Origin of the sequence: Ketobacter alkanivorans, from assembly GCF_002863865.1 — a bacterium.
Taxonomy (GTDB): Bacteria; Pseudomonadota; Gammaproteobacteria; order Pseudomonadales; family Ketobacteraceae; genus Ketobacter; species Ketobacter alkanivorans.
Window position 1 is genome coordinate 2497914 of sequence record NZ_CP022684.1, and the last position, 115343, is coordinate 2613256.

The 115343-nt window shown below is 50.4% G+C and carries 109 protein-coding genes (2 of these 109 cut by a window edge); 45 read left to right on the forward strand and 64 right to left on the reverse strand.

Annotated features, from left to right (window positions below; genetic code table 11):
• The 3 genes in view from Kalk_RS10745 to Kalk_RS10755 are tightly spaced (at most 47 nt apart) and all read right to left on the reverse strand, a layout consistent with a single transcriptional unit that may run on beyond the window.
• Nucleotides 1–485, reverse strand: the 5' portion of a protein-coding gene (locus Kalk_RS10745; RefSeq protein WP_101894249.1) for a hypothetical protein. It extends 160 nt beyond the left edge of the window; the window shows 485 of its 645 coding nt (coding positions 1–485); it begins with the start codon at nt 483–485; its stop codon lies off the left edge, out of view.
• Nucleotides 486–503: 18 nt separating this feature from the next.
• The gene (locus Kalk_RS10750) at nt 504–1511 is read right to left on the reverse strand and encodes a TauD/TfdA family dioxygenase (RefSeq protein ID WP_101894250.1); all 1008 of its coding nucleotides are present in this window, start codon (nt 1509–1511) and stop codon (nt 504–506) included.
• A gap of 47 nt (nt 1512–1558) precedes the next feature.
• Nucleotides 1559–2209, reverse strand: coding sequence for an SDR family oxidoreductase (locus tag Kalk_RS10755; protein ID WP_101894251.1), 651 nt, complete (start codon nt 2207–2209; stop codon nt 1559–1561).
• 206 nt (nt 2210–2415) lie between these two features.
• Here Kalk_RS10755 and Kalk_RS10760 point away from each other — a divergent pair, with 206 nt between their 5' ends.
• The gene (locus tag Kalk_RS10760) at nt 2416–3585 is read left to right on the forward strand and encodes a thiolase C-terminal domain-containing protein (RefSeq protein ID WP_158643439.1); all 1170 of its coding nucleotides are present in this window, start codon (nt 2416–2418) and stop codon (nt 3583–3585) included.
• Nucleotides 3586–3635: 50 nt separating this feature from the next.
• On the opposite strand, the gene Kalk_RS10765 is transcribed toward Kalk_RS10760, so the two are convergent.
• Both Kalk_RS10765 and Kalk_RS10770 read right to left on the reverse strand, forming a co-directional pair.
• Nucleotides 3636–5168 (reverse strand): flavin-containing monooxygenase, encoded by a 1533-nt coding sequence (locus tag Kalk_RS10765; RefSeq protein WP_101894253.1) that lies wholly within the window; start codon nt 5166–5168, stop codon nt 3636–3638.
• Nucleotides 5169–5353: 185 nt separating this feature from the next.
• Complete coding sequence (locus Kalk_RS10770; protein ID WP_101894254.1) at nt 5354–9196, reverse strand: response regulator; 3843 nt, start codon at nt 9194–9196, stop codon at nt 5354–5356.
• Nucleotides 9197–9333: 137 nt separating this feature from the next.
• Between Kalk_RS10770 and Kalk_RS10775 the strand changes: the two genes are divergently transcribed.
• The 3 genes from Kalk_RS10775 to Kalk_RS10785 all read left to right on the forward strand — a co-directional run bounded on the left by Kalk_RS10775 (nt 9334) and on the right by Kalk_RS10785 (nt 11407).
• Nucleotides 9334–10344, forward strand: coding sequence for an AraC family transcriptional regulator (locus Kalk_RS10775; RefSeq protein WP_101894255.1), 1011 nt, complete (start codon nt 9334–9336; stop codon nt 10342–10344).
• 52 nt (nt 10345–10396) lie between these two features.
• Nucleotides 10397–10969: a PDC sensor domain-containing protein gene (locus Kalk_RS10780; RefSeq protein ID WP_101894256.1), complete on the forward strand. Its 573-nt coding sequence runs from the start codon at nt 10397–10399 to the stop codon at nt 10967–10969.
• A gap of 219 nt (nt 10970–11188) precedes the next feature.
• Nucleotides 11189–11407, forward strand: coding sequence for a hypothetical protein (locus Kalk_RS10785; RefSeq protein ID WP_101894257.1), 219 nt, complete (start codon nt 11189–11191; stop codon nt 11405–11407).
• Between the two features lie 9 nt (nt 11408–11416).
• Here Kalk_RS10785 and Kalk_RS10790 read toward each other — a convergent pair whose 3' ends face one another.
• Nucleotides 11417–13516 carry an AMP-binding protein gene (locus Kalk_RS10790; protein ID WP_101894258.1) on the reverse strand — a complete coding sequence of 700 codons (2100 nt, stop codon included), beginning with the start codon at nt 13514–13516 and terminating at the stop codon, nt 11417–11419.
• A gap of 226 nt (nt 13517–13742) precedes the next feature.
• Here Kalk_RS10790 and Kalk_RS10795 point away from each other — a divergent pair, with 226 nt between their 5' ends.
• Nucleotides 13743–15965 (forward strand): PQQ-dependent sugar dehydrogenase, encoded by a 2223-nt coding sequence (locus Kalk_RS10795; RefSeq protein WP_101894259.1) that lies wholly within the window; start codon nt 13743–13745, stop codon nt 15963–15965.
• Here Kalk_RS10795 and Kalk_RS10800 read toward each other — a convergent pair.
• A complete protein-coding gene (locus Kalk_RS10800) occupies nt 15937–16263 on the reverse strand; it encodes a hypothetical protein (protein ID WP_199767891.1) in 327 nt (108 codons plus the stop codon). The two genes, Kalk_RS10795 and Kalk_RS10800, sit on opposite strands and share 29 nt — an antisense overlap.
• 144 nt (nt 16264–16407) lie before the next feature.
• Between Kalk_RS10800 and Kalk_RS10805 the strand changes: the two genes are divergently transcribed.
• The 3 genes from Kalk_RS10805 (at nt 16408) to Kalk_RS10815 (ending at nt 18808) form a co-directional block, all read left to right on the forward strand.
• Entirely contained in the window at nt 16408–17250 is an 843-nt protein-coding gene (locus Kalk_RS10805; RefSeq protein ID WP_101894260.1) for a helix-turn-helix domain-containing protein, read from the forward strand.
• 89 nt (nt 17251–17339) lie between these two features.
• Nucleotides 17340–17942 (forward strand): MOSC domain-containing protein, encoded by a 603-nt coding sequence (locus Kalk_RS10810; RefSeq protein WP_233716614.1) that lies wholly within the window; start codon nt 17340–17342, stop codon nt 17940–17942.
• Between the two features lie 254 nt (nt 17943–18196).
• On the forward strand, nt 18197–18808 hold the full coding sequence (locus Kalk_RS10815) for a class I SAM-dependent methyltransferase (protein WP_101894261.1): 612 nt from the start codon (nt 18197–18199) through the stop codon (nt 18806–18808).
• Here the strand turns inward: Kalk_RS10815 and Kalk_RS10820 are convergent.
• On the reverse strand, nt 18799–20235 hold the full coding sequence (locus Kalk_RS10820) for a cytochrome P450 (RefSeq protein WP_324771755.1): 1437 nt from the start codon (nt 20233–20235) through the stop codon (nt 18799–18801). The genes Kalk_RS10815 and Kalk_RS10820 overlap by 10 nt on opposite strands.
• A gap of 44 nt (nt 20236–20279) precedes the next feature.
• On the reverse strand, nt 20280–20600 hold the full coding sequence (locus Kalk_RS10825) for a 2Fe-2S iron-sulfur cluster-binding protein (protein ID WP_101894262.1): 321 nt from the start codon (nt 20598–20600) through the stop codon (nt 20280–20282).
• Nucleotides 20601–20797: 197 nt separating this feature from the next.
• Here Kalk_RS10825 and Kalk_RS10830 point away from each other — a divergent pair, with 197 nt between their 5' ends.
• From Kalk_RS10830 to Kalk_RS10840, 3 genes are all read left to right on the forward strand, one after another.
• Nucleotides 20798–21856, forward strand: coding sequence for a helix-turn-helix domain-containing protein (locus Kalk_RS10830; protein WP_101894263.1), 1059 nt, complete (start codon nt 20798–20800; stop codon nt 21854–21856).
• Nucleotides 21857–21960: 104 nt separating this feature from the next.
• Nucleotides 21961–22596: an endonuclease/exonuclease/phosphatase family protein gene (locus Kalk_RS10835; protein ID WP_101894264.1), complete on the forward strand. Its 636-nt coding sequence runs from the start codon at nt 21961–21963 to the stop codon at nt 22594–22596.
• Between the two features lie 151 nt (nt 22597–22747).
• Nucleotides 22748–23302: an LNS2 domain-containing protein gene (locus tag Kalk_RS10840; RefSeq protein WP_101894265.1), complete on the forward strand. Its 555-nt coding sequence runs from the start codon at nt 22748–22750 to the stop codon at nt 23300–23302.
• Nucleotides 23303–23337: 35 nt separating this feature from the next.
• On the opposite strand, the gene Kalk_RS10845 is transcribed toward Kalk_RS10840, so the two are convergent.
• The 5 genes from Kalk_RS10845 to Kalk_RS10865 all read right to left on the reverse strand — a co-directional run bounded on the left by Kalk_RS10845 (nt 23338) and on the right by Kalk_RS10865 (nt 27963).
• Complete coding sequence (locus Kalk_RS10845; RefSeq protein ID WP_101894266.1) at nt 23338–23661, reverse strand: hypothetical protein; 324 nt, start codon at nt 23659–23661, stop codon at nt 23338–23340.
• A gap of 139 nt (nt 23662–23800) precedes the next feature.
• Nucleotides 23801–24151 carry an FHA domain-containing protein gene (locus tag Kalk_RS10850; RefSeq protein ID WP_101894267.1) on the reverse strand — a complete coding sequence of 117 codons (351 nt, stop codon included), beginning with the start codon at nt 24149–24151 and terminating at the stop codon, nt 23801–23803.
• The gene (locus Kalk_RS10855) at nt 24123–24914 is read right to left on the reverse strand and encodes a PP2C family protein-serine/threonine phosphatase (RefSeq protein WP_101894268.1); all 792 of its coding nucleotides are present in this window, start codon (nt 24912–24914) and stop codon (nt 24123–24125) included. The genes Kalk_RS10850 and Kalk_RS10855 overlap by 29 nt, the downstream gene beginning before the upstream one ends.
• Nucleotides 24914–27370, reverse strand: coding sequence for a serine/threonine-protein kinase (locus Kalk_RS10860; protein WP_158643440.1), 2457 nt, complete (start codon nt 27368–27370; stop codon nt 24914–24916). The genes Kalk_RS10855 and Kalk_RS10860 overlap by 1 nt, the downstream gene beginning before the upstream one ends.
• 128 nt (nt 27371–27498) lie before the next feature.
• Nucleotides 27499–27963 (reverse strand): hotdog fold domain-containing protein, encoded by a 465-nt coding sequence (locus Kalk_RS10865; protein WP_101894270.1) that lies wholly within the window; start codon nt 27961–27963, stop codon nt 27499–27501.
• 144 nt (nt 27964–28107) lie between these two features.
• Between Kalk_RS10865 and Kalk_RS10870 the strand changes: the two genes are divergently transcribed.
• Complete coding sequence (locus Kalk_RS10870) at nt 28108–29955, forward strand: sensor domain-containing diguanylate cyclase (protein WP_158643441.1); 1848 nt, start codon at nt 28108–28110, stop codon at nt 29953–29955.
• Between the two features lie 95 nt (nt 29956–30050).
• On the opposite strand, the gene Kalk_RS10875 is transcribed toward Kalk_RS10870, so the two are convergent.
• Nucleotides 30051–30818 carry a glutathione S-transferase N-terminal domain-containing protein gene (locus tag Kalk_RS10875; RefSeq protein ID WP_101894272.1) on the reverse strand — a complete coding sequence of 256 codons (768 nt, stop codon included), beginning with the start codon at nt 30816–30818 and terminating at the stop codon, nt 30051–30053.
• Nucleotides 30819–30958: 140 nt separating this feature from the next.
• On the opposite strand from Kalk_RS10875, the gene Kalk_RS10880 reads away from it, so the two are divergent.
• The 3 genes from Kalk_RS10880 to Kalk_RS10890 all read left to right on the forward strand — a co-directional run bounded on the left by Kalk_RS10880 (nt 30959) and on the right by Kalk_RS10890 (nt 35441).
• Nucleotides 30959–32245: an oxygenase MpaB family protein gene (locus Kalk_RS10880; RefSeq protein ID WP_158643442.1), complete on the forward strand. Its 1287-nt coding sequence runs from the start codon at nt 30959–30961 to the stop codon at nt 32243–32245.
• A gap of 68 nt (nt 32246–32313) precedes the next feature.
• Nucleotides 32314–33060, forward strand: a complete 747-nt coding sequence (locus Kalk_RS10885; RefSeq protein ID WP_101894274.1) for a hypothetical protein — start codon at nt 32314–32316, stop codon at nt 33058–33060.
• Between the two features lie 119 nt (nt 33061–33179).
• On the forward strand, nt 33180–35441 hold the full coding sequence (locus Kalk_RS10890) for an esterase-like activity of phytase family protein (protein WP_101894275.1): 2262 nt from the start codon (nt 33180–33182) through the stop codon (nt 35439–35441).
• Between the two features lie 77 nt (nt 35442–35518).
• Here Kalk_RS10890 and Kalk_RS10895 read toward each other — a convergent pair whose 3' ends face one another.
• Nucleotides 35519–36436 carry a glutathione S-transferase family protein gene (locus tag Kalk_RS10895; RefSeq protein WP_101894276.1) on the reverse strand — a complete coding sequence of 306 codons (918 nt, stop codon included), beginning with the start codon at nt 36434–36436 and terminating at the stop codon, nt 35519–35521.
• A 163-nt stretch (nt 36437–36599) separates the two neighbouring features.
• Here Kalk_RS10895 and Kalk_RS10900 point away from each other — a divergent pair, with 163 nt between their 5' ends.
• The gene (locus Kalk_RS10900) at nt 36600–39764 is read left to right on the forward strand and encodes an HD domain-containing phosphohydrolase (RefSeq protein ID WP_101894277.1); all 3165 of its coding nucleotides are present in this window, start codon (nt 36600–36602) and stop codon (nt 39762–39764) included.
• Between the two features lie 8 nt (nt 39765–39772).
• Here Kalk_RS10900 and Kalk_RS10905 read toward each other — a convergent pair whose 3' ends face one another.
• Entirely contained in the window at nt 39773–39958 is a 186-nt protein-coding gene (locus tag Kalk_RS10905; RefSeq protein ID WP_101894278.1) for a hypothetical protein, read from the reverse strand.
• Nucleotides 39959–40208: 250 nt separating this feature from the next.
• Nucleotides 40209–40403 (reverse strand): DUF6316 family protein, encoded by a 195-nt coding sequence (locus tag Kalk_RS10910; RefSeq protein ID WP_101894279.1) that lies wholly within the window; start codon nt 40401–40403, stop codon nt 40209–40211.
• 325 nt (nt 40404–40728) lie between these two features.
• Between Kalk_RS10910 and Kalk_RS10915 the strand changes: the two genes are divergently transcribed.
• Together Kalk_RS10915 and Kalk_RS10920 are read left to right on the forward strand one after the other, a co-directional pair.
• Nucleotides 40729–41217 carry an Hcp family type VI secretion system effector gene (locus tag Kalk_RS10915; protein WP_101893950.1) on the forward strand — a complete coding sequence of 163 codons (489 nt, stop codon included), beginning with the start codon at nt 40729–40731 and terminating at the stop codon, nt 41215–41217.
• Between the two features lie 15 nt (nt 41218–41232).
• Nucleotides 41233–41943, forward strand: a complete 711-nt coding sequence (locus Kalk_RS10920) for a hypothetical protein (protein ID WP_101894280.1) — start codon at nt 41233–41235, stop codon at nt 41941–41943.
• A gap of 30 nt (nt 41944–41973) precedes the next feature.
• Here Kalk_RS10920 and Kalk_RS10925 read toward each other — a convergent pair whose 3' ends face one another.
• Nucleotides 41974–43245, reverse strand: a complete 1272-nt coding sequence (locus Kalk_RS10925; RefSeq protein ID WP_101894281.1) for a PI-PLC domain-containing protein — start codon at nt 43243–43245, stop codon at nt 41974–41976.
• Nucleotides 43246–43463: 218 nt separating this feature from the next.
• Between Kalk_RS10925 and Kalk_RS10930 the strand changes: the two genes are divergently transcribed.
• From Kalk_RS10930 to Kalk_RS10955, 6 genes are all read left to right on the forward strand, one after another.
• Complete coding sequence (locus tag Kalk_RS10930; protein WP_101894282.1) at nt 43464–43763, forward strand: hypothetical protein; 300 nt, start codon at nt 43464–43466, stop codon at nt 43761–43763.
• A 126-nt stretch (nt 43764–43889) separates the two neighbouring features.
• On the forward strand, nt 43890–44465 hold the full coding sequence (locus Kalk_RS10935; RefSeq protein WP_101894283.1) for a TetR/AcrR family transcriptional regulator: 576 nt from the start codon (nt 43890–43892) through the stop codon (nt 44463–44465).
• Nucleotides 44465–44752 carry a YciI family protein gene (locus Kalk_RS10940; RefSeq protein ID WP_101894284.1) on the forward strand — a complete coding sequence of 96 codons (288 nt, stop codon included), beginning with the start codon at nt 44465–44467 and terminating at the stop codon, nt 44750–44752. The genes Kalk_RS10935 and Kalk_RS10940 overlap by 1 nt, the downstream gene beginning before the upstream one ends.
• 126 nt (nt 44753–44878) lie before the next feature.
• Complete coding sequence (locus Kalk_RS10945; RefSeq protein WP_101894285.1) at nt 44879–45646, forward strand: hypothetical protein; 768 nt, start codon at nt 44879–44881, stop codon at nt 45644–45646.
• The gene (locus Kalk_RS10950; RefSeq protein WP_101894286.1) at nt 45643–46653 is read left to right on the forward strand and encodes a hypothetical protein; all 1011 of its coding nucleotides are present in this window, start codon (nt 45643–45645) and stop codon (nt 46651–46653) included. Before Kalk_RS10945 ends, Kalk_RS10950 begins: the two co-directional genes overlap by 4 nt.
• 39 nt (nt 46654–46692) lie before the next feature.
• A complete protein-coding gene (locus Kalk_RS10955) occupies nt 46693–48207 on the forward strand; it encodes a S1 family peptidase (RefSeq protein ID WP_158643443.1) in 1515 nt (504 codons plus the stop codon).
• Here the strand turns inward: Kalk_RS10955 and Kalk_RS10960 are convergent.
• Entirely contained in the window at nt 48187–50436 is a 2250-nt protein-coding gene (locus Kalk_RS10960; protein WP_101894288.1) for an amidohydrolase family protein, read from the reverse strand. The two genes, Kalk_RS10955 and Kalk_RS10960, sit on opposite strands and share 21 nt — an antisense overlap.
• A 324-nt stretch (nt 50437–50760) precedes the next feature.
• Here Kalk_RS10960 and Kalk_RS10965 point away from each other — a divergent pair, with 324 nt between their 5' ends.
• The 3 genes from Kalk_RS10965 to Kalk_RS10975 all read left to right on the forward strand — a co-directional run bounded on the left by Kalk_RS10965 (nt 50761) and on the right by Kalk_RS10975 (nt 54213).
• Nucleotides 50761–52509: an NADP-dependent isocitrate dehydrogenase gene (locus tag Kalk_RS10965; protein WP_101894289.1), complete on the forward strand. Its 1749-nt coding sequence runs from the start codon at nt 50761–50763 to the stop codon at nt 52507–52509.
• A 150-nt stretch (nt 52510–52659) separates the two neighbouring features.
• Nucleotides 52660–52989: a hypothetical protein gene (locus tag Kalk_RS10970; protein WP_101894290.1), complete on the forward strand. Its 330-nt coding sequence runs from the start codon at nt 52660–52662 to the stop codon at nt 52987–52989.
• A gap of 30 nt (nt 52990–53019) precedes the next feature.
• Nucleotides 53020–54213: a hypothetical protein gene (locus tag Kalk_RS10975; RefSeq protein WP_101894291.1), complete on the forward strand. Its 1194-nt coding sequence runs from the start codon at nt 53020–53022 to the stop codon at nt 54211–54213.
• Between the two features lie 2 nt (nt 54214–54215).
• On the opposite strand, the gene Kalk_RS10980 is transcribed toward Kalk_RS10975, so the two are convergent.
• Nucleotides 54216–55106, reverse strand: coding sequence for an alpha/beta fold hydrolase (locus Kalk_RS10980; protein ID WP_101894292.1), 891 nt, complete (start codon nt 55104–55106; stop codon nt 54216–54218).
• Between the two features lie 188 nt (nt 55107–55294).
• On the opposite strand from Kalk_RS10980, the gene pbpG reads away from it, so the two are divergent.
• Nucleotides 55295–56179 carry a D-alanyl-D-alanine endopeptidase gene (pbpG, locus tag Kalk_RS10985; protein ID WP_101894293.1) on the forward strand — a complete coding sequence of 295 codons (885 nt, stop codon included), beginning with the start codon at nt 55295–55297 and terminating at the stop codon, nt 56177–56179.
• Here the strand turns inward: pbpG and Kalk_RS10990 are convergent.
• Both Kalk_RS10990 and Kalk_RS10995 read right to left on the reverse strand, forming a co-directional pair.
• Nucleotides 56176–57858: a hypothetical protein gene (locus Kalk_RS10990; protein ID WP_101894294.1), complete on the reverse strand. Its 1683-nt coding sequence runs from the start codon at nt 57856–57858 to the stop codon at nt 56176–56178. The two genes, pbpG and Kalk_RS10990, sit on opposite strands and share 4 nt — an antisense overlap.
• A gap of 158 nt (nt 57859–58016) precedes the next feature.
• Nucleotides 58017–59471, reverse strand: coding sequence for a hypothetical protein (locus tag Kalk_RS10995; RefSeq protein ID WP_101894295.1), 1455 nt, complete (start codon nt 59469–59471; stop codon nt 58017–58019).
• Between the two features lie 230 nt (nt 59472–59701).
• Here Kalk_RS10995 and Kalk_RS11000 point away from each other — a divergent pair, with 230 nt between their 5' ends.
• A complete protein-coding gene (locus tag Kalk_RS11000) occupies nt 59702–61033 on the forward strand; it encodes a hypothetical protein (protein WP_101894296.1) in 1332 nt (443 codons plus the stop codon).
• 67 nt (nt 61034–61100) lie between these two features.
• Here Kalk_RS11000 and Kalk_RS11005 read toward each other — a convergent pair whose 3' ends face one another.
• The 5 genes from Kalk_RS11005 to Kalk_RS11025 all read right to left on the reverse strand — a co-directional run bounded on the left by Kalk_RS11005 (nt 61101) and on the right by Kalk_RS11025 (nt 65572).
• Complete coding sequence (locus Kalk_RS11005; RefSeq protein ID WP_101894297.1) at nt 61101–62285, reverse strand: phosphoglycerate dehydrogenase; 1185 nt, start codon at nt 62283–62285, stop codon at nt 61101–61103.
• A gap of 67 nt (nt 62286–62352) precedes the next feature.
• Nucleotides 62353–63468, reverse strand: coding sequence for a phosphoserine transaminase (locus Kalk_RS11010; protein ID WP_101894298.1), 1116 nt, complete (start codon nt 63466–63468; stop codon nt 62353–62355).
• Between the two features lie 79 nt (nt 63469–63547).
• Nucleotides 63548–63928, reverse strand: coding sequence for a YkgJ family cysteine cluster protein (locus Kalk_RS11015; RefSeq protein ID WP_101894299.1), 381 nt, complete (start codon nt 63926–63928; stop codon nt 63548–63550).
• 119 nt (nt 63929–64047) lie between these two features.
• A complete protein-coding gene (locus tag Kalk_RS11020) occupies nt 64048–64857 on the reverse strand; it encodes a hypothetical protein (protein WP_101894300.1) in 810 nt (269 codons plus the stop codon).
• Between the two features lie 58 nt (nt 64858–64915).
• On the reverse strand, nt 64916–65572 hold the full coding sequence (locus tag Kalk_RS11025) for a class I SAM-dependent methyltransferase (RefSeq protein WP_101894301.1): 657 nt from the start codon (nt 65570–65572) through the stop codon (nt 64916–64918).
• Nucleotides 65573–65700: 128 nt separating this feature from the next.
• On the opposite strand from Kalk_RS11025, the gene Kalk_RS11030 reads away from it, so the two are divergent.
• Nucleotides 65701–66624 (forward strand): LysR family transcriptional regulator, encoded by a 924-nt coding sequence (locus Kalk_RS11030; RefSeq protein WP_101894302.1) that lies wholly within the window; start codon nt 65701–65703, stop codon nt 66622–66624.
• A gap of 34 nt (nt 66625–66658) precedes the next feature.
• On the opposite strand, the gene Kalk_RS11035 is transcribed toward Kalk_RS11030, so the two are convergent.
• The 7 genes from Kalk_RS11035 to Kalk_RS11070 form a co-directional block, all read right to left on the reverse strand.
• Nucleotides 66659–68884: an NADP-dependent isocitrate dehydrogenase gene (locus tag Kalk_RS11035; protein ID WP_101894303.1), complete on the reverse strand. Its 2226-nt coding sequence runs from the start codon at nt 68882–68884 to the stop codon at nt 66659–66661.
• Between the two features lie 410 nt (nt 68885–69294).
• Nucleotides 69295–69960 carry a trypsin-like serine peptidase gene (locus tag Kalk_RS11045; protein ID WP_101894305.1) on the reverse strand — a complete coding sequence of 222 codons (666 nt, stop codon included), beginning with the start codon at nt 69958–69960 and terminating at the stop codon, nt 69295–69297.
• A gap of 56 nt (nt 69961–70016) precedes the next feature.
• Nucleotides 70017–71513: a trypsin-like serine peptidase gene (locus Kalk_RS11050; RefSeq protein WP_101894306.1), complete on the reverse strand. Its 1497-nt coding sequence runs from the start codon at nt 71511–71513 to the stop codon at nt 70017–70019.
• A 173-nt stretch (nt 71514–71686) separates the two neighbouring features.
• The gene (locus Kalk_RS11055) at nt 71687–72910 is read right to left on the reverse strand and encodes an efflux RND transporter periplasmic adaptor subunit (RefSeq protein WP_199767893.1); all 1224 of its coding nucleotides are present in this window, start codon (nt 72908–72910) and stop codon (nt 71687–71689) included.
• Nucleotides 72910–75276, reverse strand: coding sequence for an ABC transporter permease (locus tag Kalk_RS11060; protein ID WP_101894307.1), 2367 nt, complete (start codon nt 75274–75276; stop codon nt 72910–72912). The genes Kalk_RS11055 and Kalk_RS11060 overlap by 1 nt, the downstream gene beginning before the upstream one ends.
• A gap of 5 nt (nt 75277–75281) precedes the next feature.
• Nucleotides 75282–76028, reverse strand: a complete 747-nt coding sequence (locus Kalk_RS11065) for an ABC transporter ATP-binding protein (protein WP_233716616.1) — start codon at nt 76026–76028, stop codon at nt 75282–75284.
• Between the two features lie 213 nt (nt 76029–76241).
• Nucleotides 76242–77087, reverse strand: a complete 846-nt coding sequence (locus tag Kalk_RS11070) for a hypothetical protein (protein ID WP_101894308.1) — start codon at nt 77085–77087, stop codon at nt 76242–76244.
• Nucleotides 77088–77308: 221 nt separating this feature from the next.
• On the opposite strand from Kalk_RS11070, the gene pyk reads away from it, so the two are divergent.
• The 3 genes from pyk (at nt 77309) to Kalk_RS21780 (ending at nt 80359) form a co-directional block, all read left to right on the forward strand.
• Nucleotides 77309–78748, forward strand: coding sequence for a pyruvate kinase (gene pyk, locus Kalk_RS11075; RefSeq protein ID WP_101894309.1), 1440 nt, complete (start codon nt 77309–77311; stop codon nt 78746–78748).
• A gap of 230 nt (nt 78749–78978) precedes the next feature.
• A complete protein-coding gene (locus Kalk_RS11080) occupies nt 78979–80187 on the forward strand; it encodes a Fic family protein (protein ID WP_101894310.1) in 1209 nt (402 codons plus the stop codon).
• A complete protein-coding gene (locus Kalk_RS21780) occupies nt 80141–80359 on the forward strand; it encodes a GyrI-like domain-containing protein (protein ID WP_407656761.1) in 219 nt (72 codons plus the stop codon). Before Kalk_RS11080 ends, Kalk_RS21780 begins: the two co-directional genes overlap by 47 nt.
• 127 nt (nt 80360–80486) lie before the next feature.
• Here Kalk_RS21780 and Kalk_RS11085 read toward each other — a convergent pair whose 3' ends face one another.
• A complete protein-coding gene (locus tag Kalk_RS11085) occupies nt 80487–81245 on the reverse strand; it encodes a toll/interleukin-1 receptor domain-containing protein (RefSeq protein WP_101894311.1) in 759 nt (252 codons plus the stop codon).
• Between the two features lie 228 nt (nt 81246–81473).
• Here Kalk_RS11085 and Kalk_RS11090 point away from each other — a divergent pair, with 228 nt between their 5' ends.
• Both Kalk_RS11090 and Kalk_RS11095 read left to right on the forward strand, forming a co-directional pair.
• Nucleotides 81474–82679 carry an IS256 family transposase gene (locus Kalk_RS11090; RefSeq protein WP_101892936.1) on the forward strand — a complete coding sequence of 402 codons (1206 nt, stop codon included), beginning with the start codon at nt 81474–81476 and terminating at the stop codon, nt 82677–82679.
• Between the two features lie 98 nt (nt 82680–82777).
• Nucleotides 82778–83317 carry a hypothetical protein gene (locus Kalk_RS11095; RefSeq protein WP_101894312.1) on the forward strand — a complete coding sequence of 180 codons (540 nt, stop codon included), beginning with the start codon at nt 82778–82780 and terminating at the stop codon, nt 83315–83317.
• Nucleotides 83318–83380: 63 nt separating this feature from the next.
• Here the strand turns inward: Kalk_RS11095 and Kalk_RS11100 are convergent, their stop codons facing one another.
• The 3 genes from Kalk_RS11100 to Kalk_RS11110 all read right to left on the reverse strand — a co-directional run bounded on the left by Kalk_RS11100 (nt 83381) and on the right by Kalk_RS11110 (nt 88713).
• Nucleotides 83381–83728, reverse strand: coding sequence for a hypothetical protein (locus tag Kalk_RS11100; RefSeq protein WP_101894313.1), 348 nt, complete (start codon nt 83726–83728; stop codon nt 83381–83383).
• A 1-nt stretch (nt 83729) separates the two neighbouring features.
• Complete coding sequence (locus tag Kalk_RS11105; protein ID WP_101894314.1) at nt 83730–88268, reverse strand: RHS repeat-associated core domain-containing protein; 4539 nt, start codon at nt 88266–88268, stop codon at nt 83730–83732.
• A 67-nt stretch (nt 88269–88335) separates the two neighbouring features.
• A complete protein-coding gene (locus Kalk_RS11110; RefSeq protein WP_101894315.1) occupies nt 88336–88713 on the reverse strand; it encodes an STAS domain-containing protein in 378 nt (125 codons plus the stop codon).
• Nucleotides 88714–88954: 241 nt separating this feature from the next.
• Between Kalk_RS11110 and Kalk_RS11115 the strand changes: the two genes are divergently transcribed.
• Nucleotides 88955–89392, forward strand: a complete 438-nt coding sequence (locus Kalk_RS11115) for a DoxX family protein (RefSeq protein WP_101894316.1) — start codon at nt 88955–88957, stop codon at nt 89390–89392.
• Nucleotides 89393–89407: 15 nt separating this feature from the next.
• On the forward strand, nt 89408–90307 hold the full coding sequence (locus tag Kalk_RS11120; protein ID WP_101894317.1) for a LysR family transcriptional regulator: 900 nt from the start codon (nt 89408–89410) through the stop codon (nt 90305–90307).
• A 3-nt stretch (nt 90308–90310) separates the two neighbouring features.
• Here the strand turns inward: Kalk_RS11120 and Kalk_RS11125 are convergent, their stop codons facing one another.
• Nucleotides 90311–91093, reverse strand: coding sequence for a transglutaminase-like domain-containing protein (locus Kalk_RS11125; protein WP_101894318.1), 783 nt, complete (start codon nt 91091–91093; stop codon nt 90311–90313).
• A gap of 24 nt (nt 91094–91117) precedes the next feature.
• Nucleotides 91118–91972: a transglutaminase family protein gene (locus Kalk_RS11130; RefSeq protein ID WP_101894319.1), complete on the reverse strand. Its 855-nt coding sequence runs from the start codon at nt 91970–91972 to the stop codon at nt 91118–91120.
• Between the two features lie 339 nt (nt 91973–92311).
• Here Kalk_RS11130 and Kalk_RS21605 point away from each other — a divergent pair, with 339 nt between their 5' ends.
• Genes Kalk_RS21605 through Kalk_RS11140 form a run of 3 tightly spaced genes read left to right on the forward strand, consistent with a single transcriptional unit; the run spans nt 92312 to nt 93331 of the window.
• The gene (locus tag Kalk_RS21605) at nt 92312–92440 is read left to right on the forward strand and encodes a hypothetical protein (protein WP_267892379.1); all 129 of its coding nucleotides are present in this window, start codon (nt 92312–92314) and stop codon (nt 92438–92440) included.
• An 11-nt stretch (nt 92441–92451) separates the two neighbouring features.
• Nucleotides 92452–92748 (forward strand): hypothetical protein, encoded by a 297-nt coding sequence (locus tag Kalk_RS11135; RefSeq protein ID WP_101894320.1) that lies wholly within the window; start codon nt 92452–92454, stop codon nt 92746–92748.
• Nucleotides 92749–92773: 25 nt separating this feature from the next.
• A complete protein-coding gene (locus Kalk_RS11140; RefSeq protein ID WP_101894321.1) occupies nt 92774–93331 on the forward strand; it encodes a hypothetical protein in 558 nt (185 codons plus the stop codon).
• A gap of 24 nt (nt 93332–93355) precedes the next feature.
• On the opposite strand, the gene Kalk_RS11145 is transcribed toward Kalk_RS11140, so the two are convergent.
• Nucleotides 93356–94279, reverse strand: coding sequence for a zinc ABC transporter substrate-binding protein (locus Kalk_RS11145; RefSeq protein ID WP_101894322.1), 924 nt, complete (start codon nt 94277–94279; stop codon nt 93356–93358).
• Between the two features lie 208 nt (nt 94280–94487).
• On the opposite strand from Kalk_RS11145, the gene znuC reads away from it, so the two are divergent.
• The 5 genes from znuC to Kalk_RS11170 all read left to right on the forward strand — a co-directional run bounded on the left by znuC (nt 94488) and on the right by Kalk_RS11170 (nt 99537).
• Nucleotides 94488–95279, forward strand: a complete 792-nt coding sequence (gene znuC / locus Kalk_RS11150; protein WP_101894323.1) for a zinc ABC transporter ATP-binding protein ZnuC — start codon at nt 94488–94490, stop codon at nt 95277–95279.
• Entirely contained in the window at nt 95272–96063 is a 792-nt protein-coding gene (locus Kalk_RS11155) for a metal ABC transporter permease (protein WP_101894324.1), read from the forward strand. The genes znuC and Kalk_RS11155 overlap by 8 nt, the downstream gene beginning before the upstream one ends.
• Nucleotides 96064–96065: 2 nt before the next feature.
• Complete coding sequence (locus Kalk_RS11160; RefSeq protein ID WP_101894325.1) at nt 96066–97568, forward strand: FMN-binding glutamate synthase family protein; 1503 nt, start codon at nt 96066–96068, stop codon at nt 97566–97568.
• Nucleotides 97569–97573: 5 nt separating this feature from the next.
• Nucleotides 97574–98266 carry an outer membrane beta-barrel protein gene (locus tag Kalk_RS11165; RefSeq protein ID WP_101894326.1) on the forward strand — a complete coding sequence of 231 codons (693 nt, stop codon included), beginning with the start codon at nt 97574–97576 and terminating at the stop codon, nt 98264–98266.
• Between the two features lie 65 nt (nt 98267–98331).
• The gene (locus Kalk_RS11170; protein WP_101892936.1) at nt 98332–99537 is read left to right on the forward strand and encodes an IS256 family transposase; all 1206 of its coding nucleotides are present in this window, start codon (nt 98332–98334) and stop codon (nt 99535–99537) included.
• Nucleotides 99538–99575: 38 nt separating this feature from the next.
• On the opposite strand, the gene Kalk_RS11175 is transcribed toward Kalk_RS11170, so the two are convergent.
• The 22 genes from Kalk_RS11175 to flgG form a co-directional block, all read right to left on the reverse strand.
• Nucleotides 99576–99875 carry a hypothetical protein gene (locus tag Kalk_RS11175; RefSeq protein WP_101894327.1) on the reverse strand — a complete coding sequence of 100 codons (300 nt, stop codon included), beginning with the start codon at nt 99873–99875 and terminating at the stop codon, nt 99576–99578.
• A gap of 18 nt (nt 99876–99893) precedes the next feature.
• Nucleotides 99894–100439: a tetratricopeptide repeat protein gene (locus Kalk_RS11180; RefSeq protein ID WP_158643445.1), complete on the reverse strand. Its 546-nt coding sequence runs from the start codon at nt 100437–100439 to the stop codon at nt 99894–99896.
• Nucleotides 100440–100457: 18 nt separating this feature from the next.
• Nucleotides 100458–101198 carry a sigma-70 family RNA polymerase sigma factor gene (locus Kalk_RS11185; RefSeq protein ID WP_101894329.1) on the reverse strand — a complete coding sequence of 247 codons (741 nt, stop codon included), beginning with the start codon at nt 101196–101198 and terminating at the stop codon, nt 100458–100460.
• A 7-nt stretch (nt 101199–101205) separates the two neighbouring features.
• Nucleotides 101206–101937 carry a flagellar type III secretion system pore protein FliP gene (gene fliP / locus Kalk_RS11190; protein WP_199767894.1) on the reverse strand — a complete coding sequence of 244 codons (732 nt, stop codon included), beginning with the start codon at nt 101935–101937 and terminating at the stop codon, nt 101206–101208.
• Nucleotides 101934–102347: a hypothetical protein gene (locus Kalk_RS11195; RefSeq protein ID WP_158643446.1), complete on the reverse strand. Its 414-nt coding sequence runs from the start codon at nt 102345–102347 to the stop codon at nt 101934–101936. The genes fliP and Kalk_RS11195 overlap by 4 nt, the downstream gene beginning before the upstream one ends.
• Before the next feature lie 17 nt (nt 102348–102364).
• The gene (locus tag Kalk_RS11200; protein WP_101894332.1) at nt 102365–102679 is read right to left on the reverse strand and encodes a FliM/FliN family flagellar motor switch protein; all 315 of its coding nucleotides are present in this window, start codon (nt 102677–102679) and stop codon (nt 102365–102367) included.
• A 12-nt stretch (nt 102680–102691) separates the two neighbouring features.
• On the reverse strand, nt 102692–103402 hold the full coding sequence (locus Kalk_RS11205; RefSeq protein WP_101894333.1) for a FliM/FliN family flagellar motor C-terminal domain-containing protein: 711 nt from the start codon (nt 103400–103402) through the stop codon (nt 102692–102694).
• 3 nt (nt 103403–103405) lie between these two features.
• Entirely contained in the window at nt 103406–105391 is a 1986-nt protein-coding gene (locus tag Kalk_RS11210; protein WP_101894334.1) for a flagellar hook-basal body complex protein, read from the reverse strand.
• Between the two features lie 13 nt (nt 105392–105404).
• The gene (locus Kalk_RS11215; protein WP_101894335.1) at nt 105405–105812 is read right to left on the reverse strand and encodes a flagellar hook assembly protein FlgD; all 408 of its coding nucleotides are present in this window, start codon (nt 105810–105812) and stop codon (nt 105405–105407) included.
• On the reverse strand, nt 105803–106438 hold the full coding sequence (locus Kalk_RS11220; RefSeq protein ID WP_101894336.1) for a hypothetical protein: 636 nt from the start codon (nt 106436–106438) through the stop codon (nt 105803–105805). Before Kalk_RS11220 ends, Kalk_RS11215 begins: the two co-directional genes overlap by 10 nt.
• Nucleotides 106435–106863, reverse strand: coding sequence for a hypothetical protein (locus Kalk_RS11225; RefSeq protein ID WP_158643447.1), 429 nt, complete (start codon nt 106861–106863; stop codon nt 106435–106437). Before Kalk_RS11225 ends, Kalk_RS11220 begins: the two co-directional genes overlap by 4 nt.
• Before the next feature lie 25 nt (nt 106864–106888).
• Nucleotides 106889–108202 carry a FliI/YscN family ATPase gene (locus Kalk_RS11230; RefSeq protein WP_101894338.1) on the reverse strand — a complete coding sequence of 438 codons (1314 nt, stop codon included), beginning with the start codon at nt 108200–108202 and terminating at the stop codon, nt 106889–106891.
• Nucleotides 108203–108207: 5 nt separating this feature from the next.
• Nucleotides 108208–109035 (reverse strand): FliH/SctL family protein, encoded by an 828-nt coding sequence (locus tag Kalk_RS11235; RefSeq protein WP_101894339.1) that lies wholly within the window; start codon nt 109033–109035, stop codon nt 108208–108210.
• Nucleotides 109028–109492: a hypothetical protein gene (locus tag Kalk_RS11240; RefSeq protein WP_101894340.1), complete on the reverse strand. Its 465-nt coding sequence runs from the start codon at nt 109490–109492 to the stop codon at nt 109028–109030. Before Kalk_RS11240 ends, Kalk_RS11235 begins: the two co-directional genes overlap by 8 nt.
• On the reverse strand, nt 109489–110913 hold the full coding sequence (gene fliF, locus Kalk_RS11245; RefSeq protein ID WP_101894341.1) for a flagellar basal-body MS-ring/collar protein FliF: 1425 nt from the start codon (nt 110911–110913) through the stop codon (nt 109489–109491). The genes Kalk_RS11240 and fliF overlap by 4 nt, the downstream gene beginning before the upstream one ends.
• 14 nt (nt 110914–110927) lie before the next feature.
• Nucleotides 110928–111215: a flagellar hook-basal body complex protein FliE gene (gene fliE, locus Kalk_RS11250; RefSeq protein WP_101894342.1), complete on the reverse strand. Its 288-nt coding sequence runs from the start codon at nt 111213–111215 to the stop codon at nt 110928–110930.
• A 1-nt stretch (nt 111216) separates the two neighbouring features.
• On the reverse strand, nt 111217–111660 hold the full coding sequence (gene flgC / locus Kalk_RS11255; protein WP_101894343.1) for a flagellar basal body rod protein FlgC: 444 nt from the start codon (nt 111658–111660) through the stop codon (nt 111217–111219).
• Nucleotides 111660–112043, reverse strand: a complete 384-nt coding sequence (locus Kalk_RS11260) for a flagellar basal body rod protein FlgB (protein ID WP_101894344.1) — start codon at nt 112041–112043, stop codon at nt 111660–111662. The genes flgC and Kalk_RS11260 overlap by 1 nt, the downstream gene beginning before the upstream one ends.
• Before the next feature lie 9 nt (nt 112044–112052).
• A complete protein-coding gene (locus Kalk_RS11265; protein WP_101894345.1) occupies nt 112053–113168 on the reverse strand; it encodes a flagellar basal body P-ring protein FlgI in 1116 nt (371 codons plus the stop codon).
• A gap of 7 nt (nt 113169–113175) precedes the next feature.
• Nucleotides 113176–113748: a flagellar basal body L-ring protein FlgH gene (locus Kalk_RS11270; protein WP_101894346.1), complete on the reverse strand. Its 573-nt coding sequence runs from the start codon at nt 113746–113748 to the stop codon at nt 113176–113178.
• Nucleotides 113748–114650 carry a flagellar basal body P-ring formation chaperone FlgA gene (gene flgA, locus Kalk_RS11275; protein ID WP_158643448.1) on the reverse strand — a complete coding sequence of 301 codons (903 nt, stop codon included), beginning with the start codon at nt 114648–114650 and terminating at the stop codon, nt 113748–113750. The genes Kalk_RS11270 and flgA overlap by 1 nt, the downstream gene beginning before the upstream one ends.
• Before the next feature lie 65 nt (nt 114651–114715).
• A protein-coding gene (flgG, locus tag Kalk_RS11280; protein WP_101894348.1) for a flagellar basal-body rod protein FlgG crosses the window boundary here: on the reverse strand, nt 114716–115343 show its 3' portion. 152 nt of this gene lie beyond the right edge of the window; only the last 628 of its 780 coding nucleotides appear in the window; the start codon falls outside the window, past its right edge — the gene reads right to left on this strand; the stop codon is at nt 114716–114718.

Below are 115343 nucleotides of genomic sequence, written 5' to 3' on the forward strand. Positions count from 1 at the left end.
CAGGATTGAGTTTCTGTGAAGAACAGCTTCACTCTCATACCGGTGGCCAGATGCTCCTTTCCTTCATCATCGGTATAGGGAAACGGCAGTTCGTGGGGGATTTTTTCGGGTTTTTCTTTCAACGACAGCACCCACTTAATTTCGAATGCATCGCCCACATCCGGCGCTAATACTTTTAATGCATCCACTGCCGTTTTCCTGGCTGACTCTTCGTCAGGCAGACCTGGCCCGCAATGCTGTCCATCGACGTGCATGAACCCCATTATCCTGGTTACATTCAGATCCACACTCACGCTGAAGTGTTCACCGCCATACCCTGTATTCTGCCCATTTTGTTTTTCATAGCGATACACAAATATCGGAATCTCATCATGATTCATCAACAAACAACTTCGATATTCATAGCCTTCCGGGATGGCAACCCTGTCTTGAATGAGCTGCTCTGCCTGGTGCCTTAAATCATCCATTTTTGCGTTGGTATACATCAGCAATCTCCTTTGCTACTAAAACCAGATGCCACCACGGTTCTGACCACCTTGGGTAGCTCCGTAAAGGGGTTTGAACGCGGGATCCAGATCGCGTCCACGGTATGCCGCCAGCCATAAACGAAATAGAAACCGGGCGTGCTGCTCGCTGTCCTGATACTCGTTTCTGGAATGGCAGACGGTAAAGTTATTCAAAAACTGGATATCTCCTTTCTCAAACGGCAGATCCAGACATACATCAACCTGATCCAGCCTCGCGTCCAGATAGTCCAGAGCGGCTACCTGCAAATCACTGAATCGTGGTACATCCTCATATTCCTGAGCAATCTCGATAAAGCGTCGCAAATAGCGGCTGGCAAATTTCCCTTCATATTGGGTAAATACCGGCAACTCATACCAGGGCTGCGCATCATCCCTTTCAAACGGTGCACGCCCGTGACAAAAGGGGGCACAAAGCACTTCCGCCAGTTCCGATCGCTCCTGTTTGATTTTGTTATACACGTTGGTAAGGCTTGCCAGCTTACTTTCACCCCCTACCTCTGATTTATTCAAACACAGCAGGGAAACCACATCACAACGGTCAGTATGCCAGGGCAAACGATTACTTGAATTGGTGCCTCGGCCACTGTTGGCGTAAAGATTTTCGCCCTGGTCGTATACGTCCTGAATGATTTCCCCTTGGGTACTTTGCTTCAGTGGCATACCAACGTAGTTGCCTATACCGACGTAAATAATGCGCAATTCTTCTTTAGTAAATTGCTCGATCGGCAAGCCTTTCAGTACGACTATTCCACGATCGTTTTCCAGGCTTTCTCCTACCCAGTTCAGGGTGTCGGATACATCATTAAGGGGAAAATTATCTCTGCTGATATCGCGCAGCCCAGTGATGGATTTCTGGCACTCAGTCAACGCACGTTTTAGCTCAATGATGTCCTGTGCGCTAAAACGATATTGCCAATCCAGGCTCTGTTTTAGATCTTCTGGCTCCCAGGCGGAGCGATCTTTTATATAGTCGATTCCAGTCACGGTTACTTCTCCTTCCCTGTGTTATTAAGCACCTATATCAAGGTTACTTATCGATAAAGGTTCAAGAATTCCTCAATTTCATTGTTTCCCTTGATCATGTCGATCGCCTGACCCGGCGGCAGGGGCTGCTTTAACAACAGAGTAATGGCGTTAGCCACATCTTCCCGCGACACCGTGCAATGGGCGTTAGTAGTATCCGACCAATCGAATTCGTTATTTAGATGACCGGTACCCGGCTCATCCAGAAGCCTGCCCGGTCGCAACAAGGTGTAATTCAACGATGATCGAATCAAGCGGTCATCGGCGCAGTGACGCGCAACCAGATAGTGCCGGATCTTTTCCGGGCCTCTTAACGGGTCACAGGATTTTAGCGAACTGACCATGATGAACTGCTTAATCCCTTTCTGTTCAGCCAGCTCAATCGCCCGTATCGAGCCCCACAGATCCACCAATAATGTTTTGTGGGGACTGGTTGCCGCCCCTGATCCGGCACTGAATACTATCTGCTCACAACCATCGAAAGCGGCACTCATATCACCTTCGAGGTCACCGAGTACAGCCTCCAGGCCCATTTCCTCGAACTGGCGCTGTTGCTCTTCAGTGCGCACCATCGCTCGGGCCGGTATGTCATTTTTCACACACCTCTCTGCAAGCAGGCGGCCAATTTTCCCATTTGCACCAATGATTAACGTTTTCATAGCGGTCCCTGTCGGTTAACGAATCTGTTGCTCTCTGTGCTGAATTATCTCTGGAAGTGCTGGCTAGCTGTATAGCTATTTTTGTTGCCACCCTTGTGCATTTCTAATCAACCTATTTGATACCACCATCGCTTATGATCATCTGGCTGTCACATGAGGTAACCAGGATTGGTTCCATCATTCGTCAATGCAAGGAGCATGTCAGTATGAGCAAGGTATTTATTGTTGGTTGCGGTATGATTCCCGTTGGAAAGTATCCTGATGAGTCATTAGGGAGCCTTGGCGGGCGATCCATTGCCAAGGCTCTCTCTCATTGCGGCCTGGAGGCACAGCAGATAGGCGCGCTTTATGCGGGCAATATGATGTCCGGTCAACTGTGTAAGCAGCAATTGGTGTCTGCACTGCTGGCGCAACAGTGCAACCTGGTGGGCAAGGAAAACATTACAGCCGAAAGCGCCTGCGCATCCGGCGCGGCAGCATTGAGACTTGGCTTCATGTCTATCGCCAGTGGCTGTCATGATGCGGTTATTGTGTGCGGCGTGGAAAAGATGACTCACAGCAGCCGCCACGACACTACTCAAGCACTGGCCACCGCATCCGACCATGAAACCGAGGGCAGTCAAGGGGAGACCTTTCTGACCTTGAACGCACGCTTGATGAAGCACTACCTGGATTGCTTCGAATTGTCCCACGATCATCTGGCGGACTTTTCCATTAACGCACATCGCAATGCCTGCACTAACCCTAACGCGCTGTTTCGCAAATCAATTTGCAAAACAACTTACGATCAATCCAAAGACATCGCGTTTCCGATAAAACTTTACGACGCTCCGGCGATTTGCGATGGCGCAGCCACGATTATCCTTGCCAACGAATCTGTGGCCCGATCCCTGCGCGCATCAGGACACTCTGTGGCCTATATTCGAGCCTCGGCGGTCGCCAGTGATAACCTGGCCTTGGCCAATCGGCGTGATCATACTCGTTTGCGTTCTGCTGAAGACTCGGCCCGGCTGGCTTATAAGCAGGCCGGGATCACGCCTAAACATGTGGATTTTTTTGAGCCCCATGATGCGTATACGATTATGACTGCATTGAGCCTGGAAGCAGCAGGGTTCGTGGAGCGGGGTGCCAGCGGCTATAACGCCACCGATGAGCATATTGGGTTACGGGGAGAGTTGCCGATTTGCACCTTTGGTGGCTTAAAGGCTCGCGGCCATCCGGTGGGGGCAACCGGGGTCTATCAGATGGCGGAAGCTTACTTGCAGTTATGCGATGAGGCCAATGAAAACCAGGTCGAGGATGCGCACATTGGTATGATTCAGAATTTTTCCGGTACGGCTACGGTAGCATTTACGAATATCATTGAGCGCATATAAAAATGCCTCCCCAAATGGGGAGGCAAAAATCGACTAAGAGTCAGCCACGATTATGCAGCAGCTGTCACCTTGGACTTGGCTTTGTCTGTTTGGTTCACTGGATAGAAGCGATAATCCCCAGCCTTTACGCGGAAGGTTTCCAGCCAGAATTTCCAGGTGGATTTAGGCCACACGGCAAAGTTCTTACCACCGGCATCCTGATACCAGCTTTGGCAACCCGTGCCCCATACGGAGCTCTGGATCTGTTTCTGCAGGGCGGCGTTAAACTCAGTCTGTACACTGGGTTTAACATCCATATATGCAGCATCCTTCTTCTTCAGCAATTTCATACTTTCCAGAATATAGTGCACCTGGGCTTCGATCATGAAGATGATGGAGTTATGACCCAAACCGGAATTGGGGCCAACCAATTGCCACAGGTTAGGGTAACCGGAAGCTGACGTGCCATAGTAGGCTTCGGCGGATTCTTTCCAATCCTCTCGCAGATCACGGCCACCCAGCCCCACTACCGGGAAGTTTTTCATGTAAATGCGTGGGTCGGTGATGAAACCGGTGCCCAAAATGATGCAGTCCGCTGGCCGCTCTTTGCCATCTGCGGTGATCACGCTATTGGCTTTGATTTCCTTGATGCCGTCGGTCACCAGCTCTACGTTGTCGCGGTTGAACATGGGGAAGTATTTGTTGGATATCAGTATCCGCTTACAGCCCAGCACATAGTCAGGGGTGAGCTTCTTAGCCACTTCCGGATCTTTTACCTGCAACTTGATGAAGGCTCTGGCCAGGTTACCCAGACCTTTGGCCAACACCGGGTTAAATATCGGCCAGACGCGGGATTCGTTGGTCCAGTACAGGCGATAGCGATGCAGCAGACGGGCTCCTGGGATGTTTTTGAAAATGGACTTTTCCAGGCCGAGATATTTACGCTCATCACGGGGGATCACCCAAGCCGGTGAACGCTGCATGACGTAGAGTTGTTTTACGTCCGGAGCGATTTCGGGGCAATACTGGATGGCACTGCCGCCGGTGCCGATGGACACAACGTTCTTGCCTTTGAGGTCGTAACCGTGATCCCACTGGGCGGAGTGGAACAGCTTGCCTTTGAATTTATCCAGACCTTTGATGTTTGGAACCTGCGGTACATGCAGCGGGCCGGAGGCAAGCACAAAGTGATTGCAGATGTAGGTGTCGCCTGCCGCTGTGCCGACAGTCCAGGTTCCGGACTCTTCATCGAATACGGCGGAGTTGACTTCCTGACCAAAGCGACAGAACGGGCGAATATCGAATTTCTCTGTAGTATCAAGGATATATTGCTGGATTTCGTGCCAGGGGGCGTAGCGCTTGGACCAGTCGGCCTTGGGTGCAAAGGAATAGGAATACATGTGGGATTGTACGTCGCAGGCGCAGCCGGGGTAGCTGTTGTCGCGCCAGGTGCCACCCACATCGGCTCCCTTCTCCAATATCACAAAATTTTCGTTACCCGCTTCCTTGAGTTTGATGGCCATACACAGACCGCCAAAGCCGGCGCCGGCAATGACTACGTCTACATGCTTGGTGGTTGGGTTAATGGGGGCCCGACTTGTCATGCTTCACCTCTGTCGTTTTGTTATGGCATTCGCTTTTTAATGTGTGCTTTTCCAGCAGTGAGGTCACTATAGTGGGGGCGAAGCCAGGGTGAACAGGATGTAAACCCCCTCCGAGTTAATAGTTTCGGCCAAACAGTGGTATACGGGGCCGTTATTTGACATAAATCAATGGAACGGTTGATTAATTATTGGCCTGCATATTGTTGGATCTCCCGTAAGAAATCCATCTCTGCGCTGCGAAACGGCGGTATCAGTGCCTCGATTCGTTTCCAATCTGTAGCGTGGGCGGCCATCTCCAGTGCTAAAGCCTGTTGCTGCAAGCGTAGGGCATGCAGCTGACCAGCACTGCCTTTTATGGAGTGGGCCGCTTTTTGTAATTCAACAGCGTCACGCTCTGAAAGGGCCTGCTCCAGTTTATCCATGCGTTCAGGCATGGATTCGCTGAAGGTTTTCAATAGATCCTGCAGCCGATCCTGTCGCCCGCGCACCATTTTCAGGGCCGCAACCCGATCCCAGTCGCAATCGTTATCGATATCTGGTGCTTCAGCTGCCGAATCAGCGGCCACGGGCACTATCTCTTTGCCGTTAATGTATTTCAGCAGCAACTGCCGCAGACGGACGTCGTCAATCGGTTTGGTGAGGTAATCGTTCATGCCCACATCCAGGCAACGCTCGCGATCACCTTTGATGGCGTTGGCGGTGAGCGCCAGAATTGGCACTGTGGTGTAACCTGGCCCAGCCTGACCTTCGCGAATGCAACGGGTTGCCTGAAAGCCATCCATCTCTGGCATCTGGCAGTCCATCAGAATCAGGCTATATGCGTTTTCTGCACGACAGAGCGTAGCCAGCGCCAGCAATCCGTTTTCTGCCACATCGACTTTCAACCCCAAGTCATCCAGTAACAGAATGGCGACCTCCTGATTGATCTTGTTGTCTTCCACCAGCAGAATCCGAGTTTCGGCGGGCCATTGAATGGCTGCCTGATCACTGGCTCGGCTTTCGGCCAAGGCGGCTTGCCCAAGCAGCAACCGGGCACGACCTTCATCGGCCGGAGCTGTGCTTGCAACTCGGATCACTTCCTGCAGCTGCCCTGTGGTTGCCGGTTTATGGAAGTAACCGCAGTATCCTGCTTTTCCAAGCCGCTCTGGATCATTCCCACCACGCAGCGTTGTCGTCATCACCAAGGGCAGGCTGCTGGTGGCGAGATCACTGCGCAACACATGGCCCAGATCCAGCCCGCTCATGTCCGTTAATTGTTGGCTGATGAGGGCCAGGCTGAAGCTACGGTGATCGGAGCGCGCCTGACTCGTGGTTTTACAGGCTTGCAGGGCCTCCGCTCCGGACGCCGCCACTGCTGTATGCACACCCCAGGCCTTGAACTGATCAGCCAGTGCGTCACCGCAGCGGCGATTGCTGTCCACCACCAGAATCGAGACTCCCTCCACGTTGCAATCGGCGGTAACCTGCGCGCTGTTTTCGCTGGCCTGCAGGTAGGCACTGAACAGAAATACACTGCCTTCACCAACATCGCTGCGCACTTCTATGGTGCCACCCATCAGCTCACACAGTTTTTTGCAGATGGCCAGGCCAAGGCCGGTGCCGCCGTACTTGCGTGTGGTGCTGGTATCTACTTGCACAAATGGGCTGAACAACTTGCTTTGTTTTTCGATCGGGATACCCACTCCGCTATCCACCACTTGGGCCAGCATCCGGTAACCCTCTGGTTCTGCTTGCAACTGGCAGCGAACCATGACCTCGCCCTCACGGGTAAATTTGATCGCATTTGAAATCAGGTTACTGAAGATCTGACGTAATCGGTCCGGATCACCGCGGACACGGGAGACACCGACACCGGCCAGATCCAGCACCAGTTCCAGGCCTTTTTCCTGCGCGGCCAGTGCCATGCTGGCGGCCAGATCCTCTAACAGGCTGCGCAGATCAAAGTCCACGCTTTCCAGTTCCAGCTTGCCAGCATCCACCTTGGAAAAGTCCAGCACATCATCCAGCAGCGCCAGCAAGGCGGTGGCGCTGCTTCTGGCAATGTTCACCTTGCGCTGCTGCGCTTCATCCAACTGCGGGTTGGAGAGCAGGTTGAGCATACCCAGTACGCCGTTCATGGGGGTACGGATTTCATGGCTCATGGTGGCCAGAAAATCACTTTTGGCTCGGGCTGCCGACTCCGCCTGGCGCTTGGCCTGCACCAATGCGGATTCCGCCTGTTGCCGCTGATAGGATGCGTACACGCCGCCCACCAAGCTGGCCAGAGAGATGACAAAGGATTCCTCGGCTTGGGTCCAATCGCGCATGGGGCCGATGTGTTCAGCGCAGAGCACCCCAACAATGCCATTACCACCGGGGATGACCGCATCCAGCATTGAAGTAATGCCAAGGGGCTCCAGATAGCCGATCCGAAACTCCGAGGTGCAGGGGTCGTTACAGGCATCTTTCACGGCGACGTGGGCATTGTTTTCCATAGCGCTGAAGTAAAGGGGGTAGTCATTGCGTTTCAGCACAGCGCCTTCTGAGAAGCTCTCGGTTTTCTGCTCAAACAAGGCGATACAGTGCATCTCATTGCCGTCTTCTGAATGCAGCCAAAGGCTGGCACGGGCCACATCCAATGCCAGGGCCATGCGAATCACCAGTTCCTGTTTGACCAGCTCCAGTTCACCTTGCAACACTGCCGGGTTCACCGTCAGTTCCGCCAGGGCTTTGTTATGTCGGGCCGACTGCTCCTGCTCAAGTTCTATTTTGCGACGTGTGCTAATGTCGTCAACGATGGACCAGAAACGCTTTCGCCCCTGTGTGCCCTGAATGAACATGCCATTTAAACGCACTGGGATGCGGCTGCCATCCGAGCGAATGAATTCTTTTTCGTAGGGGCCGTATCGACCGGTTTGTTCCATGGAGTGCAGTTGTTCGCGCTCCATGGGCAGATACTCTTCGGGGGTGAATTCTCTGAAGTGTTTCTGCAATAGCTGTTCGCGGCTATACCCCACCAGATCCAACAATGCCTGATTGGCATCCAGCGTGCGGCCGGTTTCTAAATCGTTGAGTGCGATACCCAGGGGCGACAACTGAAACAGACTTTCAATCAATTCCCACTGATAGTTCTGCTCCCGTTGATTGCGCAGCATAATGGCAACCGGTAACAGCAGCGCCATCCCCACCAAACCCATGGCAGCCCAAAGCCAGTTGCTGAACCCGGCACGGGTGGGCCAACCGCCTTTGGGCGTGGCGGCCAGATGCCAACTGCCAGCTGGCAGCATAACGGTGGCTTCCACCGGCGTGCGCGCAAACACTCGATGATCACCATAAAATATCGGCCCATCATTGCCCTGACTGTCCTGATTGCGGATCGCCAGATCCAACTCCAGATCCTCCGCATTCAAACCCGCGAGGTTAAAGAATTCATCATTATCCATCACCGCAGACAACAGCCCCCAGAACTGCCGTGGCTGCCCTTCAACACTGGTGTACACCGGGAAACGCATGATCAGCCCACTGCCTCCGTTTCTCAACGGCAGCGGCCCCGCCACAACCGGCATGCCCGATTCCTCCAGCCGTGACACCGCCTGCTGACGCATCGGGCTTTCCGCCAGACTCATACCCAGCATGTATTTGTTGGTTTCAAAAGGATAAACGTGCGCCACCACCAGGTTCGGGGCGGCACTGACCCGCGTCAGCAGGGGCGCTTTTTCCAGCAAAGGTTGGGCAAAACGCTGGAAGCGGGCTTGATCGATGTCGGGCTCCAGCTCCAGAATGGTCACCAACCCCTGTACGGCGCTGAGATTGGTGCTGAGCTGACCTTCTAACTTGGCCCGAATTGCACTGAGGCGCGATTGCACCACATCCTGTTGCTGACGCTGGAATTCTTTCTTGCTGATGCTGTCGGCGTATAGCACTACCGCCACCAGCAAGGCGACGGTAATGGTCAACATCACCAGGTTCATTCTGAATAGACGCCGCCCACTGCTACGACCCGCGCTGGCCGGCGGGGGGGTGGTAGATGGATTGACGCTGCCTGTCATCGGCCTCTTCCATGAAGAATGGTTATTATCGACTTTCTAACTATAGCCCAGCCCCCAATAAACAGAAGTCATCGAGTGGTTGACGAACTACGCCAATCTACCCAAACTTGATTTTTTCGGCCTAAGGTGTCTGCACCATGAGTAAACGTGCCATTCTCGGATTCATTTATACCCTGCAAGCCCTTGAAGCCAACGGAGGGGATCTGTCCCGAATCGAGCAGCAATATGGCATTAACGTGAACAATCTGTCCCCCGATGGCCAGATCCAGCGCGCCCTGGAGCTGCGGATTTACTGTGATGTTTTGCCTTCTGTGGAAGATCCTTTGGTGGGTCTGAGGATTGGCCAAACCATGAGCCTGGCAGGCTATGGCCCCTTAATCATGCTCTTGATGACCTGTGACAACGCCTGGGAGGCTTTTCGCACCGGTGTTCGCTATCAGGCGCTCACCTACCTGTTTGGGGAGCTGCAGTTCGAGCCCGGCGAAAAGGAATCCAAACTGCGCCTGAAGCCCGCCGCCTTACCCAAGCAATGCCATCGTTTTCTGATGGATCGGGATGCCTCCGGCACCTACCAGCTGATTCGGGATCTGCAAACCAACATTGGCGTTGATTTCCAGCCCAACTACATCCGCCTGCCCTACCCCAAGCCCGCCGAGGCAAAACACTACGAAGAGCGCTTCCAGTGTCCGGTTGAGTTTGGCGGAGAGGTAGCCGAAGTGGGCATTTCGACCGATTATCTGGCCACGCCATTCCCCGCGGCCAACAAGATGGCCTTCAGCCTGTATCAGAAGCAGTGCGATAGCCAGGTCTTAACGTTACAAAGCACCGCCAATTCCATCACCCAGGATGTCAGGGACTACCTGCATCTGTTTGTGGACAACTTTCCCTCTATCCAGGAGGTTGCAGCCATTTTTGGCATGGCAGAGCGCAGCTTTCGACGCAAACTCAGTGAGGAGGGCAGCGCCTACCGCAGCCTGCTGGATCAGGTGCGCTTTGACAAAGCCAAGCACCTGCTCAACCACTCCAACCTCTCCATCGAGGCCATCGCCAGCCAGTTGGGGTACACCGAAGCCGCCGCTTTCATTCACGCCTTCCAACGCTGGTGCAATCAGACCCCCGCCAAGTATCGCTCTGGCTCTCAGTTGTAGCCTGCAGGGTTTGGTCTACCATTAAAAATACCGACACTGCGGAGGGATCAACATGCTTCGGTATCTACTTATTGCACTCATATTTGTATCACCCCTATCTTTTGCCGAACTGTCTCAGGATGAGTTACAGCAAGTACTCGAGCCCCGAATCGAGGGCCTTAAATTTCTCACCAAGAACGGCATGCTACTGGACGCCATTCGCACCCAAAACCGCGAAGGCCGCTCTCTGGATGAGATCAAAAAGATCGACGAGGAGTGGAAGGCTGGCAAATCACCGCTGATCAAGGAGTTGCAGGAGAACAAAGCCGGCAGCTTCCTCAAGAACATCATCATCCAGCAGGCTGATGTCTACAACGAAGCGTTTCTTACGGACATCCAGGGTGCCAACGTAGCGGCTTATCCCCCCACCAGTGACTACTGGCAGGGGGATGAAGAGAAGTTCACCGCCGCATTCAACGGTGGTGAGGGCAAAATTTTCATCGGTAAGGTGGAAATGGATGAGAGCACCAAGACCAACGCTGTGCAGATTTCTGTACCCATGGAGTACAACGATGAAACCATCGGCGTGCTGGTGATCGGCGTTAAGGTATCGGTGCTGGAAGCTGAGAAATTAAAAGGCCAATAAACCGGCCTGATCAAACAATAAACAAGTAGTGCGCAAGGGGCAGCCAGCAGGTTGCCCTTTTCATTTCAGTCAGTTACGCATCACACCCTACCTGCACCACAAAACCAGCGTGAACTAAGTCTCATTTTTTAGTCTGACTATTTAATTGGGCAATTTTCTGCACTTTGCGAAACTGTGTTCAGACCAAGCAGTGACTAAACGATACTTAAGGAGCACAACATGAACTGGTTTTTCAGCAAATCCAAAAGCACCCCCCAGCCCAAAACACCTGCCACCGTGGACTCCATCAAGCAGAAGCTCAGCGGTTACCAGCCCAAGTCCGGAAAATCCGATTTCACCGGGCCGGTATCGTCACTGATGGGCGATTTCTTTGAATACGAAAAAGTCACGATCGACCCCGATGCATCCGGCTTCCATCACGTACCGTTTCATTGCTGAATCACTGCTTCAAGCCACTGTATCCTCGATACAGGCCTCTTCCCGAAGGGCTTTCTGCTCCAGCTCTTCGGCGAAGTGAGTGATCAACGCTTTTACGGTGGGATAGCGTAATAATTCAATCGCCGGAATCACCCGCCCGATCCGATCCTGTAATCGATCCACCAGCTCCACCGCCTCAACCGAATCCACCCCCAGCTCAGAGAACGTCACATCCAGATCAATGTGATGGGGCTCTACATCCAGCTTATCCGCCACCCACACCTGCAGATCCGCATACAGTTCGCTGTGCCAATCCAGCACCTCGGAATTAGCCTGGGGCGCGCGCTCGGGCTTAGTTGCCATGCCAGACCCCGGTTGCCACACATGCACCGGCACCAGGTTGCCTTCCAAATACATACGCTTGGCGTCGGCACGCTGAATTTTACCGCTGGAGGTTTTGGGAATCGCACTGCCAGACAGCAGCACCAACGCCGTGGGCGTAATACCGTGCCGACTGGATATGGCTTTAGCGCCTTCTGCCGCCAGCATACGGAAATCCGCCTGCTCCCCGGCCGCCCGACCGACCTCCTGCAGCACCACCAGTTCTTCCTTACCGTCCACTGTCACCGCAAATGCAGCGCCACCACCCACACGGAACGTTGGATTCACCTCCTGCAACGTACGCTCAATATCCTGGGGATAATGATTGCGCCCGGCCACAATGATCACTTCTTTGATACGGCCAGTCACGTACAGCTCGTCATCCAGTTTAAAACCCAGATCGCCGCTGCGCAGATAACCTGTTTCGCTGTTATCTCCGGCAATAGTCGACTTAAAAACACTGTGCGAAAACTGGGGCTTGCCCCAATAGCCACGCGCTACCGATGGACTGTTGATCCAGATCTCGCCCACCTCACCATCGGCACAAGCCATACAGGTGCGAGGGTTGACGATCTTCACATCCGCCCCTTCAGCGATCACACCAGAGCTGACCAAGTGAGACGTTTTGGTTCGCAGATCAGCAGGCGCTTCCACATAGCGGCCTTTTTCCAGCTCATCCAGTTGCGCTTTCAATACTTTGGCACCACGGCCAGAAGGCGAGCCCGCCACAAACAGACTGGCCTCGGCCAAACCGTAACAAGGCAAAAACGCCTTGGGATCAAAACCGCTCACCTTGAAACGATCGGCAAAATTATCCAACGCACTGGTCTGGATCGGCTCGGCACCGTTGAAAGCCACAAACCAATTCGACAGATCCAGGGTTTCTGCCTGCTCTTCGGTTACTTTGCGCACACAATATTGATAACCAAAATTAGGGCCACCACTGACATGAGCCTTCTGCTCAGACAGGGTTTTCAACCACAGCAACGGGCGCTTCAAAAATGTAAGGGGCGACATCAAAGACACATGGGCACCGGCAAAGATCGGCGTCAGCACGCCACCGATCAGCCCCATATCGTGGAACGGCGGCAGCCAGATCACCACACGCAGATCCTGCATTGCATCCAAGCGCTCATTGCCGCGGAAAAAGCCATGCAGAATCTGTTCAAAATTGGCCAGCAGGTTGCCGTGGGTCACCTCCACCCCTTTCGGGTTACCGGTAGAACCTGATGTGTATTGCAGGAACGCAATCTCATCCGGCTGCGCCTGATAAGGCACAAAACCAGCATCAATCGGCTTATCGAGCAATCCATCGATGGCCACACAGGGCATGGAATCCCCGTAACCCAGAGTGGTAATCCAGGATTCAATCACCGGTGCCAACGCCTGATTGGTTAGAATCGCACCGGCATTACAGTCCAGCGCCACCTTCTGCAAACGGGATAAATCACGGGCACCCATGGGCGGATAAGCCGGCACCGGGACACAACCGGCATACAAACAACCGAAAAACGCACGGATATAATCAATTCCAGGGGCAAACAACAGCAGTAGATTGCGTCCACTCAGGCCCTGATCCACCAAGCTGCTGCCAATGGCTCGAGCGTGCTGATCCAGCGTAAAGTAGGTCGCAGCATCATCTTGCTGGCCATCATCTTTGATAAAAGAGGCGAGGGGGGCATCGTTGCGGTTGTGGGCCTGCTGTACTGCCATGTCCACGAGGTTCTGGAACTGAGGAAAACTGTACATATCGACTGCATCCTGATTGTTTTTTTATTATTGAAGTCATGACCGCCTGCCCAACGGCCAATCTCTGACTCTATTTAAACAACCTAGTTAAGGACACAGAAGACAAAAAGGGTGACAATATGTTGCGAGTTGTATATTTCAGCTATTTACACAGTGTTCGGCAACACACCGAAATTTGAAAACACCTCTGGTAAGATGTAACCATCAGCCACCAGGGGGGCTCAACATGAATGCTGTTAAACCATTACTATTATTAATTTTCGTGCAGCTAGCACTGATAGCGTGCGGCGGCGGAGGTGCTGGCGACTCAGGGTCAGGCTCATCCACAGATGACACCAACCTTGCATCCGGACTACAACAACGGCCTCGCACCGCCACATTGAACGTGCCCGTAACCGCCACCTCTGGCGAGATCACCATGGTGGAAGCCTTCGAGAACCTGCCCAACTTCTCCCAACCGGTGTTCATCACTCACGCAGGAGATGGCAGCGACCGCCTGTTCGTGGTGGAACAAGCAGGCCGCATCCGCGTGTTTGCCAACGACCCAAATGCCACCAGCTACAGCACCTTTCTGGACATCCGCGATCGCGTTGCCGACGGCGGTGAGCTGGGCCTGCTGGGGCTGGCCTTTGACCCCAACTACGCCTCCAACGGCTACTTTTACGTGTATTACACAGGCAGTGGCCCGGAATCCAGACTGTCCCGCTTCAACGTCTCCTCCGGCAACCCCAATCAGGCCGACCCCGGCTCAGAAACCATCCTGCTCACCGTAGACCAGCCCGCTGGCAACCATAATGGCGGCACCATCGCCTTCGGCCCCGATGGCTACCTCTATTGGGGCCTGGGTGACGGCGGCGGCAGTGGCGACCCGGACCGACAAGGCCAAAACACCCAAAACCTGCTCAGCACCGTGATGCGCATTAACCCCACCGGCAGCGGCTACAGCATCCCCGCCGACAACCCATTTGTCGATAACAGCGACGGCATACCTGAGGAAATCTGGGCCTACGGCTTCCGCAACCCCTACCGATTCTCGTTTGATCGCAACACCGGCGATCTGTGGCTGGCCGACGTGGGTCAAAACGCCATCGAAGAAATCGACATCGTCATCAAAGGTGGCAACTACGGCTGGAGCTGGTACGAAGGCAGCAGCACCTTTCGCAGCGGTGCCCCCAGCGGCACCTATCAATTCCCAGTGCATGAATACGATCACTCCCAGGGCGAATCCATCACCGGCGGTTACGTATACCGGGGCAGTGCCGTGCCCAGCCTGGTGGGCAAATACCTGTACGGTGATTTCATCAGCACCCGAGTGTGGGCGCTCACCGTGGATGATCAACTCAACAAAGTGGATAACAGCGAACTGGGCAACGCCCCCCAAAACCCCGCCGGGTTTGGTGAAGATGAAGCAGGCGAGTTGTACATCGCAGGCTATGGTGGCCGCCTGTACCGCTTTGCAGAAGGCGATGGCGGCGATCCTCTGGCAGGCTTTCCACAGGCCCTGTCAGACACCGGCCTGTTCAGCGACACCAGCAGCCTGACACCGGCCTCCGGCCTCATCGAATACGACGTCAATTCACCCCTGTGGTCTGACTACAGCACCAAACGACGCTGGATCGCCGTGCCCAATGGCCAAGCCATCACCTTCTCCGGCAGCCAGCCCTGGCGCTTTCCCATAGGCACCGTGCTGGTAAAACACTTCGAAATAGAAATGGTCGCAGGCGATACCGACTCCAGCCGCCGCCTGGAAACCCGCGTACTGGTTAATCAAACCGGAGGCTGGTTTGGCGTCACCTATCGCTGGAACGAACCACAAACCGACGCCGAACTGCTGACCGATCGGCTCACCGAAACCCTCACCGTTGCCGATGCCGATTTCAACGGCGGCACACGCGTTCAGGACTACCTGTACCCCAGCCCCAACGACTGCCTCAGCTGCCACGTGAACGCCTCCGGTAATGTACTGGGCGTTAAAACTGCGCAATTGAATGGTCGCTTTGATTACACCAGTGGCAACGACACCATCAGCGCCAACCAACTCACCACCTGGAACCACATTGGCCTGTTCACCCGCAGCATCGGCAGCCCCGGCCAGTATCAGGCGCTGCGAGCACTCGACAATCAGGCCACCAGCCTGGACCAGCGCAGCCGCTCCTACCTCGATTCCAACTGCTCTTTCTGCCATCAAGCAGGCGGTACCGCACCGGTGAACATCGACCTGCGCTACTCCAGAACCCTGGCCCAAACCAACACACTGGATGTTGTCCCAGAAGCCGGAGACCTCGGCATCAGCGGCGCCCGCATCATTGCCAGCGGTGATGCCGAGCGCAGCGTACTTTGGGCGCGCATGAACACCACCGATGACCAATATCGAATGCCTCCCATTGCCAGCCATCTGCCACACCCAGAGGCCCTGAACGTTATACAGCAGTGGATTGAGTCCCTTTAAACACCCCCTCCGCGCCGTTGGCATATTCCCGCACCAACAGATACGTCAACGGCACCAACGTACCAAGCGCAAACGTCGCCACCACCCAGGGCCAGGGGTTCACCTCACGCTTGCGCGCATCCACCACCATCCACGTACAAATCAGCCCACCAGCAATCACCAGATCAATCAGCACCTGCCAACTCCCCAGCGATGCCATACCCGCCTCCCAGATGCCGAAATAACCGATCTCCCACATCACATACGTACTGAACACACCAAAATCCAACAACACAAACCACAGAATCAACTTTTTCATCGCTCTATCCTCATTCCGTTAAATAACCGCTGTCGCCCCGTCGGAGCCATCGAACCAGCAGCATCAGTCTGGCTTGCCTAATTCCCCCAAACAATTACCTTAGAGGTAATCGCCAACCCGCATCCGCCGGAGCAAAATGCCACCATGACCACATCAACTGCACACCAAAAAACCAGCACCGGCTTCGGCCCCCTGCTGCGCACCTGGCGCGAGCGCCGTAAACGCTCACAACTGGATCTATCACTGGATGCCGGGGTGTCCCAACGCCACCTCAGCTTTCTGGAATCAGGCCGCGCCAAACCCAGCCGCGACATGATCCTGCAACTGACCGAAGTGCTGGACGTCCCACTGCGGGATCGCAACCTGCTGCTGCAAACCGCAGGCTTTGCCTCCGCCTACGAAGCTCGCCCACTGGACAGCGACGACATGGCCGCCGTACGACAAGCGCTGGAGCTCACCTTGCAGCACCACGAACCCTATCCCGCCGTGGTAATGGATAAACGCTGGAACCTGCTGCTGCAAAACAGCGCCGCCGATCGCTTTATCGGCTTGCTCGGTGACACCAAAAGTCTTTGGCAACAGGTCGACCCCAGCGGCAAACGCAACGCCATGCGACTCACCTTTTCACCCCACGGCATGCAACCCCTGATCAGCAACTGGCCCGACGCCGCCAGCATGCTGCTGTCACGCCTGCAACGGGAAGTCACCGCCGACCCAGGCAACCAAGATCTGGCCGAACTGCTGCAAGAACTCGGCAACCTACCCACCATTCCAGAACGCTGGCAAACCCAAGCCATACACTCCGCACCTGAACCCATCCTGCCACTGGAACTCAGCTTCAACGGCACCACCCTGCGCATCTTCAGCATGATCTCCACGTTCGGCACCGCACTGGACATCACCGCCGACGAACTGCGGGTAGAAACCTTTTTCCCCGCCGATGACTTTTCTGCGCAATTTTTTCAGATGCTTGCGGCTAATACATAAGCACCGCACAACCGGGTAACACCTCCTTTGCGGTTCTGGTAAAGTACCTCACAGCTGCACACCAATGGACTTGACCGAGGAACCACCACATGGACACCCAACAGAAACAACCCAGCCCACCCCGGCAAGACTTACTGGACACAACCCAAACCAGCCTTGCAGAACTGGAAAGCAACCTGGAACACATCAAAAGCGCCCCCAAAAATCAAGGCAGCGTTGAACTCATAGTGTGCCGCCCCAGCACCGGCAAGCGCCGTGAACTGGAGCAAGGCCAACTCTGCCCAGAACGGGGCCTGGTGGGGGACAACTGGCAGGCAAGGGGAGACTACAAACGCCCCGGCGGCCAAGCCCACCCAGACATGCAACTCAACCTGATGAATGCCCGTGCCATCAGCGCAATCGCACGCGACAAACGCCACTGGAAACTGGCTGGCGATCAATTCTTTATAGACATGGATCTAAGCCCAACCAACCTGCCAGCAGGCACTCGCTTACAGATTGGCAGCGCCCTTATCGAAGTCACCGCAGAACCTCACCTGGGCTGCAAAAAATTCCTGGCACGCTTTGGTAAAGATGCCGCCATGTTTGTCAATTCAAAGATCGGTAAAACGCTCAACCTAAGGGGAATCAACGCCCGTGTGATCGAACCCGGCGTAGTAAAACCTGGTGATATAGTTTTGAAAATTGCGTGAGAGGTAAGGGAGTCATGAGATATTTACTGGTACTACTCGTTTCGTTATTGTCAGTTTCATGCAGCAATAGCAGCAAGAAAGGAACATATGAAGCCATACAGACTGGCCAAAAGAATGAGTGTCAGGCGTTATTCGGTAACGAATACGATAGGTGTGTTGAAAAATACTCGAAGCCCTATGATGAATATCATCGAGAGCGTGAAGAAGTTCTAGGGAGATAAAATGTCAACTCTACGCAGCCAGGCTTGGTGTCCATGAACCCGAAAGAAATTGGTAAAGCGTATGACACAATCACTCACCTGTGGGTGCGCGAAGACTTCAACCGAATGAACGGAATTGCTGAGCATAAGCGGGCATTAGCATTCGTAGAAAACAAAGGCAAAGCTCTTGATGTTGGTTGTGGCTGCACTGGTCGATTCGTGGATCTTCTCCTAAGTGAGGGATTCACGCCAGAGGGCATTGATATATCCGAAGAAATGATACGCTTAGCCAGGCGCCGTCATCCAGAATTGTCCTTTCATCACCAAGACATATGTGAATGGACAATAACAGAAAAATACGAGTTTATTACCGCCTGGGATAGCATTTGGCATATCCCCCTTGAACAGCAAGAAAATGTATTAACAAAATTAGTATCCAGTCTTAATGTAGGTGGCGTACTCATTTTCTCATTCGGCGGTACGAATGAAAAAAGCGACCACACAGATAATTTTATGGGCCCAGAGGTTTACTACTCAACCCTGGGGACCAACGGATTCCTTGAATTATTAATACGCCTGGGCTGTATTTGCAGGCACCTTGAGTACGGACAACACCCTGAACTTCACACCTACCTAATAGTACAAAAAACCCAGAATCACCCCTGATTCACCGGCACCTTGGCGGTCAGCTTAACCATCATATGGGTATAACCCTTAACAAAATTGGATTGCACGTGTTTCGGCTCAGATACAACTTCGATTTTATCAAAACGTGTTAATAACTCTTCCCACAGTATCCGCAGTTGCATTTCGGCCAAACGATTGCCCATGCAACGATGGATACCAAACCCAAAGGAAAGATGATTTCTGGCATTTTTACGATCAACAATAAATTGATCCGGCTGATCAATGGCCCGCTCATCACGATTACCCGAAACGTACCACATAACAACCTTGTCACCCTTTTTAATGGTTTGCCCGTTCAGCTCAACATCCTGCTTGGCAACACGGCGCATGTATGCCAGAGGCGTCTGCCATCGAATGATTTCCGATACCATATTAGGAATTAAACCCGGATCATTCTTCAGTTTAATAAATTCCTGCGGAAACTGATGCAAAGCCAGCACACCACCGGTCATCGAGTTACGAGTGGTGTCGTTACCACCTACAATCAGCAGCGCCAGGTTACCTAGAAACTCTACCGGTTTATCAATCAAATTCTCAGTATTTTCATTGGCCAGCAGTAAGCTGATTAAATCAAACCCCATATCCTCACCGGCCGCTTTTTTCGCTGCTTTCTCCCGCCACAGCCGTGAGAAATATTTCGCACATTCTTGTGCCGCAGCAAAGGTTTCATCATTTGAACTGGTGCCTCCGGTAAGCTCAGGCCCACCACTGATCACATCTGACCACTCTGCCAACTTACGGCGCTTTTCATAAGGGAAATCGAATAACGTAGCCAGCATCCTGGCCGTTAATTCAACGGATACTTTATCGACCCAGTCAAATGGTTCATCAAGTGGTAGATTATTCAATACATCCTGGGTGCGGCTGCGAATAAGGCTTTCCATCTCCGTAAGGTTTTTCGGCGCAACGACACCTTGCACGGCTTGCCTTTGCACATCGTGCTTGGGGGGATCCATCGCGATAAAGGTCTCCAGGGGCAGGCCTTCCGGCCGATCACCCAACATGATGATGGGTTCTGCCGAGAACAGATCATGGCGTTTATCAACAAACATAATATCTTTATAGCGGGTAATGGACCAAAAAGGGCCGAACGCACTTTCTTGCTGATAGTGTACCGGGCATTCATCACGCAAGCGCTTAAAATAAGACTGCCAACGGTGTTGTCTGAACAGAAACGGGTTGCTGACATCTATATCTTCAATTTTGAGGGTGGACACATCCGGCAATTCAGCCTCAACAAATACAGGAATAGGTTTACCCTTCCACACGAGTCTTTTGGCTTTTAAAAACAGATGGATGCCCTTGATTTGTAGCGGCATTGGAACAATAGGTGCACTTTTTTCGGCAAGCGTCGAGATAGAAAACAGTGCAACACCTTTTTCAATTACTGGAGATAGGATACCCATGTCATTCCTCAATTCAGATCGCGTAGTAAAAAAATTATCAGTGACTACATTTGAAACTCAGGCAAACGTACAACCAGTCCATCCATAGCTTCGGTCATCGATATCTGACATGCCAAGCGCGATGTGTCTGCTTTTTCAGGTGTCATCTCCAGCATTTGCTTTTCTTCTGCATACACAGCGCCAGTGGCTGCAATCCAGTTACGATCAACAATCACATGACAGGTGCCACAGGCGCAGGCTCCACCGCAGTCCGCGTCAATGCCAGGCACTCCGTTATCGGTGGCGGTTTGCATCAGCGTTTTTCCCTCCTCAATATCTACCTCATGCTGCGTACCGTTATGCTCTATAAACGTGACACGACCCATACATTCCTCTTCCATTCTTAATTAAAATCAATAAGTTACAATCAGGCCAGGCACCACATCCACGGCCTTACCTGCATCTGTGTAGATTAGATTACGGATTAGTATTCATTGACGTCAGGTCATTTCTTGACTTATATAGGTCATAAAAAGACACCATCTCTGCCAAATAACTTAAGAGATCATAGGGATCTTCAATAGTGACAAAATCTGTGCCTGTAACTCGACCTGTAGGTTCTTATACGGCCTGTATTCCATCCAACTATTCTCGCTTGATTGCCCGCGTCCTGGAGTTACAGGAGGCAGACTTACCAGCATTGCTGGACATGACTCAGCTGAATGTCGATCAATTTATGCAAGAAGAGACTCTGCTGACGGCACCGCAACAAATTCAAATTCTGAGCAATGCCTTATGTTTATCAAACGACGATGCCTTTGGTTTACGTTTAGGTGCAAGGCTCACCCCTCCCACACACGGCGCAATGGGTTTTTTAGTCAACAGCAGCCCCAATCTACTCACCGCCATCAATGCCATTCAAACCTATTTGCCTACCCGCATGAATATAGCCCGGGTAGACTTTACGCCGAACGGTGACTGGCTCGAAGGGCACTGTTATTTTGATGTGGATTTAAGCCCTGATATCTATCGCTGCTTATCCGAGGCCTTCGCGAAAATACTGTTTGATTGCGCAGAATTTATTGTGGGGAAACCCGTACACGACGCAACTTCCTTTTTTAACTATGCAGAACCCAGCTACAGCCAATTTTATGCCGATTATTTACCTGGCCAATTCGAGTTTTCCGCACCGAGCTTGATGGTAAGAATACCAATGGCATTGTGCGAGATTCCTAATGCCTCTTCCTGTTCGGAAAACTACCTGTTCGCCATGCGACAATGCGAAACGATGCAGGCTCAGTTGCTGTCCAACCGAACCACACTTAAGTACCAGGTTCAGAAGATGATGCTGGATCACCCTCCCGGCGTGTTAACTGAAACAGAAGCAGCGGCTGCATTATTTATCTGCAAACGAACCTTATCCCGCAGGCTCAAGAAAGAGAACACCGGCTTCCGCCAAATTCGTGAAGAAATTTTGTCGCAACAAGCTGCTGACTGTTTGCGGGATAGCACTATGTCCATAGATACCATTGCAGCTTTGCTCAACTATCACGACAGCGCGAATTTTCGGCGCGCATTCAAGCGTTGGTTTCAGCTATCCCCTGACCAATATCGACAATCAATCAGACAGTCCAACCGATAATTCATAAACCCGTTTTAACTTGCGCTTAAGGCTGTCAGATAACAGAAATCTGAATATCTACATCGACTAGCACAAAAAGAACTTAATCATAGGAAAGAGAAGAAATGAAACTACTGACATGGAACACCCAGGGCGAGCGATGGGACGGCATCAAACATAGAATCGACAAATTAAAGCCTGATGTCGTCTGTATTCAAGAAGCGGGAAACCTTCCCAAAAAACTGGGTTACGGGGACGCATTGACACATGGCGAGCCCAATTTAATCGGGGTATATTCAAACCTCAATATCTGGTTTTTACCCTGGGACAGGAGCGGCGGGGCAGGAAATATCCGTTGCTCCATGGCAATGTTGTTTGAGGGTGATGGCAAACCAGCCGTTTCTTGGTCAACCGATGCAAACAAACGTCCTGTAATGCGCAAATCTATTGGCACCAAATATTACGTAGCTAATATTCATGCCGGAGGAAGAGACTATATTAACTTAGCGATCCAACATGCCCAGACCAACGGCTCTGGAAAGCACTGGATCGTAGCAGGCGACTTTAATCAAGGAGCAAACGAAGATCTTTCTTGGATGAACAAAGCAGGCGGATCGGTTATCGCGCCCAGTAAGGCAACGCGTCCAGCTAGTGGACGCATACTGGACTACGCTGTCAGCAGCGATGGGCTGGCTGCAGCGAGCTTCTCCGGGCCGGACTATGGTGGTTCTGATCATCGCTGCGTTGATATTGATTGGTAACCAGAATACTGTTTATGAAATTGCAAATACGCGCAAACAGAATAAGGTAAGTACAAAATGGACTTATACTTTCTTTTCCTTGAGTAGGCTTAGCGGTGTTATCCTGATGCTCTTTGCACGGGTACTTTGGCCGAAGGCCTGAGGAGGCCACATGCGTAGCGTACTGATTTTATTAGCCGCTCTGTGCTGCAGCGGCTGCTCTACACTGGCCAATGAGTTTGTCGATGCGCCAATGGATCACGCTAAAGCTGTGGTCTTTGATATTGATGGAACCCTGACTCCTACACCCCTGTCCATTTGGAGCGTACGGGAGGCTGCTGCAGAAACAGTACAGCACTTTGCCAATCAGGGTTTTACGATATTTTACGTTACCGCTCGCATCCCGCTGTTTCAGTGGCAGATACCGGGCTGGCTTGAAAGCAATAATTTCCCCACCGGCAACCTCTATCTAACTCAAAACAGTGAAGATCGTAGCGACCATGCACGGTTCAAAACGCGTATATTAAATCAACTAATCGAACACGGCTGGGTAATAGAACGGGCCTTCGGTGATTCGTCATCCGACTTCAAAGCCTATTCCGCTGCGAATCTGACACAAGAGCAAGTATTTGCGCTGCTGCGCCAGGGCAGTGATCAATGTCAGCCAGGGGTGTGGGCTCGCTGTTTAACCAGCTGGCTTGAATATCTGAACGCTGTGAACCCGTAACACAAGCGCAACCTGTAAAACGCATTGCTGCGCTATTATTCGATGGGCCGAAACTCGGCACCGGCTTTGCCCTTGCAAACAAACCCTACAGGCTCGATCTGAATCTGAATCGATGCATCAGCATTACCGCCACCTCCGCCTTTACTCAGGCTCGCCAATCCACCGCTCAAACCACCGGCATTACCCGCACCAGAGCCTGCGGCCTCAGCCTTTAAGGTAATGGAGATTTTACCAACCGGCACAATGGACTCTCCATCCAAATTAATGGCTTCGCCAAACAGTGCCTTGGCACCGCCAACGGCTTCCAGGGTAGTGGACAGTTTTTTAGTGAGGGCTTCATTCAGCAATTCTTTCATCATGACATTGGCTCTTGTTTTTATAGTGCTATGAGTGTTTGGACAAATGCACAGTCATTGTGAAAGCAATGCAGCGAAAAAATATTGACCTCAGTTAATGGATTGGCAACTTAGCATTCATTACCAGCCTTATAAGCAAACATTACTGCAAAACATGGGCGGTACTGGCCAAGTTGTTACCGGCATCGTCGATCAGTTTGAATTTGTTCCAAGCCAGACGAATGACGTCGCCATCAACCAGACGCTCGCGTTCGTTAACCGGCCGCTCGTTGACGAACGTGCCATTTTTACTGCCCTTGTCCACAATAAAGAACTCAAGAGTGCCTTCCAGATATTTACTGGCCACGACTTCAATCACTGCATGATGACCGCTGACGGAAATATCATCAATCATCACCTCATTATCCGGGTGCCGTCCTATGGCAAGCTCCCCTGGTTTAAGATCAAATTTACTGACCACCACATCATCGACCAGTTGCGCTAAGATGGCCATATTGCTTACTCCTATTTGTGGCATCTTGTTTTAGTACGATCACAGAAACATTGTCCTGCGCATTGTTTCGAACACTTTCTTTTACCAATGCCGCTGCTGTTTCCTGGGCAGTCCGATCCGAGTGCATCCAATGCTGGATAACCGCATCCGGCAACGTATTGTATAAACCATCGGAACATAACAACCAGGATTCACCGGCTTGAAAATGATGTTTAGCAAATGAAAACTGTACACTACGATCGGGCCCCACGGCGCGGGTAAGCATATTGCGAAAGGGCGCACGCTCGGCTTCTTTCTCAGTAAGGCTACCTTTGTCCACCAGCTCCTGAACCAGGCTGTGATCACGGGTCATGGGTTGCAGCCCATCTTCACTGGCACAGTAACAGCGCGAATCCCCTGCGTGCATAAGCCAATACTCATCATCCAGCACCAGCATCGCAACCAGTGTGGTGCCCATTTTCTGAAAATCAGGATGGTTGTTGCGTTCTTGACGCACTGCATTATTCGCCAGCGCACCAGCTTCCGCCATCATTTTCATAACGCTTTCATTGTTTTGGGAATCGATATATTCCAACGAAGACAGCACGCACTTGGTAAAATATTCCACGGCCAGCTTGCTGGCATAGGCGCCACCGCCGTATCCACCCATGCCATCGGCCAGCACTGCCAAAAATCGATTTTCGCCCGGCAGCGCCTGCCAATGAATGCAATCCTCGTTATGTTTGCGTACACAACCAATGTCGGTTACACCGTAAACGTCCATCAGCTGGCCTTCCTGTTATCGCGACTATCACGTCGACCGAATTCACGGGCCATTAAACCACGCACGGCGTCTGCCATCTCACCAGCCGTTTCATAACGCTTGGAAGGTTCTTTATGCAGAGCTTTGTTGACGACGCGTACCGCTCCTGCCGACAGTTCCGGCCTCAACTCACGCACACTCACGTATTTTTTATTCAGAATGTGATAGGCGAGGTTGGCGATACTGTCACCGGTAAAGGGCAGTGCGCCGGTCAGTAGCTGATAGAAGGTAACGCCCAAGCTGTATATATCGCTCACGCCTGTTACCTTCGTGCCTTTCAACTGTTCGGGTGACATGTAAACCGGGCTGCCCAGCATGTCTCCTGTTTTGGTTTTGGAATCGTCAACGATACGCGCAATACCAAAGTCAGCCACTTTGATCTGACCGCTGTTCTGATCGTACATGATGTTGCCTGGCTTGATATCACGATGCACGATGTTCTGCTGGTGGGCGTAGTGCAATGCATCGGCAACTGCAGCAATAATGTCGTAGACCTCAACAACGGGCAATAATGTCGACGTGGATACGCAGCGATCCAACGACTTGCCTTCCACATAGTCCATAGCGATAAAGGCAAGGTCGGTTTCTTCGCCAACGTCATAAACGGTCACTATGTTGGGATGGTTGAGGCGGCCTGCAGCCTCCGCCTCACGGAAAAAGCGTTCTTTGATGGCGTTCAACTGAGCGGTATCGAATTCACGATAGCTTAAGGTTTTAATCGCAACGCGACGGGCAATTTTGGGGTCGAGCCCTAAATACACCACCCCCATGGCACCGCGGCCCAGCTCTCGCTCGATTTCATAACGCCCCAGAATCGGCTTACTTAAATCCTGCGACGGCATAACCAGGCTGTGGGTTGCCGAGAAATCCGTTACCACCTGCGCCGGTTCGGATAACTGCTGCAACGCCAGCGCACGTTTGGCCGCATCCTTGAATTTGGGTTTGCGCTCTACGACCCGTTGGTAGGTTTGGGCTGCTTCCTGATATTGGCGTTTGCGTTCCTGTTGCACCGCAATGTCGTAAAGCAGGGAGGTGACCGCCTGAGTAGAGCGACAGGGGCGCAACGCCACCAGCGCTTCTTCCATTCTACCTTGCTGATACCACTGCTGACCCAGCTGATAGCTGACATTATGGTGCTCCCAATGCAGGCGATTCCACTGCCGCCGACGCTGCTTCCATAACAGCATGCATCCGCTGCCTGCGACAAACCAAGCCATCACTAATGGTAACGGAAGTACTTGCTGGTAACTTAACTGCCAGGCGACCTGTACCACGCTCAGTGTGGTGATCACGAATGCCGCCAGCATCAGCGCCATGGTAGCCCGCAGCATGGGCTGTACCCACACCAGATAGATAACCCCAATGATCAATAACACCGCCTGCAACCATAGGTTCCAATAGGGCTGGTATTGCGTGGACTGGTTTTGCAGTGCCAACAGTGTGGCTCCCACCGATTCCAACGCCTGCTGGTCAGCAGCCATGATCCACACTTTTTCGTTAGGGTGTTGCGCCAGCGCTTGCGCCTGTGAATAACGGGGAAAACTGGCCGCGCCGACAGCGGGAATCCAGACCGTGCCACTGCGACTGATGGGCTGCTTGATGTGCGCCATTTCAACCGCATAATCCGAACGGAAAACAATGGTGGGCTCTTCTTGTATGGCAAGGGTGCGGGCTACCTGCCGCAAGTACAACGCCAAGGCCAGATCCGGGTGAAATTGCGACTCCTGCTGCCAGATCAGCTGGTGCGGTGCGGCAGCCTGAGCAGTATCCACTGCGCGATAGGCTGGCCCTTCTAAGCGAGGATCGACAGGCCATCCCGACATCTGCAGTTGATTACGCTGTTGTAACCACTGCCGTATGACGTTGAGCACGGGTGCAGGCACCCAATCCAGGCTCTGCCAGGGCAGGCTGTCCAACTCCAACAGTGGATAGGCCTGTTCCGGAAACGCTGCCACGGCAGCCTGGGTCAGCCCCAGCAAGATGTCACCCTGCTGCAGTTGTTGCTGTAACTGCTGAAAACGCTGGTTCTGTCTCTGCCAGGCTTGTACCGACTCTGGCGCAGTAGCGGATTTTTCTAACCAGTTGAGCAAACGCTCGGCCGCCACATCATGCTCACGCAACGGCTCGGGTAGAATCAATGCGACCAGCGCATCGTTATTCAACAAAAGAGGGAGTAATTCTGACTGTGCGGGATCCCGCTGCAGTTGCAACAGGGTTTCCTGCTCTAGTTCGATGAGCGCAATATCGGCTTTGGTCGCGGCAGCACCAGACAGACGCTGCCCCAACTGGTAATACCAGCCTTCCAGCACCTGCACAGAATCAGGACGGATAACGCCACTTAGCAACAGGATCGCGCTGATCAACACCAAGCCTCTCAGGCTGATCAGCCCCTGTAGCCATCTGTTTAATAAAGACATAGTTGCAGAGGTTCTTCCAGACATAGCTACACTATAGCCGGTATTCGGCCGGTGTTCGCCCTGGTCGGCAATGCAACCAGGGGCAAAGTGTGGACTGTGCCGCAATTACGCCTTAAGGCCGTTAGGGATTATTTTTTCTCACTGATCCAAAGCTTAATCACACCCACCACTACGGGTGTCCCGTCTGTCGTACAGGCGGTGACTTTTACATCCAGATCACCTGGCTTCCAGTCCTCAGGGTTGATTTCGGCGGTGCCGGTGATATCGGTGCCTGCTTTGGCGGTGTAGTCCACCGTCATGCCTTTTGGAATCCAGCGCAGATGCTTGGGCACCGAAGCCTCGGCGCAAGTACCCATTGCCATCTCCAGCAGGTTACAAATGGCAATAACATGCACTGTTCCTATGTGGTTCTGCACTGCGCGACGCTTTTTCATAGTCAGGCGGGCATAATTGGGCCGCAGCTCTTCAATGCTGGCATCAACCGTTTTGAAATAAGGCGCTTTTCGAGAAACCGCCTTTGAAAACAATAGCTTACCACCAGGATAACGGGATACCTTATTCCACATTTCCATTACTGCATTGCCATTGGACATAACCTTAACCTCTTAAGAAAGTTGTCTATACTGAATGAGACAATGAACAAAAACTGATTCCTTCCAATACTTTTCAGGGCTGTTGACCACGACTTCATGACTCAGTGCTTTGTACGATGGCGCTCCCATTGCGAGCGACTTAGAATGCTGCTCACTATTGTGCTGATGCTATGTGCTGTGCCCGGCTTCGTACTGGCTGCGGTCACCATTGATGAACACCATTTGGATCTCAACCTTTCCCAGCAGTTGCTATTGCTGGAGGATCAGGATGACGAATTGGACCTTGCCGGTGCAATGGCCGCTTCTGCAGAAGGCTTGTTTCAACCGGTTGGCGACGACCACCTGCAATTGGGCTATGGCAACAGCGCCTATTGGATACATTTTCGGGTGCATAATAATTTAATCGAACACTCTGTTGAGGGTGCCCCCGATCGCTTCTATCTTACCGTGGATTATCCGCTGCTTGATAATGTGGAGTTCTACCACGTTCACAACGATCACACGTATTCAATGGTGACTGGCGATATATATCTGTTCAATCAACGCTATTTTAGCCTGAATAGCTTTACGTTTCCTTTCGCCCTACAGCCTGGAGAATCGGGCGATATATACATTCGCATCTTTTCCTCCAGCTCGCTGTTCTTCCCTATTAAATTACAGTCTGAACAGGCGTTCATCGACGATCAATTCCAGATCAACAGTTTTGATGGTGTCTACATCGGCATCACCATTGGTCTGGGCATCTATAATCTGTTTCTCTGGATTGGCATACGCAATCGGGTTTACGGCTACTATGTACTCATGGTGTTCAGTATCATGCTGTTCAACACCAGTATTACCGGGCTGACGTTCCGCTTCTGGCCCGACAGCCTGTTCTTCCAGCAAATCTGTGTGTACTTCTTCAGTTTTATCTCTGGCATTCTGGTGATTCTGTTTGGCATGGCTTATCTGCAAACCAATACCAGTCTGCCCCGTTTCCATCGCCTGCTGCAATTGCTGGCGGTAATGTGCGCCGTATGCATTCCGCTGCTGTTCTACATCCCCATTACCACGTCGGCCAAATTAACGGCAGCACTTACCATTTTTGTAGCGATTATACTTATCATCGCTGCGATTTGGCGGCTGGCCCAGGGCTATCGGCCCGCCATGTATTATTGCCTGGGTCAAGGTGCGGTTATCGTCAGCGTGATGTTTACAGCGCTGACCTCTCAAAAAATCATTCCCTTGTATCACATCGCACCAGAGGTAATGAAATGGTGCTCAGCCTTCGAGCTGATTCTGTTTTCGATCGGTTTGGCGGATATGGTGAATAACGAAAGGCGTATGCGGGAACAAGCCCAGCAGGAAGCAGCCAAAGCACAGGAACAATTGTTGGGTTCGCAGATTCGCCTGAATCAGGATCTGGATAAACTGGTTACGCTGCGCACACAAGAACTGGAGATAGCCAACCAGCAACTGCGCGATTTAAATGTTCGAGATGATCTGACGGGGCTGCGTAATCGTCGCTACCTGAATGAAGCGTTGCCCAATGAGTACAAAAGGGCATTTAGAGATAAGATGCCCTTGTCGGTATTGATATTGGACATCGATTTTTTTAAGCAGCTTAACGATACCTACGGCCATCAGTTTGGTGATCATTGTCTGACGGAGGCGGGCCGTATCCTGACGGAATGTACACGACGCCCTCCGGACATTGCGGTTCGTTTTGGAGGGGAAGAGTTTGTTATCATTTTGCCCAGCACCGACTTGGAAGGCGCACAACTAGTTGCCGAAAAAATCCGTACGGCATTCGAAAATAACAAGATAGAGCATGGCGGTGAAACAGCTCTGATAACGGTCAGCATTGGTGTGGCCAGTGAAACACCATCATCCCGTGATGAACACGAATCTCTGCTGCGCATGGCGGATGATTTGCTGTATCAGGCGAAAGCCAAAGGGCGTAATCGGGTGGAGTGTGTGGGCGGAAAGTCATCTTCACTCAGCGCAAACTAATTTGGTCAATTTGACCCGGTATTAGCTCTCCCGACTTCCAATTCTAAACGCAACATACCGGGTGCGCTGCAGGCTGGGATCAACTACAAAGTACACTAAACCGCGTTGCCCAAATAGGATCGATGACGATAGTGCAACACCACGCCATCGCGCCAGGCAAACACATCCGCAAACGGCTCCACCAACTCTGCACAAGTACTGGCCCGCTCATAGGGAGTCATGGGCAGCTGTGGATCTTTACGAACAGGCTGCACCATCGCCAACGCTGCAATCACTGTCATGTCCGCGTAACAAAACCCTCGATCCAGCAAGTAAGGCTTACCATCCAACTGCCGCCGCACCTGCAACAGACAATTCTCCAATCGCTGCAACTGATCCTTATCGCTCACGCCGGGCTCACCGTACTTTTTGGCCAGCATTCGAAATGTACGCCGCATTAGCGGCAGCATGGGCCGTTTTGACCAGGCAGGGAACGACGGCGGAAAAGCATCCAGTAACGCATCCTCATCCTGCAACATACGCCCCACCAGCAAAATACGGGCGGCGTTAAAAATAGCCTCACTGAGCTGATTCATAACCTGCACCTGATCCAGGCTCACGGTGGGAATCAACCCCGCCAGTGGCCGATCCTGATCCACCCGCTGTGCAATATCCCAGGAATCCAACAGGCACAGGCCATCATCACCCAAAAGCACCGGCACCGAAATGGGCCCGGTAAAACGGCGGGTGCGCAGACGCAGCCAAGGGGTGCTGATCTGGGGGAGATATTCCTCAAACTGGTAGGGAACTTCGGTGTAATCAAACGCCCACAGCACACGTTGAGTGGCCACGGACAAAGGCATTCCAATCAGGCGGTACGTCATGTTCTATCCCTGTCGCTATCCATATTGACAAAAAACATCGTCCCCATACGACCAAACGGTCATGTTGTTTTCCCACCAGCCTGACTAAACTTACAGAACCAACCAGTTCCCGAGTCAAACCTATCCCTGCGGAGAAAACAGTGACTTACAGTACACGAGACGTGAGCAAGCTGCAAAAAACCATCGCACCCGCCGTCTATGGTGAACTGGATCTAGACTGCACCCCGGAACGTTTTCGTACCAAACTGGGGGAAAACAGCATCGTTAAAGATAATCCACGGATTCAAGCCTTGCTGGCGGACACCGACAAAGTGGAGTTTTTTCGCCAACTAACCTTGATGGGCGACCCACTGGCAGATGCCTTTGCCGCGAGAATTCCCGAAATGGGCTACAAAAAAGCCCGCGCCATGCTGGATAAAGCCGCTGAAAAAGGCATCGATACGGTGCCGGACGCACCCAAAGAGCTGGTAGACCTGATGCGCTCGGTGGAAACCGTACCAGACTGGGTGGACTGGACCAAAATCGAAAAGGCATCGGAAAACGCCCGTCTGCTGACGGCACTGGCGGGGGAGGCCATCATCCGCGTTGCCTTTATGATGACCTACGTGAACGGCTATCAGGGCCTGCCCATGGTGATCACCGGGGCCCTCACCAGCGATTCTGCCGCCAAGCGTATGAAAGAAACCATCAGCACCTTCAAACTGGCCACCTTACCCGGAGCCCTGCGTCGGGGGGGCGAAGCCTATCAATCCGCTGTGAAAGTTCGGGTCATGCACGCCATGGTGCGCACCAGCCTGCTGAAGCGGCAACAGGTGTGGGATTTCAATGTCTACGGCACCCCCATTCCGCAAGTGGATCAGATGGGCGCAGCCCTGGGCTTTAACTACATGATGTCGCTGCACGCTTTGAAGAACGGCGGCAAATTTACCGAATACGAAACCTGCGCTGTAGAGCAGGCCCGCTATCTGGCTCATTTACTGGGCATGCACGATCAATTCCTGAGCAACGATCCCAAACAAATCGTCGAAACCTGGAACCTGTGCCAGGCCACCCTGCGCCACAAGCATGATGAACGGGGCCGCGATTTGAACAGCGCCACCGTGAACGCCTATCGTCGTAAAGGCAAACACTGGTATGACCGCCTCATACACAAGCTGGATGTGCAATCCACCCGCTTCATGTACACCAAGATGGTGGGCAAACGCACCGCCGAGGCTATGGGCGTACACTCGCCACCCAGCGATGCCCTCAGCTTCGCCGCACTGTTCGCACCCATTGGCGTGGGCTTCGGTGCCCTCACTGGCCTGAAGAAAATCGCCACCAGCCGGACGCTAATCGATCGTTACGCGATTGCGGCCATCCAGCGCCAACTCGCCAAAGAAGGTGAAGCGGAATACCGCACCAACGCCGCCGAGTACAACCTCTGATCCATCAGAGCCGAGCACCTGCCTAGATATTACCTATACTGATTCCACTGCATCAAAGTTGGATATCTATGAGCTGGGATCTGATCTGTATCAAACCGCACACCCATCGGCCAGAGGGCGAAGAGGCCTATGCCTGCCTGCACAAGAGCATTGCCCAAGTGGAGCGGGAGGGCGTTAATGCGGTGCAATACACCGTCAGAGTGGTGCCCTTGCCGCTGCTGGCAGATCAAGGAGGCGAGAAGCGTCTGATCAGTATGGAAGAAGCCCTCTTCAAAGCCGTAGCGGATCTGAACGAAAAAAAAGTAATGTTCGATATCGGCGGGGCGGATGCTGCTCTGCCCACCCTGCTAAGAGGCGGAGGCTTGGGCTCGCTGGCCATATCCGAGCTGGTGCTGTGGGCACAGAAGCACTACAGTGAATTCGGCGTGGTGTCCGGCCGCATCAGCTCCACTATCCTCAACTACTCCAACGGTGAAGCCAACGCCATACGCAGCCTGAAAAACCTCGGGTTTAATGTAACCCGCTCGCCCAAAGGAGGCCTGCAATTCCTGGCAGACCAAGTGTCCCAACTTCGCACCCACGTCAATACCAGCAAGGTCGAAACCGCTACCCCCGCACTCTGGTACAGCAATCTGATGCAGGACAATTTGAATGTCTCGCGGCAGGTCAAAACCCAAGTGGACGAAATATCCAATTTAAAAGAACAACTCTACCAATCCACAGAACAAAAACGCTCCTCTGCGCCGTTTATGTCAGGCTTATTCATGGGGCTGGTGGCAGGTGCCGCCCTCGCTGGCATGCTGTTCAGCCTCTGATTGCTGCGCGCTGCTTCATTCCACTTTCATCTCCCTGTCACAATCTCCTGACTAGTATTGCCGATCATTTAGCGACCCGTTTTAGTCGACAACATTGATTGATCAATAGGGGATCTTCCATGCCATCCTGTACCACACGCACACTGATTAAATCTGCCCTGGCACTGTCCATCGCCGCGGTTTCCGCCCATACCATGGCGGGTAACCCGCACCATAAGATCCAATGGCAGCCGAAAAAAGACGCCTACTTTGAACGCGTAGCCACCTTTCCTGTTTATCACAACCTCAACCTGGGCAATGGCGATGCGGTAGAAGACCAAACCGCAGCTGAAATCAGCGCCGCCAGCCAAGATGGCAACGTGGTGTTCTACAGTGACAGCCCCATGGGCCGGATCGGGTTAATCGATATCCGTAATATTGCCGCACCCAAAGCCGCTGGCTTTATCACCCTGGATGGCGAACCTACCTCCGTAGCCGTCAATGGCGATCACCTGCTGGTGGCCATCAACACCTCCTCCAGCTACACCACCCCCGGCGGCAAGTTATCCGTATACTCGCTGGCAAACCCACTGCAACCCCAGTGGATTGCCGATTTTGATATGGGCGGCCAGCCCGATGCTATTGCCACCAGCCCCGATGGACGCTACGCCGCCGTCGTGGTGGAAAACGAACGCGACGAAGATTACAACGACGGCATTATTCCACAAGCACCTGCCGGTAACCTGCAGGTGATCACCATGCGCGGTGCGGTCACCAACTGGAAGGTAAGGGCAGTTGATCTGACAGGCCTGGCGCAGATCGCCCCATCGGATCCCGAGCCAGAATACGTTGCCATTAACCGCTTCAACATCGCTGCCGTCACCCTGCAGGAAAACAACCACATCGTGTTGGTAGACCTGCGCAGAGCCAGGATCATCCATGATTTCAGCGCCGGCAGCGTCGATCTGTTTAACGTCGACACCAGCGAAGATGACGTAATCAACCCGGTGGATACCATCCTCGATCGACGCCGCGAGCCCGACGCCATCACCTGGATCAACGACTGGTGGATTGGCACCGCCAATGAAGGCGACTATGAAGACGAACATGGCGTTGCCGGTGGCAGCCGTGGTTTCACACTGTTCAACCCCTTCGGCCGCGTTAAATACGAAGCCGGGGCCAGCCTGGAGCATGCACTGATCCGCGCCGGTCATTACCCGGAAAGCCGCTCCGAAAACAAAGGCATCGAGCCAGAATCCATCCTGTCAGGCACGTTCGACGGCAAGGAACACCTGTTTGTGGGCAGCGAGCGCGGCAACATTGTGGCCGTGTATAACACCAGCGCATTGGGCAAACCCAAACTGCATCAGCTACTGCCCACTACCATCGCGCCCGAGGGTTTGTTAACCATTCCCTCCCGCAACCTGCTGGTCGTCTCCAGTGAAGAAGACAGCGCAGAAGATGGCATCCGCTCCACCGTTGCAATCTATCAATACGGTGCCAAATACGCAGAGTATCCCCAGATCCAGTCCGATCCCAATCAGCTGATTCCCTGGGGTGCCTTAAGTGGCATGGTGGGCGACAACGACAACGCCCAAACCCTGTATGCCGTACCCGACAGCTACTACGCCCAGTCGCGCATCTTTCGCGCTGAAGTCGCCCCAAAAGGCCCTGCGGTCATCAAGCAAGCCATCGTACTTTCCAAAGACGGCAGCACCGTGGATTACGACCTGGAAGGCATAGCTCAACGCCAGGATGGTAGCTTCTGGCTGGTCTCCGAAGGCAACAGCGGCAGCCGACCTAACCTGCTGATCAAAGCCGCCGCCGATGGCAGCGTTATGGAAGAGATCAGCTTGCCTGCCAGTGTGGTAGCCAAGCAGATAAGCAACGGTTTCGAGGGCGTAGCAGTAACCGGCAGCGGTGAACAGGAGAAAGTGTACATAGCCTTCCAGCGTGAATGGAAAGGCGATCCAGCAGGGATGGTGCGTATCGGCGTCTACACCCCCTCGACCAATAGCTGGGGATTCCTGTACTACCCCATCGAATCCACCGACACCGGCTGGATTGGCCTCAGCGAACTGAGCGCCATTGATGAGCACAACTTTGCCGTAATTGAGCGCGATAACCAGCAAGGTGACCGTGCCCGCGTCAAACGTCTATACCGGTTTTCGGTGGCCGATCTGACCCCTGCTGCCGAGGGTGAAACCTTCCCGCAGGTCAGCAAAAGCCTCGCTTATGACCTGCTGCCAGAGCTGCAAGCCACCCACGGCTGGGTATTGGACAAAGTGGAAGGCACGGCGATTGCCAAGAACGGAGAAGTTTACGTAGTCACCGACAACGATGGCGTTGACGATGCCTCCGGTGAAACCCGATTCATGAAACTGGGTAAGCTGTTTAAATAAACCAGCACCGTAACACAGTCGCCCCGGGAGCCAAGCTGCCAGGGCGACTCGCTGCCGTCACCCTGCAGATCCCGGCTTTATTTTTCGACAATACTGTAGCCATGCTTGGGAAAATGAACATGCACAGTTCCCACCGCCGGATGCTCACGCCCTATGATCCATTTGTTCGCTGTACTCCCTACCAGCTCTCCGATGGTCTCATCCTGAGCATAATCGGCCGGCGCAATACTGACACGACTACCGATCAATTCATCCTGACTCTCTTCGGCAGAAATTGGGCGAGGCTCGCTGTTCTTGGCAATGTGCAATGTCTCTTGTGCATTGATCTCTGAACGCTGCCCCTCACCAAAGGCCTTGATGCGATCCATCCAGGCATTCACATTGGCGTAGGGCCTCACGAACTTCTTCTCACCCGCATCGCGCACCATCCACAAGCTGTGATAGGCCGCGAAATCCGCAATATTCGGCTCACTGCCAAACAAAAAATCCTGCTGCAAACGCGATTCCATATCCTTCAAGTGTTGTTTGAGTATGCCCGGAGCCTCTCCCGGCTTGACCATTCGAATAGACGCCGTACGGCCCATTTTTATGCGATCGCCAAAGAACTTGAACAGATCAATAATCGTTAACGTTTTTAGCACTTTCTTATTCAAAGCCCAGGATGCAGACGACATAACACTGGCAAAAAACACATCCAGCTCCACATGGGTAATGAACTGGTTAACCTCATCACTGCAGTTTTGCCGGGCCAGCTCGGGCTTACCCGCACGAATAGCGATCTCGGTGGAAATAGTCGCCGTATCGCAATAGATGTCCGCACCACATTGCGCGATCGGCACCTTACGATAACCCCCGGCCAAGGCGGCCAATACCGGCCGTGGCGGCATCTCCCTGGTGATGGCAGATTGCCAGGGTAAATCGGCATAACCCAGCATGGCGCGAACTTTCTCTGAGAACGGCGACAGCGCGTAATGATGTAAAATCAAATCGGACACAAATGATCCCCTTAGAATCAAAAAACAATAGACGATAGCAGGCACTAACATACCAGATTTACCACCCGACGACAGCGTGCTCAGATGACATATCATTATGATATGCTTGACCCAAGGCAGCTGATAGTACGAAATCGGGAACACAGGGAACGAGGGGGCTGATTTGACCATCCAGATTCAACGCAAAGGGTTGCGTTTTTCGATCCGTCTTACTGTCGTTGGGGTATTTGCGCTAGCCACCACCCTCACCGCCATCATAGCTATCGGCTTACAGTATCATTTTAGTCGTGCCATGGCCGTCGAAACCGCCGTCGCACGCTATAAAAACCATGCTGAAAATACCCGCAACTATCTGAGCGGCATCGACAATAACGCTTTCCACATTACCCGTATACTCGCCAAACATCCCCAGCTGCTCACCAAAATCGACTCACCTCAGGAAACCCTGTCACTGTTTTCCGAAATCATGGCAAGCAATCAGCTGTTCTACGCCATCTACCTAGGTTACGAAGATGGTGATTTCTTTGAAGTGGTCAACCTCAACAGCAGCAACACTGCCCGCCGCCAGTTAAAAGCCATGCCCAGTGATCGCTGGATGGTAATCCGGGTAGAAGGAGAGGGCACAGAAAGAAAACGACACTATGAATATTACAACGACCAATTCCAGCTACGGCTAACCCACAGTGAACGCAGCGACTTCGACCCAAGAATCAGGCCTTGGTATTCCAATGCATCCATGACCAACGTATATAAAACCCGCCCGTATCTGTTTCAGCACCTACAAGCACCGGGGCAATCCTATTCCATGCGCTTAGCGGGCACCAACACGGTACTGGCCGTAGACATCACACTATCGTCCTTAAGCAGCTTTTTCAATTCACAAAGTTACGATAACAAATCAGAGATCTTTCTGTTTCAACCCAGCGGAGAACTTATTTCTTCCAGTCACACTCGCACCGACATTGAAACGCTGCCCACAGCACCAGCGGTTACCCTATCCAGCCAAGAACAGGAATTTATCCAATCCATAGGCACGCTTCGAGTCTCCAACGAATTAGACTGGCCCCCCATTGACTACGCTGTCTCCGCACAGCCTCAAGGTTATTCGGTAGACGTACTGAAAATGATCTCCACTATGACCGGTCTGAAACTGGAATTCGTAAACGGTTTCAGTTGGGAAGAACTGGTCAACCTGTTCAATGACGGCAATCTGGATATTCTACAACCTGTATTCTTAAGCGATCAAAACATCGGGCAAGCCAGCAACAGCTTTTTAACCGTTAACTATGCAGCGGCTACTCGACAAGGCCAATCTGCAATAACACAGATCTCGGATCTTGAAGATCGCACCATCGCCATACCGGCAAGCTGGTCCATTATCAGTGTGCTGCGCCAGCATTATCCTTCGATCAACGTGCTCGAGGTGGATTCCCCTCGGGACGCACTCGAAGCCGTTCTCAATGGAGAGGCGTTTGCCAGTCTTGATGCATCCCCCATCCTACACTACACGGCAGATCATTATTATCTGAGCGACCTCCAGTTTCACGAATTGACCAATAACGAAAAAGACCAGCTACCCAACCAACTGCACTTCCTCATCAACGATCAATACCCGTTATTACTGAGCATAATTAATAAAGCGCTGGCCAACATTCAAAGCCAACAAACACAACAATTGCGACAGAAATGGTTCACAACAGCCGAGCACCAGGCAAGCATAAAACACCAAACCACCATACCCTATCGCGAACTGCTGTCTGCCGACACCGGCATACTGAACCAACTCCACGAAGTTAGCATCCAAGGCAGCCAGCGCTTTGTATACAAGTCGGCCTTAAATCCTGAAGACCCTGACAGCGAGCTTTTTGCAGTCGTAACCCAGCGTAAGGATCTGCTTGGCCCCAGCCTGAATCGCGTAAAGCTGTCGGTTGCGATCACCACCACCTGCCTGCTTGTGCTGCTGCCTTTTATATGGCTGTTTGCAGCCCCCATAGTAGGCCCCATTAAACGCCTGGCCATCGAGAATCATCGCATCAAAAACCGTCGTTTTGATGAAGTAGAATTCCACGACAGCGCCATTGTTGAGATCTATGAACTGTCACACTCGATGGTGGATATGGCACAGACCATCAAACAACATGAAGAGGCACAAAAAGCCTTGATGGAATCATTGATTCAATTGATTGCTCAGGCCATCGACGAAAAATCACCTTACACCGCGGGGCACTGTGCGCGGGTTCCTGAACTTGCGCTGATGATCGCCAAAGCCGCAGAAGACAGTGATGAAGGGCCGTTCAAAGACTTTCACTTCCGCAACGAGGATGAATATCGAGAGTTTCGCATTGCCGCCTGGCTACACGATTGTGGCAAAATAACCACGCCAGAACACATCGTTGATAAAGGTGTAAAACTGGAAACCATATACAATCGCATTCATGAAATCCGAATGCGTTTTGAAGTACTTTGGCGAGATGCAGAGATACAATACCTGAACGCATTAATACAGGATCCAACACAAGAAGCTGCACTTCGTGATCAACTCGAAGACAAGCGCCACCGCTTGCAGGAAGACTTCGCTTTCATCGCTCAACTAAATCAGGGCAGTGAATTCATGGACGAAGAACAACAAAGCCGCCTGCTAAGTATCGCCCTGACCACCTGGCAACGACACTTTGATGACCGCTTAGGGCTATCCCCAATGGAACGTCAGCGCCACCCTGACTCAGAACCACAACTGCCAGTGACCGAAACGTTATTGGCAGACAAACCCGAGCATCTAATAGAACACAAAAAGCCCAAACACTTCGCCGATCATTTGCATATAAAAATGGAGGCTCCAGAGCATTTGTATAACCTGGGCGAGCTGTACAATCTGTCCATTAGTCGTGGCACATTGAGCAGGGAAGATCGCTTTAAAATTCAGGAGCACATGATCGGCACCATCCGTATGCTCGATGCTCTGCCGTTTCCGCCAGAACTGTCCAATGTGCCACGTTACGCATCCACTCATCACGAAACGCTGAAAGGCTCCGGCTATCCGCGCCAGCTGAACGGTGACGATCTGTCCATACCAGAACGCATTATGGCCGTGGCTGACATTTTTGAAGCCCTCACCGCGGCCGACCGCCCTTACAAACCTGCCAAGACAGTCAGCGAATCCATCGCCATCCTATTTCGCATGGTAGAGGACGGGGATATAGATCGGGATGTAGTTGAGTTATTTATACGTAGCGGGGTATACCGCGAATACGCCACTCGCTACCTCCGGCCAGATCAACTTGATCACATAGCAGAAAACAACTACCTGCGCAGCGCCCAAACTGGCTAAAAGCCTGGCTAGTGCTGAAATCGGCTTTTTTCCAATTCAACGGTTAAACTCATTCCACCCACAGAGTCCGTCATCTCTAAGTGCTGTACTGCAGCAGCGGGCATGCCCTCAGATCCAGCCTGCAACTCTTGCTTCTTGGATACAATAGGTTCCAGCGGCGTCAGAAAATACACATAACCCACCATTAGCCACATAATCAATATGGTTCCTATAAGGGAAATATGAGCATCGTGCTTCGGCGTAATCATGGCTATAGGTATAAAGTCAGGTAGTTTTGGACAATTTTTACACTACCAACTTTTGAACCCATCAGTCATCATACTTTCGGCTATTGACACCACCCCCCTATAATTTCGCACCCAACACGCAGTACGCGCCACGTGAACTGAGTACAGCGGGTACCAGCCCACAGCAATACGGCCAAAGGGCAGGCAATAAACAATTTCAAGCCTCTTTATATAGGCCCCACTCTACTATGTGGCGGATATAGAAGTTCAACTCTTGCTCTGCTTCAAGACGAGAGGTAAATGGGCCTTCTTGCGTCTTCTCTCTGGTCAGGAAAAACCAACCACCTCCTGACCAGAACACACGATCTGATCGATACCACACCTTTTCTTGCTCACCTGCTCGTACACTCATGGCGCTGCTCCCAACCCGCTTGATCACTTTTTAACCATAGCAGTGTGAAGCACGTCACATAATAATCAATTTTCATAACCAGGCAGACTGATAACCGTACCCCTTCGGAACCAAAGAGTTATCTAAAATGTTCGCGCTACCTGTTTTTATGTTTCATCTTAAGATCTCACATGTCACTGCCACTATTAGACGTGTCACTTTTTTCATGCCACCTATAGAAATATTAAAATACCCATTAATAACAACAAGTTATGATATTGGCACGGCTCTTGATACAGCTAGGTTGTAACAGCAAAAAACACCCGACATCTCAAGGAGCAACACCATGGCTATTTACATGAACTTCAATAACAAAAAGATCAAAGGCAACGTAACCGCAGCCGGTTATGAAGACTGGATCGAACTGGATTCTTTCAACCTGGGTACCGGCCGCGGTATCAGCATGGAAGTGGGCAACATGGCCAACCGCGAAGCCACCCGCCCTTCTCTCAGCGAAGTATCCGTTGGCAAAATGATGGACAACGCTTCTGGCGGCCTGTTTAAAGAGTCACTCACCGGCGTTGAAGGCGTTGTGGTTCAAATTCACATCGTGCAGACCGGTGCCAAGCAAGTAGAAAAGTTCGCCGCCTATGAATTAACAGACGTACTGATCAGCTCGTACAGCGTCAGCGGCAGTGGCGGCAGCGCGCCTCACGAAAGCCTGAGCCTCAGCTACTCCAAAATCGTAGCGGATCTGCAAGGCGCAGATAAAACCAATAAAAACGGCCAGAACATGAAAGTAGGTTATGACCTGACCACCGGCAAACCACAATAATTCGGGAGCAAGATCGTGCCAAAAATTATTGCTCTACGATGCAACCATGAAGCCGGTCTGCAATGCACCATACCCGGTGCTGCGCAGATCATCTACCAGAATGGCGCAACCTCCATTGATGTCTCTTCCATCCCTGAAACCCATCGAGGTGAAGTGGATTGTATTGTGATGTATGGAAGCCATGGTAATTTTGTCGGAAACAAACCCACAGAACTTAATGGGCTGAGTGCCGATGTAGCCGAAACCCTGGCCGGACAATTATGCAGCCTTGGTATAACGGCATATACCATCATATTGGATTGTTGTTTTAGCGCAGGCTTTATTCCTGTGTACAAAGACTTGCTGGTAAAGGGCCGAACTAAGCCCGGCACCATCCTGGCCCACTATGGCAGTGCAGCCGGTACGATGGCATCGAGCCTGGGTACTTCTCAGTACACGGCTCGCAACGCTGCCATCAGCAAGTTTAAAGATCTGCAAGCCTTCGGATTGGACTTCGTATCACTGGGAATTTATGTGGATGGGCCCAAAGATCCTAACTATTACATCAAGTCTGTCTCCAACCTGGCAAGCGCCAGCGCCAGCTACATTGGCGCCATTGCTGGCGGCTCGAGCGAAGCATCAGACATCATCGGGCTGAAAACCTACCTGAAAAGCGATGGCGTTGTGATTAAAGAGTCAACTCCTCAGATAATTCAATCTGTCATGCAAAATGCAATCATCGTTTAACGACACTCGGGCTGATATTCCACCGGGGTATCAGCCCGCGATCCACACACCGGTGGCTTGCTGACGGTAGTGCATCCAAACATCATCCTCTTGTAACCATTGCTTGGCCTCCAGCAGTCGGCCATTATCCAAACCGCTGAAAGGTACTGCAAAACGCAGCCCCATAGCACCACACACTGCTTGACCCTGTTGCCAGTCTCCTTGATCCTCTGACACGAACCACTCACCTGATGCATCATCCCGACATGCATAGCGTAACGTTCTGTAGCAGCTTTCACTTTCAAAGCGCCCACTGGAATTGTGCAACGCACACTGAAATACTGACTCAGCCACCGGCTCGTTCTCTGCCCAACTCCATATCGCTGCCTGCAATCGCCCATCATGAGGGCTTAGCTTATCCATGCCTAACAAATTAATTTCACAATCAATCATATTGCTGACCTCTGCTGCTGTTACTTTTTTGCCTGCAGCGCCCACCAAATTGGATAGCACAGTACGATCTTCTTGCATGCGGATAAAACTGGCGGATGATTCAAACAATACATTGTTATTAATACATTGGGGTGCGGGCATTAACTCGCTCAGATTTACTGTGGGGTATCCAGTCGAATCCTCACTGTTTTCGAATCCACCAAACAAAATCTGGCTTAAAGCAATCCCACTACATCCATCGCTGATTATTATAATATTTTTGTCCGCCGCCAGGATATCTGCCTTGGATAGATCCTCCGGAATTGCGTTGCAACCTGGTTTTTCAGGAAGATAGAGGTAATCACCCAATGACTCCATGACTAAATCGACCAAGGTAAAGCGATCGTCCTCGCTGGCGTGGTTTTCAATATATATAAACAACACTTCATTCGTGTTATCCGGCTCGCTCAGCCACGCTGCGATCTCCTCCAAACCATCACCAACCGGCCGATCAAAGGGGCTACAACCAATATGCTGGGCAGTACCATGACACAGCAACAGTTCAGGGTAGAATGATTTCGTCGTCACGTCGTAGGTGTAGAAGGAGTGCACATCAAGTTCCAGCGCTCTTACATCCATTCTCAGCTGATTACCAATACTGTAAACCTGATTCGGATCGTAATAACTTTGCGGGGTGGTATAGGCGGTGGAATTAAACGAGTTATGTGTCGCAATGAAAGTAGCCCGATGCAAGGATTGATTCACATCCAGTTGCCGCTGCAGCGCAAGCGCCTGATGCACCCAGCTTGATTGATAATGTTCAACATCCCCATCACAGCCCTGCATTAACAGGGTGCTCACCAGTAACAACAAGGCAGCTTTAACGCCCATAGCAAACTCCACTTTATTATTCTTTTGTTAACTCAGACTATTTCATGCTCAATGCTTACTGTAAAGAGCCCACCGTGTTTACTGACACATCAAAAGTACTGAATGGATAAGTATCTGGCGTGGATAGATAAATTTCCGACAAAGAATTGTCGCCTCAGGATCGGTAATACCCGTAGCCATTTCATATCATAGGGTTAGATGGCAACAGGAGGTCATTTATGATGAAGGCATATCTCTTTTTTGCATATATCGCCTTAGGTACAGTGCAGTTATATGCGATCACACTGGGCGCCGAGTGGTGGCTCGCTTACCACTGGTCTGTATGTTTGTTCATTGGTTTTCTGGTGGCTTATACGCCTTTCGTGGGCAGCCTGCTGGCGATCATGGGGGCCGTCACCGTATGGGGCTGGAGCTGGGCCCAGGGGGCGGCCATGTTTGCGCTGCCCATGATGTTGATATTTATAGTGTTCATCATGGCCGGTATACAACCCGACAGATACCAGACGAATGACAATTGAGAATTACCCTATAACTAAATCTGTCACTTAACTCTTGACCCGAATAGGACGCGCATCCTATTATTGCACCAGCTAGGACAACCGACCTAATTACACAAACTGACTCAACCCGGTAAGGCAAAGCAAATGGCAAGTCCATCAACACGCCGAAATATTGTGGCCGCTGCGGATACCTTGTTTTATCAAAAAGGGTTCGAGCACACCTCATTCGCAGACATCGCCGAAGCGGTAGCGATATCAAGGGGTAATTTCTATTACCATTTCAAAACCAAAGACGCCATTTTAGATGCCGTGATTGATCTACGCCTGAGCAATACTCAAGCCATGCTCGACCAATGGGAAAAGGAAGGGGAGGAGCCAAAGGATCGTATTCTGTGTTTCATTAACATCCTTATCGCTAATCAGGCCAACATTTTGCTTTATGGCTGTCCGGTGGGAACCCTTACCACCGAGCTAACAAAATTGAATCATCATTCTAAAGAGAGAGCCAACGAGGTATTTACTTTGTTTCGAAACTGGTTACGTAAACAATTTTCCTTGCTAGGGCTCCATAAAAAATCAGATGCGCTTGCCATGCACGTATTGGCTCGCAGTCAGGGCGTTGCCACACTGGCAAGCGCTTTCCATGATGAAAAGTTTATTCGACAGGAAGTCAGGCTGATGCGTGACTGGCTATCATCCTACACAGAAGGGTCAATCTAATGTTTATCGTTTTGCTCAAATTTTCTGACAACAAAGGCCAGGCGAGCCAATTTATGGCGGGGCATAATGCCTGGATTAAAAATGGTTTTGATGATGGCGTATTTTTAATGGTGGGCAGCCTTCAACCTCAGCTGGGCGGCACCCTGTTGGCTCACAACCTATCTCGCTCTGAATTGGAGAATCGAGTCAACGACGATCCATTTGTGGCCCAGAACATTGTCAGCGCCGAAATACTGGAAGTTTCTCCGGCAAAAGTTGACCAACGCTTGGCATTTTTATTGGACTAAATGGTTAGAACCTAACGCTAGAGCGTCGACCAACCGGTACCGCATTTCTGTACATCCAGATACCCTCACGACCTGAATATGGTATATGATTGCCGTTACGGCATCATATACGTGGGGGCGTACAACATGCTACGGACAGCGACTCGTTATTTCTGTTTATTTATTGCACTGATCATTGTGGCTTCTGCCCACGCTAAACCTCGCTGCAATGACGCTGAGTTTCCACCCATCGATGGTGCAACCGGCTACCAACCCCGATCCCACGGCAGCGAACGCTGTGAAGGTTTATATCGCAGCAAGATATCATCGGGGTTTGAGATCATTTCGTTTACTCAACACAGCCGCCTGCCTGCATCCAAAACACTGCAGATCTCTGTACCAAAAGACCTGCTACCAGCAGACGCCCAAGTCAATATACTGGGCAATGCTCTGCTGCCTGAAATCTACTACCGAATGGACAGCACATTCAGCGCCCGCGATCCATTCCTCTGGCCATTAACCGACGTAGTTGAACGTATCGACGCACTAAAGAAGCAACTAGGCGTCGTCATCTGGTTTGAGCAAAAGGGCAGAACCGTCATTGTTCCCGCCGTGGTCGACGACCCCTCAATTAACCCGGCACCCGCTTCTGAACAACGGCATTGGGGCCATATAACCTTAAGGGCGCCCATGGACATAGAAGCCGTCTATTTTTACAAGCAAGGTGACGTGAACGGACATGAGGTTTTGTTAGAACAAGTGTATTCGGCACGACAGCCCATCGAAATTGCCATTCCACGCTGGCAACCACAATTCAAAGATACCGGGTTGCTATTGGTGGAGCTGGAATTAAAACCCACCGATGACGACGATTGGTTATCTAAAACCATATCATTGAAGGTTAGCAGCCATTGATTGATCAGCTTAAACCATTTCTCTATGCTCGCTGGAGGCCCATTCTGGGTATCACAGTGGGCTCTGTTTGCTTGCTGGCGAGCATGCTGCCTTCAAGTGTTTTGCCTTTTGTGGGTCAACTTGAACTGGCGGCCAAGACAGAAAGTGATGCCATTAATGTCACATTATACGAGCCTTGGAACTGGCAGCAGTCGATACAACTGAACACCGGCCAGTTTGTAATTGATAATGTATTGATCACGGAAAATCCCTTTCTTGAGTTTGAAGAAAACGCAGCCCGCCATCACGGGCAATCCACGTCAGGATCACTTAGCATAACGCCCAGCGCAGGCTCACACCTGTATATCAGTTACCTGCAGATACCATCGCAACAGAGGTTAAACCTTTCCTCTATCAATAAGTCCGATCTGGAACTTGCGGTGCGTTCTACCGCTTCAGATCAACCCGCTAAACTTAAAGGGAAGCTGAATTTGATTGGCTCGGGGGAGGTGTGTCAAACACCACTGCAGGGAGAAGTCATCTGCCATTCGGTAACGCCCTCCAAAATCCGACCCGACGCCCCCAGGTCCATTCACTTTCAATCCAGCTCTACGCAATTTTCACTGCACCTGCCCATACAATCGGCAGCCCTATTCGAGAACAACTCCGTTAGCGATATTGGATACTGGAAGCTTGGTGTTGCCCGCAACTTTCAGGAAGCGCCATTCAGCTGCGGCCTATTGGATGGCGTACTGATTTTTACCGTATCCGATCAAAGCCACGATTTATGGCGGACCGATTGCGTGACCATTTTAGGCACAAACATAAACATCACGTCAGATTGGGTTGACGGTCAATTCCACTCAAGAATTCGCGGCTCCGGCAAAACCAACAGCGACCTGATGCCCTCTGTTTTACAGGCGACTCTTGCAACGCCCTGGATCTCTGATATAGCCACAGCAATGGGCTGGATCATCGCATTTATATCAACACTCGCTTTTTTAAGGCACCCCACATTGGAAGGATAGTAGAAGATGTGTCACCGCATTCTATTCGCGGCTTGCATTATGATCGCAAGCGCCTCGGCACTTGCCGGTAATGCAACCATTGAAACCACCTTACAGCCCAATGTAGCGGCAGTAACAGCAAAGATCGGCAATCGTGTTGAGAAAGGGTTTGCCATCGTTATCGGCGAGAACAAAGACAAATACTATTTCGCCACTGCCAATCATGTTGTTAGAGGCAAAACCTCCCGTGAGAAGACAGAATCCATCAGCGTTCAGTTCCATTTAGCCGAAGCACTAAAGTTTGATGCTGATTTACACAGTGTCAGTGATCGCAAATATGACATTGCGTTTTTTACCGTTAAAAAGCACCAACAGGCTATTCGACTCTCGGCACATAATGATCGACCGCCGATGGTGTTGTTTCGGTGGGATTCGATGGGCTCCCCAAATAGCGATTTGGTAGGGCGCACCGTTTCATCCATCGGCAAGCTCGGCAAATGGGAGGTCATCTCAAAGCAAGCACGCATAGAACGACAGGAATCACCTTATTTATACATTAAGAATCTGAACGTTGACAAGGGCAGTTCTGGATCTCCATTGCTTGATGAAAACGGTTTTATCGGCCTGCTGACTGACCACGACGCCGATTCCACCAAAGCCATCTCTCTAACACAAGTAAAAGCCCTGGCGCAGAAGCATGGCATTCCCTGGAATTTAAGTGAGCGTGCTACCGAAACAGATTTGTCCGGGACATGGCAGGTGCAGGAAAAATGGGAAGGTGACAGCAGCTTTGAAGCACCCACATCAATTGAGCTGACCCACCTTGATCTGGTTCGATTCAAAATCCATGCAGCGGAAAGTGGTGCAAAAGGATTTGGCATTATCCAAGGTAGGCGGGCAAAGGTATGGTGGGATTCTAACCTTTGGGGCGATGAGTTTGGTGAGTTCTCACTTAAATCCGACAGCAACAATACCATATCCCTACACGGCCGCGCGGTGGATGAGGATTCCGGAGAAGAGTATCAGATCCGAGTCACTCGGCTCGGTGCTGTGCCTGAATCAGGCCGCACCAACGGCATCGCCGGATGCTGGAACATGCAGAACCTTGGCACCATGACGATAAACCCTGATAACACTGCCATTTCAGGCCCCTTTCAAGGTCGGCTCTATGCCCTTGGATCTGATCACTATGAAATTCTTTGGAACCGCTTTGTTGATAAACTGACGCTCTCTGCCGACCGACGCACACTGCAAGGCAGCAATAATTACGCGTGGCCCATTACCGCTCAGAAAGTTGATGGTGCAACCGGTTCCATTAGCGGAACCTGGAACTGGGGTGGACAAATCATGACATTTCAGACAGATGGAAGCGTTAGCGTCAACACCATTACCGTAGGACGCTGGTTATCAACCAAGCATCATGATGTTGAAGTGCATTGGCTGTCTCGACTGGGTTACTTTGTTCGCTACCAACCCAATGCGCCCACTTTAATGGGCACAATGGGCATCCGTTTCGAAACCATCCAGCCTGTTCCGAACATTGAAATCGGCCCATTATTCGGTAAGCGCTGCTGATCGACGTAGCGCCTTTTCCCAGGCTTGCAAATACGATTCCGCACCACGAAACAGGCTTTCGATTTTCGCTTCAGACAATCCCTGACGGCGCATGTCTTCAACCATATCTGGCAGCAGTCCATAATGTGCCAAGCCATCGGTATTGAAATCAAACACTCGATTGCCGGTTTGCTGACGCTCAAACACCACACCTCCATCCACCGATGTGAATGGATATTCCACTGGCAGTATTTGCATCTCATCACAATTGGCCAACTCACCAAAACGAGGCTGTGCCTGACTCACCATACCGTGCACATCCGTTGAGATCACCACGCCAGGATCCACACCAAGCTGCTGGCGCACGTCACCGACAGCCTCGATTTGCATCGCCAGATCCTGGGATGTACTGTTCTCGCACGTCTTCCGTATGCCCGCATACTCATCGACAGTTACCACCATATTAGGCATAGGTGATCGTACACCCCCCAGGGCCAAGTAACGTGACTCGAACGCCTTACCGGAATCATCCCATGCCTTTCTTTGATGTGTATCCATTAACGGGTAATCATACGCTTCTGCCAACTCCAACACCGCACGTTTCATTTTGGATGACATGTGGTTGGTTTCGATCAGCATACCTCGCTTCATCATCGCCAATGCCAGGTGCTCACCCAGGGGAGTTACCGACTCAGCATTGCAGTAATTATCTGCCTGTGGCAAAAAAGGAAACAAAGGAAGGTTTTTTAACGCATCAGGAAACAGGTTGTAATACATCTGGGGAATTTTAAGTGCCAACAGTGGGTCGTATCCAGCCTCTTCACAGGGTTCATACCTGAACAGCTCGCCGTTCTGTACCACCTTGGCAATTTCTACGATGGGATTGAATACCACGGCACCACCAAAATAGTTATCATAATGATGCACAGGAAAGACAGTGCGGATACCCAAGTTATAATACTCATCTAAACGCCGCTCGACATATTCGGTGGAACATTGTGCGCTGCCAGTTTCAACGCCATTGATGCAATCGAACAGATCCGGTAATTCTACGCCTATGATCATCGCCATCTTTTTCTGTTTGATGACCTCACGCGCCTGCTCAGGTGTCGTCACTATCCGTAACCAGCCCTTACCGGGGCCACCTTCCTGTGCATCAATATAATTTTGTAATGCATATGTCGCATCCAGCTGAGCCATGGCCGATGCTTCACCCGTGCAAACCACATCTGGATTCTGCCTGAAGCCCGGATCGTAAGGTGCATACCATTGGTTTAGCGTTCGTGCCACCTGACACAACGGCGGGCTTTCTACCAATAAGTTCACCATCAAGCGCAGCCCACCCAAGTGGGCACGCTCCAACCATTTGTAGTAGCCCATGGCATGAGTCTTGGTTTGCGCATTCGGCCAGAACGTAAAATCGGGGTAACCGCGGGTGTCGTGAAAAGGCTGTCCAAAGATATAGCGGGCGGGGATTTTGCTGATCTGATCAAATTCGTCGCCGGGGCCGCCGGTAATAAAGCCCGTCAAATCCATCCAGCCATTGACGCCATGCTCCGCGCGGCAATCCTGCAATGCTTTGGTGATGCCCAGTGGATGGAACACATCCCCGGACATAACGTTGCCGGCAAAGGCCATCGATCCAAATACATGAGCATGGGCGTCTGCCATCCCCCAAACGGCACCATCATCAAAACTGGCTCGCACGGGAGCGCCTGCAGAATTGGTTGAAGCCTCAGGAAACTCGGCGCAACCGTCGGTTGGAGTGAGATAGAATGATGAGGCCAGTTCCGCCGTAGGCGCGTATTGCAGCTGGCTTCCATTAATCGCCAACCACTGATCGTTGACGGTGGATCGCAAGTGATACTGGTTATTTTCTGCCTGATGCAACTGCCAATCTGCCCGCTCATCTAGTTGCGACAGGCCTGCAGCCTGAGGCACCTCACCCGCAACCAGCCATCGAGCCTGGCTATCAAACAACATATAACGGCCCAGCGCCGTAGGCTTGAAATAAAACGCTTCCGCTGGCCCGCCCAGAATGGAGTATGTCGGTATCGATGCACTGGCTGACACATAGCCCAACTCATCACCTTGCTCACTGGACAGGAAAAGGCATTGATTTGCCATCCAATAAACATCCGTGGCACTGGTGACTGCTGACGTTGTATCCTCCTCACCCGCGTCACCTGAGCCACCACAACCCGTCATGAGACCGGCTACTGCCCATAATGCAATGCCAAAGCGCACCATAATCCATATCCTTGTTTTATCTAAATAATTATTATTGTTGTTAGTCAGGATCGATTGTTAAGCTGTCATCTTCTCGGCACAACCATGTACGTTTATTAACCAGCCGAATAATGACCTTACCACAAAAGCCCGGTACGCACCCATATGAGTCAAATAGCGCTCAACTGTGCACGAAATCAGGTCTTTAACAGGTCTACCACAACTCATCTCGACAACATAGGCCCGACAGTTCAACTTGCGCTTGCCTATCACTGAGTATTTACTTAAAAAGAACCCATCTACATTGCAAGAATGGCGTAACCAAAGCTATCTCTGGGAGTAAACATGTCACAACGCATCACAGTTAAAAATCCAATGGTCATTCTACACGGCGACGAGATGGCACAAGTTTCATTTGATCGGGTGCTGGAACAGTTCGTCACCAGCAAATTGGACATTCAATTAGTGGAAGTGGATCTGTCCGCCGAGAATCGACTGCGCACCAACGGCAGCGTGATCAAAGACTCTATTGAGGAACTAAAGCGCCATGGCGTGGGCATAAAGAACGCAGGCATGACCGTGAATCGGGCGCAACTGGATGAAATGCTGGCCAAAATGCCACAACTGGATGCCGCCTCACTCAAACCTCTGGCGACTAAATCCCCCAATGGGGCCATCCGCAAGGGTATTGGTGGTAACATCACGCGGGAAGATATCCCCTTTAGAAACCTCAAGCGTCTGAACCCCAACTGGATCAACCGAGACATCGTGGTAGACACCATGAGCACCGGGGGCAACAAAGAAAGCCACAATGAAATATCCAAGTCCACAGGCATTATCAAGGTGCTTTTTGTCGGAGCCAGCGGTGATCCGGTGGAACTGCATCGTCGTAAAATCAAAAAAGGCGATCCCTGGCTGCTGGCCTCCAATGACATGGAGAAGGTTAAGCAGTGGGCCCACAACTTTTTCAAACAGGCCATTGAAGAAAAGCGCGATGCTTATCTGGGTTTAAAAGATACCGTTATCTCCGGTTATGACGGCGTTATGCGCGAGATCGTCGAAACCATCTACAAAGATCAATACCAAGCGGAGTTTGAAAAACTGGGGCTGAAGTATTTTTATGAGCTGATAGATGCCCAGGCTGCTCGCATTGTCTCTAACCCACCCGAGCGCGCGATCTGGGGGGTTCCTGAGAACACCACTGGTCGAAAACTATACAAGCTGGTAAAAGAGCTGAAGAAATACGGCATACCTGATCGACGTTTCAGCGTTTCCATCTCCCGTATGAGTGCTGGTGGCGGCGATCAGTATGGTAGCTTCAACATGCCTGTGGAGGAGGACGGCATCATCAAAGTAGTGCTGGATGGTGTAGAAAAACACGCGCGGGACGTAAAGAAAGGTGACCCAATCATCTTTATGGCCAACGACCGCGATGCCATCAAGGATTGGGTTGGACAGGTATTCCGAGACGCCGCAAAAAACTCCAAGGAGATCTATTTTGGCCTGAAGCGCGAATACATGGAATACGACGATGTATTCAGTACAGTGATCAAGGAAGTGCGGCAAGAACTGGTAAGTGACAATCTGCAGCCACCGTCTTTCATGATCATGCGGCCATCCTCTCAGTTGAAAAAGATGATCACCGACCCGCCTCGTAACGGGCTCTATCCGTCACTGAATCTGGATGGGGATATCTATTCGGATATATCAGCGGCACTGGGGGGCAGTCTGGCCACCGCCAGCTCCATTATCGAGAGCATGGATGGCACCATGCTGTATGAAGCCCCCCACGGCACAGCTCATGATCTATATCTGAAGTACCTGGAATCTGACGGCAAAGTAGCTCTCTTTAATCCATCCGCATTGTTGTTTGCTGTGGCCAACGCCTTGGAAACCCTGGCCCTGAGAGAGGACAACGCTGCGTTGAAAACCTATTCCGATCAATTAAAAGAGGCATTGATTGACACTGTAGATCAAGGCTACATTACCGCAGACCTGAAGGGAAAAACCAACAACCCTGACCAGGAAACGGTAGTGGACATGTACGGCTTTCTCGATGCTATCGAGAAAAATTTGATCCAAGCTGGCGCCTAACGGCAGCCAACCCCGCCAAGGGTTTGATTTCTGTGACATGCACAGCGAATCAAACCCTTGGTAAACCCACACCCCCGCACAGTGAAAAGGGCAGCACAGCTGCTTATCAATAAATAAAACTCAAAACAGATATCACATCGAGGGAGCACAATGAAATACTCACGTAAGTTTCTGGCAACGTATGTTCAAGGCAAATACGGTTACTCCGCCTTCAACTACCTTAAGAAAGATCCCGCCATCAAAGTCATCCACATGGTTAATACCACTGCCGGTGCCGCAATTCGCGAGATAGAGGCACAACGGGCAGCACTGGGAATCATCCACTTTCTGGAAACACTGGAGATTCCTCATGAGCCTGAGTATGACCAGGGGGCACTGATAACCAAGCTCACACAACTAATAAAAACCGGCACCAAAAAGGTCAGCGAACTGAGCAAAGAAGTAGACAAGCATTATCTGTTCGCTGATGAGCCCGCCTAGGCTTTTCTGTTTCATCCATTGGGGATCATCATGAAAACACTCACTCGAGTTTCCACACAAGTTACTCTGCTTGTCGCCGCACTGCCAATGTTAGCAAACGCCAGCCCGATAGAAGACCGTTTAATGGAGATGATTGAACAGCGCTCTAATGAATGGCTGGCGGAGAAACTGCCTTATCTGAAAATCAACTATGCCAACAACGACGATGAAGCTCAAAAGGATGGCTGGATCGTAGATTACGATTGGAGCAGATCCAAAAGCACCGTTGATATTTCAAGCACGCAGCTCACCGAGCTTGAAGAAGGTGAAACTAAGAAATTTCGCATGATCGACAGTGGGTTCACCGCCCATGCCAAAGGTAGCTACGCCTATAATGACACCACCAACAGCAATGATTTATCCAGTGCTGGCTTGGCGTTTCATCTGCGTGTAGTAGATCAGGGCCTGCTGATCAAAATGAATGAAGAGGATCGTGTTCATTCAGTGAATTGCATTAATGACCTGGAACTTCCGCAACAGGATACTCCACAAGCCGAAGCAGCCTATAACGCCAAATCCTACGAATGCAGCGCAGCCTATTTTCAATTGCTGGAAGAACATTCCACGCATACCTACGCCTACGACTTACAGTTCGATTACCAAGTGGAAGCCAATCAAAACTACACCGAGCATCAGGAAGTACTCTCTGTAGGTACGACTCTGGTATTTGAACCTGCCATAGACTCTGCCTGGCAAACCGCAAACATACTGGATTATCCGTTCCGCTACATAACCCGGCCTTTGTTCTCTCACGATGCAAACTACAATGCCAAGTGGCCATCGCTGCACGTCGCCTACGGCAATGTCGATCCATCCAGTAATTCTGTCCGCAATGCCTTACCAGAGGGCAACGAAAGCTACAAACGCTGGAATGCAGAGATAGCTTTTCAGACCACGGTAGCCCGTATCGCCAACCACTCAGTTATTTTCGAAACATCCTATCGGGTTTATCAGGAAGTGTCTGCTCCTGATTCCATCAAAGCAGCAGGCTTGGATAAATTTACCTACAGTGCCACATCGTTGTTCGCTCCAGCCAGTCTTTTTGGCGTTGAGCTGGAAGACCATGAAGTTTACTTAACCTATGTGCACGGCAAGCTTCCCTTCGACGTAAGCACCAAAGAAACACTGATGATAGGTTGGAAGTTCAACTTTAATGATCTGCTGGGTGCATTAATGGAGGAATAGTTTTAATTGCATCCAACAAACTGTTTAACGTCCGCCACGTAGTCCGCACGCCGTTCCAAATTTGGAAAGTGTCCACAACCTGGATAAGCGATCAATTTAGCTTCGGGTATGGTTTCTAACAAGCCGTTGAAATCGGTATGGCGATGGGAGAAATCCGCATCGCCATACACCATTAAAACCGGGCACTGCACTCCTTTTGTTTCCTCATCGTCAACCCGCACTGCCGCCTGTACCAAACTGGGCAGGCAAAAGCATCCACCGTGACTCATCGCTTCAACCGCCTGCTGCTGAAACGCAGTTTTGAATTCACTCTCTCGGGGTAATGACAAACTAAACCATTTCATGGCCAGTTGACGCTTTGATAGCCCGCCAACGATCTGTCCAGCAACAGGCAGAGTCAGTAACTTTGGAATATTATAATGCTTCCAATTCAACAAGCCTGCTAACGAGGGCGTTTGGCCCAGAATCAAGTGCGAAACACGAGCCGGATACTGCTTCGCAAAATTCATGGCAAACAGTCCATTGGCACAGGTAAAAGCCAAAATGACTTTTGATACACAAAGATGATCCATCAATTCAGCAATGCAGTCAGTCGTTGCCTTGGTGCCAAAATCATAGCGCCATGCCGGAAATGAAAAACCCATTCCCGGCATATCAAAACAGATCACCCGAAAATCATGGGACAAATCACGGATCAGTTCGCGTAAGTGTTCGATCACACAAGGCCCGTCCGGCGTCGTCAGCAGAGGTGGCTTATCCCCTCCGGTATCCACGTAGCGCAACACCCCTGCACTAGTAGTAATGTATTGGAACTCGCCTCCCTGACTCCCTTGTTTGCGACGCGACGATCGAAATGGTAATGCCATACAGGTGTCGACCCATGATCCATCCATAATAATCTCCAGTTTCTGAACAGAATCAGTCTAGCGGTCAGATGCTTGATTAGTGAATGGCGGTTATGGTCAATATAGCTACGGCTAATCGCGCAATGCTGCCTTATACGTTAAACTGTCCACTTCGCAATCAATCTTGGCCCGTTATGCTTGTGTATAAAACAACGTATTCAGCTTGCTTTGTAATCATGCTGTACGCCCTATCCGGTACATTATTGGGCGCCTATGCCACTGAATCCTCTCTAGATCCACAGCGGAACCGTTCCGGCATTCAATTAGGTGCCGTCAAAGCCGCCATTGTTGAACTTGAAAACGGCGAAACGCTGTATTCCAAGCACTCTGATTGGATCACACCCATCGCGTCGATTACCAAATTGATGACGGCTCTGATTGTGATGCAAGGCCCACAGGATCTGGAGGAATGGGTCGTGATTCCAACCCCGGACAGGGAAACCAGTAAGAATGCCTACTCCCGTATCCGAATTGGATCGCAACTCAAACGGCGTGATTTACTTAGACTCGCTTTAATGTCCTCAGAAAACCTGGCTGCCTATACGCTTGCGGCCAGCTACCCCGGTGGCGTCACAGCCTTCGTTGACAAGATGAATTCAACAGCCAAGGCCCTTGGTATGAATAATACTCATTTCGTGGATGCCAGTGGCCTATCAGTGGGCAATGTGTCCACGGCGGCCGATCTTGTGAAACTTGTGCAGGCTGTATCTCGCTATGGCAATATTCGCGAGTATTCCACCACCCCCCGTTACACCGCCTACTTTCGCAAACCCCGCTATTCTCTGGGCTATGGCAATACCAACCGCTTGGTGCATCGTCAAAGCTGGGACATAGAACTCAGCAAAACCGGCTACATCACCGAAGCCGGGCGCTGCCTGGTTTTGCTGAGTAAATTTGAAGGCCGCGAAGTGGCCATGGTGCTATTGGATGCCTTTGGTAAACACACGCCCATAGGCGATGCCGGTCGCGTTAAGCGCTGGCTGGCCACTGGCAACAGCGGTACGGTTGCCGGTGCTGCGCTGCAATATGAAATGAACAAAGCCAAAGAATATCCCAACTAGCCTTGTGCCTCAGGGGAATCGTCTGCTTTTTTAGAGCTATCTGCTTTATCTCTGGGCGTTGAATCCTGCCCTTTAAGCTGTTCAAAGAATCGTTCCCGTGCAGCCTCCCATACCCTGTCTCCGTATGCTGCGCCCAATAACGCCGCCAGAAACAGTATGTAGCCATTGGGTTGGGTTTCACCGCTGGCAAAAATCGCCAGACCACCTTGCGAGGCAAGAAAAATAATGATGGATGCAGACACCCCCACCAACATTACATCAAAGGTGCCGCGAGACGATACGATTGACGCATCCTTTTGCAACGGTGATAAAGAACGGCTAACCGCCGAGCCCACCAACCCAAAACCAATCATCCCAAACAACAGCGCAATCGTGTAAGAACGGGTGTCAATCAGCCATTGGGCCGATATGCCGAAAATACCAATGTTGCTGGGGTTACGTGGGCTGGGCGGCTCACTGTAATCCAGCATGGCGTCGCCCACGTCGTAATCTTCATCTATGTAGGGTGACCTGGGAGAATTACCACGTCGCAAACTGTTGCCCGCTTCCACTGCCCAGCGCCGCAGCTCCGCTTTCTCCCAACGCACACCGCTTAAGAAATACGACATTCGTTTATCAATATTTTGAACCTGATTGCTATACCAGTTTACCAGATCATCCTGAAATTTTTGCCGTTCCCGATCGGAAAGATTTTTATCCCGATAGCTTTTATACGCAGATATGGCGGACTCCAGCGTTCTCTTGCGCCGTTTCGATGCCTCATCTTTCAAACTTGTCCAGTTTGATTCAAGGCTCGATATTCGTTGTTTTACATTTTTCACATAATCCTGGGTTACTAACGTAATATCCGCACCCACTTGCTGAGTCGTAGTGGCGGCCGCCAGCTCAGCAGTAGCCGCGGTATTGGATTGCTTTCCAACAGCAACCGCATCAAGCGCCTGTGTGATCGGTTGCAGAAATTCCGGCTCAAAAAGATCCTTGTTCCATTGCTCCTCCCAATCGTCTTTGGGCATGGCAGTAGAATCCAGCCGCACTCGTAACAAGCCCTCCTCCTGGGGGTTCGGTTCATCAATATCATAGAGCCAAGGAATCGACAGCACTGCAGCAATACTGAGATACGCCCCAAGCAACACGGCCATGCCCAGAGTCAGCCTGGAACGACGCATTGGATCGAGTGCTTTATACCAGTTGATGACCCGCACTAATTGCGAGCTGTCCCCTCCATTAGCCTGCGCACTCAGCGCGTTAGCAAGCAACACAAACACGGCAAACGCAGCAAGCAAAGCGGGAAACGAGACGCTGTAAATCAATCCCAACGACTGATTAATGACTGTGGAATACACCCCCGTGAAATCCTGACGCAACACCTCTACATCATCTAGTGCGGTTGGATCTATCATTAACAGACTGAGAGTTCGTGAAACCGAATCGCCAAACGCGCGCATGGATTCCAAAAAGATATTGGATGCGCCCCTGATAACCTGATTCGTCGTATCTGAAAATAACACAGCGGTTATTCCTAGCGACAATACAAAGGGGCGTCCTTTGATTCCATCGCCCCAGCTTTTAGGAATGAAAATATGGAAGCATCCACGCAGCAACATCAAGAATACATACAGAAAAACCAAGCACAGAATGCTTAGCCCCAGAAAAATGCATATCCCCAGCAACGACGTCATATTCACCCCCAATAGACGAAAGACAAAACCAGCCGATGAACCCCGGCCTGATTTGATGTTTTATCCTAAGGAATTACCGCAGCGCAATAAAGATTTATCAGAAACAGCCAGAACATTGGTCATCAAACGATCAATATTCTGGCTGTTTCACCTGCTGATCACTGCGTCAGCGTGAATTTTCCTAACTGGTGGTTTGAATTGTAAATAGCAGGCCCTTCTGCCGGTGGCTTAGTCTGCGCACCAGCAACAAAGTAATCGGCTCCATTGGTGGCCATCACCAGAGGATAAAAACCGTGTTGATTGAATTGATAAATTCCACCTTCGTACTCCACCATATACCGCAAGCGGCCAATCACGCTTTCGTTCAGCAATTGGCCCCGACCATCAAGCTCGGTGATTAACAGGTTGTCCACCATCCGCGCCACGCCCACCGGGATCACCACCGGTGTATATATCAGTACGCTTTGCTGGTTCTGCAGCACACTGATCACACCATCATTCACTTCAATTTGCAATGAAGCTAAATGTGTTCGCTCGGTACCCAATGAGTCCAGATTGATCGATTTTTTCCACACCGCCTCTCCACTGAATGCAGTCATTTGCAAGTCGGCTACATTTTTTCCAAAATGCACATCGGTACGCTCTCGCTGGGTCAACAGCAAGTAGCCTGCGTTATTATAGGGCAACAATCGCAAGCGTCTGTTGTTACCATTCAGCTCTGATACCGGCAACGTAAATTCAGTCTCGAACAAGCCTTCGCTGCTGAACTGCACCACATCAAATCCGTCAGCGCCGTCTTCCGCACGCACCAGCATCCCCAGCACCAAATGAGAATCGGCCTCTATCATTGACGATAAAATGCGGGTTGGCATCACGTCCAACGCCTGTTGTTGAGCCCACAGCTCAGTACCGCTGCTATCATAACCGGTCAGATCCAGTGTATTGTCACTCAGTTGCGCTGTTACTAGAGTGCCATCCGATTGCAATGCGCCAATTAGGTTGGGGCGGGCTATATTGTCAAACGTAATCGCTAACGGTACCTGCCATAGCAGGGTACCATCAGGAGCCATACACAACAGAGCGGCACCCACATCGTTACGCCCCACCAAGCACACACGCTGCTCGTCATGGGCCAACAACGTCAACTGCTGATAGCCAATATCCTGCCATGTGAATTCGTTCTGCAGAGCACCCACTTGATCCAAATGATAAAAGCTGCCGTTGTATCCGATCAGCAACAATTCATTATCAGCAAAGGCCAGCAGCCTTTCTTGCGTGTTTATTTTCCTAACCAAAGGCTGGGTATCGCCAGTAACCGGTACCCCTATGAAAGGATCGGTATAAGCCGTGAAATGAAGCGTTTGACCGTCTGTGTCGACACTCCAAATGCCTAACCTGCGTTGGCGCTGATCATCGTAGCTCAAGTACGCGTACACCAGCGAGCCCGTGGGCAGGTACTTCAAATCGAGGGATGTGCTCGTAAACAGATAGGGTTGCTCCTCGCCTTCCAGCGTCCACTCGGCAGTCTGTAAGGGAGTATTGTTAAGATCAGGGTTGTTGTCACAACCTGTTATCAAAAATAAAACGGGGATGAAAAACGTCAGCAATCTCATGGTGTATCCTCCTTGATACTTTATTTTTATACGATGCTTGATGCTGGAGTATAGAAGCCGAATGCTGCAGAAAAATAGTACATTTGGGCCATGACTGACGTGTGGTTGAATCTTAGCTTACGTAAAAGACCGTAATTAATAGTCACCTTAAATGTAAATATCTCATTAATGCTTTGGCTGTACCCGGTTCATGATAGTAAGTGACCCATATAACACACCGAGGCATCACCATGGACAGGCGCTACTTCATCCATCCACGTTCCGTCGTCGGCACCTCCGTCGAGGGCAAAGTCATTGCATTGTTGAACAGCTTTGATACGCCGCAAGACTTCGACGTTATTCAAGACCGGCCGGGGTTTGGCTACGCCGTGACCCATCCCGGCTATGGTATTGATCACCCCACCGCACAACGTATCCTTGATGCCAGACCCGCAGGAGGATGGACCGGGCTATCGCAGATCGTAGGTGATGTAGTGCCATTTGACTCCAACATCGCGGGTTTTGGTCAGGATAAGTTTTCTGACCTGGTGGTAAGCGCAATAGCCCTTAGCGGCGGCACCGATCATCGCACCATTCGCGGCTCGTTCCGTTTGATAGACCCTGATGCCGCCAGCCTGACACCCCCCAACATCACTGACCCCATTGATGTAATTGTGTACGGCAAGTTTTCCGGTGCCAGCACCGACTATGTTGTGCCTGTACAGATGGTGCAAACCGATGCCAACGGTGAGTTCATACTAGAGCACATCACCAACGATTTCGAACAGTTCGCATTAGTGGCTGCATTCAGCGATTCTGAGGAAGTCTTTCATCGCTCCGGACTCATTCCCATCCAGACCTACACTCTCCCAGAGCTGGAATATCGGCCCATACTGGTGAACCAGTCCTTCGCGTTAGAGGACAGCGACTTTCGAGATCGGGTAGAGGAACAAGCCGGAACGGTCGTAGAAGGAGACAAAACCCTGGAAAGCATTACCTCCGACTTCAAAGATGGATTCGTGGAAATTCAGGGCGAGATCCTCGCACCAGACACCTTCCTGTGGTTTGACAGCACTATCACTTTCACTTCAGAAGTACGTTATCTGCCATCACAATATGCTCCCAACTGGGTGCGCGATCTCTCTGAAATCATGGGCGTTCAATCACAGGTCACAGATCAGAATCATTCCAACGCGGGTTTCATCATTGCCTCGGTACTGGCGTTTTTTATCCCTGGTGTCGGACTGGCACTTGGCCCCATTGTGACGATCATCTTCCTGGCCATCGATGCCAATCAGGATTCGAATATAGATACCAAAACCAGCATCGCCAACGCCCTGCGTGACGCCTTCAGTGATCAAACCCTGGCGACCTTTCAAGCCGCTATTCAGGATCAAATAGATAACGCCGATGCACTTACCCAATTTGGATTGGAATTTTTAAGCGATTTTGAAGAAGATCCCGAAGATCCGCTGCAGGCGATAATTGATTACATGGCATCTCACGCCACTGTGCAGGCCGTGAGTATTAACCCAGACGAGATGGAATTGAACATTTGGCTGACACTGCCGTTTACGATTTAAAACACGACAGAACCTTAAGCGGGCACGCTATCCTGCGCCCGCTTACTTTTAAAAAGTGACTGAACCGTTATGCCTCTGCCAACACCCTGACATTAATCACGTGCTCCACCTGCCGCAGCTGATCAATGATGGTATCGTTGGGCATCGCTTCCACATCCAATATGTTATAAGCCACATCACCACGACTTTTGTTCATCATATCCACCACGTTCACGTTATTGTCCGTAAAGATAGACAGCACGTTACCCAATACGCCGGATACGTTGTCGTTGCTGAAGGTGATACGACAGCAGCCTTCGGCCCGTGGCATATTAACAGCGGGGAAATTAACGGAGTTTTTGATGTTGCCGTTCTGGAGAAACTCCATGAGCTGATCTGCTGCCATGATGGCGCAGTTTTCTTCTGCTTCTGCCGTGCTGGCACCAATGTGTGGCATGGCAATAACATCTTTACGTTCCAGCAATTGCGGTTCAGGGAAATCACAGATATACATGCCCAGGCCTTGGTCGGCGTTCAGGCTTTCCACGACTGAAGTGGAATCAACTATGGCGTCACGGGCAAAGTTCAGCAGGCGCGCACCGGGTTTTATGGATTTCAGTGTGTCATGGTTGATCAGGCCGGTGGTGGCTTCCAGCGCTGGTACGTGCAGGGTGACGTAATCCGCGCGGGAAAGCAGGGATTGCAGGTTTTCCATGCGCTCTACACGGCTGGGCAATCGCCAGGCGGCCTCCACCGACAGGGCCGGATCATAGCCCACTACTTTCATGCCCAGTGCCAGTGCCATCTCAGCCACCATGGAACCAATGGCTCCTAGACCCACCACACCTAAAGTACTGCCATAGAGTTCTTTGCCAGCAAAGCGTTTCTTCTCTGCCTCCAGCAATTTTCCCATTTCAGCGGCGTCTTTCAGGTGCGTCAGGCTTTGCACATATTCTATACCGGTAAGCACACCTCGCGATCCCAGCAACAGGCCAGCCAGTACCAGCTCTTTCACGGCGTTGGCGTTGGCACCGGGTGTATTGAACACCACAATGCCCCGTTTGGTGTAATCTTCTAGTGGAATGTTATTCACACCGGCACCGGCGCGCGCTACACACAACACCGATTCGGGCAGTACTTCATTATGCAGTTTATGACTGCGCAACAGGATACCTTCTGGATGATTAATATCACTGCCTACTTCATATTCTGCCCGTGGAAATCGCTCCAGGCCTTTTACCGAAATCTGATTGAACGTTTTAACTTTAAACATGGCTCATTCCCTTTGTAATCCGTTTTAAGGCTTAGCGTTAATTTTATGATTATTAGATTTTCAGGCTTTACGCGGTCACCTGCTGGTAGGCCCATTCCAACCAGGGCATAAGCGCTTCCAGATCGGCGGTTTCCACTGTGGCGCCACCCCAGATACGAATGCCATCGGGCGCATCGCGGTAAGCACCAATGTCGTAGGCAACGCCTTCATCTGACAGCAATTTAATGAACTTTTTGGTTTGGTCTTTATCGGTCTTCAAGGTGAGGCAAATACTGGTGTTGGATCGCTCTTGTGGATTCTGCGCCAAGAAATCGATCCAATCGTGTTGTGCAACGAAGTTTTCCAGTACGGCTAAATTGGCTTGTGAGCGTTCAATCGCCGCAGGCACACCACCCAAGCCTCGCACCCAGGCCAGTGCATCAAGGTAGTCGGCAACACACAACATGGACGGTGTATTGATGGTTTCACCACGGAAAATACCTTCGATCAATTTGCCACCCTTGGTCATACGGAAGATCTTGGGCATGGGCCAACTGGGGGTATAGCTTTCCAAGCGTTGTACGGCCCGTGGGCTTAGAATCAACATACCGTGGGCACCTTCACCCCCCAGCACTTTCTGCCACGAATAGGTCACCACATCGAGCTTGTCCCAGGGCAGATCCATGGCAAACACGGCAGAGGTGGCATCGCAGATGGTCAACCCATTACGGTCGGCGGGAATCCAGTCACCATCCGGCACTTTCACGCCAGAGGTGGTGCCATTCCAGGTGAACACCACATCGTGATCAAAATTCACCTCGGCCAGAGGCGGCAACTGACCATAGTCCGCCAACAGTGAGCGCACCGAATCCAGTTTCAACTGTTTGACGATATCTGTGTGCCAGCCAGAGCCAAAAGATTCCCAGTGCATTACATCCACCGGGCGCGGACCCAGCAACGACCACAGGGCCATTTCCACCGCGCCGGTATCCGAGGCAGGCACCACCCCAACGCGGTAGCCTTCGGGCAGGCCCAGCAGTTCGGCGGTTTCATCGCAGCAGCGCTGCAGGGCAGATTTACCAATAGCTGAGCGGTGGGAGCGCCCCAGAGTGGACACATCTAACGTGGAAACGTCGTAGCCAGGGCGTTTGGCGCAAGGGCCGGAAGAGAAGTTAGGGTTTTTAGGTTTGAATTGCGGTTGCATTGAGGCCCTCGGGAATGGTGGATTTGCGGACTCAAGCATTATGCCAGCTCTGTCCGCACAGACCAATCACGAAAGCAGCTTAACCGACGGGGTCCAGCCTTTCCGGTATAAGGTCAGGCAGCGCAGCTAAACCATGATGTGCTCTGGCCCGATTACAGTCCGGGTTGCCTGCCAGGGTTTCACTATGGCATTCAAACTCCCGACAGGTGGAGGATCTGTTCTGGTAGATACTGCAACGCACCTGACTGCCCACCTCACCCAACAGCGCCACACAACGGCTGTGCTGACGATCTGTACCTTGCATACAGCTGTAAACATCATTCACCTTGGCGGTAAGAATATCCGGCACCTGACCACCAGCGCTTTCGGCCTCACCCCAATAGAATGATACGCGAAAGAAACTGCAGCAGGCGCCGCAACTCAGGCAAGGCGAGACGCTGGAAACGGACGCTTTCGACACACACTAATCCAGTTGGAAAGGGATCGAGATTGTAGAACCGACCGTTACCCGGCTAAATGAAATTATATTAACGGTGACGTTAGCAGTTGCTATTCGACTGGGCGATCACGAGCTGCCCACTACCAACATACCTCAACACCCACATCATCCACACAGAACACATCACGAATGGAGTCAGGATCTTCGACATGTCGCTTGCGCAGGTTGGTTGGATCAGTGAATTCTGGCGTGTCTATTAACCCGTTTCTGCCCCAGCATTTCACACCTTCCTGATCCAGCACACAGATCTGACTACTTAACATTTCCATATCCAACGGAGGGTAAAGCTGTGGTGCGCCAGTAGGCAGGAAATTGGACCTGCCCCAACAGCTTACTCCTTCATCAACCAACGCACAGGCAGAATAACCGCCCACCGCAACTTTTTGAGGATTATTCAACGCGGGCACTTGTTCCACTTCATCAATACGGGCAGACCAGCACTGCACCTCATCATCGCCTAACACGGCGCAGATGGATTGCTCACTCCAACCGCTGTCCACCAACAAAGAGGAATCCACAAATATCGCTTCAACCCTTTGCCCCGAGTACATTGTCCCAGTACTGCAGAAAAGCTGATCGACACATAAGCCGCTGAACTTCATATTGCACACTTCGTCTGGAGTGCAGTACTGATTATTCCAACCCAGAAATTCATATCCAGGTGCCGGTGTTGCTGTGATTTTTACGATTTTGTTGCCGATAGTGGGTGGGTTAAGTCGCACCATTGCCACACAGGATTCCGAGCAGTCCACGCCAGACGGTGCGGTGACTGACCCCTCTCCAATGATGTTGACGTTCAGCTCTGCCTCCTTCGCGCCGCAAGCACTGATCAGCACAACCGAAAACACAATAAGCCCTTTAGAGATAAGCCCGTTGAAATAGGTATTCATATTCAATCCTTCGAATGTTATGTAAGAGATCGTATGCTCGGCCATTCTTGCACCAAGATCATGACAACTCTTGTATATACGGGCCAGAATGCATCGCCACTTTCACCGCCACCAAAAAATACACTAACCGATTCCCTTGCGGCACCCATCGATGCTCAATCCGAAACCCGGCTTTCTCCAAACTGGCTTCCAAAGCCTTGCGCTTGAATACTTTCACCGTAGGGAGTTTGAACAATTTGGTAAACGGCGCAATAAAGCGATACGGATTGAGGCCCTGCTGCAAACAGGCGGTACTGCTGACAAACACGCCATCGGGTTTTAACAGATCATACACCTGCGTAATGGCAGCATCCTTATCCTCCAGCAAATGCAGCACATTCAACCCTAATACGGCATCATAGCCCTGGCTTTGTGCTTTAAAATCCTCCAGTGCCCCCACCTGAAAATGCAGATTATCCGGCCCCGCACTGGCCTGCTTACGATTGGCAATAGCGATCATGGCAGGTGCCAGATCAATGGCCGTGTACTGACGCACCAACGGAGCATGAATCAGGGCGGTTGAACCAGTGCCACACCCAAACTCCAGCACCCGCATGTGGGGTTTCAAGTAACGTTGAGTGATTTCCAGCTTGTGTTGATAATCCGCTTCGTTGGTGACGGGCTGCCTGGCGTAGCGTTCCGCGATCCGATTCCAATAGGCGATTGAATGGTCCATCTTAGGTTGAGCCTTCTATGACTTAAGATTGCAGGCATTCTACCCATGCATATTTATCGCTAGTATTACCAAAATCGCATCTTTACTATTCATATTTAAATACCTATTCAATCACCCCAGGACACCCAATGGATTGGCGCACCCTCACCTTCGACTGGAATCACGCCCGAGCCTTTCTGGTTACGGTGGAGGAAGGCTCACTCACTGCCGCCGCACAAGCCCTTGGCATGTCACAGCCCACCCTGAGCCGCCAGGTATCCGCATTGGAGCATAAATTGGGCATAGCGCTGTTCGAGCGCAACGGCCAAGGCATGCAGTTGACGCCCGGTGGCGTACAGTTGGTGGAATACGTGCGGGCCATGGGGGATGCCGCCATGGAGCTATCATTGGTCGCGTCGGGCCAATCGGATTCCATTGCAGGACGAATTTGCATTTCCGCCACAGAAGTCATGGCGATGATGGTATTGCCTGCTTTGATCGGTAAACTGAAGCAACGCTACCCAGGCATTGTAGTTGAGCTGATCGCCTCTAATGCAACCAGCGATCTGAAACGCCGCGAGGCGGACATCGCCATTCGGTCATACCGCCCCACTCAAGCGGAATTGATCGCCCGAAAGCTGACGGATATTGCCGCCTCACTCTACGCCACCCCCGACTACCTGCACTCATTGCCACAACCCATTTCAGTGGCATCCCTGGCCCAGGCTCAGTTTATTGGCTTTAACAGTGGCAATAACCACAACTACATCAACGCACTGAATGAACATGGGCTCACCATCACAGAGCAACAATTTAGCGTTAACGCAGACAGTCACCTGGTGCATTGGGAACTGACCAAGCAGGGGCTGGGCATTGGCGTCATGCCCACCGACATCGGTGACGCAGAACCCGACGTGACCAGAGTCATCGCCGATCGATCCTTTTACAAAGGTGAAATGTGGCTGGTATCCCACCGAGAATTACGCATGAATAAACGAGTGCGGGCTGTGTTTGATTTTTTGGTGGAAGAGCTGACTGGTTGCGTGGGCGTAGCAGCTTACCCGGACAGGTGAAACTGCTACGCCGATCACACCGCGAGTGGCGTTTCTAGCCACCTATGAGCGCATTCAACGTCTCACTGGGCCGCATTAACTTCTCGACCTTCTCCAATTCTGGCAGATAGTAACCGCCCATATCCACCGAGACGCCCTGACAATTCGTTAACTCAGTAACGATTGCTTCTTCATTATCTGCCAACGCCTTGGCCAATTTTGTGAAATGCGTTTTTAACTCAGCATCATGGGACTGTACTGACAATGCTTCTGCCCAATACTTTGCGAGATAAAAATGGGTGCCTCGATTATCCAACTCGTTGACTGTTCTTGAAGGCGATTTACCGTTTTCTAATAACTTCTCGATTGCATCATCCAGCGCTGTCGCCAGTATTTGAGCTTTAGGATTATTTGATTTTTTCGCAACCTCTTCGATCGAGACTGCAAGCGCCAGAAACTCTCCCAGCGAATCCCAGCGCAAGTGGTTTTCTTCTACAAACTGTTGCACATGTTTTGGCGCTGATCCGCCTGCGCCAGTTTCAAACAAGCCACCGCCATTCATAAGCGGAACAATAGACAGCATTTTGGCACTGGTGCCCAGCTCTAGAATGGGGAACAGATCGGTCAGATAATCGCGCAACACATTGCCGGTAACTGAGATCGTATCTTTGCCGCGCAACAGTCTTTCCAAGGTATAGCGCATGGCCATATCGGGATTCAAAACCCTGATCTTCAAACCTTCGGTGTCATGATACTGCAGGTAGTGTTCTACTTTTTTGATCATCTCTCTATCGTGGCCACGATATTCATCCAACCAAAAAACGGCAGGCATCTTGCTGGCGCGCGCTCGGGTAACGGCTAATTTCACCCAGTCCTGGATCGGGGCATCCTTGGCTTGGAACATACGCCATACATCACCGGCTTCAAGATTTTCATGCTGCAACAGCACCTCTCCAGCCGAGTTAACGATGCGCATGGTGCCGTTACAGGGTAATTCAACGGTTTTATCATGAGAGCCGTATTCTTCTGCCTTTTGCGCCATCAAACCAACGTTAGGAACGGTGCCCATGGTTCGTGGATCAAAATTATCATGGTGCTTGCAGAAGTTGATCACTTCCTGGTAGATGGTTGCGTAACAGGTGTCGGGGATAATGGCTTTGGTATCCTGCAGCTTACCATCGGCACTCCACATTTTTCCGCCATTTCGAATCATCGCGGGCATCGATGCATCAACAATGATATCGCTTGGCACATGCAAATTGGTTATGCCTTTGTCGGAATCTACCATGGCCATCATGGGGCGTTTTTCGTAGCACTTGCGAAAGTCGTACTCTATATCAGACCGTTTTGAGTATGGCAGATTGTCGACTGCTCGAAGCACGCTGCCCAAACCGTCGTTAGGCTCAACACCGAGTTCTTCCAGGGTGTCGGCGTGTTTCTCAAACGCATCCTTAAAGTACACTCTAACAGCGTGACCAAAAACGATAGGATCGGAAACCTTCATCATGGTTGCTTTCAGGTGCAACGAAAAGAGCAGGCCTGCATTACGGGCTCCGTCCATTTCTTCATTGAGGAATTTGCACAGCGCTTTAGTACTCATAAACTGAGCACTGACAATTTCCTTATCCTGTACTTTAACCTCTTTCAGAACAGAGACTTTTCCACTTTCGTCAACCAGTTCTATGCGCAGCGTATCGGCTTTTTTTAGTGTGGTTGAGATATCGCTATTGTAAAAATCACCCGCGCGCATATGAGCAACATGGGTTCTGGAAGCCTGGCTCCATTTGCCCATCCAGTGCGGATTATTGCGGGCATATCGCTTCACCGCTGCCGGCGCTCTTCGATCAGAGTTACCCTCTCGTAGAACAGGATTCACTGCGCTACCCAACACCTTGGCATAGCGCTCTTTTATATCTACTTCTTCTGGATTCAGTGGATCGTTAGGATAATCGGGTATGTCATAACCCTTCTCCTGTAGCTCAGCAATCGCAGCTGCCAGCTGTGGGATGGAAGCACTGATATTGGGTAGCTTAATGATATTGGCGGTCGGCTCCTGAGTGAGTTCACCCATTTCCTTGAGTGTATCAGTCACCTTTTGGTCATCCGTTAGACGCTCAGGAAAACTCGCAAGGATTCGTCCCGCTAGCGATAAATCACTGGTTTCGACCTCTATATCCGCTGCGCTGGTGAAGTGATTAACGATTGGCAGCAATGAGTAGGTTGCCAAAGCGGGCGCTTCATCGGTGAGCGTATATATGATTTTTGATTTGTTTTCTGACATCCGGTTACACCTGTTGTTTTCCTAAGCCACAGAATACCAAACTATGATTGATTGGCTCTTAATATGTTATTTACTTAATTTCATGACCGGGCAGTTTACTGAATTATTAATTTCATTTACAGATCAAGACGTTAATAAGGCATCAGGTATACACACCGTGTCGGGTTGTCTTCAATCTATCGAAAGACTTATATGTATTACAAACACCAAACTAGGCAATATAATTGACTATCCTGTCGGCAAACTCTATAACTTCAATTTCGACTTCTTTAGTTCCGACCGGCTGGATTGTATCGAAGTGGTTTATCGCGCATTGGAGGGCACCCATCTTACACCCATGGCCTGTTTCGGGTTAGAGGGTTGCGAACACAGCATCATTCAAGGCGCTGGCGCCAGCGCCATTCTTAAGGCTACGGTATAGCGCCGATCCGTTGAGCGAATCTCTTTCCGGTCTCTACGCAATGCCGAACCTCACTCACACTGATAATGCCGACGATTTGATTCTTCGCGTTCAGAACCGGCCCGCCTGAATCACCACGACAAGCGCCAGCGGAAAATGCGATGAGGTCATCTTCGGGCGTTGGGTTTTCCAGTTGGCGTGATTTTTTTATACCGTAGTAGCCCCATTCGTCTTCACCGAAACCCCAGGCAATGAGCGCTTGGTTAGAGTCGATATCAGAGGCAATGGAAACCGGTGTAACGGATAGTAGGTCAGCTGTGGTTAAACGCACGACATCGTTGCCAAGAAAGTCGTTTACGGTTTTGATAGTAGCAGTAGGCGTGGATGATATGCCCGTGACATTGAACCACTGAAAATCGTTAGTTGAGATATTATTACCCATACCGATTTTAATGATGTTGGTGGGGTAGTAAGTTTGAGCTTTCAAACTATAAACACAGTGCGTTGCGGTTAACACTTCGTTAGCACCCACAACCACACCGCTGCAAAAATCCTGCTGGCCGGTGATTTTAATGGCCACGATGGCGTTACTATCGAAACGGTGTTCCGCTTTGACCTGCTGAACGTTGGATACCAGATAGAGCACTATAAACAAGAGACAATTTATCAGGCGCATAATAGAACTGGCTGGTATTTCAATTGTATTTGAAATACCAGCCGTATTCACTGTGGTTAGGGGAACGTAGAGCGGAAGAATGAAATCCAGCTGGCGTATTGTGGCGTTAAGCGCACCATTCGGTCTGCCCGACTCACATTTGCACAGGAGGAGGCACCGGCGGTGCCGCCGCAGGTGGATTGAATATCGTGTGCGGTGTAATAAACCGAGCCGTCATAGCCAACATTACCGTTGCCGTATAAATACAGGGGCGAACCGCTCATGCCCGCTGAACCATCGCAGGACATTCTGAAGTTACGGTTGTAGCCGTCGCCATCCAGGTTGGTGCCATTCCCTACCGAGCAGGTTGCAGCATCGCCGTACAAATGGAAGGGGCTGCATACTGTTAAATCCGTTGTACAGGTTGGGCACTTGGCCGGGTCCGCCGGATCGTCAATACGCGGGTTATTGGCGGGGCCGGCGTTACAGGAGGGGTAGCCACGGCTGAACTTGGATACGGTGTTGAGTGACGCCATCGGCGCATACCAGTAGCCCATCCAGCCCACGTTATTACCCAGGCGGTCGGGTACAACAATAATACCGAAGTCGTATTGTTCACGATTGCTCACACTGCTTTGACGCCATTTGCTGGGGGTAAAATACCAGTATGTTTTGCCGATGCTTGGACAATCTTCGGTGCTGGAGTTTGGGCAGCCGGGCATGGTGGAGGAAGCGATCCAGTCACTGCCATTGCGGCCTACACGGGCGGTTAAGGCAAAAAAGTTATCGGTGGCCGAGGTGTTAATACAGTGCGCCGCTGTCACGATGTGGCGAGGGCCAATTAAGGTACCGGAGCAGCCACTGTTGGTACCGCCGTAATCAAAATTGGCAATAGTACGCCAGGGCCAAGTGTTAATTTCGGTATTAAGTGTACCCAATCGCATACGGTTGTCATCATTAAAGCTCCAGCCCATGGGATAGAACTGGCGCGGATCGACTGCTTCTACCCGCTCGGTGGTTTCATCCTTACGCTCGCCAACAAAGCTTTCGTTTTGTTTTTCATTCACGGCGGCGCGGAAGGTCAACTCACGAATTTCCACTGGCATAAAGAAATTAAATTCATTGCGCGTTTCGGGTTTATAGGCGGAAAAGCTGTCCACTGTTGGCACGTCGTCCGGCGCGTACTCGCTGTAACCATCAACACGGCTAAAGCTGCTATCGGGTTTGGCTTCGGGCTGCTCCGGGTCACCTTTGTTTATGGTGCGGCCTTTGCGTAACCAGTCAATACGCACCGGCGGCAGACCCACCAGGCGCTCACCCGTGCGTTTTTGTAAGCCGATCAACATGGATTCTGATTCATCCACCAACTCATAGGCATCTTTAAAAATACTTTCATCTTTAGCCTGCGCTTCGGGAACACGAATCAAATATTCAACGCGAGTTTCATCACTTTCAAAACGCTTTTCCACATAGGCATCGCCCCGTGAGAAAGCACTACCGCTGAACAAAAGCGCGCAAGCCGCCAATGAGGCGGATAACGTTAAAGAGGTTTTAAGTTGCATTCCTTTACCCATGATAAATTCCTGAGAGGTCGTTTTATGATGAGGCCATTGTAGGCAGGGCGCAGGCAAACGTAAGTAGCATAGTGGTGGGCGCAAATGTGACAAAGTTCCACATCGCCCCTTTTCAGACAGGCGTCAGAGATGCGCCGCCGTTGCGGCAGGCGCGTTCAAAGGAATGTTAAAACTTACCGGCTCTTAACCCTGACACCATCCTCAATGGTATCGTCCGGATGGGTAATCACGGCCTCATCCTCTTGTAAACCTTCCAGAATCTGCGCTGACAGACCGTTACGCTGGCCCACTTTCACCACACGCCGTTCGGCCCGGTTATCGTTAATTACAAAGAGCGCCCACTGGTTACCGGAACGAAACAATGCGCTCAGGGGGACCTGCAGCACATCGGCTTGTTGCCAAAGGATAAAACGCGATTCAACACGGTATCCGTCGCCCAGGGTTTGCCATTGTTCAGGCGCAGAAGTGATCCCGGAAATAACCAACACCCGCTGCTCTTCAACTCCCAATGCCGACACCTTGGTAAAGCCCACCGGCTCTACGCGTAATACCTCCCCCTCCAAAGGCAGTTCACCTCCCCAGCGTTCGTAGAGAACCGGCATACCCGGTTTGATTTTTACCGCGTCGGCAGACAGCACATCCGTGGCGATCTCCAATGAACGGGTATCGCCAATCTCCAGCAGCGGCGTGCCGGGCGCGACCACACCCTCACACTCGTGCTGGAGTTTTAGGATTCTACCGTCAATGGGCGCGCGTACCGGAATGATATCAGCCGTATCCGCCACTTGATCCCCGCTGTATTGCAACGCTGTTTGTGCGGCTTCCAGTTCGTACTTTGCCACATCCACCGCAAACACCGCTGAACGTAACGCAGCGATGGCGCTGCGTTTCACTGCCTGTGCCTGGTCTAGCTGGCCAACAGACACGTGGCCTTTTTCTGCCAGCGGTGCCAATCGTTGCACCTCATTGGTGGCAAAATCTGCGTCGGCTCGTGCTGCATCCACATTCTGTTCGGCCGCACTCAGGGCCGCTTTGGCTGCGGCCACTTTCGCCTGCGCCTGAGCATAGGTTCGAGGGTCAAGTGCTTGCGACTGCAACGGACTGATGTTTACCAGCACCTGACGTTTTTTAACGGCATCACCCACATTGAGGTCAATACGGCAGGTGGTGCCCGCGACTTGCGCGGTGATAACGTAGCGATCTATCACGCGGCTTTTGCCTTCTTCCTCGATGGTGACCCGCATGGGCGCGCGCGTCGCGGTGGCGGTATCCACCTGCCGGGGCTGGGGCCGAAAACCATAGCCCAATGCCGCTACAATCAGCACCAACATAATGATCCAGGTGATATGTCTTTTCCATTGCACTGTCATACGAGAGGTCATATGTGAAGTCATCATTATTCCTTCGTCTTCAATACTTCAATCAGGTCAAGTTTATCCAATCTTCGCCGCACCAGCAGGCCCGACGCACCGGCCGCAAGCAGCACGCACAGGGCCGCAAAGGCGTACGTAGACGGTTCAACAATCAAGGGAACGCGATACATGTCGTTGTTAACAGCCCAGGCAATATAACCACACAGACCACGCCCGAACGCGAGCCCAATGGGAAGCGCAATCAGAGTGATCAGTGCCAGTTCACCCAGCAAAATATAAGAGATCTCACCACGGGTGTATCCCAACACCCGCAGGCTCGCCAACTCGCTACTGCGCTCGGTGAGTATGATCCGCGCACTGTTATACACCACACCCACAGCAATAATGACGGCGAATATGGTCGCTACCGATGTCCAGAACAACATGGTCTGGTCCATGGTGTGGTGAAAGTTTCGGATTTCCTGCTTGCGAATCAGCGAACCAGCTATCGCAGGGCGATCCTTGATTTCCCGGTAGATCTCATTGGCATAATACTCATCGATATAGAGGCTCGCGCCTGAGATCAGCTCACCTTCCTGCATCAAACGATTGAGCGCGCTCAGGCTCATGTAGGCCGTCACACCAAAATCCTGCTGGATCAACCCCACCACTGGCAGCGACGCTTTGCGCATGCGCCCATCCAGGGTTTCAACGATTACCTGATCACCAGTCTTCACCTTGAGAATATTGTTAGCAAGATATTCATTGAGGATGATGCCCTCCGGTGGTGGTTTGACGATATGAAGATCGTTATCCACCAAGCGCCTGATTTCGGAGTCGGGCTCCATTGCCCAGATCATCGTACGGTAGTTGCGGTGTTCGAAACGCAAGCGCACCGGCACCATGCGAAATGGCTCGCCGGATTCCACCCCCGGCAGGCTGACCAGTTCGGCAAGGGCGCGGTGTGATTTCGGTTCATTGAATACTACAGTGAGATCATCACGCTGTGACAAATCGTAGCGCACGTACATCATGTAGTAGGTGCTGTCCTGCTGGAACTGACCCGTCATCAGAATGCCTATAGCCAGCGCGATTCCCAGTATCGACAGCAAAGATTTCACCGGCTTATGGCCGAGGTTGCGCAGAATCATGCGAGTCGGGGCTGAGAACAGACGCTGCAGGCCGATTTTTTCCAACAGCGACATGCGATAGACAGCAGGGGCTTCCGGCCGCATGGCTTCGGCAGGCTTCAAGCGAACGGCAGAACGCACCGCTGCCAACGTGCCCAACAGCCCGGCGATAATGGTAATCAGGGACACCTGGATAACCCGCAGCGGCTCCAGTACGAATTCCAGAAAGGGCAGACGGAAATATTCCACATAAATCTCACTCAACATGTGGCCAAGGGAGACACCCACCGGGACACCGATGAGAATACCTGCCAGCACAATCATCATAATCATCTGCAGATAGTGCAACGCAATCGTAAAATTTGAATAACCGAAAGCTTTCAGTGCCGCAACCTGCTCGCGCTGGGTTCCCACCAGACGGGTAACCACCACATTCAGCAAAAACGCCGCTACACCGAGAAAAATGATCGGGAAAATACCCGACAAACTTTCCAGCTGGGCGAGCTCCTGCGCCAGTATGTAATTTGAGGATTGATCTTTGCGGGCGATGGCGCCCACACCCCCATAGGGTTTGAGGATGGCCTCGATCTGATCCATGATCGCCTGCTGGTCGGCATCGCGCGTCAGTGTCAGCACCAGATTATTGAATGCGCCATTCATATCGTAAGCGCGGGACAGCGGCGTGCGGCCCATCCATAGGATGGCGTAGCGCTCGTAATCGGGAAACGCTCCACCGGGCGGCACCTGATGCACGTATTCCGGTGAGCCACCGCTGCCGACGATGCGAAGCTGCTCGCGCTTGCCGTTGATGATGACGTGCAGAGTATCGCCCGGATTCAACTGGTGCGCTTCGGCAAACGCCTCGCTGATGAGCACTTCATCGTTGCGACCGGGTTCGATCAAGCGTCCCGCGCGCAGGTACAGCCGGTTCAGTTTGGGTTCGCCGCTGTCGGGGATGGAGGTAATGGTGCCGATAATAGGTTCATGAAAACCCTCCATATCCACAACCACCGGTGCCACCACCCGAGTATCCACTTTACTGACACCGTTGATTTCAGCAATACGTTGGGCGATGGTTTCGGGTGCGCGTTTTATGGGTACGAAAATCTCTGCGAAACGGTTTTCGCTGTAATAGCGATCACGACTTTGCAGCAGGGAATCGAGGGTGCTCATGAACATGATGAAACAGGCGACGCCACTGGCCATTACCGCAATGATCGCCAGGGATTGCCCCCGCAGGCTCCACAGATCACGCCACAACTTGCGATCAAGCGCTCTCATGGCCGCTACCAGCTCAACTCGTTGGGTGATTTCTTGTGAGTGTTGACCTTAACATTGGCAATCTTACCGTCACTCAGGTTGAACACCCGATCGGCCATTTCGGCAATGGCGACATTGTGCGTGATCACTACCGTGGTGGTGCCCAACTCCCTGTTTACCTTGGCCAGCGCCTCCAGCACCACGATACCCGTCTTGATATCCAGCGCTCCGGTGGGTTCATCGCATAACAACACATTGGGGCGTTTGGCAATCGCCCGGGCAATGGCCACCCGCTGTTGTTCACCGCCGGATAACTGCGCCGGAAAGTGATCCATGCGCTCATCCAGCTGCACCAGCTTCAAGGCCTCATCCGGCGCCAGCGGGTGTGCCGATATTTCGGTAACCAGGGCCACATTCTCGCGCGCGGTGAGACTGGGAATAAGATTGTAGAATTGAAACACAAAGCCAACGTGGTCGCGGCGATAGCGGGTCAGCACTGAATCTTTAAAGGTGCTGAGGTCGTGATCCTCATAGTGCACCGTACCGCTGCTGGGCGCATCCAGACCACCGAGAATATTGAGCAGGGTCGACTTACCACTGCCGGATGGCCCCAACATCACCACAAACTCACCTTCATACAGTTCCAGATCCACACCACGCAGCGCATGCACCTGCACCTCGCCCATCTGGTAGGTTTTGGTAATGTTGACGGTTTGGAACACCACCCTTGGTGGTGCGTCTGTCTGCTCCGCTGTGGGATTTTTGTTCATCATTGTCTGGTTTCAGGCTCGCCAGTCGGCTTTTTCAGTGTCTTATGGATGGTACCAGTTACCGACCGCTGAAAAAGCCTAAAAAAGGGGCGATACCCGACCCAGATCAAACGTTTGCCCACATTGCACACCACGAGCCCGATTTCAGACCCTAGAAAAACAGCGTGTCTAAGAACCCCTCCTGACTGGCGAAATAATGATCTATGCGAGTTAAATCTAAAGCGACAGCAGCGCATCCTTGATAGGAAGCCAGCCCGCCGGCTCTTTTATAAACGCCTTAATCTGACTTTCACTTATTAACTGTTTTGCCCCCCGGTATCGAAACAACTCGTATAATATGCGCGATGCTGGCCCCTCGGCGCCCAGGCGTTGCTCCACGTATGCCCGCCAGTGCAGCTCTATGGCGGTTGCCATAACCGTGAATTCGAAACTGGCCTTGCCCGACTGCAGATACATTACCACTGGCTTTGCCAGGGTAGCTACGCCGGGGATGACGCAACCAACCACATTGCTCGCCATCTGGACCCCTCTCACATTACGCTTACGTTTCGCCATCTGAATCACTACGTTTAGCCAGTCTGCTATGGTGCCGGTGTTTCTGTTCTTTTTCGCTATGGCTTGCAGGCTCAGTAACCGGGCTTCCGATGCGCCTGCGGCCTCGATCTTACCTGCAACGGCAAGCGGAGCAGGCACAATCATACTACCGACGCTTCGGGCAGCTGCTTCATATACCTGATTGAGTAGGTGCGTTGCGGTGGCAGTGGACGGGATACCATCGTGGCCATTCAGGGCAAAAAGTGGATTATCCGCCAGCGCGATTTTCGTTGCCCACTTATCGCTGCAGGAGTTTGTGGCGATCAGTGCACCGATATTCACCGCGTTCTTGAATTGCTGAGGCGGAACACGACTATCCCTGTTCTGGAGCCATCGACCCTTATGTATGCCCAGAAGGTAGCCCTCTATAAAACCGTACACAACTTCGTCTTTCGACCGTGCATTGGCAAAGTAGCCTTTGATTCTTTTGTTCATCGCTTCATCTACAACAACTCGTGGCCTGTGCATGGTAATACCTCTCGTATTGGGTAATGGGTTTTCGTATAGGGTTGTTACCTGCATATACGAGCGATTAATCGAATGAGTTTCGGTAATATTTCGCATTTTTGGAGGGGCGCCAGCCCACAAGTACAAACCATGGCCAAATTCTATACGGCACAGCCACCACGCTCGCAGTCGCGCTCTACGCGGGTATAATGAGTGCAAATCAGTCCAGGGATCTCATCTCTATGCGTAAAACCAAAATTATCTGCACCATCGGCCCGGTCAGCTCGTCCTATGAGGCGCTGGAGCAATTGGCCCGGGCGGGAATGAACGTGGTTCGCCTGAATATGTCCCACGGAGAGCACGAGGCCTGTGCCAAAGTAATCAAGGCCGTACGTACCCTGAACCGCAAGCTGCATCATCCCATCGCAGTGCTGATCGATACCCAGGGGCCGGAAATTCGCACCGGCGATCTCAGCAATGAGCTGGATCTAAAGACCGGTGACGTGATCTCTGTGGTGGCACGGGGAGTGGAGGATGTGGAAGCCAGCTCGATTCAGATCAATTACGAGGATCTGATTCATGACGTGAGTGTTGGCGACAAGATCACCGTGGATAACGGCCTGATCAACCTGGAAGTCTTGAGCAAAGAAGAGCGTGTGATGCAGTGCCGGGTGGTGGATGGCGGTGTGCTTAAGAGTAAACGTCACGTTAACCTGCCGGGCATTCGCGTCAACCTGCCCGCCATCACAGAAAAGGATCGGCGCGATATCGCCTTTGCGGTGGAGCAGGAAGTGGATTTTATTGCTTTGTCGTTCGTGCGCAGCGCCGATGATATTGCCGAACTGAAGCAGCTGCTGGGCAGCAAGGCAGACAAAATCAAAATCATCGCCAAGATCGAAGACCAGGAAGGGGTGAACAATCTTGATGCCATTGTCACGGCCTCGGATGGGGTTATGGTGGCACGGGGTGATCTGGGTGTAGAAATCAATTTTGAACTACTGCCACAGGTGCAACGGCAGATCGTGGCCGCCTGCGCCGTTCAAGGCAAGCGTGTCATTGTGGCGACGCACATGCTGGAATCCATGATATCCAGCCCCATGCCCACCCGTGCGGAAGTGACCGATGTCGCCAATGCGGTGTACGAAGAAGTGGACGCCATTATGCTCTCCGGTGAGACCACCATCGGCAAGTACCCCTTCAAGTGCGTGGAGGTGTTGGATCGCATTGCGCGTACCATCGAGCCCAGTCCGGGGCTGGCCTTTACCGACAAACTGCAGCTTGGCAATAACAAACAGGAAATCGCGTTGGCCGCGGTGAAACTGGCGGAGTCGATTCATGCTGCGGCCATTGTGGTTCCCACCAGGCGAGGCCTGATGGCCAATTTGGTGGCCAACTGCCACCCGCGCAAGCCGATCATTTGCGCATTCACCAATGACAGCCGTACCCGCCGTCATCTGGTGTTAACCCGCAACGTGCTCAGCTATCGCATCAATTTCAGCTCCGATCCGGAGAAAACGCTGGCCAACGCCGCGCGCATTATGCTGAGTCGTCAGGAGTTTTCTCTGGACGACAAGGTGGTGGTGATTTCGGATGCCTTATCTGGAGCCGGTATTGAAGCGATTCAGATTCGTACGCTGCGGGATTGGGATCCGGCTAAGGTGGAGTCAGATAGCCAGCAATAATCGCGTAAACAGCATTCATCATTAAGTTGGTGTAGTGGCGGCGGTGGAGGGACGGTTGTTGGGGGTTGGTTGAGGTGATCCCAAAGTACGGGTGATGGTTTTCTGGACGGATGGCACTGGTCAATGAGCCGAATAGCTACTATTATTCGGCTCATAGCACGAGCCAATTAAGCTCGATAACCGGCTCATGACCCAGGCTCCATAACCAATATGTAGAAGACCGGATTTTCATGCCCCACTATATTTGGCAACACCCGCAATGGCATCAAGGCATCGCACCGCCCTTCACCTGGCAAAAGGAGAGCCTGCGCCATGCTTTGGAAAACGTTCGCCTAGAACAGGGCCGCCTGCTTGGCAGGGCCGAATTATTGCCCGAAGCCACCCAAGCCCCGGCCCAGCTGGATGCCTTGGTGCAAACCGCCCTACGCACCAGCGAGATCGAAGGCGAGATACTCAATGTGGCCTCGGTGCGGTCTTCGGTGGTGCGCCATTTAGGTTTGGAGCACGCAGGCTTTGTGAACAGCAAAGCCAATGGTACCCCCCAAACTGAATGCCTGGTTAAACTACTGATCGAAGCCACCAGCCAGCCGGATCAAGCACTCAGCCTGGATACCCTGTGCCAATGGCAAGCCGCCCTGTTTCCTGAATCGCCCACAGTTCCTGAAGCATACGCACTTACCCAACTCAAGATTGGTGAACTGCGCAGCCAAGCCACCATGCAAGTCATCTCAGGGCGACTCGACAAACCCACCGTTCATTTTGAAGCGCCACCCAGATCAGGGTTAGAACAACAAGTGCAACGTTTTATCCACTGGTTTAACCATCCTCCTGGTGACCTGGACAGCATTCTGCGGGCAGGCATAGCCCATCTCTGGCTGATCACCCTGCACCCCTTCGACGACGGCAACGGCCGAGTCACTCGTGCCGTCACCGATCGTGCCCTGGCCCAGGTGGAACACAACAGCATACGCTTCTACTCCTTGAGCGCCGCCATCATGGCCCGCCGCAAAGAGTATTATCAACAACTGGAACAGGCACAAAAGCTGGGCTACCCAGACAGCAACCCCGATACCAACTCTGATACCAACAGCATCGACATCACTCCCTGGCTCAGCTGGTTTCTATCCGTGTTAATCGACGCCATCCAGCAGGGGCAACACCGCTTTCAGCGGGTGATCGACAAAACCCGCTTTTGGCAACAACATGCGCAAACCGTATTGAGTGAACGCCAGATCAAAGTCCTCAACCGCCTGCTCGATGGTCAGGGCGAGGAATTCAACGAAGGCATCAACGCCCGCAAATACATGAGCCTGGCCAAAGTAAGTAAAGCCACTGCCACTCGCGAACTGGCGGACCTGTTGGCAAAACAGTGCATCCGCAAATTACCCGGAGGTGGCCGCAGCACCCGCTACGCCATTGCTTCAAACAAATATTCATAACGGCCCCCTCCCTGATTTGCACAAAACGCTGAAATACACTTGGGGAAGCTGGCTTCCGAAATCCAAATACGAATATGCCCCTTCGCCCGAGCTGGTAATATACCCCGAAAACTATGTGGCCTGTGAGGTAGATGCGCAGTTGAGGTTGTATGTTCCGGTGCAGCGAGAATAATTAACTTACAGCTATTGGTAAACAAGTGCAGCCCATTCAAATATTGGCACCACTGATACCCAGCTCCTTATCAGGGCATTTTTAGAATAGCTGGTAGAGACAGGTGGCATTATTCTTAGGTTACGCATTAAACTTCCTGTTCAATTTCGTATTCAGAGCGAACACCAATCCTTGTCGCCTCCGCAATTTTATCAAATGCGTTATACGACAAATCACTAAAAGAAACATAGTTGTAGGATTTTAAAACTAAGGGCAAGTCCGATTCTTTAAAATTAGGCAATAAGCCTGGAACAACTCTAACGCCATTCTCTATTGCAACCTGTATTATCTGATTGACTTCATGGGCTTGCCATTTTCCAAAACCATGAGTTCCCAAAAGAACAAGAACGACACTTGATGATCTGATTTTTTCGTTCAGAGTATCTACCACTGCGTCTCCGGCAGTCATTCTTTTGTCATACCAAACATTCAAATTTCGTGTTTCTAGTTCCCGAGCAATATGAGATACGCTTTCTCTATCAAGGCTGTTATAGCAAATAAATACATGTGAAGTATCACGGTCATAGGTTCTGACATTTGTTTTTCTAACAGCCTCATTTGTTGATAGAAGCTTTTTCTCATCAAGTTTTGATATGAAATCAATTGATATTAATTGCTTTCTAACATACTCAGTAAAAGAATGAATAGTGAATTCAGAGGCGTTGTCGAATACTAATGAGATAAAGCCAGTGCCATCTTCTCCACCAGTTAAAGCCAATCCGCACTTATCACCACCAAGACAGGTAAAACTCGCGTGATTCTCCCACAAAACGGGGTCACAGAATATTGAACTACCCGCCAATTTTGTCACGATGTATGAATATGCATCTTCAACCGGGCCCGTCATCTTGAAAACATTACCTTGTATTGGGTTTGAGTACCCTGGGTGACATTTTCTTTGTGTTTCCGATGGAAATATCCAAAAAACACCTTCACCAGTATAAACCTTATAGATCAAAGACCGATATTCTAGAATTGATAAAATTGAAAGACACAGGCAGGATTCCTGGATGGGGTTTGGTAGTGTTCAGAATTCTGTGTCATTTCTTTATCATTAGACCAAAAGAGATGACCTATGACCAAACCTACTTTCGATATGGAAGCCGCCCTCAAAGCCCTGCGTGAAGGCCAAGACCTCACTGGCAAGGACGGCATCCTGACACCCCTGATCAAACAGCTCACAGAGGCCGCCATGAAGGCCGAGCTGGAAGAGCATCTGGCCAACGAGGAAGCCCCTAACCGTAAGAACGGCAAGTCTTCCAAGACCATAAAAGGCCCTACGGGCAGCTTTGAGCTGGATACCCCCAGAGACCGGTCTGGCACCTTCGAACCCCAGCTGGTCAAAAAGAACCAGACTCACCTCACCGATGAATTGGAACGCAAGATCCTGGCTCTGTTTGCCCTGGGTAACAGTTATCAGGATATCCGCGGCCATATTGCCGATCTCTACGGTGTCGAGCTTTCCAATGGTACCATCAATGCTGTCACCGACAAGCTTCTCCCAGAGCTTCAGGCATGGCGTGAGCGAGATCTGGAGGCTATCTATCCGATCGTCTGGCTGGATGCGATTCACTACAAGATCAAGGAAAACGGCCGCTATGTCAGCAAGGCTATCTACACCATTCTGGGCCTCAATATCGAAGGCAAGAAGGAGCTGCTGGGCCTGTATTTATCGGATCAGGAAGGTGCTCACCACTGGCTATCTGTGTTGACCGACCTGAACAACCGGGGCCTAAAAGATATTCTGATTGCCTGCGTGGATGGCCTGAAAGGCTTCCCTGAAGCCATTGAGACCATCTACCCCGACACCGAGATTCAGCACTGCATCATCCACCAGATCCGCAACTCCATGAAGTACGTTGCCTCCAAAAATCAGAAAGCCTTCATGAGTGACCTGAAGTGCGTTTACAAGGCTACCACCCTCAACGCCGCAGAAATTGCCTTGGACGACCTGGAAGCCAAATGGGGCGACAAATATCCAATGGTAATCCAGTCTTGGCGCAGTAAATGGCCGACGTTATCGACTTACTTTAAGTACCCGGATTACGTGCAGAAGGCGATCTACACGACAAACGCTGTCGAGGCTGTACACCGCCAGTTCCGAAAACTCACCAAGACGAAAGGCGGCTTCCCTAATGAAAACAGCTTACTGAAGCTGTTGTATGCCGGTATACTCAAAGCCACTGAGCGATGGACTCACCCGATACAGAACTGGAACCTGACGCTGTCACAGCTCACAATCCACTTCCCAGACCGGCTGGAGAAATACATCAGCTTATGACGCCGCTAGGCTGACACAGAATTTTGAACGCCCTCAATGACACAGAATTCTGAACACTACCAAACTCGCCCAAATGGAGTTATGCGGAAGCTTTATCTATGGAAGAGACTTTAAAAATACTACCCGGTATTGCAGCCTTACTAGGTGCAATGGTTGCATTTATAACTGCTAGAAATCATTCAACAAAATCAAAGCTGGAAATTTTAAGCCGCTTCGCCTCGGCAATTTCATCCGAGAACAAATACGAGACGCAACAACTCTTTTTCATGCTACATCGTGTGCGCATGAAATATAAAGATATTCTATATTTGGTTAATCTTGAAGACAGCGCTTCGATTCTTTATATCATCCAGAAAAGATCTAGCATGATTTGGTTCGATTCTGGAAAGCTCAAATTCAGAAGTATATTCAAATATAATTACGTTAGAAAAGCCTTTGATTATGCATCGATATTTCTAATGATAGTCATGCTAACTGTGGTATTAATTTCGTTTTTTGCCCTACTGCTTGCGGAGCAAAAGTACGCCATTGTTAGTAGTTTAATGCTAATCTTTTTTGGATTTTTCCTATTATTACAAATCAGAGATTTTGTGTTTGATAAAAAGGCGTATGAACTTATCAGCAAGTATTCTGAATGAATCTGCTTCTGTCGATTCTCGCAAATAGATTTTCACTACAACTTCAGTCTAATTGGGCAACAGCTATTTACCTTGCAGAAACAACATTCTTAATCTTTTCATTCCAAAGTTGGTATCGATACACTCAGCTGGAGACAGCCCACCAAGATCGGATATATCTTTACGTTTCATCCATTCTTGATATTTTGAGCCTACAAAATGATTAATCACCATAGCCAAGTTAAGGTCATTATTAACTTCGTCTAAGAGTTCTTCTTTAAAAGTACAATTTTCCCATTCATCCTTGCCACTGCTTGCGAATACATTCCACCAATCTTCAGATGTCGGAAATTTTCGGTTTGGATTACGTTCGTAGTTATCATAATCAATTTCAAAGCCTTTCCCTTCTGGGACAATCATAGTTTCTGACAAATTAAAATCCTCCAAATACAATCACGTTGGCACCTGAAGCATCCCGAGCTGATGGCGCAATTATAGCCTTGAATCCAGACTGTTCAGCCAAACGCCCAATTTCATGGGTGACATTGTACTGTCCTGGTCCTGTAGCTGTTAAATCATCCAAACTCACACCCATAGCGTCACGTACCTTTGGATCTGTCAGATCCAATACATCATCAAGCTCTACATCTTTATACTTGTATTTTCGATCCGCAGTATCGTATCCAAACTTATCGTCGTAATGCTTCACTTCCGCCACGGCTGTCTTTTTGGTTGTTCCGCCATAAACTGCACCAAGACCAGGTTCAGAATACCGATGTGAAGCATTTACGTTCCAAGAACCTGCCTCCCAGGTTGTAGCAGTCTGCCCAGGTTTCTCCATCCTATGTATTCTGCCTTTATATGTGGTTCTCGGTAACTTCTTAAATATGTTTTTACACAGCAGACCCATAGGGTCTATCCAACCTACCGGGTTGGCAGCGTACTTATAATTGTTTGTACCACCATCCAACCCAATCGGGTCCTGTTGAGTAAACTGCCCTGTCCCCGGATCATAATACCTGAACCGGTTGTAATGTAACCCGGTCTCTTCATCCCAGTATTGGCCCTGAAACCTCAAATTATTCTCAACCGCCGCCACATCCTGCTTCAGTACATTGCCGTACACGCGGTAGCGGGCGCTCCATACGATCTGGCCTTCCCAGTTGGTGAGTTCCTGGGGGGTGCCCAGGTGATCCAGGTGGTAGAAGTAGCACTGGTTGTTTTCGATAAAGGCCAGGGGTTTAAAGCTGTTGGGTTCGTATAGGTAGAGTTTATCGATATGGTTTCGCTTTTCGCTGAGCAGTACGTCGCCGTTCCAGAGGAATTCGGTGGTGCCGAATTCATCTTGTTTGTGGATGCGGCGGCCCAGGGGATCGTAGGCGTAGGCGGTAGTTTGGGTAACGCCCCCGGCACTGGTTTTTTCTACTTTGATCAGTTGGTTTTGGCTGTTGTAGTGGTAGCGGGTGCGCAGTGTGCCGCCGGTGCCGCGGCGTTCTTCGATCAGGTTGCCGCGATCATCGTAGGTAAAGTGGCGATCGCCGTGAAAGGCCAGGCGGTTGCCGGGGGTTTTGGCGGGCTGGCCGGTTTGGGCGCTGTTTTGGGGGCTCAGGATGTTGCCCGCCGGGTCGAATTCGAACTGTTCCTGGCTGTAGCCTTCCACGGCTTTGAGGCGGTCCAGCGCGTCGTAGTGGTATTGGGTGCGGCCTTTGCGCAGATCGTCGATCAGGCCCAGGCGGCCAGCGCTGTCGTAGTGGTATTGGCGGTCGATGATGGCTTCGCGGCTTTGGGCACTGTGGTTTTGCACCCAGTGCCGGGTGAGGCGGCCTGCTGGGTCGTAGTCGTAGCCTGCCTGTAGGTTGCCCTGGGTGCGGGCGATCTCTTGGCCGTGTTGGTTGCGTTGCAGTTGGGTGAGGCGGTTGCCGTTGTAATCCAGGGCGGTGAACTGGCCGAAGGGGTCGTATTGGTAGCTTAGGGCGTTGCCATTGGGCAGTTCGGTGGCGATGCGGTTGCCCAGGGGATCGTAACGGTGTTGCAGGGTGTGTTGATCCTGGGTTTCTTGTTGCAGTTGGCCGTTGGGGGTGTAGGCAAAGGTCAGGGTGCGCTGGGCGTTGCTGGCGCTGGCCAGGCGGCCATTGTTGTCATAGCCGAAGGTGGTGTCGCTGCCGTCGGGGGTGTGTTTGTGCAGCAGGCGGCCCATGGGGTCGCGCTCGAAGCGGGTGGTGAGCTCGCCCTCAATATGAGCGGTAAGCTGGCCCAGTGGGTTGTATTCGTATTGCTGCACGCGGCCGTCAAAGCCGATTTCTTCAATCAGGCGCTCACAGGCGTCGTATTGCAGTTGGTAGCGTTCGCCGTTTTCGTTGGTGAGCCCGACCAGGTTGCGTTCGCGGTCGTAGTGGTAGTGCAGGCTGTTACCGGCGGGGTCGATGCGGCGGGTGATTTGGGCCAGGCCATCGTATTCAAAGCGGGTGGTGCGGCCCAGTGGATCGGTGTAGGCGGTGAGCTGGCGGTTGGCGTTGTAGGCAAGCCCCGCGCGGCTGCCATCGGGGTAGTGGATGGCGATGACGTCGCCCTTGGCGTTGTGCTGGTAACCGGTGGTGTGGCTGCCCTGTTGCACTTGGGCCACGTGGCCGTGGGCGTCGTATTGGTAGTGGGTGGGCTCGGTGGCACCTGCTGGCCCTTCCAGGGCGCGGGTGAGCAGTTGGCCAGTTGGGCTCCAGGCGAGGATTTGTTTTTGGCCAGCTGGATCCAGTATCAGTTCTGGCAGGCCCAATGCGTTGTAGAAGTATTGGGTCTCGTTGCCGTCGGCGTCGATGGTTTTGCTGATCAGGCCGTCGTCGTTGTATTCCCGCGCCCAGCTGTTGCCTTCTGCGTCGGTAAAGCAGGTGGGGCGGTGTTGTTCGTCGTACAGCAGGGTAAAGCCGCCACCGGCGCTGTCGGTTTGGCCGGTTGGGTTGCCTACTTCGTCGTAGTAGAAGTTGTGTTCAAAACCCAGGGCATCGATGGTTTTGATTTTGCGGCCGTGGCGATCGTACTCAAAATGGGTGGTGTGGCCAAGTGGATCGGTTTCGCGGATCACCTGGCCCCGTTTGTCGTAGTGCACTTCGCGCACGCCGCCGTTGGAATCGGTGCTGCGGGTGAGGCGGGCCTGTGTATCCCACTCAAAGCGGTAGTCGTAGGTGGGGGCGGCACCGGGCTGGGTGGCATCGCCCCATTGGCGCAGGCAGCGGGCTTGGGGGGTGAGTTGATCCCATTGAAAGTAGAAGTTAAAGCCGGTGCGCAGGGTGCGTTGGGAGATGATGTGGTTTTGGTAGGCGAAGCGTTCGGCGTCGCCCCCGGCGTCTTCTATGGCGATGAGATCCTGTTCCGGGCTGTAATGGTAGCGGGCCAGTGTTTTGTGGCCTTCACCGGTGCGTTCGCGGATGGATTGAATCAGGCCTTTGTCGCTGTTTTGGAATTCCAGCACGGCGCCCCAGCTGGCTTCCAGGCGTTCGATCTGTTGGTTCTGTTCGTTATAAAAGCAATCCCAGCGATTGCCCACGGTGTCGATGAGGGCGGCGAGTTTTAAGGTGTCCTTCCCGATGAAGAGTTTGTCGGGTTGGCCCGGCTGCTTGAGGTAGAACACGGTGTGCCAGTCGCGGTGCAGGAACAGGCCTTCGGCGCTGTTGGTGGTGAACTGGCCGATCTCGGGCACGGGCAGTTCGATCTGGCGGCCTTCGGCATCGTTGTAGAGGATGGCATCGTTGCCGATCTGCAGGGTTTCGCAGGTGGGAAAGGTCCAGCCATGGCCCAGGCCCCGGTTGCGGGGATTGCTGGTGCGGTAGAGGCGTTTCCAGCTAAGGGGAATCAGGCCCGGCAGGGTGAAGTCTTCCTGCTCCAGCAGTTCCTCGCCGGTGATCAGGCTGATGGGTTCGCCATCCACGCAGGTTTTGCCCACGGCGGGGCAGGCATCGCCGTTGGGGTTGGTGCCGGATGCGTTGCTGTCGGCGGCGTGTTTGCTGCTGTGGGGCTGGTTGGGGCGATCCGGGCGCACTTTGTACTGGCGTTTGGCTTTGGTGGTGCCGTTAAAGCTCATCTTGGCTTTGATTTTTTTGAGTTTGGGCACCAGTTTGGCGATGAGTTCCATGACTTTGGTGACGGCCTGCCCGCCCTTGGCCACGGCTTTGCCCGCCATGGCGGCGGCACCGGCACCCCCGGTGAGGGCCCCCAGCACCACGCCCACCACCAGATCGCTGCCCGCCGACCCGGCCATGTAGACTTGATCCACGCTGTGGTGGGCATCCCAGTAACGCTCAGGGAAGTCGTACAGCATGTCGCGCACTTCTTCGTCGGACAGCAGCAGGAACAGGTTTTCGAAGGTTTCGATGGCATCGTCGGCCAGTTCTTCGCCTTTGGCGCGGCCCTGTTCCAGTTTGCGTTCGAGGGTTTTGATGTCCCCCGTGACGATGCAGCCCCACACGTCGGCGTAGGCCATGCCTGCCTTGGCCAGAAAAGCGCCAGCCTGGGCGATGAATTCCACAAATTCGGTGGCCCCGTCCCACACGCCTTTGGCGGCGGCCCCGGCGTAGATGACGCCTTTCATGATGTCGGAGGTGTCATCCCAGGCTTGTTCTTTGTAGACCGCATCCTGCTGGATGCTGGCGATGATGCTGTCCAGGGTCTGCTTCATTTCTTTGCGCAGCTGGGCGGCCTCTTGCCGTTCGGTGGCGTCGGAATCCGGGTTGAATTCCACGCTCAGGGGGCCGGGAATCAGGCCTTCTACGTGGGCTTTGCCCTCGGCATCGGTGGTGCCGCGCACTTTGATGCCGGGATCACGTTTGCAGGTGACCTCGAAGGGCATGTTGGCGATGGGGGTGCTGTAGAGATCGTCATAGGTGTACTCCAGATCAAACCATTGATCCGGGGTGCGACATTTGGGGGTGCGAACCTGGGTGTTTGTGGGTGAAGCGTTGCTGGATTGTGAATCGTCGCCCATGACGGTGCTGAGTCCTTACGCAGAGAGTCTGCTATAGAGACAGGGGGTGGGCTAAATTCCTGCTATTTCAGCATGCCTTACTGTCGAACAACCATAGAATTGCCTGATCGAAGGAGTGAAATACCTTAACGAGGTAACCTGCATTGTGGGCGACGGTTTCTTGAAAGTGGTGCGACCGATCACCTTCGTCGGCTAAAATGGCCGCTCGAATGTCACGGGGTAGCCCGATGGATTTGACGTCCTTATAGGCGTAATCATAGGCACCAATCGTGCTCATTTGATCCCTCACACCGCGCACATCATTCAATATTCGCTTAATGCCGGTGGATTCAATCATTTCGGCGTATTCTTTTGCTAACTGCTGCGCCGTATCTCGGGTTAATTCCCCCGTTATTTTGCCGATAATGTAGGTTCCGTCCTTAGATACTTGTATTTGGTAAGACATACCCCTGCCTCATTTTTTAGCAGTTTCAACCAAAATCCGTTAGTTACACGTACAAGGATCTAATCATAGCATAGGCCCCCTTTTCCGGATCGAGCTGTCTATCCCAGGCGGGAAAAGGCTGGCTTTAGATCATTGTGTAACCTGACCTTTTTTGCAAAGCGCCTTTGCGAATTCAGCTGATTCACATGCAACCGGATGGCAATACACTGGGGTTGTGATCATTTCACTTATGGAGAACATCATGAATCACCTTAATAACCCCAATATTGGCGCTTTGATTTTACGAGTGGCTTTAGCTGCTGTGCTACTTTCCCACAGCCTTTACTTGAAACTGTTTGTATTCACGCTGCCTGGAACCGCGCAATTTTTCAGCTCCATTGGCTTGCCCGGCTGGCTGGCCTACGGTGTGTTTATCGCCGAGGCGGTAGGCGGGATCGCTATCCTGCTTGGGCTGTATACTCGTCAATGTGCTCTGCTGATGATCCCGATACTATTGGGAGCAACCTGGGCCCACTTGCCGAATGGTTGGTTGTTTAGCAATGCCAACGGCGGTTGGGAGTATCCGTTGTTTCTAACGTTTATTTCTGCCAGTCTGGCCTGCTATGGCGCTGGCGAATACGCAATCAAACCCGACCATCAACACAAAGTGCGTACTACACCCCTCGTGGCAGCTGGATAAGGATAGCAATCTATTATGAATAAGGTGGAGTGGAGTGATTTGTATTTTTTCAATGCCGTTGCGCGCAATGGATCTTTGGCCAAGGCTGCCCAAGCCTTGGGCGTTACCCACTCCACCGTGTTTCGACGCATCAACAGCCTGGAAGAAGATTTGGGAGTCAAGTTGTTTGATCGCCTACCAGACGGCTATCGCCTGACTGCGCTGGGTGAAGAACTGGAAACCTATTCAGAACAGGTCTCATCTACCATCGACGACATGCAACGGATGCTGTTTAATCGCAATGACCAGATGAAAGGCCCTATTAACCTGACCGCTCCTCACAATTTTGCCTATCATTTTCTGCCACCACTGATTCAAAAATTTCAGGCTCAATACCCTGGCGTCACCGTTAACCTCATGGTCAGTAATGCTGACTATAACCTGTCCCGACGAGAAGCAGATCTGGCCATACGAGCCACCTCGGCTCCGCCGGAATTTCTAATCGGAAGCAAGCTGTTTTCGTTGCGCTGGGCTGCATACGCCTGCCAGGAATACATTGCCAAAACCGACACACCTATTCGTGACTTGAATGGTCATGATGTGATTCTAGCGAATCAATCTTTGCAGAATCTGGCTGTGTTCAAATGGGCTGATTCGCAGGTTAATGAAACACAGATTGTGGCTCGCTGTAATGATTTGATGTCTATGTCTGCGCTGGCAGCGACGGGCTTGGGCATTGCACTGTTGCCTGATGATCAGTTCAAGCAGGACTTAGTGCGATTGTTTGAACTGGACAGCCGGTTCACCAGCGATATCTGGGTGTTGATGCATCCGGATCTGCGAGGCTGCACCCGTCTGATCGAGTTTAAAAATTTTCTCTTGCAACAACTGCGCGAAGATCCTGTATTTCAGAAATTCGGGTTACAGGCATCATAGTATTTACACGCTATCCACGCAGACTTTCTGCTGCACAGGATACACTGCCGGGCCGAACTGATTATAAACCGCAACATCCGCCGCATCACGGCCATAACCAATGGATACGTATCCACCCTTCTTGAAACTCTGGGTGGCATCAAAAATATACCAGCGACCCGCCACATAGGCCTCAAACCATGCATGCAGCTCCATAGGCTCAAGCCCATGCAAATATCCCACGACAAAGCGAGCAGGAATACTCAGGCTTCTGCACAGCGCAACGCCCAAATGTGCCAAATCCCTACACACTCCCGACTGTTGGATATTCACCTCCGCCGCTGAAAGCGGTACAGAACTGCTACCCGGAATAAAGCTGATATTCTGATATAGCCAGCGCTCGATTTTTTCAACCTGATCATAACCCGGCAGTTGCCCTGCGACGATTTCGGTTGCCATATCACCAAAGCGATCTGATTCACAGTAGCGACTGGGCAACAAGTATTTCAGCACACTATCTGGCAGGCTTTGAACATCCACAAACATGCCACCCGGATCCCTGTCGACATAATCAGCGGTCATAATTTTGGCAGAGGTATATACGGTAAAGTCCCCCACAGGGGCAACCAGACGCTGGCAAAGGTTGCCGTAGTCATCGGTAAATTCAAAGGCTGGTACGCTGGGATAAAGCAGATATTCCTCACTGGAAATCCATTGCTGCGCACCACTTCTGGGCCTAAGCATCAAGATAAATGGAGTAGGCATATCGATAACAAAATTCAACTCGCAACTTGTTCGTAACCACATATTGAACCCTTAATCTAAAACTGTTCAGGTGAGTTCTGTTACCCACACGTTGACGTGCATAGTGCTGCCAGGCCTGCCGTGATAAGCACCCGATACAGGCGGCACCGATTCAGGTGATTTTGCTACGGCCATCGCAATATGTTCCGCCCCCACAATGTTTCCGATGGTCGGATCAAACCCCTTCCAACCGGCTCCCGGTATAAACACCTCTACCCATGCATGAGTTGAACCAGGTTGGGTAGATGAAGAGCTAAAATGCATGTACCCACTGACAAACCGTGCCGCAAAGCCCAGTTTACGAGCGACCGCCAGAAACACATTGACAAAATCACGACAGGATCCCGTACCAAGCTCGAGCGTTTTCAATGCTGACTGCACGCCTTCCTCCTCGCGACTACGATAGGTAAACGACTGATGAATACGCAGATTTATTCTTAGTAATAATGAAAACGTTTGTATGTTTTCACCAGGCTGCCAAACGGCGTTAATCCAATCTGACAACGGCTGAGTTTCTGCATCATCGGTGGCTTCCATATAAGGTGCCAGCAGCAGCTTTTCTTCTTCGTTATAGCTAAACGGATAATCTACTGCATAATCAGCCACCACAAAATCCAATGGCGCTTGATCATATTGTTGGATAATGATTTCGCTCATGATGCTAAGGCGTTGGGTACTGCCGTTAAACGTTGCTGTCGCCACTGAGTTTCCCTCAACATCCCGACGCCAACGCAATGTAGCGGTTGGTGAAATATCCAGCTTTGAGCTTTCAATACGCAGCTCATGCCCTTCTCTGGGGCGCAACCGTAAAGTGTGCGGCAGCAATTGCACTGGCACTGAATATTCATACTGGGTTTGATGAACGATTTTGTAGCGTTTCATATAGAGCCTGAGTTCCCTTTGTAAATACCAAATATTGCTGAAATAGGTAAAGACTCAGAGGAGGCAACTGGATCGAGTCGATTACAACGACCGAGTTTTTTGAAAAGTCACCGCTAAGAGGTGATGCCGTGGAAAGACTTGCGTTACTGGGTTCATTTTAACACAACTCCACCCTGACGGACAGAACCGCCCTATGGAAGGATTAGGACGAAAATCCTGCTATTTTCTGAGAAAAAGGTGAGTAATTATTCACACTTCCTTATTCAGTTTTCGTTCATAAAAACAATGCTCTACTGATGGCGTGGTATAGCCACAATCCATCCATAGAGGAGCACGATCATGGGACGCAAAGTAGCAGACGTATACCAAACCAGAAAAGTCGGCGAGATTCATCGCAAGCCCAATTCCACCTGGGTGTTTTGGGTCATTGCCGCCGTCGTAATTTTCGCCATCGCAAGTGGAAACTGAGGTAATACATGATGAAAACATTAACTGGACTACTCATATCGGGTGTAACTGCAGGCAGCATTCTGCTGTCGATGAATGCAACCGCAGGCCGCTACGACGGACTCACCGATGCATTTAATGCTGCGGCGCGAAATGGAGGCATAAGTGACACCTTCAATTCTGCGTCCGGTGCTGGTCGATTAGCGGACAAAGGTCAACTCACCTATGACTTCAACAAAGCCGCCGCTCGTTCTGACGATGCGTTTGACACACCCACCCCTGCACCGAAGCCAACCTGGGATCAAAACCCAAACGGCCCAGGCATGTAGGCAAGGCATTTAAAGGAGATGCACCATGGCCAAGAAAGATGACGATACTATCGGAACCCTGTTCGGTGGCATTATTATTTTAGCGTTGCTATTCAGTTGGCTTGGCATACCCTCCAACACTCGGCAAGCCAACGGGTTTGAAATAGCATCGTTAACCTTGGCAAATGGTGTATTGGCAGGATGGGCAGATGATATTGCTGTTCAACTATTTCACTCAGACAACGTTAGCGCACAGCAGGCCGCCACGGCGGCCTTTCGCGATGCCATTTTACTGGGTGAGCGCCAACACTTATGGGTGACGGTTATTTTCAACCTGATAGGTGCTTTTTTATCGCTCGGGGGGGTTATCGCTATCTGGCTGGCTCGCTCTGCCAGCAGCGCAAAGCAAGCTTTTAGCATGGGATTTTGGGCAGAAATTGCCGAATCCTTCTCATTTCACTTAGGCTACAAAACTACGATTGGCCATTGGGCGGTGTCACAGGAGGAGGTGGGTATTACATTAATGGTAGCGGTTATTATGGGGCTGCTGGCGATTCGCATAAACAAAAGTTATGGAAAAAGGCCTGCAGCCAGTGCAGCGTGAATGGTTCGACATACAGGATCGCATTTACTGAGCGGTTACACACACCACCATTTTTACGTAAACACTGGATATCCATTCGGCGTAACTGCTACCGTCATAATCCCACCCCAGTGGATCAATGGAAACGCGAGTCAAAGGGGGTTGCACATCCACTTTATCAAGCAACGCGCTGGACACACTGGGATCTGTAATAACACAGCGAATTTTGTCTTCCTCTACACGCTTTTTAATCGCCATTAAATGCTTCACGCCGGGCTTAATTTCAGGATCCATCGAGATGGCGCCAGCGGAGTGGATACCCAAATCCTCTTCCAAATAATGGTATGCATCGTGAGACAGTATAAACGGTGCCGCAGCGGTGGACGCTATGGCGCTGGACTGTGTACGCTGCTGTTGCAGGCGTTCAATAAGCCGCGCTTTATTTTGAGTAATGATTGCTGCCTGCTGTGGCTGCAGATCCATCAGCTGTTTAGCAAGGCCATCCACCAGAACCAACGCATTATCCACACTGAACCAAAAGTGGGGATCAAAACCTGCACCATGATGATCATGGTCATCGTGATGCTCCTGGCCATGGCCGTGGGGTTCGTGCAGCGACTCTCGCACCGGCAAGCGAAGCAAATTCGGGCGCGTCTCCCACTCGATTACATTGGCTGCATTGGTCACGATTTTTTTCAGATAAGGCTCACTTGCTGGCCCCAGCCATAACACCAGATCCGCCACGGCAACCGCCTTTAGATCGCTGGGCTTTAGTGCGTAATCGTGTGGCGTGGCGCCTCTGGGCAGCAGCGTTTTCACCTCGATCTCTGCCCCTTGGGTTAGATCGTTTATCAGTAACGTCAATGGCCGCACCGAGGCAACCACTGTCAATGCTGGCGCAGGCGCCGCCTCTACCGATGACACGTATACGGCCAGTGCAAGCACTGGAAACAGGATTCGATACAACATGGGCCGACCCGAGCTTGATGAATTAAGGCTGGGCAGTATATCACCGCTGTATCCATATCTCTGTTACTGAACGAAACTAACTTCTATGGAACTGCTGAGATAAAAGAAGCGTTATACTAGGCCGATATGCCGGTAACACTGCCACCAGATGGCGTTTTGCCCGTTAGCGGTTTAGCATGACCCCAGATTTATTGTATAAGCGGCTTTCATGACCCAAGAATTTCTGTCTCAAGATACCCTGGTTGCACTCCATGACGTTGGTCTGGACTTTAAAAGTCGCCGCGTGCTGGATCATATCTCGTTCAATGTTAACCGCAGGGAAATACTGACCATCATTGGCCCCAACGGAGCCGGAAAGTCCTGCCTGTTGAAAGTCATTTTGGGACTGTATCGGCCAACTCGGGGAACATGCCAGCGGGCGTCGGGCCTGAAAATTGGTTACATGCCACAAAAACTCACCGTAGATGGGAGCCTACCCCTGTCAGTGGAGCGCTTTCTGACCCTGGCCAATAAAGGCGATAACCAGCCCGTAGACGCCGTTCTGCGCCGGGTAGGAGCCCGCAGCTTACGTTACGCCGCTGTGCAGAGCCTTTCCGGCGGCGAATTTCAACGGGTGTTGTTGGCCCGAGCGCTGCTGCGGGAGCCCGATTTATTGGTTTTGGATGAGCCGGCCCAAGGGGTGGATCTACAAGGCCAGCAGGCGCTGTATCATCTATTAGCGCAACTACGGGACGAGCAGGGTTTCGCCATTCTGATGGTGTCCCACGATCTGCATTTTGTGATGGCCCAGACCGATCAGGTGCTGTGCCTGAATCAGCATGTCTGCTGTTCTGGTACGGCGGAATCTGTCTCCAAGCACCCTGAATATCTGAACCTGTTTGCCAACGACGCAGTGGAAGATATAGCTATTTATACTCACAATCACGATCACCACCATGACCTTCACGGCCATGTAGTGGAAGAGCACAACCATACCGAAGGAGGCTGCAAGCATGATTGAGCTGGTCCTGCCTGCCTTACTGGTGGGCCTGCTGCTAACGGCGATTGCAGGCCCCCTGGGTTGCTTTGTGGTATGGGGGCGCATGGCCTATTTCGGCGACACCCTGGCTCATTCTGCCCTGCTGGGCATCGCTTTGGGGTTTCTGTTTGATCTGAACCTGTCCATTGGCGTCATCGCCGTGAGCAGCAGCATCGCTCTGGCCTTAACCGTTCTGCAAGGCCAGCGTTTTATTGCCAGCGACACCTTGCTGGGCATTATGGCCCACGGCACCCTGGCCCTTGGGCTGGTGTTGGTGAGCCTGATGGAAACCGTACGGGTGGATTTGCTTGGATTGCTGTTTGGCGATCTGTTAGCCACCAGCTACGGTGACCTGCTGTGGGTGGGGGGACTGGTGCTGTTCATCGCCGTGACCCTGTATTTCATCTGGACGCCCTTGCTTAATATTGCGGTGAATCAGGAACTGGCGCAGGCCGAAGGCACCCCCGTTGGCTTGGTGCGCTTGTTATTCATGTTGCTGCTGGCCAGCGTGGTAGCCATTGGCATGAAAGTAGTGGGGGCATTATTGATTACCGCCATCTTGATCATCCCAGCGGCTGCCGCCCGTAAATTGGCCCACACCCCGGAGCGCATGGCCATGATTGCCAGCGCTGTGGGTATGGGTGCCGTTGCGTGTGGACTGGGCCTATCCTGGCAGGCAGACACCCCGGCTGGCCCCAGTATCGTGCTGTGCGCAAGCCTGGCTTTTTTGTTGATCTTTATCTTTGCACGCAGAAAGGATGCATAACCATGGAGAGCCTATTGCCAGCAGGTATTAGCGAGCTGCTGTTCACCGCCATGGAACTGATGGCGGCATTTTTCATCTTTACAATCGGCACCACCGCTGCCGCCGTGCTGGTGATGTACATCATCGACCGCAACCAAACCAAACAAACCCTGCGCCGCAATTACCCTGTCATTGGGCGCTTTCGCTATCTGTTTGAACACGTGGGCGAGTTCTTTCGGCAATACTTTTTTGCCATGGATCGAGAGGAGCTACCCTTCAACCGCGCGCAGCGCTCCTGGGTTTACCGTGCGGCCAAAAACATCGATAGCACCGTAGCCTTTGGCTCTACCAAAGACCTTACCAAGTCTGGCGCCATCATTTTTGTTAACACCGCCTACCCGACTCTCGATCAGGATGCAGTGCAAAGCTCCGCTGTGGTGATCGGCCCTGATTGCGATTATCCCTATAGCACCCACGCCATCGTTAACATTTCCGGCATGAGCTATGGTGCGCTCTCTAAACCCGCAGTACAGGCGCTTTCCCGAGGGGCGAAACTGGCAGGCTGCTGGATGAACACTGGCGAAGGTGGGCTTTCCCCCTGGCATTTGGAGGGTGGCTGCGACATCGTATTTCAGATCGGCACCGCCAAATATGGCGTGCGCGATGACCAGGGCCGCTTGAGCGAAACCAAACTCAAGCAAATTGCCGCCCACGACAACGTACGTATGTTTGAACTGAAACTGAGCCAAGGGGCCAAACCAGGCAAAGGTGGCATACTGCCCGCTGCTAAAGTGTCGGCGGAGATTTCTGCCATCAGAGGCATTCCTGCAGGTGAAGCCTCCATCAGCCCCAACCGCCACCCGGAAATACGCTGCGCCGGGGATCTGCTGGATATGATTGCACTGATTCGCAACACCACCGGCAAACCGACTGGCTTTAAAGCGGTACTGGGTGATCCCGAGTGGCTGGATGAGCTATTCACCGAAATCAACGCTCGCGGGGCGGAGTCTGCGCCGGACTTTATTACGCTGGACAGCGCCGACGGCGGCACCGGTGCGGCACCCATGTCGCTGATCGACGACGTAGGGCTGCCCATTCGTGAATCCCTGCCCGAGCTGGTGGATAAATTGGTTGAATATAACCTGCGCGAACGAGTCAAAGTGATCTGCTCCGGCAAGCTGATCACCCCCAGCGCGGTGGCTACGGCCTTATGTGTAGGCGCAGATTTCATCGTAACCGCGCGGGGCTTTATGTTTTCACTAGGCTGTATCCAGGCGCTGCAGTGCAATAAAAACACCTGCCCCACCGGCATAACCACCCACAATCCTCGCTTGCAAAAAGGGCTGGACCCTACCGACAAAAGTGCGCGCGTATTTCACTATCATCACAACCTTGAACATGAAGTAGGAGTCATCGCTCATTCCTGCGGCGTTACGGAGCCACGCCAGTTACAGCGCAAGCATGCTCGAAGAGTGATGGAAAACGGCCGCTCCATAAGACTGGATAAACTCTATCAAAAAGGATAATAACCGTGCTACGACGCTTTCTTATTTGCTTCGCCCTTCTGCCCGCCATGGCGTTCGCAGCAGGTGTTAAAGAGCCACTCTATGGACAGGTCATGTTCGGATCATTGAAATTAAATGACCAGACCGTAAGCTTCGAATCCAACGATGAGGTTTTTGAAGGTGAGCTACCCAGCAGTATTCCGTATTTGGGGGCAGCCGCTCAAGTGATCATGCACGACGGTGTGTTTGGCTATGGCTGGGAAGGCGGTGGCTTCTTCTCCTGGAAAAACCACAGCGTTTCCTACTACGGCACCAGCGGCGGTAGTGGCACGCAAGTTCGCGTTATTGTGGACAACGCATTCTGGTCATTCGAAACGTTCTTTGGCCTCTACGGTAGCTTCAAACCAACTGACCGACTGCGCATGTACGTCGGTGCTGGCCCACTGTTCCTGTTTGCCACCACTGAAGTAGATAATGTGGAAGAACCAGAACCCACTCCAGCTCCCAGCAATACCGTGGTCATTGATACCAACAGCTATAATTCTGACTTCGCACTAGGGGGTTATGCCCGGGCAGGGTTGGACTTTCGCATACAGGATAATATGTGGGTGGGCATGAGCGTTCGCCATATGGAAGCCAGCCTGGATTTGGATAAAACCATCGGCTCGTTTGATATAGACGGCGATTTGTATTTTCTGACGTTTACGCAGAGATATTGAGCCCCTGAAGGTAGTGTTCAGAATTCTGTATCATTTCTTTATCATTAGACCAAAAGAGATGACCTATGACCAAACCTACTTTCGATATGGAAGCCGCCCTCAAAGCCCTGCGTGAAGGCCAAGACCTCACTGGCAAGGACGGCATCCTGACACCCCTGATCAAACAGCTCACAGAGGCCGCCATGAAGGCCGAGCTGGAAGAGCATCTGGCCAACGAGGAAGCCCCTAACCGTAAGAACGGCAAGTCTTCCAAGACCATAAAAGGCCCTACGGGCAGCTTTGAGCTGGATACCCCCAGAGACCGGTCTGGCACCTTCGAACCCCAGCTGGTCAAAAAGAACCAGACTCACCTCACCGATGAATTGGAACGCAAGATCCTGGCTCTGTTTGCCCTGGGTAACAGTTATCAGGATATCCGCGGCCATATTGCCGATCTCTACGGTGTCGAGCTTTCCAATGGTACCATCAATGCTGTCACCGACAAGCTTCTCCCAGAGCTTCAGGCATGGCGTGAGCGAGATCTGGAGGCTATCTATCCGATCGTCTGGCTGGATGCGATTCACTACAAGATCAAGGAAAACGGCCGCTATGTCAGCAAGGCTATCTACACCATTCTGGGCCTCAATATCGAAGGCAAGAAGGAGCTGCTGGGCCTGTATTTATCGGATCAGGAAGGTGCTCACCACTGGCTATCTGTGTTGACCGACCTGAACAACCGGGGCCTAAAAGATATTCTGATTGCCTGCGTGGATGGCCTGAAAGGCTTCCCTGAAGCCATTGAGACCATCTACCCCGACACCGAGATTCAGCACTGCATCATCCACCAGATCCGCAACTCCATGAAGTACGTTGCCTCCAAAAATCAGAAAGCCTTCATGAGTGACCTGAAGTGCGTTTACAAGGCTACCACCCTCAACGCCGCAGAAATTGCCTTGGACGACCTGGAAGCCAAATGGGGCGACAAATATCCAATGGTAATCCAGTCTTGGCGCAGTAAATGGCCGACGTTATCGACTTACTTTAAGTACCCGGATTACGTGCAGAAGGCGATCTACACGACAAACGCTGTCGAGGCTGTACACCGCCAGTTCCGAAAACTCACCAAGACGAAAGGCGGCTTCCCTAATGAAAACAGCTTACTGAAGCTGTTGTATGCCGGTATACTCAAAGCCACCGAGCGATGGACTCACCCGATACAGAACTGGAACCTGACGCTGTCACAGCTCACAATCCACTTCCCAGACCGGCTGGAGAAATACATCAGCTTATGACGCCGCTAGGCTGACACAGAATTTTGAACGCCCTCAAGCTACCTAAGTCCATTAAGAGATTTTACTTTATCAAGGGTCCACCCCCTCTCCTTCAGAACGGAAATAACCTGCCCGGCTATTTCCTTTTCACGTAGGGGATCTAAATTAAGACCACTAAATGCTTGTTCAATGATACCAAGAACGAGCTCTTCCAAATCTTCATGACGAACAGTTAACCCTGCTTTAAACTCAACTCTGTCATTTAGGTTCTCCTCCGCTTTATATGAATCCAGTTTATTAGAATTTCTACGCACCGAAGGCGATACACTAGATTTTGTATCAGATAATCTGGTAACCATATCGAACTTGCATCACCTCTAGACTTTCTCTTTATAAGCAGATAGGAAATGATGGGGATCATCATTTCTATTTACAACTTGCTCGCCCACCCGATCAGACCATGCCACCTTCAAGTTAATCATGTTAGCATTTAACTCAGGGTTAGCAGTGTTCACTTCAACGCCTTGGTCTATAAACGCAATTGCTTCACCCCATTCAGAGTCAAACGCCTTCTCAATCCCACACTTGAACAGATAAAGACAAGATGCATTACCGCTTTGATTTATATTTCTCCATACATTTACAGCTTTTTCCGTTTCATTTAAAAACGAATGAAGTAGCCCCAACTGAAACCATGCCTCAGGAATATCAGGATTCAATTCGAGAGCCATCTCAATATGTAACACTGCTTTTTCCAGCATATTAATCTCTGCGTATTCAGCACCTAGCAGATAATGGAATCGTGCAGAGCCTTCCTCGCTCGCGCCTTGTTTTAACAACAAAATAGCCTTTTCGTGATCTCCTCTCTTACTGGCTATGATTGCCAAATGAAACATCTCATCATTATCCAATCTGATATCCATCGAACTCACTCTCGTCTACTAGGTATTTAATTGAAACTTCTTGTTTGGAGAAAGACTTACTCTAATGTTCTGAACGGCACTAGCGTGTATCTGTGAAACCCTAGACTTTGACAAGTTCAATGCATCGGCGATTTCAGAAAAACTCATATCTCTAAAATAATGAAGATGTATCACTTCTCGTTCTCTATCAACTAAAGACTTGCAGTAACTTAGAATCTTCTTTGTAGCCAACTTGTCTTCAAATTGAACCTGATAAATTAATTTCTTATCAACGGAATCCCCATCATGAAGCGAATCAAGTAGAAAGGATACACCCAGATCGATAGTTAAAGACACAAAATCAGCCAAGCAGCTCACTCCTTTAGGGGACAGAGAATCCATCCTTTCGCGCTGCATCCTTTTCCTTTGCGCATTGTATCCAAATTGTTCAGAATACTTTTCAATCCCTCTCAATATTTCGCCCTTTATATAACGGTATGAAAACGTTGTGAAAACTACGCCCATATCAATGTCATACCTGGAGATTGCCTTAATCAACCCCAAGAAAGCTAACTGTGTACAATCTTCTTTTGCAATACCTGAACTTGCATAGCGTGAATATACAGAATACGCAATAGATTTGGCGTAACCACTATAATGACCAACCAGCTCGTTTCTCAAAAACTCGCTGTTGCTTTTCTTGTAATCCCACCACATTGACAAATCATCATCAATATAATTTAGTCCTTTGCTACCTTTGAGAACCTGACCCTCGGACACAGCCCACCTAAATATAGCTACCGACCAAAGCCTGCGCCACCAGAGCCCAGCCCTCTATCAGAACGAACATTAATATTTTAATGGGTAACGATATTGTCATTGGCGGTAGCATAATCATTCCCATAGACATCAACACGCTAGCCACAATGAGGTCAACCACAAGAAAAGGTAAGAATATTATAAAACCAATCTTGAAAGCTGTTTGTAGCTCACTCAACATAAAGGCAGGCATAAGCGTGGAAAGACCTAGATCATCGACTGAGTCAGGCAGCTGCTTGCGAGATAAGCTAAGTATTAGTGCCACATCTTTTTCTCTAGTTTGAGACACCAAAAAGCCTTTAGTCTCGCTCTTTAAACCATCCAAAAAATCGCTATCAGTTATTGCCTTTTCATTATAAGGAACTAAAACGCGTTCATTGATACGATCGATAGTTGGAGCCATGGTAAACAATGTAAGGAACAAGGCAAAAGCAATAAGCACTGAGTTCGGCGGTGTAGTAGGCATTCCGATAGCATGACGCAACATCGCGAGAACAATAATCATACGGGTGAATGACGTCAGCATCATCAACATGGCTGGAGCTAGTGAGAGTAATGTCAGTAGCACTAATACTTTTAGCGCGTTCGAATATCCCCCCTCATCAGCGGATACATCTATGGCAACACCTGGGAATACAACATCACCAGCTAAAGCGAAATTAGCGAAAACTAGCAGCAACCAAGCGAAAATAACCTTCACAAATATTCCTCAACCTTGTTACTCGCGTCTTTCAGCTTAGTAACAGTGTGACCACTCGCATCTTTAACAACCAAAAAATCAACATCACTAACTTTTATGTGCACGGCAACTACTCCATGTGAAATAGTCTTTTTACCAACCACGGACATATTGCCTTTTGCTTCAGGCGCATTTTCAAAAATCTTGGGCTTAAGGGCTATGAAAATTCCAAACACTAATGAACATACAAGTACAAGTATAAAGCCTTTCCAAAGCCCTATTCCGGCAGAATCTTCTTCTAACTTGAATACTGGTTTCTTATCGGCAAACTTAGAAGCTTCAAAACTACTATCAACAGGAATTGGTGTATTACCACCTGGTCTAAATTGCTCCGCAAAAGCTTGATAGCTCGCTAATAGAAAAAGCATCATTAGCAACCTATAACGCATCATTTAGTAAACACTTTGGTAATCTGTATACCAAAGTTGTCTCCTACGACCATCAGGCTACCAATTGCAACACACTTTCCATTCATCATTAGTTTTAGATCGCTATTTATAGGTGCATCCAAACCCACCAAGGAATTTTCCTTAAGTGAAAATAGGTCGTTGACAGTCAAATCAATCTCTCCCAGCTCAACCGCCAGTCTCACTTTAACATCACCAACAAGGTCAAGCTTATTCTCAACCAACGAGCGACCTTCCCTAGCTTCTTCAAATGGTGAAAGCTCTACACCTTCTACACTAACCGATTTCTGTGTCATAATACCTACCTACTAGTTAACAAGCTTTAGAGCCGACTGTCCATTAGCTAATCCAAGCTCAGCTCGAAATAGAGTTTTACCTGTTTGTGTTTTTAAAATTGCTGGTTCAGTAGAAGCATGCTCAAGGGTGATCACGTCGCCCGCTGAAAGCCGATCGAGCTCACCTAACGTAATTGACGCACCCTCCAACTCAATTTTCAAAGAGACCAAACGATCAGTAACAAGGTCCAAGGGAGAACTGAACTCAGGCACAATATCTTGACTTGAAACGCCATAAAAATGGAAGCACGCTGGAGAGAACATAATAGCGAAACTTCCACCATCATGCTTTGCTACGCAGGACAACCACCCCGACGCATAGCAATCTGCATCTGAAACACCTGCGAGATTTCCTTCGCTAGAGACGAACAAAGAAGAAAGATGTGCTATCGAACGTTCCACCACATAGAATTGATCCGGATACCGTTCAGGGCAGAATTCAACACAATCTATACCGACTAACTTTTTATAGAAGCAACACCAGCCATCATCATTTGCTTCAAGAAAAACGGTAGACCTACCTAACCTTGTGGCATTTTGAACATAAGCTTCAGTGTATGTGTCTAGACTATCGATGGTAACTTCGACATTGATAATTTCTGACCATTGCTTTAATGCACTACGAACAATCTCATACGCTTGCTCAATCTGATCTTTCGAATAGCATCTGTACAAGTAAGACATCAGTCACCTTCCACGAACGCTATTATAAAGTTCTTCAATCATTTCGTTAGTGACATTAAGCACTTGAGAACTAGCTTGATAACCACGCTGAACGACAATAATATCAGCAAACTCTGAAGACAATTCGACGTTTGACAACTCAAGACTACTCGCAACCAAAAAGCCCCCTCCAGCAGAACCCGCGCGTCCTACTACTCTCTCTGATCTTGAACTAAGGCTAAACAACGTGCCTCCAACAGACTTTAACCTAGATGCGTCAGCGACCTGCGCTATCGCTACTGCATCAAGCGTAGCTGTATCTCCATTGAAGTAATCAATAGTTAGGACACCGAAATCGTCAAAAGCCATATTTTGAATTTGACCAGGAGATCTGCCATCAACATCGTCTACTCGAGCGCTTGCAGATCCAGACACGGCGCTCAATCCAGACATATCAATGCTCAGTGAATCAATCATTTTTCCATTATGTTCGACAACAGCAAGTCTCGGACCTACCTCTTCATCTCCATTTGTGTAGAAGACCCTCGCTACGCCGTCTTCATCGAACTCGATTGATGACACCTGTCCTAACAATTTCCCATCATGCCCTGACTGTAAAACAGTAAACTCACCAGGGCTAGAATTGATTGTTGGTTGTCCATTCGTGTCGACCAGCCCAAACTCTATTGATTGATTAGTATCTGACGTCTCGACGGATAGTGCAGACGTAGACACATTCAGATTCCCGTCTGTGTCAAAAATCAAAACGCCATTAGTGACTAAGACGTCACCGCCGGCACTATTTGCTGCGAGCACCCAACCAGAAGCCTCTCTTACAAATCGAACAAAAAAAGTTTCCTCTTCGCCATTTTGGTTAACGTAGTCGAAGACTAATGGTTGATCATCAGGTAACGGGTATGAACCACCGATTTCAATACTTCCATCCAAATTTCCTGCGACTGTGATTCTGGCAGTTTCAACAGACGGAGTTTCCAACTTATCAGCTATACTAAAATCGCTGATTTCACCAACTTCATTTCGAGCGGCGACCACCAAGCCGCTCTCCAAATCTACTAGCTGACCCAAGTCGTCAAACGCATATTCTCCTAGATCGCTTAACGTATACTCGGTATCAGATCGAAGAATCAAACTTGCATTTTCCAAATCAAAACTTGTCAAAACGTCAGAGCTTATACCGTCTGAGTATTCCAATGATGCTCCCGATGAAAATCCATCACTAAGTTCAGATTGTTCTAGGAAGCTAAAGGGATAATAGTCAAACACCAAGGAAGAACTACTTTCTAACGGATTACCTAGACCCGTAAATTCGATGATATGTGGAGGCGATACTTGAGCGCCATCCTCATTAAAAACCCTAACTTCCCACGCGCTCCCTTCAATCTTTGTAAAATTAATGCTTAATCCGTGGCCTCTACCATCACTGTCAAAAACAGTGACCTCAAGCAATTCATCATCTCCCCCATCAAATACGCTATCCAAAGGATCAGACAGATTTAACTCACCAGCCAGCGTAACCTCTGTAGATTTTTCAGCCGGGCTAGACTCATATAAATCTATATTTAGAGCGGATAAACGGCCGCTTTCACCTACAAAGGCAACCTTGAGTCCTGAAGCTGGATCGACTAGAAACCCATCTTCATCGAACCTAAATTGCCCGGAACGAGTATAGAACTCCGAATTACCATCTAACAGCACGAAAAAACCTCTACCATCTATGGCGAGATCTGTTTCTACCCCCGTATCCTGTATCTTTCCTTGAGTAAAACGAGTTGACGTCCCATGAACGTCAACACCGTTACCGATATCATCCTGAAGACCTTGACCAACATCGCCGTTAGATGAACTGGTATGAGAATTCAGCTCTCTGAAGAATACGTCATTAGCCTTAAAACCAGGTGTATTCAAATTTGCAACATTATTACTCAAATTATCGAGAGCCTTTGTGAACCCGACCAACCCGGACAGACTTTTGTACAACGAACCCATCATAATTAAGCCCCCCTTATCGAATAACAGAAACTTGTGCAGGACTAATTCCGTCGAGAATTTGTTCTTCAGCTGTTCTAACACTAAGGACAGGCTGTGAGCCCTGCAAACGAATGGCAATAACTTCAGCTACAACTAACCCATTATCGCCTCTTATATTGACTTCACGACCTAGCAAACCAACAGCTTGATCTACCGAATTAACCTCCAACAGTCCTTCGACATTGTCGCTCGTTCTATTAGCAAGCTCTAATGCTGAAAACTGGGCTAATTGTGCGATAAATTCACGATTATCTACAGGTTCAAGCGGGTCCTGAAAATTAAGCTGGGCTAGAAAAATATCTAAAAAATCTTCCAAACCAACTGCTGCCTGGTTGAGACCCGCATTTGGATTCGCCACTCTACCTATTGAATCTACCGCCATAGCACTTCCCTCGCTGAGCTTTCAATTTTTAAACCATTAACTATCACTTTGGGTCGGAACCCTGTGTTTTCCTGGACATAGGTCATTAATCTATGAACTATCCTTCTAACGTCATGAGCATTCACATCAAAATAGTTCCTAATTAACACAGTAACACCACTTTTTGATTCTATGACCTTGTAGAATTCGCTTGCGAACTCATTTTCCAACAACTGCTGAACAACAATTTTGCTTGAACTAACCTTTGAATCCAGTTCGAAGATGTTGTTCATCTTGATTTGGACATGGCCACCGTTTGCAGTTATGGTTATCGCGTTGTTAACAGCAGTTTTAGAAACTGAATTAAGGGGCGCTTCGACTTTAAGGATCACAGACATTGAATCAACCGAAAGGCTACTTGAGTGGCCCTTTTTCTCGATAGCAGGATACCCATGCTGTAAATCCGGTGAGCTATCTGCTTCATGTTCGACCTCCTTTCTTAAGGAGAAGCCAGCAGCCTGCTCATCGAACATATTGAAGTTCTTAAAACTGCTTTTTTCTAATGCTGCTAACCACTTGAGGTTTGATCCTCTATCTTCAATACTATTCATACCAAGATAGTATTGGTCTAAAATTGAAATACTCATTTAATGTATAGCCTTCTTGCCAAATAAGCCTCGTCCATATCGCGCTGCTCGCTAAACTCAACGATCTTTTCGATTGAAATACCGAGATCACGCCGGTGTTCGTCAAGCTTTTTTAGCTTGAGCTTTATGTCAATTAACTTCTGGTGAGCTTCTGATGATATTATCCTACTTTCATCAAGTCGCGTTTCATGCACTTTCAGCTCGCCTTCATTAAACTGAACGTATCGAAAAATACTTAATTGCGTGTCGCTACTAGTCCCATTGCCAGTATCCGAGGTCTGTCTAACTAACTGGTTCGTGGCTTGAATGCGCTTTCTGATACTACGAATCTCTAACGTAATATCGCTTTCTTTAGCCAACAACACTTCGTATATTCGGTTTGCATTGCTCAATTCAAGTTTCAACTTAGATTCGTAAAGTGCCAAAATTCTCTTCCGCCTCAAGAGATCACTATACATTGGGGAGCGCTCGGACTAGCCAATTGAATATGTCTTTGCGCGCTGCCCCATAAGACTTCTCTTGCACTCTCACATCAAGAAAGCTGGACTCAAACTCAACACACTCATCCAGCTTCCTATTTTCTCCCTTTATATATCCACCAAAATCAATCATATCCTTTGAACTTTCATATCGGCTTAATAGCTTTCTCGCATTCCCAATCAGCATACGTTCTTCGGGTGAAAGCAGGTCTCCAACAAGTCTACTAACACTATTAAGCACATTGATGGCTGGATAAACATTTTGCTCAGCAATTTTCCGATCCAAAACAATATGCCCGTCTAAAATTGCTCTAACATTATCAGACACTGGCTCGTTAAAATCGTCACCCTCAACCAATACTGTATAGAATGCTGTAATACTGCCCTGGCCTGCAAAATTTCCTGCTCTCTCGACTAGTTTAGGAATCTTATCAAAGGCAGACGGTGTATAACCTCGCGCAGTTGGTGGTTCTCCAATAGCCAACCCGATCTCACGTTGCGCCATAGCAAAACGCGTTATGGAATCCATAGCAAGAACAACATCCTTTCCCTGTTTCATAAAATACTCAGAAATTGCGGTCGCGGCATACGCTGCATACAGACGGACCAACGCAGGTTGGTCCGCACCAGCAACCACTACAACAGTATTAGACAAACCTTCCCTTCCCAGACCTTTGCTTATAAAATCTTGTACTTCTCTCCCACGCTCCCCTATCAAGGCAATCACATTAACATCCGCCGAACTAGATTTGGTGATCATGCTTAATAATGTACTTTTACCAACGCCACTACCCGCAAATATCCCAATTCTTTGCCCCTTCCCCACTGGGGTGAAAGCATCAATAACTTTAATGCCTGTTTCTAACTGAACGTCTACGGGCTCTCTCATCATTGGATTAATGGGATTACGATATATCCCGATTTCATCGCTAAATCGAATAGGACCCTTTTCATCAATCGGAAACCCAAACCCATCTATTACCCTCCCAAGAAGCTCTTCTCCAACTGGGATGGTTGCAGACTTACCAGTAGCCACAACCTCACTACCAACATGAATGCCATGCAAATTCCCAAAGGGTATAAGAACAACATTACCGTTACGAAACCCTACAACTTCAGCCTTCACAGGGTGTAGATTTCCTGGGGTAGAGATCTCACATATTTCCCCCACAAAAACATCAGGTCCAACTGACTCAAGAGCGAGACCGTAAAACTGCAGAACACGTCCGGTTCTTCGAATCGTGTCACATGACTTTATTAACTCAGCTAAATCAGTACTTTGCATTTTAACTAGCCATGCTCTATTGCGTTTCGCAACGATTCTTTAATTATTTGTAGTTGCGATTCCATTCTTGCATCAAAGCTTCCGGATTCTGTCTCAAGTATACAGCCACCAAACTTTACTCTAACATCAGCAACCACATCACAAGTGAAACCGAGTTCTTTCTCTAATTCGTCGACATAGGGCAGTATAAATTTACAATCCCTTTCATTGAGGCGAATCGTCAATTTAATTGGATTTCTTATGCTTTCTATGGATCGTTTGACTAAAGCAATCACTACTGAATCTTTTGTATACTCCTCCCCAAATATCTTAGAAAGAGAAGCGAAAACCAACTCAACGGCTAGATTTTTGATCGATGAACTTGCAAAATCAAAACTTTTACGGAAAGTAGCTATGGATTCACCAACTTCGCCAAGCTTATTTCTCATCTCATCTTCTGCCAATTTAAGACCATCCGCATACCCATGCTCTTGCGCTGATTTCCTTACACTCTCAATCTCAGATTCAACCTTCAGTGCATTTAGCTCTATAGTGCTTATCTTCCTTTCTAACTCATCAATAATTCGCATCTTCTCTTCAACTTCAGACCTTAAAGAGTCAATCATTCGTTGAGAATACAGTAATTCACTATCGAGCTCTGTTTTGTCTGAACTCACTTGGTTCGATGCATCGTAGCTGAATCGCTCTAGTTGCACAGAGTCATCATCCGTTTCAGAAGCAGGCGTATGATTTTGCGTAGACTTATGATCTGTGCCTTGACCATAATGACTACTTGACCCAATTTTACGTACGCCCTGAACTACAGCAGAACGGATAACGCGGGTGTCATTCATTTGTGTACCTTACCGACAAATACTCCAGAACAGACTCAATATGGAAAGGAGTCGGGACAAATTTCACTTTCTTACAGAAAAGCCGATACTCTTCCTGCTTTTTGGAGGAAATATTTGCCAGAACAATCTCTTTATTACGCCATGATTCGCAATGTGCTAGCACATAAATTGATTCCAGTGAAAGAGACTCTGCTACTTGTATTTGCGTTAAATACGGTACGTCAAAGAATGAAACTGCGCACTTCTTTTCAAACTCACCTTGATCGAGCCTATTTAAAACACTATGCAGATCATCGAAACAAACAGGACCCAATCTTTCAATCAGTGACTTATAACGTTGCTGAGCGTCTAGCAAACGCTCTCTCTGCTCATAGTCTAGTTTTGACAAAAGCCAATTTCGGTCTTTAGCTCCAAGAAGGCTAAAAGAAATCGCAGAGCGCTTGATTAAAGAGCTCATCGAATACGCTCTCCTTCAATAGCAGCTTCATCAGAGGCAATCCAGGATTGAATATTCTCAAGCAGAATCTCTCTTTCAGAGTCTGATAGTGACCTAGGTCTACGCACGAAGAATGACAATAGAAAGAGCACGAATCCCACTAACACACCCCCAACACCGATTAGCACGCTGTAGTTCCCTAGGGCATCAATGGGAGCTGAAGATTTACGAACCAATCCAACGTCATTTGCATTTTTAGGTTCTGCAACACTTTTTACAATTTTCTCGTTAGTTGCATTGATATCTACAAAAGCCATACGTCTAACAGCTATTGAATCGCCCCTTTCACTATCAAAGCCCACAGTAGTCTTCAGTAGATCTGACAGATCTTCCAACTGCCTATCTGTCACACTCACTGGGACGACTGCACTTACTGACAACTTGGCGATTTGCCCTGCACTTACCACTGCTTCCTCAATTTTCGTGCCCGTTCTATATGACATCTCTTCAGTTTGACTTGAGCTATCCATTGCTTCTGCAGTGGTCTTTTTTGAGTTCTGTCTATTGTTAGACGTAGATATTCTTTTGCTTACTAGGACCCCTGACAAACCATCATCAGCCCCAACGACTGATTCGGTGCGCCGTTTAATTTCAGCGCCAGTCAACGAAACATCTACATTCACAACAGTTCTATCGTATCCAAACATCTTTTCCATAAGGTCAGAGCATTTGCGCGTCAAAGCTCTTTCAAGAGACTCTTTCCTCTGATTAGTAGCCGATACTTGAAAGCTACCATCCTCTGTTAATACACTAAGAACCTCGCCATCGTTATCACTAACGATCACACGTTCGGGAGACAAACCCTCTACGGAGTTTGCAACTATTCTTTGAATTCCCTGTATGCGTGTTGCAGAAACGAGGGCATCTTCTTCAAGCATCAAATTAACAGAGGCTTTTGGGGCTCTATCTTTCTTTTCAAACAGCCTTTCTTCGGGCAAAACTAAATGAACCCTTGCGTACTTTATGCCGTCTAGTGATGCAATTGTTCGCGACAATTCTCCTTGAAGAGCCCGCTGATAGTTAATCTTTTGGGCGAACTCACTGACGCCGTATTCCATCTCATCAAATATCTCGAAACCGATACCGCTACCCAGGCGAACCCCATCCCCCGCGAGCTGCAAACGAGCAGCATCCAGCTTATCGCTAGCTACGTATATGTCCCTACCACCATTTTTAAGTTGATACTCAATTTTGTTCTCACTTAAGTTGGTTACTACTTTAGAAGCATCTTCTTCAGACAAGCCTTGATAGATAGGAGCCATATCAGAAGAATAGAAACCATAGAAGCCAATTAAGGGAAGCAGAAGAGCTGAAAAGCAAGCAACGATAAATGCTGCTTTCCCGATACCAGATAGAGCTCCCCATTTTTCTGACAAAAACATAATCAAACCTACTGCTAAATTGACATTCTCATGAGTTCTTGACTACTTTCTACTAACCGATTTCTAACTTGAACCATTAGATCGAACGAAGTCTGAGCTTTAGAAATCGCGATCATAACCTGATGCAGATTATCAGCTTCTCCTATTGCCAGCTTTTGCACCTGATGCTCTGCTGACTGTATATTCTGTTCCACCTGGTTCATTTGCTCGCTAAACCATAGAGAAAACAGTGATCCTGACTCCCTTACAGGAGAGGAAGCACTTTCAAGGGGAACCAAACCAGAAATAGCTTCAATTTGCATACTACTCTCCTAATTCCATGCTTTTCATAGCCATCGCTTTTGCAGCATTTAATACCCTGATATTCGCCTCATACGCCCTGGTAGCCGCCATCAAGTTTGTCATTTCAACTACCGGGTCAACATTTGGCATTGAGACATATCCTTTCGAATCAGCATCTGGATGATTAGGATCAAACACCATTCTCGGTTCCGAGTTGCGCTCCACGACTTCAACCCGCTCAATACCTTGCAACGCCCCAGGATCCAAGTTCGAATAGCGGTACCCTGGAAACGCAATTCCGTCAGAAGCTCCACTAGTGGCAACAACATCCACCGGTTTATATACCTCACCACCTGTAGACCGGGTTGCAGACGCATTCGCTATATTTGCTGCAATGGCTTCAATTCTGCTTCGTTGGAAGTCAAGTCCAGACTCACCTATAGTGAAAATGCTATCAACGGGCATTAGACCTTACCTCCATTAATTGCGCTTTTCATCAATCCACCTAGACCTTTTTTAGCCGTGATAAGGGACTGGAATCGAATTACGTTTTCACTCATCAACACCATCTCTTTATCCAACATAACTTTGGTACTCAAATCCTGGACAGTAGGTAGATCCGTTGTATCGATCTTCTGGATGGCTTGTTCAAGCTGGGCAGCATCAGATTGACTCTCAATCATGGTTCTAACCTCGCTCATTACGCTGTCAAAACTCAATCTAATCGGCGAGTAGCCTACACTGCCGCTATTTGCGATATTATTTGCTATGATTCTCTGTTGAGCGCTTGATAGATCCAGTGCTTTATTCACCAAAGTCTGCGTTACACTTGAAATAATGCTATCCATCTCCTCCCCCTACTGAACCAACAATTCAGCATTTAGTGCACCCGCGGACTTTATCGCTTGTAGAATAACGATCACATCTCTAGTGCTAGTGTTAATTTGACGTAAGGCAGCCACCAAATCGGATATTGAAGTACCTTGAGGCAGATCAATTGCTGATGCCAAGCTTTCTTCAACTTCAATTTCCGTATCAGGCACAACCATGGTACGAACGCCCGGTGATGCCCTACCAAGGAAAGCAGAGGGCTGCGAAACGTTGTAATCTGTTGTGATTATTACTTTAAGATTTCCATGTGAAATGGTCACATCATCTATCTCAACATCTCCTCCAGAAACAACAGTTCCGGTACGTTCATTAATAACAACTATCGCTTTGCGGTCCGGTTCTACACTTGTATTTTCAATATCGCGTATAAGGGACACGCTATCTACGTCCGGATTTACCTTGATCGCTATTTTGCCGGCATGAATCGCCTTTACATCGTTCAGACCCAAATTCTGTCTGATTGCATCAACGACTCTGCCGGCGGTAGTAAAATCCGGATGCTCTAAAATCAGATATAGAACGCCATCCTCGCCTACCAACGAAGTATTCACAGATCTCTCGACTTGTGCGCCGTTTGGCACCCTGCCAACTGTTGTATGATTTTTCTGAACTAAATTTCCATTCAAGTCGTATTGAAAAGCACCAGTCGACACCTGCCCCTGAGCAAGTGCATACACAATATTATTGGGAGCTTTCAGCGGCGTTAATAGCAAAGTCCCCCCAACGAGACTGCGCGCATCACCCATAGAAGAAACACTAACATCCAGGTAATCGCCTTGGTTAGTGAATGGCGGTAACTTTGCAGTGACAATTACGGCCGCAACATTCCTGCTGTGCACTTCACTTTCATCTATTTTTACTCCAAATTCAAACAACGCGTTTGATACCGATTGCAACGTTGCTTTACTGCGGGAAGAGTCTCCAGTTCCGGACAAGCCAACCACTATCCCATATCCAACCACATGATTATCCCTAACACCCTCTACTCGAGCGATTTCCTTAAGACGAGTGGCTGAGAAACCACTTACCGGAGTGGAAATCATCAAAAAACAACAAGTACAAATAAACAGATTCTTAATCATGGGAACGCTAGATCAGTCCTATCTTGTTGAACAACCATGAAACGAAGCCCTGATCCTCAGTTTCACTCTTATCCCCAAATCCTTGGTATTCAATTTCGGCATCAGCAAGACGAGTGGATAGTACAATGTTGTTTTGGTCCACATCGTGTGTGCGCAACCATCCTTTAATAGTGATTACTTGCTCTTCCCCATTAATAAGAATGCTCTGTGTGCCTTGAACGTAAAAGTAACCATGCTCATCCTCTTGCATTAGCGTGGCACTCACTTGGGCTCTCAATTCCCCCTCTCGACGAGTATAACCACCCGACTCCCTGCCCATCCCGAGATCAATGGATCCAATTTCAGTTTTATCAGTTGTTCCAACACTTCCTGAAACTCCGAAACTCTCATCCATCGACGCGCCATTGTTGGATTTTGCTTTCGATGCTTCAACAATAACAACCGTTACTCGATCGCCAACATTGACTGCTTTTTTATCCGCAACAAAAGACCTAAAGCTCTCGTCCGAGTATAAACTTTCGGCTTGTACCATCATGCTTGAAATCAAATAAACACTGAAAATGGCTACATACTTTGACATCAGATACTTCCCCGAGAAACCAACACTATATTGCTCTCTTTGACTACGCCAACAAGTTCAACTTCGGAATGTTCCATTTTCACTCTCACCTTCTCGCCAATTTCTCCATCATCCAGTGCTACCGCCTGAGTCACGATCGAAACAGCACCCACCTGAGAAACCAATTCAACCGTTGAACTCCGGGATACTGGTGACCTTTTTCTAACACTGTCTTTAAAAATCGGTTGATCCCGCTGCATATCATGATTGACCAAAACACCTTCAGCGAGATCAGAGTGAGTGAGCGTACCATGCTTGAGTGCTGCGACATCGATCAAAACATTCTTCACATCTAGAGGTTTTAGTTGCTCATCTATTTTAATATCCCGATCTGCTAGAAAAACCTCAGCCATTACTCGCACGTCAAAGCATTCCCTATATACACGATCATCGACATCGGCCCATACACAATGAGATGAATAGGGCTTATCCATGCGAATCACTCGCATGTCTATGTTGTCTTGTATCACAACACCACTTAACGTGGGCTGGTACCCTCTAATTTTGATTGAGGGATAATTGTCCTTAAAATACTCATAAAGATATTCCGCTGCTGCTTTACGTAACCTATCTTTATCGATGGTGACGCGCTTTCTGTTTAACACTCTGCTTGGGCCAAGCACTTCATAAAACGCAACACCTTTTTCTTCTAGTTTTCCACTAATAATGTCCTCTAATTCTCTATCTACGAACACATCTCTAGCAACAAGAGCACTCGGTATCGATACCTTTAACTGACTTATTGACTTGCGCAGTTCTCTCGGTGCATATACGTTGGCAATTTCATGAAACTCGACCACTGGTTTCTCGATACTTACTATTGGAAGCACCTCAACAACCAACGAAGGCTTGGCCGCGAACACATGGGGCGCCCAGAAAGTTGATAAAGACGCACACACAGCAGCTAAACAACGTATAAAGAAAACCATTAGCTTCGAAGATTGTTGTTTATTTTCAGTATTTCATCGGAGGCTCGAATGATCTGAGAGTTCATTTCATATGCTCTCTGCGCAACTACCAAACTCAGCATTTCTTCAACCAGGTCCACATTAGATGTTTCGATGTAACCTTGAATCAGCTCACCAGTTCCGTTAGATCCAGGTTCGCTATATAAAGGCAGACCAGAACCATCTGTCGCCGCAAACAAGCCGCTGCCCAATGGCTCTAGATTTTCTGGCGTAACAAAATTGGCTATATCAATCTGTCCAAGCTCAACCAAATCTTCGTTACCATCGACTTTGGCGGCCATACTCCCATCAGGCCTTATAAGTAACTGTGATGCATCACTGGGAATACGAATTGCAGAACTCAGAACGCGACCATCAATGGTTGACAACATCCCATCAGAATCGATCTTGAAAGACCCGTTCCTCGTGTACGCCTTTTCCCCATTGAACAAATCCACCTCAAAAAAACCAGCTCCTTGGATAGCCACATCGAGCAAATTCTGGGTTGCTTTCAAATCCCCCATGGAGAAGTCTTTAGTAATAGCAGCTAGCGACGCCCCCATTCCGGACATAGGAGCAAGCTGTTCGTAATCGAGTGACGCAGCCGAG

Coding starts and splice junctions, on each gene's coding strand:
- Kalk_RS10990 (WP_101894294.1), bottom strand. CDS start 57,858: ATGACGTCGTTGCTGGGGATATGCATTTTTCTGGGGCTAAGCATTCTG.
- Kalk_RS10835 (WP_101894264.1), top strand. CDS start 21,961: ATGAAACTACTGACATGGAACACCCAGGGCGAGCGATGGGACGGCATC.
- Kalk_RS11060 (WP_101894307.1), bottom strand. CDS start 75,276: ATGAGAGCGCTTGATCGCAAGTTGTGGCGTGATCTGTGGAGCCTGCGG.
- Kalk_RS10980 (WP_101894292.1), bottom strand. CDS start 55,106: ATGGATGGATCATGGGTCGACACCTGTATGGCATTACCATTTCGATCG.
- Kalk_RS11270 (WP_101894346.1), bottom strand. CDS start 113,748: ATGTCAAAGTATGTAGCCATTTTCAGTGTTTATTTGATTTCAAGCATG.
- Kalk_RS10945 (WP_101894285.1), top strand. CDS start 44,879: ATGCTACGGACAGCGACTCGTTATTTCTGTTTATTTATTGCACTGATC.
- Kalk_RS10935 (WP_101894283.1), top strand. CDS start 43,890: ATGGCAAGTCCATCAACACGCCGAAATATTGTGGCCGCTGCGGATACC.
- Kalk_RS10780 (WP_101894256.1), top strand. CDS start 10,397: ATGCTTCGGTATCTACTTATTGCACTCATATTTGTATCACCCCTATCT.
- Kalk_RS10805 (WP_101894260.1), top strand. CDS start 16,408: ATGACCACATCAACTGCACACCAAAAAACCAGCACCGGCTTCGGCCCC.
- Kalk_RS10800 (WP_199767891.1), bottom strand. CDS start 16,263: ATGAAAAAGTTGATTCTGTGGTTTGTGTTGTTGGATTTTGGTGTGTTC.
- Kalk_RS11195 (WP_158643446.1), bottom strand. CDS start 102,347: ATGATGCTTTTTCTATTAGCGAGCTATCAAGCTTTTGCGGAGCAATTT.
- Kalk_RS11160 (WP_101894325.1), top strand. CDS start 96,066: ATGGAGAGCCTATTGCCAGCAGGTATTAGCGAGCTGCTGTTCACCGCC.
- Kalk_RS11115 (WP_101894316.1), top strand. CDS start 88,955: ATGAATCACCTTAATAACCCCAATATTGGCGCTTTGATTTTACGAGTG.
- Kalk_RS11140 (WP_101894321.1), top strand. CDS start 92,774: ATGGCCAAGAAAGATGACGATACTATCGGAACCCTGTTCGGTGGCATT.
- Kalk_RS11065 (WP_233716616.1), bottom strand. CDS start 76,028: ATGATGAACAAAAATCCCACAGCGGAGCAGACAGACGCACCACCAAGG.
- Kalk_RS11235 (WP_101894339.1), bottom strand. CDS start 109,035: ATGAATGACACCCGCGTTATCCGTTCTGCTGTAGTTCAGGGCGTACGT.
- pyk (WP_101894309.1), top strand. CDS start 77,309: ATGCGTAAAACCAAAATTATCTGCACCATCGGCCCGGTCAGCTCGTCC.
- Kalk_RS11135 (WP_101894320.1), top strand. CDS start 92,452: ATGAAAACATTAACTGGACTACTCATATCGGGTGTAACTGCAGGCAGC.
- Kalk_RS10925 (WP_101894281.1), bottom strand. CDS start 43,245: ATGGGCGTTAAAGCTGCCTTGTTGTTACTGGTGAGCACCCTGTTAATG.
- Kalk_RS10815 (WP_101894261.1), top strand. CDS start 18,197: ATGAACCCGAAAGAAATTGGTAAAGCGTATGACACAATCACTCACCTG.
- Kalk_RS10975 (WP_101894291.1), top strand. CDS start 53,020: ATGAAAACACTCACTCGAGTTTCCACACAAGTTACTCTGCTTGTCGCC.
- Kalk_RS21605 (WP_267892379.1), top strand. CDS start 92,312: ATGGGACGCAAAGTAGCAGACGTATACCAAACCAGAAAAGTCGGCGAG.
- Kalk_RS10875 (WP_101894272.1), bottom strand. CDS start 30,818: ATGACGTACCGCCTGATTGGAATGCCTTTGTCCGTGGCCACTCAACGT.
- Kalk_RS10755 (WP_101894251.1), bottom strand. CDS start 2,209: ATGAAAACGTTAATCATTGGTGCAAATGGGAAAATTGGCCGCCTGCTT.
- flgC (WP_101894343.1), bottom strand. CDS start 111,660: ATGCCCGTTGATAGCATTTTCACTATAGGTGAGTCTGGACTTGACTTC.
- Kalk_RS10930 (WP_101894282.1), top strand. CDS start 43,464: ATGATGAAGGCATATCTCTTTTTTGCATATATCGCCTTAGGTACAGTG.
- Kalk_RS10825 (WP_101894262.1), bottom strand. CDS start 20,600: ATGGGTCGTGTCACGTTTATAGAGCATAACGGTACGCAGCATGAGGTA.
- Kalk_RS10855 (WP_101894268.1), bottom strand. CDS start 24,914: ATGGACGTTTACGGTGTAACCGACATTGGTTGTGTACGCAAACATAAC.
- Kalk_RS10785 (WP_101894257.1), top strand. CDS start 11,189: ATGAACTGGTTTTTCAGCAAATCCAAAAGCACCCCCCAGCCCAAAACA.
- Kalk_RS10965 (WP_101894289.1), top strand. CDS start 50,761: ATGTCACAACGCATCACAGTTAAAAATCCAATGGTCATTCTACACGGC.
- Kalk_RS11055 (WP_199767893.1), bottom strand. CDS start 72,910: ATGATGACTTCACATATGACCTCTCGTATGACAGTGCAATGGAAAAGA.
- Kalk_RS10760 (WP_158643439.1), top strand. CDS start 2,416: ATGAGCAAGGTATTTATTGTTGGTTGCGGTATGATTCCCGTTGGAAAG.
- Kalk_RS10840 (WP_101894265.1), top strand. CDS start 22,748: ATGCGTAGCGTACTGATTTTATTAGCCGCTCTGTGCTGCAGCGGCTGC.
- Kalk_RS11105 (WP_101894314.1), bottom strand. CDS start 88,268: ATGGGCGACGATTCACAATCCAGCAACGCTTCACCCACAAACACCCAG.
- Kalk_RS11260 (WP_101894344.1), bottom strand. CDS start 112,043: ATGGATAGCATTATTTCAAGTGTAACGCAGACTTTGGTGAATAAAGCA.
- fliF (WP_101894341.1), bottom strand. CDS start 110,913: ATGTTTTTGTCAGAAAAATGGGGAGCTCTATCTGGTATCGGGAAAGCA.
- Kalk_RS11005 (WP_101894297.1), bottom strand. CDS start 62,285: ATGTTTAAAGTTAAAACGTTCAATCAGATTTCGGTAAAAGGCCTGGAG.
- Kalk_RS11240 (WP_101894340.1), bottom strand. CDS start 109,492: ATGAGCTCTTTAATCAAGCGCTCTGCGATTTCTTTTAGCCTTCTTGGA.
- Kalk_RS11035 (WP_101894303.1), bottom strand. CDS start 68,884: ATGTCAGAAAACAAATCAAAAATCATATATACGCTCACCGATGAAGCG.
- Kalk_RS11025 (WP_101894301.1), bottom strand. CDS start 65,572: ATGGACCATTCAATCGCCTATTGGAATCGGATCGCGGAACGCTACGCC.
- Kalk_RS11080 (WP_101894310.1), top strand. CDS start 78,979: ATGCCCCACTATATTTGGCAACACCCGCAATGGCATCAAGGCATCGCA.
- Kalk_RS11110 (WP_101894315.1), bottom strand. CDS start 88,713: ATGTCTTACCAAATACAAGTATCTAAGGACGGAACCTACATTATCGGC.
- Kalk_RS10795 (WP_101894259.1), top strand. CDS start 13,743: ATGAATGCTGTTAAACCATTACTATTATTAATTTTCGTGCAGCTAGCA.
- Kalk_RS10820 (WP_324771755.1), bottom strand. CDS start 20,235: ATGGGTATCCTATCTCCAGTAATTGAAAAAGGTGTTGCACTGTTTTCT.
- Kalk_RS11220 (WP_101894336.1), bottom strand. CDS start 106,438: ATGAGTATTTCAATTTTAGACCAATACTATCTTGGTATGAATAGTATT.
- Kalk_RS11010 (WP_101894298.1), bottom strand. CDS start 63,468: ATGCAACCGCAATTCAAACCTAAAAACCCTAACTTCTCTTCCGGCCCT.
- Kalk_RS11205 (WP_101894333.1), bottom strand. CDS start 103,402: ATGTCTTACTTGTACAGATGCTATTCGAAAGATCAGATTGAGCAAGCG.
- Kalk_RS10860 (WP_158643440.1), bottom strand. CDS start 27,370: ATGTCTTTATTAAACAGATGGCTACAGGGGCTGATCAGCCTGAGAGGC.
- pbpG (WP_101894293.1), top strand. CDS start 55,295: ATGCTGTACGCCCTATCCGGTACATTATTGGGCGCCTATGCCACTGAA.
- Kalk_RS11020 (WP_101894300.1), bottom strand. CDS start 64,857: ATGAATACCTATTTCAACGGGCTTATCTCTAAAGGGCTTATTGTGTTT.
- Kalk_RS10955 (WP_158643443.1), top strand. CDS start 46,693: ATGATCGCAAGCGCCTCGGCACTTGCCGGTAATGCAACCATTGAAACC.
- Kalk_RS10870 (WP_158643441.1), top strand. CDS start 28,108: ATGCTGCTCACTATTGTGCTGATGCTATGTGCTGTGCCCGGCTTCGTA.
- Kalk_RS11030 (WP_101894302.1), top strand. CDS start 65,701: ATGGATTGGCGCACCCTCACCTTCGACTGGAATCACGCCCGAGCCTTT.
- Kalk_RS10960 (WP_101894288.1), bottom strand. CDS start 50,436: ATGGTGCGCTTTGGCATTGCATTATGGGCAGTAGCCGGTCTCATGACG.
- Kalk_RS11070 (WP_101894308.1), bottom strand. CDS start 77,087: ATGCACAGGCCACGAGTTGTTGTAGATGAAGCGATGAACAAAAGAATC.
- Kalk_RS11265 (WP_101894345.1), bottom strand. CDS start 113,168: ATGATTAAGAATCTGTTTATTTGTACTTGTTGTTTTTTGATGATTTCC.
- Kalk_RS11120 (WP_101894317.1), top strand. CDS start 89,408: ATGAATAAGGTGGAGTGGAGTGATTTGTATTTTTTCAATGCCGTTGCG.
- Kalk_RS10765 (WP_101894253.1), bottom strand. CDS start 5,168: ATGACAAGTCGGGCCCCCATTAACCCAACCACCAAGCATGTAGACGTA.
- Kalk_RS10865 (WP_101894270.1), bottom strand. CDS start 27,963: ATGTCCAATGGCAATGCAGTAATGGAAATGTGGAATAAGGTATCCCGT.
- Kalk_RS10995 (WP_101894295.1), bottom strand. CDS start 59,471: ATGAGATTGCTGACGTTTTTCATCCCCGTTTTATTTTTGATAACAGGT.
- Kalk_RS10790 (WP_101894258.1), bottom strand. CDS start 13,516: ATGTACAGTTTTCCTCAGTTCCAGAACCTCGTGGACATGGCAGTACAG.
- Kalk_RS11215 (WP_101894335.1), bottom strand. CDS start 105,812: ATGGCGGTAGATTCAATAGGTAGAGTGGCGAATCCAAATGCGGGTCTC.
- Kalk_RS11155 (WP_101894324.1), top strand. CDS start 95,272: ATGATTGAGCTGGTCCTGCCTGCCTTACTGGTGGGCCTGCTGCTAACG.
- Kalk_RS11050 (WP_101894306.1), bottom strand. CDS start 71,513: ATGGGTAAAGGAATGCAACTTAAAACCTCTTTAACGTTATCCGCCTCA.
- Kalk_RS11125 (WP_101894318.1), bottom strand. CDS start 91,093: ATGTGGTTACGAACAAGTTGCGAGTTGAATTTTGTTATCGATATGCCT.
- Kalk_RS11180 (WP_158643445.1), bottom strand. CDS start 100,439: ATGGATATCAGATTGGATAATGATGAGATGTTTCATTTGGCAATCATA.
- Kalk_RS10850 (WP_101894267.1), bottom strand. CDS start 24,151: ATGGCCATCTTAGCGCAACTGGTCGATGATGTGGTGGTCAGTAAATTT.
- fliE (WP_101894342.1), bottom strand. CDS start 111,215: ATGCAAATTGAAGCTATTTCTGGTTTGGTTCCCCTTGAAAGTGCTTCC.
- Kalk_RS11000 (WP_101894296.1), top strand. CDS start 59,702: ATGGACAGGCGCTACTTCATCCATCCACGTTCCGTCGTCGGCACCTCC.
- Kalk_RS10940 (WP_101894284.1), top strand. CDS start 44,465: ATGTTTATCGTTTTGCTCAAATTTTCTGACAACAAAGGCCAGGCGAGC.
- Kalk_RS11175 (WP_101894327.1), bottom strand. CDS start 99,875: ATGGTTACCAGATTATCTGATACAAAATCTAGTGTATCGCCTTCGGTG.
- Kalk_RS11085 (WP_101894311.1), bottom strand. CDS start 81,245: ATGACGGGCCCGGTTGAAGATGCATATTCATACATCGTGACAAAATTG.
- Kalk_RS10885 (WP_101894274.1), top strand. CDS start 32,314: ATGAGCTGGGATCTGATCTGTATCAAACCGCACACCCATCGGCCAGAG.
- Kalk_RS10845 (WP_101894266.1), bottom strand. CDS start 23,661: ATGATGAAAGAATTGCTGAATGAAGCCCTCACTAAAAAACTGTCCACT.
- Kalk_RS10970 (WP_101894290.1), top strand. CDS start 52,660: ATGAAATACTCACGTAAGTTTCTGGCAACGTATGTTCAAGGCAAATAC.
- Kalk_RS10905 (WP_101894278.1), bottom strand. CDS start 39,958: ATGTGGCTAATGGTGGGTTATGTGTATTTTCTGACGCCGCTGGAACCT.
- Kalk_RS10775 (WP_101894255.1), top strand. CDS start 9,334: ATGAGTAAACGTGCCATTCTCGGATTCATTTATACCCTGCAAGCCCTT.
- Kalk_RS10910 (WP_101894279.1), bottom strand. CDS start 40,403: ATGAGTGTACGAGCAGGTGAGCAAGAAAAGGTGTGGTATCGATCAGAT.
- Kalk_RS11230 (WP_101894338.1), bottom strand. CDS start 108,202: ATGCAAAGTACTGATTTAGCTGAGTTAATAAAGTCATGTGACACGATT.
- Kalk_RS10915 (WP_101893950.1), top strand. CDS start 40,729: ATGGCTATTTACATGAACTTCAATAACAAAAAGATCAAAGGCAACGTA.
- Kalk_RS11200 (WP_101894332.1), bottom strand. CDS start 102,679: ATGACACAGAAATCGGTTAGTGTAGAAGGTGTAGAGCTTTCACCATTT.
- Kalk_RS11130 (WP_101894319.1), bottom strand. CDS start 91,972: ATGAAACGCTACAAAATCGTTCATCAAACCCAGTATGAATATTCAGTG.
- Kalk_RS11045 (WP_101894305.1), bottom strand. CDS start 69,960: ATGCGCCTGATAAATTGTCTCTTGTTTATAGTGCTCTATCTGGTATCC.
- Kalk_RS11170 (WP_101892936.1), top strand. CDS start 98,332: ATGACCAAACCTACTTTCGATATGGAAGCCGCCCTCAAAGCCCTGCGT.
- Kalk_RS11090 (WP_101892936.1), top strand. CDS start 81,474: ATGACCAAACCTACTTTCGATATGGAAGCCGCCCTCAAAGCCCTGCGT.
- Kalk_RS11145 (WP_101894322.1), bottom strand. CDS start 94,279: ATGTTGTATCGAATCCTGTTTCCAGTGCTTGCACTGGCCGTATACGTG.
- Kalk_RS10890 (WP_101894275.1), top strand. CDS start 33,180: ATGCCATCCTGTACCACACGCACACTGATTAAATCTGCCCTGGCACTG.
- Kalk_RS11210 (WP_101894334.1), bottom strand. CDS start 105,391: ATGATGGGTTCGTTGTACAAAAGTCTGTCCGGGTTGGTCGGGTTCACA.
- znuC (WP_101894323.1), top strand. CDS start 94,488: ATGACCCAAGAATTTCTGTCTCAAGATACCCTGGTTGCACTCCATGAC.
- Kalk_RS11095 (WP_101894312.1), top strand. CDS start 82,778: ATGGAAGAGACTTTAAAAATACTACCCGGTATTGCAGCCTTACTAGGT.
- Kalk_RS10810 (WP_233716614.1), top strand. CDS start 17,340: ATGGACACCCAACAGAAACAACCCAGCCCACCCCGGCAAGACTTACTG.
- Kalk_RS10770 (WP_101894254.1), bottom strand. CDS start 9,196: ATGACAGGCAGCGTCAATCCATCTACCACCCCCCCGCCGGCCAGCGCG.